This is a genomic window from Streptomyces sp. STR69, from assembly GCF_024519455.1.
In the GTDB taxonomy this organism is placed as follows: domain Bacteria; phylum Actinomycetota; class Actinomycetes; order Streptomycetales; family Streptomycetaceae; genus Streptomyces.
The window spans coordinates 208,507-323,849 of sequence record NZ_JALJRY010000006.1; the positions used below are offsets into that span (position 1 = coordinate 208,507).

General features: G+C 69.6%; 105 protein-coding genes and 2 tRNA genes (2 of these 107 only partly in view). 55 read left to right on the plus strand and 52 right to left on the minus strand.

The genetic code is table 11. The features are described 5' to 3' along the window. From OC490_RS13270 to OC490_RS13320, 11 genes are all read right to left on the minus strand, one after another. On the minus strand, positions 1-2,592 hold the 5' portion of the coding sequence (locus tag OC490_RS13270) for a serine/threonine-protein kinase (RefSeq protein WP_262058101.1). It extends 12 nt beyond the left edge of the window; 2,592 of the gene's 2,604 nt are visible here — the first part of the coding sequence; it begins with the start codon at positions 2,590-2,592; its stop codon lies beyond the left edge, outside the window. A gap of 26 nt (positions 2,593-2,618) precedes the next feature. Further along, a complete protein-coding gene (locus OC490_RS13275; protein ID WP_262058102.1) occupies positions 2,619-3,950 on the minus strand; it encodes a hypothetical protein in 1,332 nt (443 codons plus the stop codon). A 77-nt stretch (positions 3,951-4,027) separates the two neighbouring features. Continuing rightward, complete coding sequence (locus OC490_RS13280) at positions 4,028-5,086, minus strand: glutamate ABC transporter substrate-binding protein (protein WP_262058103.1); 1,059 nt, start codon at positions 5,084-5,086, stop codon at positions 4,028-4,030. A gap of 14 nt (positions 5,087-5,100) precedes the next feature. After that, the gene (locus OC490_RS13285) at positions 5,101-6,492 is read right to left on the minus strand and encodes a hypothetical protein (RefSeq protein ID WP_262058260.1); all 1,392 of its coding nucleotides are present in this window, start codon (positions 6,490-6,492) and stop codon (positions 5,101-5,103) included. Positions 6,493-6,731: 239 nt separating this feature from the next. Continuing rightward, positions 6,732-7,703, minus strand: coding sequence for an N-acetylglucosamine kinase (locus tag OC490_RS13290; protein WP_262058104.1), 972 nt, complete (start codon positions 7,701-7,703; stop codon positions 6,732-6,734). After that, a complete protein-coding gene (locus OC490_RS13295) occupies positions 7,694-8,959 on the minus strand; it encodes a 6-phospho-beta-glucosidase (protein WP_262058105.1) in 1,266 nt (421 codons plus the stop codon). Before OC490_RS13295 ends, OC490_RS13290 begins: the two co-directional genes overlap by 10 nt. A gap of 6 nt (positions 8,960-8,965) precedes the next feature. Next, a complete protein-coding gene (locus OC490_RS13300; protein WP_262058106.1) occupies positions 8,966-9,859 on the minus strand; it encodes a carbohydrate ABC transporter permease in 894 nt (297 codons plus the stop codon). 3 nt (positions 9,860-9,862) lie between these two features. Continuing rightward, positions 9,863-10,804, minus strand: a complete 942-nt coding sequence (locus OC490_RS13305; protein WP_262058107.1) for a carbohydrate ABC transporter permease — start codon at positions 10,802-10,804, stop codon at positions 9,863-9,865. A gap of 7 nt (positions 10,805-10,811) precedes the next feature. Further along, positions 10,812-12,149 carry an ABC transporter substrate-binding protein gene (locus OC490_RS13310; protein WP_262058108.1) on the minus strand — a complete coding sequence of 446 codons (1,338 nt, stop codon included), beginning with the start codon at positions 12,147-12,149 and terminating at the stop codon, positions 10,812-10,814. A gap of 142 nt (positions 12,150-12,291) precedes the next feature. Further along, entirely contained in the window at positions 12,292-13,518 is a 1,227-nt protein-coding gene (locus OC490_RS13315) for an ROK family transcriptional regulator (RefSeq protein WP_262058109.1), read from the minus strand. Positions 13,519-13,735: 217 nt separating this feature from the next. Further along, complete coding sequence (locus OC490_RS13320; protein ID WP_262058110.1) at positions 13,736-14,569, minus strand: hypothetical protein; 834 nt, start codon at positions 14,567-14,569, stop codon at positions 13,736-13,738. 350 nt (positions 14,570-14,919) lie between these two features. Here OC490_RS13320 and OC490_RS13325 point away from each other — a divergent pair, with 350 nt between their 5' ends. Both OC490_RS13325 and OC490_RS13330 read left to right on the plus strand, forming a co-directional pair. Next, on the plus strand, positions 14,920-15,402 hold the full coding sequence (locus tag OC490_RS13325; protein WP_262058111.1) for a hypothetical protein: 483 nt from the start codon (positions 14,920-14,922) through the stop codon (positions 15,400-15,402). Continuing rightward, a complete protein-coding gene (locus OC490_RS13330) occupies positions 15,399-15,752 on the plus strand; it encodes a hypothetical protein (protein ID WP_262058112.1) in 354 nt (117 codons plus the stop codon). Before OC490_RS13325 ends, OC490_RS13330 begins: the two co-directional genes overlap by 4 nt. A 17-nt stretch (positions 15,753-15,769) precedes the next feature. Here the strand turns inward: OC490_RS13330 and OC490_RS13335 are convergent, their stop codons facing one another. After that, positions 15,770-15,958 (minus strand): hypothetical protein, encoded by a 189-nt coding sequence (locus OC490_RS13335; protein WP_262058113.1) that lies wholly within the window; start codon positions 15,956-15,958, stop codon positions 15,770-15,772. Between the two features lie 94 nt (positions 15,959-16,052). Here OC490_RS13335 and OC490_RS13340 point away from each other — a divergent pair, with 94 nt between their 5' ends. Then, positions 16,053-16,376 (plus strand): DUF4288 domain-containing protein, encoded by a 324-nt coding sequence (locus OC490_RS13340; RefSeq protein WP_262058114.1) that lies wholly within the window; start codon positions 16,053-16,055, stop codon positions 16,374-16,376. 24 nt (positions 16,377-16,400) lie between these two features. On the opposite strand, the gene OC490_RS13345 is transcribed toward OC490_RS13340, so the two are convergent. Both OC490_RS13345 and OC490_RS13350 read right to left on the minus strand, forming a co-directional pair. Next, the gene (locus OC490_RS13345) at positions 16,401-17,021 is read right to left on the minus strand and encodes a Uma2 family endonuclease (protein WP_262058115.1); all 621 of its coding nucleotides are present in this window, start codon (positions 17,019-17,021) and stop codon (positions 16,401-16,403) included. Between the two features lie 195 nt (positions 17,022-17,216). Next, positions 17,217-18,314 (minus strand): mechanosensitive ion channel family protein, encoded by a 1,098-nt coding sequence (locus OC490_RS13350; RefSeq protein ID WP_262058116.1) that lies wholly within the window; start codon positions 18,312-18,314, stop codon positions 17,217-17,219. A gap of 336 nt (positions 18,315-18,650) precedes the next feature. Here OC490_RS13350 and OC490_RS13355 point away from each other — a divergent pair, with 336 nt between their 5' ends. Beyond that, positions 18,651-19,187 (plus strand): HNH endonuclease, encoded by a 537-nt coding sequence (locus OC490_RS13355; RefSeq protein WP_019065631.1) that lies wholly within the window; start codon positions 18,651-18,653, stop codon positions 19,185-19,187. Positions 19,188-19,285: 98 nt separating this feature from the next. Here OC490_RS13355 and OC490_RS13360 read toward each other — a convergent pair whose 3' ends face one another. The 3 genes from OC490_RS13360 to OC490_RS13370 are packed head-to-tail and all read right to left on the minus strand — an operon-like array spanning position 19,286 to position 21,872. Beyond that, positions 19,286-20,647, minus strand: coding sequence for an FtsX-like permease family protein (locus OC490_RS13360; RefSeq protein ID WP_262058117.1), 1,362 nt, complete (start codon positions 20,645-20,647; stop codon positions 19,286-19,288). Beyond that, positions 20,644-21,342, minus strand: coding sequence for an ABC transporter ATP-binding protein (locus OC490_RS13365; protein WP_262058118.1), 699 nt, complete (start codon positions 21,340-21,342; stop codon positions 20,644-20,646). Before OC490_RS13365 ends, OC490_RS13360 begins: the two co-directional genes overlap by 4 nt. Then, positions 21,339-21,872, minus strand: coding sequence for a PadR family transcriptional regulator (locus OC490_RS13370; RefSeq protein WP_262058119.1), 534 nt, complete (start codon positions 21,870-21,872; stop codon positions 21,339-21,341). Before OC490_RS13370 ends, OC490_RS13365 begins: the two co-directional genes overlap by 4 nt. Positions 21,873-22,062: 190 nt before the next feature. On the opposite strand from OC490_RS13370, the gene OC490_RS13375 reads away from it, so the two are divergent. The 4 genes from OC490_RS13375 (at position 22,063) to OC490_RS13390 (ending at position 25,224) form a co-directional block, all read left to right on the plus strand. Next, positions 22,063-22,317: a hypothetical protein gene (locus tag OC490_RS13375; RefSeq protein ID WP_262058120.1), complete on the plus strand. Its 255-nt coding sequence runs from the start codon at positions 22,063-22,065 to the stop codon at positions 22,315-22,317. Further along, positions 22,318-24,492, plus strand: coding sequence for a 4-alpha-glucanotransferase (gene malQ / locus OC490_RS13380; protein ID WP_262058121.1), 2,175 nt, complete (start codon positions 22,318-22,320; stop codon positions 24,490-24,492). A 66-nt stretch (positions 24,493-24,558) separates the two neighbouring features. After that, positions 24,559-24,822, plus strand: coding sequence for a hypothetical protein (locus OC490_RS13385; protein WP_262058122.1), 264 nt, complete (start codon positions 24,559-24,561; stop codon positions 24,820-24,822). Between the two features lie 54 nt (positions 24,823-24,876). Beyond that, positions 24,877-25,224 (plus strand): hypothetical protein, encoded by a 348-nt coding sequence (locus tag OC490_RS13390; protein WP_410098615.1) that lies wholly within the window; start codon positions 24,877-24,879, stop codon positions 25,222-25,224. A 19-nt stretch (positions 25,225-25,243) separates the two neighbouring features. Here OC490_RS13390 and OC490_RS13395 read toward each other — a convergent pair whose 3' ends face one another. Then, entirely contained in the window at positions 25,244-25,753 is a 510-nt protein-coding gene (locus OC490_RS13395) for a MarR family winged helix-turn-helix transcriptional regulator (protein ID WP_262058123.1), read from the minus strand. A gap of 106 nt (positions 25,754-25,859) precedes the next feature. On the opposite strand from OC490_RS13395, the gene OC490_RS13400 reads away from it, so the two are divergent. From OC490_RS13400 to OC490_RS13410, 3 genes are all read left to right on the plus strand, one after another. Continuing rightward, entirely contained in the window at positions 25,860-26,927 is a 1,068-nt protein-coding gene (locus OC490_RS13400; protein ID WP_262058124.1) for an EamA family transporter, read from the plus strand. Next, positions 26,849-28,090 carry a sigma-70 family RNA polymerase sigma factor gene (locus OC490_RS13405; RefSeq protein ID WP_262058261.1) on the plus strand — a complete coding sequence of 414 codons (1,242 nt, stop codon included), beginning with the start codon at positions 26,849-26,851 and terminating at the stop codon, positions 28,088-28,090. Before OC490_RS13400 ends, OC490_RS13405 begins: the two co-directional genes overlap by 79 nt. 93 nt (positions 28,091-28,183) lie before the next feature. Next, positions 28,184-28,942: an SDR family NAD(P)-dependent oxidoreductase gene (locus OC490_RS13410; protein WP_262058262.1), complete on the plus strand. Its 759-nt coding sequence runs from the start codon at positions 28,184-28,186 to the stop codon at positions 28,940-28,942. A gap of 57 nt (positions 28,943-28,999) precedes the next feature. Here the strand turns inward: OC490_RS13410 and pepN (OC490_RS13415) are convergent, their stop codons facing one another. Further along, complete coding sequence (pepN, locus tag OC490_RS13415; RefSeq protein ID WP_262058125.1) at positions 29,000-31,573, minus strand: aminopeptidase N; 2,574 nt, start codon at positions 31,571-31,573, stop codon at positions 29,000-29,002. A gap of 112 nt (positions 31,574-31,685) precedes the next feature. Here pepN (OC490_RS13415) and OC490_RS13420 point away from each other — a divergent pair, with 112 nt between their 5' ends. Further along, the gene (locus OC490_RS13420; protein ID WP_262058126.1) at positions 31,686-32,174 is read left to right on the plus strand and encodes a DUF1203 domain-containing protein; all 489 of its coding nucleotides are present in this window, start codon (positions 31,686-31,688) and stop codon (positions 32,172-32,174) included. Here OC490_RS13420 and OC490_RS13425 read toward each other — a convergent pair. After that, on the minus strand, positions 32,171-33,190 hold the full coding sequence (locus tag OC490_RS13425) for an aspartate-semialdehyde dehydrogenase (RefSeq protein ID WP_262058127.1): 1,020 nt from the start codon (positions 33,188-33,190) through the stop codon (positions 32,171-32,173). The two genes, OC490_RS13420 and OC490_RS13425, sit on opposite strands and share 4 nt — an antisense overlap. A 188-nt stretch (positions 33,191-33,378) precedes the next feature. Here OC490_RS13425 and OC490_RS13430 point away from each other — a divergent pair, with 188 nt between their 5' ends. Continuing rightward, complete coding sequence (locus OC490_RS13430; protein ID WP_410098621.1) at positions 33,379-33,900, plus strand: sigma-70 family RNA polymerase sigma factor; 522 nt, start codon at positions 33,379-33,381, stop codon at positions 33,898-33,900. 1 nt (position 33,901) lies between these two features. Continuing rightward, positions 33,902-34,654, plus strand: a complete 753-nt coding sequence (locus OC490_RS13435) for a hypothetical protein (protein ID WP_262058128.1) — start codon at positions 33,902-33,904, stop codon at positions 34,652-34,654. A 55-nt stretch (positions 34,655-34,709) separates the two neighbouring features. Here the strand turns inward: OC490_RS13435 and OC490_RS13440 are convergent, their stop codons facing one another. Next, entirely contained in the window at positions 34,710-38,012 is a 3,303-nt protein-coding gene (locus tag OC490_RS13440) for a S8 family serine peptidase (protein ID WP_262058129.1), read from the minus strand. Between the two features lie 129 nt (positions 38,013-38,141). Next, complete coding sequence (locus tag OC490_RS13445; RefSeq protein ID WP_262058130.1) at positions 38,142-38,693, minus strand: CGNR zinc finger domain-containing protein; 552 nt, start codon at positions 38,691-38,693, stop codon at positions 38,142-38,144. Positions 38,694-38,801: 108 nt separating this feature from the next. On the opposite strand from OC490_RS13445, the gene OC490_RS13450 reads away from it, so the two are divergent. The 6 genes from OC490_RS13450 (at position 38,802) to OC490_RS13475 (ending at position 45,131) form a co-directional block, all read left to right on the plus strand. Beyond that, positions 38,802-39,251 (plus strand): VOC family protein, encoded by a 450-nt coding sequence (locus tag OC490_RS13450; protein WP_262058131.1) that lies wholly within the window; start codon positions 38,802-38,804, stop codon positions 39,249-39,251. An 11-nt stretch (positions 39,252-39,262) separates the two neighbouring features. Beyond that, the gene (locus OC490_RS13455; RefSeq protein WP_262058264.1) at positions 39,263-40,153 is read left to right on the plus strand and encodes a pyridoxamine 5'-phosphate oxidase family protein; all 891 of its coding nucleotides are present in this window, start codon (positions 39,263-39,265) and stop codon (positions 40,151-40,153) included. 129 nt (positions 40,154-40,282) lie between these two features. Then, complete coding sequence (locus tag OC490_RS13460; RefSeq protein WP_262058132.1) at positions 40,283-40,741, plus strand: NUDIX hydrolase; 459 nt, start codon at positions 40,283-40,285, stop codon at positions 40,739-40,741. A 252-nt stretch (positions 40,742-40,993) separates the two neighbouring features. Beyond that, positions 40,994-42,769 (plus strand): TIGR03767 family metallophosphoesterase, encoded by a 1,776-nt coding sequence (locus OC490_RS13465; RefSeq protein WP_262058133.1) that lies wholly within the window; start codon positions 40,994-40,996, stop codon positions 42,767-42,769. A gap of 116 nt (positions 42,770-42,885) precedes the next feature. After that, on the plus strand, positions 42,886-44,025 hold the full coding sequence (locus OC490_RS13470) for a serine hydrolase domain-containing protein (protein ID WP_262058134.1): 1,140 nt from the start codon (positions 42,886-42,888) through the stop codon (positions 44,023-44,025). A gap of 74 nt (positions 44,026-44,099) precedes the next feature. Beyond that, positions 44,100-45,131, plus strand: a complete 1,032-nt coding sequence (locus OC490_RS13475) for an aldo/keto reductase (protein ID WP_262058135.1) — start codon at positions 44,100-44,102, stop codon at positions 45,129-45,131. 7 nt (positions 45,132-45,138) lie between these two features. Here OC490_RS13475 and OC490_RS13480 read toward each other — a convergent pair whose 3' ends face one another. Both OC490_RS13480 and OC490_RS13485 read right to left on the minus strand, forming a co-directional pair. Beyond that, complete coding sequence (locus OC490_RS13480; RefSeq protein ID WP_262058136.1) at positions 45,139-45,417, minus strand: DUF397 domain-containing protein; 279 nt, start codon at positions 45,415-45,417, stop codon at positions 45,139-45,141. Between the two features lie 4 nt (positions 45,418-45,421). Then, positions 45,422-46,303 carry a helix-turn-helix domain-containing protein gene (locus OC490_RS13485; protein WP_262058137.1) on the minus strand — a complete coding sequence of 294 codons (882 nt, stop codon included), beginning with the start codon at positions 46,301-46,303 and terminating at the stop codon, positions 45,422-45,424. Positions 46,304-46,504: 201 nt separating this feature from the next. On the opposite strand from OC490_RS13485, the gene OC490_RS13490 reads away from it, so the two are divergent. Both OC490_RS13490 and OC490_RS13495 read left to right on the plus strand, forming a co-directional pair. Beyond that, a complete protein-coding gene (locus OC490_RS13490) occupies positions 46,505-46,900 on the plus strand; it encodes an ATP-binding protein (protein WP_262058138.1) in 396 nt (131 codons plus the stop codon). A gap of 154 nt (positions 46,901-47,054) precedes the next feature. Next, positions 47,055-48,263 carry a glycosyltransferase gene (locus tag OC490_RS13495; RefSeq protein WP_262058265.1) on the plus strand — a complete coding sequence of 403 codons (1,209 nt, stop codon included), beginning with the start codon at positions 47,055-47,057 and terminating at the stop codon, positions 48,261-48,263. 106 nt (positions 48,264-48,369) lie between these two features. On the opposite strand, the gene OC490_RS13500 is transcribed toward OC490_RS13495, so the two are convergent. Next, positions 48,370-49,407 carry a hypothetical protein gene (locus OC490_RS13500; RefSeq protein ID WP_262058139.1) on the minus strand — a complete coding sequence of 346 codons (1,038 nt, stop codon included), beginning with the start codon at positions 49,405-49,407 and terminating at the stop codon, positions 48,370-48,372. Positions 49,408-49,613: 206 nt separating this feature from the next. Continuing rightward, positions 49,614-52,211 carry an aminopeptidase N gene (pepN, locus tag OC490_RS13505; RefSeq protein ID WP_262058140.1) on the minus strand — a complete coding sequence of 866 codons (2,598 nt, stop codon included), beginning with the start codon at positions 52,209-52,211 and terminating at the stop codon, positions 49,614-49,616. A gap of 136 nt (positions 52,212-52,347) precedes the next feature. On the opposite strand from pepN (OC490_RS13505), the gene OC490_RS13510 reads away from it, so the two are divergent. Beyond that, the gene (locus OC490_RS13510) at positions 52,348-52,998 is read left to right on the plus strand and encodes a DsbA family protein (RefSeq protein WP_043669822.1); all 651 of its coding nucleotides are present in this window, start codon (positions 52,348-52,350) and stop codon (positions 52,996-52,998) included. 72 nt (positions 52,999-53,070) lie between these two features. On the opposite strand, the gene OC490_RS13515 is transcribed toward OC490_RS13510, so the two are convergent. The 3 genes from OC490_RS13515 to OC490_RS13525 form a co-directional block, all read right to left on the minus strand. Further along, on the minus strand, positions 53,071-53,304 hold the full coding sequence (locus tag OC490_RS13515; RefSeq protein WP_262058141.1) for a hypothetical protein: 234 nt from the start codon (positions 53,302-53,304) through the stop codon (positions 53,071-53,073). 87 nt (positions 53,305-53,391) lie between these two features. Beyond that, positions 53,392-54,813, minus strand: a complete 1,422-nt coding sequence (locus OC490_RS13520; protein WP_262058142.1) for an FGGY-family carbohydrate kinase — start codon at positions 54,811-54,813, stop codon at positions 53,392-53,394. Positions 54,814-55,060: 247 nt separating this feature from the next. Next, on the minus strand, positions 55,061-56,104 hold the full coding sequence (locus tag OC490_RS13525) for a 2-hydroxyacid dehydrogenase (RefSeq protein WP_262058143.1): 1,044 nt from the start codon (positions 56,102-56,104) through the stop codon (positions 55,061-55,063). A 71-nt stretch (positions 56,105-56,175) separates the two neighbouring features. Between OC490_RS13525 and OC490_RS13530 the strand changes: the two genes are divergently transcribed. Next, entirely contained in the window at positions 56,176-57,615 is a 1,440-nt protein-coding gene (locus tag OC490_RS13530; protein ID WP_262058144.1) for an FGGY-family carbohydrate kinase, read from the plus strand. Further along, on the plus strand, positions 57,612-58,220 hold the full coding sequence (locus tag OC490_RS13535) for a histidine phosphatase family protein (protein ID WP_262058145.1): 609 nt from the start codon (positions 57,612-57,614) through the stop codon (positions 58,218-58,220). The genes OC490_RS13530 and OC490_RS13535 overlap by 4 nt, the downstream gene beginning before the upstream one ends. 428 nt (positions 58,221-58,648) lie before the next feature. Here the strand turns inward: OC490_RS13535 and OC490_RS13540 are convergent, their stop codons facing one another. The 7 genes from OC490_RS13540 to OC490_RS13570 form a co-directional block, all read right to left on the minus strand. Continuing rightward, positions 58,649-59,284, minus strand: coding sequence for a superoxide dismutase (locus OC490_RS13540; protein ID WP_262058146.1), 636 nt, complete (start codon positions 59,282-59,284; stop codon positions 58,649-58,651). 77 nt (positions 59,285-59,361) lie between these two features. Continuing rightward, on the minus strand, positions 59,362-60,270 hold the full coding sequence (locus tag OC490_RS13545; RefSeq protein WP_262058147.1) for a TauD/TfdA dioxygenase family protein: 909 nt from the start codon (positions 60,268-60,270) through the stop codon (positions 59,362-59,364). A 12-nt stretch (positions 60,271-60,282) separates the two neighbouring features. Further along, complete coding sequence (locus OC490_RS13550) at positions 60,283-61,617, minus strand: LLM class flavin-dependent oxidoreductase (protein ID WP_262058148.1); 1,335 nt, start codon at positions 61,615-61,617, stop codon at positions 60,283-60,285. A gap of 108 nt (positions 61,618-61,725) precedes the next feature. Continuing rightward, positions 61,726-62,442 (minus strand): ABC transporter ATP-binding protein, encoded by a 717-nt coding sequence (locus tag OC490_RS13555; RefSeq protein ID WP_262058149.1) that lies wholly within the window; start codon positions 62,440-62,442, stop codon positions 61,726-61,728. Next, entirely contained in the window at positions 62,418-63,284 is an 867-nt protein-coding gene (locus tag OC490_RS13560; RefSeq protein ID WP_262058150.1) for an ABC transporter permease, read from the minus strand. Before OC490_RS13560 ends, OC490_RS13555 begins: the two co-directional genes overlap by 25 nt. A 5-nt stretch (positions 63,285-63,289) precedes the next feature. Continuing rightward, positions 63,290-64,360, minus strand: coding sequence for an ABC transporter substrate-binding protein (locus tag OC490_RS13565; protein ID WP_262058151.1), 1,071 nt, complete (start codon positions 64,358-64,360; stop codon positions 63,290-63,292). Between the two features lie 214 nt (positions 64,361-64,574). Further along, positions 64,575-65,777 carry an ROK family transcriptional regulator gene (locus tag OC490_RS13570; RefSeq protein WP_262058152.1) on the minus strand — a complete coding sequence of 401 codons (1,203 nt, stop codon included), beginning with the start codon at positions 65,775-65,777 and terminating at the stop codon, positions 64,575-64,577. Between the two features lie 416 nt (positions 65,778-66,193). Here OC490_RS13570 and OC490_RS13575 point away from each other — a divergent pair, with 416 nt between their 5' ends. Beyond that, positions 66,194-66,775, plus strand: coding sequence for a biotin transporter BioY (locus tag OC490_RS13575; protein WP_262058153.1), 582 nt, complete (start codon positions 66,194-66,196; stop codon positions 66,773-66,775). Between the two features lie 271 nt (positions 66,776-67,046). On the opposite strand, the gene OC490_RS13580 is transcribed toward OC490_RS13575, so the two are convergent. Next, positions 67,047-67,784, minus strand: coding sequence for an LPXTG cell wall anchor domain-containing protein (locus OC490_RS13580; RefSeq protein WP_262058154.1), 738 nt, complete (start codon positions 67,782-67,784; stop codon positions 67,047-67,049). A gap of 230 nt (positions 67,785-68,014) precedes the next feature. Between OC490_RS13580 and OC490_RS13585 the strand changes: the two genes are divergently transcribed. From OC490_RS13585 to OC490_RS13595, 3 genes are all read left to right on the plus strand, one after another. Continuing rightward, entirely contained in the window at positions 68,015-69,826 is a 1,812-nt protein-coding gene (locus tag OC490_RS13585) for a serine/threonine-protein kinase (protein WP_410098622.1), read from the plus strand. A 55-nt stretch (positions 69,827-69,881) separates the two neighbouring features. Next, positions 69,882-70,367, plus strand: coding sequence for a ribose-5-phosphate isomerase (locus tag OC490_RS13590; RefSeq protein ID WP_262058156.1), 486 nt, complete (start codon positions 69,882-69,884; stop codon positions 70,365-70,367). A 67-nt stretch (positions 70,368-70,434) separates the two neighbouring features. After that, positions 70,435-71,250, plus strand: a complete 816-nt coding sequence (locus tag OC490_RS13595; protein WP_262058157.1) for an Fpg/Nei family DNA glycosylase — start codon at positions 70,435-70,437, stop codon at positions 71,248-71,250. A gap of 7 nt (positions 71,251-71,257) precedes the next feature. Here OC490_RS13595 and OC490_RS13600 read toward each other — a convergent pair whose 3' ends face one another. After that, entirely contained in the window at positions 71,258-72,568 is a 1,311-nt protein-coding gene (locus tag OC490_RS13600; RefSeq protein WP_262058158.1) for a GNAT family N-acetyltransferase, read from the minus strand. Between the two features lie 162 nt (positions 72,569-72,730). Here OC490_RS13600 and OC490_RS13605 point away from each other — a divergent pair, with 162 nt between their 5' ends. Then, positions 72,731-73,930: a PP2C family protein-serine/threonine phosphatase gene (locus OC490_RS13605; RefSeq protein WP_262058159.1), complete on the plus strand. Its 1,200-nt coding sequence runs from the start codon at positions 72,731-72,733 to the stop codon at positions 73,928-73,930. Beyond that, entirely contained in the window at positions 73,927-74,382 is a 456-nt protein-coding gene (locus OC490_RS13610) for an HD domain-containing protein (protein ID WP_262058160.1), read from the plus strand. The genes OC490_RS13605 and OC490_RS13610 overlap by 4 nt, the downstream gene beginning before the upstream one ends. Here the strand turns inward: OC490_RS13610 and OC490_RS13615 are convergent. Continuing rightward, on the minus strand, positions 74,379-75,527 hold the full coding sequence (locus OC490_RS13615) for an acyltransferase family protein (RefSeq protein ID WP_262058161.1): 1,149 nt from the start codon (positions 75,525-75,527) through the stop codon (positions 74,379-74,381). The two genes, OC490_RS13610 and OC490_RS13615, sit on opposite strands and share 4 nt — an antisense overlap. Before the next feature lie 304 nt (positions 75,528-75,831). Between OC490_RS13615 and OC490_RS13620 the strand changes: the two genes are divergently transcribed. Together OC490_RS13620 and OC490_RS13625 are read left to right on the plus strand one after the other, a co-directional pair. Next, positions 75,832-76,026, plus strand: coding sequence for a hypothetical protein (locus OC490_RS13620; protein ID WP_026178055.1), 195 nt, complete (start codon positions 75,832-75,834; stop codon positions 76,024-76,026). Further along, positions 76,026-76,226: a hypothetical protein gene (locus tag OC490_RS13625; protein WP_262058162.1), complete on the plus strand. Its 201-nt coding sequence runs from the start codon at positions 76,026-76,028 to the stop codon at positions 76,224-76,226. Before OC490_RS13620 ends, OC490_RS13625 begins: the two co-directional genes overlap by 1 nt. A gap of 43 nt (positions 76,227-76,269) precedes the next feature. Here the strand turns inward: OC490_RS13625 and OC490_RS13630 are convergent, their stop codons facing one another. Together OC490_RS13630 and OC490_RS13635 are read right to left on the minus strand one after the other, a co-directional pair. Further along, a complete protein-coding gene (locus tag OC490_RS13630; protein ID WP_262058163.1) occupies positions 76,270-76,482 on the minus strand; it encodes a hypothetical protein in 213 nt (70 codons plus the stop codon). A 264-nt stretch (positions 76,483-76,746) separates the two neighbouring features. Beyond that, positions 76,747-76,820 (minus strand) — tRNA-Gly (locus OC490_RS13635). Positions 76,821-76,996: 176 nt separating this feature from the next. Here OC490_RS13635 and OC490_RS13640 point away from each other — a divergent pair. From OC490_RS13640 to clpX, 5 genes are all read left to right on the plus strand, one after another. Next, positions 76,997-77,073: transfer RNA gene (locus tag OC490_RS13640), tRNA-Pro, on the plus strand. Between the two features lie 206 nt (positions 77,074-77,279). Then, complete coding sequence (gene tig / locus OC490_RS13645; protein WP_262058164.1) at positions 77,280-78,659, plus strand: trigger factor; 1,380 nt, start codon at positions 77,280-77,282, stop codon at positions 78,657-78,659. A gap of 249 nt (positions 78,660-78,908) precedes the next feature. After that, the gene (locus OC490_RS13650; RefSeq protein ID WP_262058266.1) at positions 78,909-79,511 is read left to right on the plus strand and encodes an ATP-dependent Clp protease proteolytic subunit; all 603 of its coding nucleotides are present in this window, start codon (positions 78,909-78,911) and stop codon (positions 79,509-79,511) included. A gap of 50 nt (positions 79,512-79,561) precedes the next feature. After that, on the plus strand, positions 79,562-80,242 hold the full coding sequence (locus OC490_RS13655) for an ATP-dependent Clp protease proteolytic subunit (RefSeq protein WP_315986674.1): 681 nt from the start codon (positions 79,562-79,564) through the stop codon (positions 80,240-80,242). Positions 80,243-80,403: 161 nt separating this feature from the next. Continuing rightward, positions 80,404-81,690: an ATP-dependent Clp protease ATP-binding subunit ClpX gene (gene clpX / locus OC490_RS13660; RefSeq protein WP_019065572.1), complete on the plus strand. Its 1,287-nt coding sequence runs from the start codon at positions 80,404-80,406 to the stop codon at positions 81,688-81,690. A gap of 74 nt (positions 81,691-81,764) precedes the next feature. On the opposite strand, the gene OC490_RS13665 is transcribed toward clpX, so the two are convergent. Next, a complete protein-coding gene (locus OC490_RS13665) occupies positions 81,765-82,739 on the minus strand; it encodes a hypothetical protein (RefSeq protein WP_262058165.1) in 975 nt (324 codons plus the stop codon). A gap of 135 nt (positions 82,740-82,874) precedes the next feature. On the opposite strand from OC490_RS13665, the gene OC490_RS13670 reads away from it, so the two are divergent. The 11 genes from OC490_RS13670 to OC490_RS13720 all read left to right on the plus strand — a co-directional run bounded on the left by OC490_RS13670 (position 82,875) and on the right by OC490_RS13720 (position 98,376). Further along, entirely contained in the window at positions 82,875-85,499 is a 2,625-nt protein-coding gene (locus OC490_RS13670; RefSeq protein WP_262058166.1) for a valine--tRNA ligase, read from the plus strand. A gap of 141 nt (positions 85,500-85,640) precedes the next feature. Further along, on the plus strand, positions 85,641-87,128 hold the full coding sequence (gene folC / locus OC490_RS13675; RefSeq protein WP_262058167.1) for a bifunctional tetrahydrofolate synthase/dihydrofolate synthase: 1,488 nt from the start codon (positions 85,641-85,643) through the stop codon (positions 87,126-87,128). 6 nt (positions 87,129-87,134) lie between these two features. Then, the gene (locus OC490_RS13680; RefSeq protein ID WP_262058168.1) at positions 87,135-87,500 is read left to right on the plus strand and encodes a DUF4233 domain-containing protein; all 366 of its coding nucleotides are present in this window, start codon (positions 87,135-87,137) and stop codon (positions 87,498-87,500) included. 125 nt (positions 87,501-87,625) lie between these two features. Beyond that, positions 87,626-88,039, plus strand: a complete 414-nt coding sequence (gene ndk, locus OC490_RS13685) for a nucleoside-diphosphate kinase (protein WP_262058169.1) — start codon at positions 87,626-87,628, stop codon at positions 88,037-88,039. Positions 88,040-88,314: 275 nt separating this feature from the next. Then, a complete protein-coding gene (locus OC490_RS13690; protein WP_019065566.1) occupies positions 88,315-89,334 on the plus strand; it encodes a rod shape-determining protein in 1,020 nt (339 codons plus the stop codon). A 177-nt stretch (positions 89,335-89,511) separates the two neighbouring features. Next, entirely contained in the window at positions 89,512-90,453 is a 942-nt protein-coding gene (gene mreC, locus OC490_RS13695) for a rod shape-determining protein MreC (RefSeq protein ID WP_262058170.1), read from the plus strand. A 12-nt stretch (positions 90,454-90,465) separates the two neighbouring features. Next, positions 90,466-91,134 carry a rod shape-determining protein MreD gene (mreD, locus tag OC490_RS13700; RefSeq protein ID WP_262058171.1) on the plus strand — a complete coding sequence of 223 codons (669 nt, stop codon included), beginning with the start codon at positions 90,466-90,468 and terminating at the stop codon, positions 91,132-91,134. Positions 91,135-91,268: 134 nt separating this feature from the next. After that, a complete protein-coding gene (mrdA, locus tag OC490_RS13705; RefSeq protein ID WP_262058172.1) occupies positions 91,269-93,533 on the plus strand; it encodes a penicillin-binding protein 2 in 2,265 nt (754 codons plus the stop codon). Beyond that, the gene (rodA, locus tag OC490_RS13710; RefSeq protein WP_262058173.1) at positions 93,530-94,726 is read left to right on the plus strand and encodes a rod shape-determining protein RodA; all 1,197 of its coding nucleotides are present in this window, start codon (positions 93,530-93,532) and stop codon (positions 94,724-94,726) included. Before mrdA ends, rodA begins: the two co-directional genes overlap by 4 nt. Positions 94,727-94,814: 88 nt before the next feature. Beyond that, positions 94,815-96,326 carry a CYTH and CHAD domain-containing protein gene (locus OC490_RS13715; RefSeq protein ID WP_262058174.1) on the plus strand — a complete coding sequence of 504 codons (1,512 nt, stop codon included), beginning with the start codon at positions 94,815-94,817 and terminating at the stop codon, positions 96,324-96,326. A 79-nt stretch (positions 96,327-96,405) separates the two neighbouring features. After that, positions 96,406-98,376, plus strand: a complete 1,971-nt coding sequence (locus OC490_RS13720; protein ID WP_262058175.1) for a TIGR03960 family B12-binding radical SAM protein — start codon at positions 96,406-96,408, stop codon at positions 98,374-98,376. A gap of 285 nt (positions 98,377-98,661) precedes the next feature. Here the strand turns inward: OC490_RS13720 and OC490_RS13725 are convergent, their stop codons facing one another. The 6 genes from OC490_RS13725 to OC490_RS13750 form a co-directional block, all read right to left on the minus strand. Beyond that, on the minus strand, positions 98,662-99,141 hold the full coding sequence (locus OC490_RS13725) for an immunity 21 family protein (RefSeq protein WP_262058176.1): 480 nt from the start codon (positions 99,139-99,141) through the stop codon (positions 98,662-98,664). A gap of 158 nt (positions 99,142-99,299) precedes the next feature. Next, positions 99,300-99,623 (minus strand): hypothetical protein, encoded by a 324-nt coding sequence (locus tag OC490_RS13730; RefSeq protein WP_262058177.1) that lies wholly within the window; start codon positions 99,621-99,623, stop codon positions 99,300-99,302. A 295-nt stretch (positions 99,624-99,918) separates the two neighbouring features. Then, positions 99,919-101,997, minus strand: coding sequence for a hypothetical protein (locus OC490_RS13735; RefSeq protein ID WP_262058178.1), 2,079 nt, complete (start codon positions 101,995-101,997; stop codon positions 99,919-99,921). A 1-nt stretch (position 101,998) separates the two neighbouring features. Beyond that, entirely contained in the window at positions 101,999-102,652 is a 654-nt protein-coding gene (locus OC490_RS13740; RefSeq protein WP_262058179.1) for a DUF2225 domain-containing protein, read from the minus strand. Beyond that, a complete protein-coding gene (locus OC490_RS13745; RefSeq protein ID WP_262058180.1) occupies positions 102,630-103,730 on the minus strand; it encodes a serine protease in 1,101 nt (366 codons plus the stop codon). Before OC490_RS13745 ends, OC490_RS13740 begins: the two co-directional genes overlap by 23 nt. Before the next feature lie 421 nt (positions 103,731-104,151). Further along, positions 104,152-104,535 carry a hypothetical protein gene (locus tag OC490_RS13750; protein ID WP_262058181.1) on the minus strand — a complete coding sequence of 128 codons (384 nt, stop codon included), beginning with the start codon at positions 104,533-104,535 and terminating at the stop codon, positions 104,152-104,154. A gap of 108 nt (positions 104,536-104,643) precedes the next feature. Here OC490_RS13750 and OC490_RS13755 point away from each other — a divergent pair, with 108 nt between their 5' ends. Next, positions 104,644-105,123: a MarR family winged helix-turn-helix transcriptional regulator gene (locus OC490_RS13755; RefSeq protein WP_262058182.1), complete on the plus strand. Its 480-nt coding sequence runs from the start codon at positions 104,644-104,646 to the stop codon at positions 105,121-105,123. 95 nt (positions 105,124-105,218) lie between these two features. Here OC490_RS13755 and OC490_RS13760 read toward each other — a convergent pair whose 3' ends face one another. After that, entirely contained in the window at positions 105,219-106,049 is an 831-nt protein-coding gene (locus OC490_RS13760; protein WP_262058183.1) for a hypothetical protein, read from the minus strand. A gap of 344 nt (positions 106,050-106,393) precedes the next feature. Between OC490_RS13760 and OC490_RS13765 the strand changes: the two genes are divergently transcribed. Next, complete coding sequence (locus OC490_RS13765; protein WP_262058268.1) at positions 106,394-107,503, plus strand: glycosyltransferase; 1,110 nt, start codon at positions 106,394-106,396, stop codon at positions 107,501-107,503. Between the two features lie 7 nt (positions 107,504-107,510). On the opposite strand, the gene OC490_RS13770 is transcribed toward OC490_RS13765, so the two are convergent. The 3 genes from OC490_RS13770 to OC490_RS13780 form a co-directional block, all read right to left on the minus strand. Beyond that, positions 107,511-107,738, minus strand: coding sequence for a hypothetical protein (locus OC490_RS13770; RefSeq protein WP_262058184.1), 228 nt, complete (start codon positions 107,736-107,738; stop codon positions 107,511-107,513). Between the two features lie 38 nt (positions 107,739-107,776). Next, entirely contained in the window at positions 107,777-108,622 is an 846-nt protein-coding gene (locus tag OC490_RS13775) for a hypothetical protein (RefSeq protein ID WP_262058185.1), read from the minus strand. 129 nt (positions 108,623-108,751) lie between these two features. Next, positions 108,752-109,303: a cysteine hydrolase family protein gene (locus OC490_RS13780; RefSeq protein ID WP_262058186.1), complete on the minus strand. Its 552-nt coding sequence runs from the start codon at positions 109,301-109,303 to the stop codon at positions 108,752-108,754. Positions 109,304-109,463: 160 nt separating this feature from the next. Here OC490_RS13780 and OC490_RS13785 point away from each other — a divergent pair, with 160 nt between their 5' ends. From OC490_RS13785 to OC490_RS13800, 4 genes are all read left to right on the plus strand, one after another. Beyond that, positions 109,464-110,081 carry a TetR/AcrR family transcriptional regulator gene (locus tag OC490_RS13785; protein ID WP_262058187.1) on the plus strand — a complete coding sequence of 206 codons (618 nt, stop codon included), beginning with the start codon at positions 109,464-109,466 and terminating at the stop codon, positions 110,079-110,081. Positions 110,082-110,427: 346 nt separating this feature from the next. Beyond that, positions 110,428-111,492, plus strand: coding sequence for a hypothetical protein (locus OC490_RS13790; protein ID WP_410098616.1), 1,065 nt, complete (start codon positions 110,428-110,430; stop codon positions 111,490-111,492). Positions 111,493-111,538: 46 nt separating this feature from the next. After that, positions 111,539-112,318: a TIGR03936 family radical SAM-associated protein gene (locus OC490_RS13795; protein ID WP_262058189.1), complete on the plus strand. Its 780-nt coding sequence runs from the start codon at positions 111,539-111,541 to the stop codon at positions 112,316-112,318. A gap of 261 nt (positions 112,319-112,579) precedes the next feature. Further along, a protein-coding gene (locus tag OC490_RS13800; protein ID WP_262058190.1) for a ribonuclease E/G crosses the window boundary here: on the plus strand, positions 112,580-115,343 show its 5' portion. It continues 1,235 nt past the right edge of the window; 2,764 of the gene's 3,999 nt are visible here — the first part of the coding sequence; its start codon is at positions 112,580-112,582; its stop codon lies beyond the right edge, outside the window.

Sequence of the window (115,343 nt, forward strand, 5' to 3'; positions counted from 1 at the left end):
CCGGGGGCGGTAACGGTTGGCACGTTCCACCAGGTCGATCCTCTCCTCGCCGCCCCGCGCCAGCCGGGCCAGCGTGCGGTACGAACGCTCCAGGCCGAAGCGGAGTCCCCGCTCGTCCAGCTCGCTGCCGAGCAGCCCCGGCCGCGTCGGCGGCACGGAACCCTGGCCTCCGGAGAGTATCCAGTCGAGGGCGCAGCCGAGGACCTCGGCCGACAACTGCTCGCGCCGCACCGCGTCCAGACCGTATCCCTCCAGCGCTTCCACCTGCCCGGCGGACGCGGTCAGATCGTCCAGGAACGGCGTGTCGCCCGCCGTCGCGGTCCGCCGCCGCAGCCGCGCCCGTACGGCGGCCACCCGCGCCGCCGTGTAGTGGATCGAGGCCTCCGACACCGACTCCAGCGTCCGTACGGAGCCCGGGCGGTCGCCGGTCGCGAGCTGGACGCGGGCCAGGCCGAAGGCCGCGCTCACATAGCTCGGGTCGGTCGACCACACCAGCCGGTAGTACTCGGCCGCGTTGTCCAGCTGCCCCAGCACCTCGGCGCACAGCCCGAGCGCCAGCTTCGGCGCGGGCTCGCCCGGGAAGGCGTCGTAGATCGCGTCGAAGGACAGCGCGGCGGCCTCGAAGTCGCGGGTCGCCAGGGCGGCCACGCCCCGGTACCAGACCACCCGCCAGTCGTCGGGCCGCTCGTCCTCCAGCTTCGCGAGGGCGTCCAGCGCGGTGTACGAGTCGCCGTTCTCCAGCCAGGCCCTGATCTGCCGCAGCCGGGTCTCCACGGACGGCGAGGGCGCAGATGCGAGAGCGCCGAGCAGTTCGGTCGCCGCGGTCGTCATCAGCCCCGCGAGGAAGCCCGCGTTGGGGTCGGTCGGGTCGACGTGCGGCACGGGCAGGGCCAGTGCCACGGCGGGGGAGTCGACCTGCTTGACGAGGGCCGGGGTCGCGCCGCCCGACCCGTTGGCGGCGGCGGTGCCGTTCGGCCGCTCGGCGACCGCGGTGCCGACGGGATACGGCGCGGCGACCGGAAGCGGGCTCGCGGGAGACGCGGCGGCGGGCAGCGCGGCGTCGGCGCGTGTGGCCGCCTTCTTCCCGGGCCGCACCACCCGCGCCCCCAGCAGCGACACGTCCCCGTCCAGCTTCGGGAACAACTCCGTGTCCGTGACCTTGAGTTCGGGGCCGAACAGGGTGGACAGGGACGGCCGGGCGCGGCCGGTCTGCAGGGAGACGACCTCCCGCAGCACGCCCGTCAGCTGCTCGGCCATCTCCTGCGCGGAGGCGAACCGGCGGGCCGGATCCGGGTCGGTGGCGCGCACCAGGAGCCGGTAGAACGACTCGTAGCGGCGGAAGACCTCGATGTTGTCCGGGTCGGGCAGGGAGTCCACGAAGACGTTCGTGTAGCCCTGGAAGTCGAAGGTGAGGACGGCGAGGGTACGGCCGACGGTGTAGATGTCGGACGCCACCGACGGACCGACCTCCGCGACCTCGGGCGCCTGATACCCCACCGTGCCGTAGATGGCCGACTCCTCGTCGTCCATTCTGCGCACCGCGCCCATGTCGATCAGCTTGAGCTGGTCCTCGGTCTGGATCGCGTTGTCGACCTTGAAGTCGCAGTACAGCAGGTTGCGGCTGTGCAGATGACCGAGCGCCTCAAGGGCCTCGATGCCGTAGGCGCAGGCCTGCTCCACCGGCAGCGGATCACGCTTCCCGGTCTCCGTACGGCGGTCGTTGGCGATCTCCTTGAGGGACTTGCCGCCGACGTACTCCATGACGATGTACCCGTCCAGCGAACCCGTCCGCTGGTCGAGGTGCTCCACGAAGTTGTAGATCCGCACGATGTTGGAGTGCTCGATCTCGGCGAGGAAGCGCCGCTCGGAGATCGCGGCGGCCATCGCGTCCTCGTCGCCGGTGTCGAGGAGACCCTTGAGCACCACCCAGCGGTCGGAGACCGCGCGGTCCACGGCGAGATAGACCCAGCCCAGGCCGCCGTGCGCCAGACAGCCCACGACCTCGTACTGGCCGTGCACGACGTCACCGCCGGCCAGCTTGGGCGTGAACGAGTACGGGTTGCCGCACTTGGTGCAGAACCCCTCCGTGCGCCCCTGGCTGTCGCCGCGCGACCGCCCCACCGGCGCACCGCAGTCCGAGCGCGAGCAGAACCGCTTGCGCTCGGGCACCTCCGGGTTCTCCAGTACCATCGCGCGCGGGTCGGGCCGCGGCACGTCCGGCACCTGCACCAGACCGACCCCGAGCCGGCCGCGCGTCGAGGACGCCGACGACGAACCGGAGCTGCGCACCGACACCGAGCGGCCGGACGACTGCCCCGACACCGAGCGCGAGAGCCGGCCCGACACCGAGCGCCGCGACTTCGACGACTGCGACGACGTACGCGAACTGCGGCTGCTGGTACGGGAACTGCTGCCCGAACCCCGCGAGCCCCTGCCGCCGCCGGTCATCCCGGTGGGCGGTGAACCCAGCGAGCCGTTGGACGCCACCACCGGCGCCAGACCGCACGTGTCGCAGTACAGCTCGCCGCCGCCCATGTCCTCGTACGACCCCTCGCAGCCGGGCCGCTGACACTTCCGCTGTGCCTCACTCATGACCGACCCCGCTTCTCCCTCGTCACTCACGCGCCCGGCCCCCTCTGGTCCTCGGGACCGCCCTGCGGCGGGGTCCGGGGAGTGCTCAACTGCTCGGCGGCGGCGTGCTGGTAGCGCAGCACCGCCTGTTCCGCGACGCGCAGGTCGCAGGGCGCGCTCCACAGCATGCGGCGCGCCGCGTCGTACCGCTCGATGAGGAACGGGTCCTCCGCGAGGCCGTGCCGGGCCACCTTCGCCTTGTACGCGTCGAGCCGGCCGCGCAGCTCGGCGCGGACCGCCAGCGGCTGGGTGACCGCCGTCAACGACTCGCGGGCGCGCAGCAGTTCGTCCTCCGCCTTCTGCTCCAGGGACTCCAGGAGCGGCGACAGCCGGTGCCACTGGGCGTGTCGGCGGTACTCGGCGGCCGTCGACAGCTGCTCCTGCAGCACGGTCGGCGGTCCGCTGACGACCGGCACCTCGGTGGCCGCGATCTTCGCGAGGACCTCACCGCGCGCGGTGCGCGCCTCGGCGAGCGTGCGGTCCGCGCGCGAGAGCACGTCCCGCAGCTTCACCAGCCGCGCCTCGGCGTCCTGACGGACGGTCAGTACGGCGTCGATCTCCCGGCGCACCTCCTCCAGCGCGCGCGCCTCCCGGTCGTAGACCGTGGTGTCGGGCCGGCCGCCGCCGGGTGCCGAACTGCCCTGTGCCCGCACCCAGAAGGCCAGCGGGTCGGAGATGACCCGCTCGCGCAGCTCGGTCAGGGTGGTGGTGATGCGCTCCAGGTCGTCGCCCGCCGGGTGCTCGCCCGGGCGGACACCCACGGAGTGGGCCAGCTGCCGGGTGCGCTGCAACTCCGCGGCCAGTAAATCGATCCGGGCGGGCAGTGCGGACCACACCGCGTCGGAGGTGACGACCATGTCCAGCGAGGTCGCGTACAGGTCGTTCATCTCGTCGACGAGCGCGCTCAGCGAGAACTGATGGCTCAGCTTGCCCGAACCGCCGGTCAGCGTCGGGGCGTTGGCGGTCGCCGTGGTCGATCCGGCGACCGTCACGGACTCGCCGCGCAGCAGCTCGGTCAGCTCGACCAGGTCCTCACGGTTGGACCAGCGGCGTCGGGAACGGATGCTCTGGGCGGCGTGGAACGCGTCCGTGTACGCGTCGAAGTACGCCCACAGCAGCGTGATCGACGCGTCGGCGGTCGCCCAGCGCTCCTTGGTCGTGCCGGTGAGCTCGGCGCCTTCGAGGAGTCTGCGGCCCGCGTGGTCCTGGAGGGCGAGGAGCGAGGTCTCGATGGCCTCGTGCTCCGCGCCGAGCCGCGCCAGCGCACGGTCCACCTCGTCCCGGTCCATTACCGGCCCGGGGGGTCCCGTGACGCCCATCGATCACCTCTCGCTGCGTTGTGTTCCGTCGGTGGTCCGTGTCCGTGTGTCCGTGCCGTTCGGTTGTTGACGATCCGTCACTTGTACTTCGGTACGGGCGGGTTGGCCGACTTCGAGTCGGCGCGCAGGGTGGGCTGCAGCCATTTCGTGTACGACGCGCGCCAGCCGGTGGGGCTGGTGCGGTAGGTCTCCAGTATTCGGTTGACCCGCTGTACCAGATCGGTGGCCTTCAGGTTCATCGCCACGCCGTAGTACTCGGTGGTGAAGGGGCTGCCCTTCAGCTCCACCGTCGGGTCCTGCGCGGCCTGGCTGGCGGCGAGCGCGCCGTCGGTCACCACCGCGTCGGCTTCCCCGAGTTGGAGCTTCACCAGACAGTCCAGCTGGTTGGGGACGGGGTCCATGATCCTGACGCTGGCGGGGATCTTGTGGCCCTTGTCCGCGTTCAGATGGTCGTTCGCCGTGGAGGTCGCCGCCGAGCAGACCCGCTTGTTCGCGAGGGTGTCGTTGTAGCCCGTGATCGACGACACCTTCGGGGCGAGGACCTGCTGGCCGGTGACGAAGTACGGGGCGGAGAAGGCGACTTGCCCGGCGCGTTTGCAGGTGATCGTCATGGTGCGGACGACCATGTCGACGCGGTTCTTCTGGATCGCCGGGATGCGCTCGTTGGTCGGGATGGCCAGGAACTGGATGCTCTTGTCGGTGTAGGAGCTGCCGAAGATGTTCTTGGCGATGGCGGTGACGAGGTCGATGTCGAAGCCCGCCAGGTCGCCCTTGGCACTGTTGGGATCGCGGTAGCCCCAGCGGTAGCTGTTCTGGTCGACGCCCACCTTCAGGACGCCGCGGGCCTTGATGGCGTCGATCGTGGTGCCCCCGGCGTCCGACGGGGGCGGGCTCTGGTCCTGGATGGTGCTGTCGTCGCACTTGGCGGCCTTGGCCTGGATGCCCTGGGCCGTGCGCTGTCCGCCGACGTCCGTGCCGGCCTCGCCGCGCGACTGGGTGAGCGGCAGCAGCAGGACGAAAGCGACCGCGAGGACGCAGACGACTGCCATCGCACCCACCCCGCCCCAGCCCCGCAGGCTGATCCGCAGGCGTCGTACAGCCCTCAGGCGGCGAAGAAAGTCACTGCGTGCTCGCATGGTCACGCCCCCTTTCACCGGTACTCCGACAGCCTGCGCCCGATGCCCAGTACGGCACCGGCCGCACCGAGCACGGCGAGCACCGCGGCGCCTACGGTGAGGCCGGTCATGGCGTCCAGGCCGTCACCCGCGGACCGCTGGAACTCCGTGGTCTCGTGCTTCAGGGCCGTCTCCAGCGAGGCGTCCACGGCCTGGAAGCACTCGGCCGTCGCACCGTCCTTGCCGATGACACCGTCGCGCGCCGCCTGGTAATCGCCGTCGTTGTTGTCCTTGCTGACCTGCTTGTGACGGGAGATCCACACCGTCATGGAGCTGTTGGCGACCGCGACGGGCTTGCGGCCCGCGGAGTCGTCGGCGAGCGAGTCGGCCAGTTTCAGGCCCTTGCCCAGCGTGGCGATCTCCTGGTCGTAGCCCCAGTCGTAGGCGTCCATGACCGTGCCGTCCGCGAGTTCGTGGGTCTCCGCGCCGCGGCTGACCAGCGTCAGGTTCTCGTCGCTGCGGGCCTTCAGGGAGGCGATGCGGGCGTCGTGCAGCACGTTGAGCGACTTGACCCCGTGGTCGTAGGAGTCGTTCAGACCCGCGCGGGCGACGGTGTGGCCGACGACCACCCACAGCAGGACGACCGCTGTGGTGGCCGAGGCGGCTACCAGGCCGTGGTTCAGCACCCGGTTGGTGCGCTGGTAGTTGCGCCGCTGGGCCCAGGCCAGTCCGCCGAGCGCGACGAGCCCGAGGGCGATCGCGAACCACGGGTACGGCGTCGCGTTCCCGTAGTCGGTGCTCAGCCGCGCGTTCTCGTTCTTGTAGAGCTTCTGGGCCGTCGGCAGCATCTGGTTCTGCATGGTGTTGTTCGCGGCGCGCAGATAGGCGCCGCCCACCGGGAAGCCCTGCCGGTTGTTGGCGCGGGCCGATTCGACCAGGCCCTTGTACTCCGGCAGGAGTTCGTTGAGATCCGTGATGAAGCCCGCGGACGACGAGCCCGGGTCGGTGTTGGCGGCGGCCGTGACCAGCTTCGAGGCGGCCGTCTTGATGTCCTTCTCGTACTGGGCGCGGGTCGCCTGCGTCTCCTGCAGACCCGCCAGATAACCGGTGGCCGCCATCGTGTTGGCGTCCGCGAGCGAGCGGTAGATGTCCGCCGCGTCCGAGCTGAGCGGCTGGCTGTGGTGGAGGACGTCGTCGGCCGCCGTGGCACGGCTGTCGGTCTGCCAGGCGGTGACCGCGCCGAACGCCACCACCAGCACGGCCAGCAGCGCGCCGATGGCCCGCAGCCGGCCCGGCTCGGTGGTGGCCGCCGCGCGCAGCCGGTCGACGCCCTCGGCCAGCGCCGTACGGCGCGCGGGTGCCGCTTCCGGCGCACGCCGGGGCGCGGGCGCCCCTGGCCGGCCCGACTGTGCCGGCAGCACCGGCATCGTGGGCACGCCGGCGCCCGGTGGCGCCGTACTGCTTTTCGGCGGTTGTGTCACTGCTGACCTCCCCCAGGGTCATCCCGTCGGCGCAAGTATCGCCGCCAGGACTGACATTCCGCACGGGCCTTCACTGGATCTTGATCGGATCGCAGCGTGGTGACCGGATTTCCGGCACCACACAACGCCCCCCACCGCCCCCTTGTCCATGAATACGCCGTGGGAATCTGTTCGGTTCCCGGGTGTCAGTGCTCGTAGTACCCCCGCGCCCGCACATGCGCCTCGGCCGGAACTCCCACATGATCCAGACCCAGCAGCACCGCGCCGAGGACCGGCCGCGCCGTGACCACCGTCGCCACCGCCTTCGGCGCCCGGGCAGCCAGCAACTCCCTTATACGGTCGTCCAGTTGGGGATGCCGGGCGGCGAGGACGCTCCCGCCGAGCAGCACCGGTGCCTCCTCGTCGAGCAGTTCGAGGCGGGTCAGCGCGACCGTCGCCATCGCCACCACCTCCTCCGCCATCCGGTCCACGATCGAGCGGGCCACCGGGTCGCCGTCCGCCGCCGTCGCGAACAGCACCGGTGTCAACTCGTGCCGACGGTGGTGCGCGACATGTTCGAGATGCAGCGCCTCGACGAGGCCGTACATGGAGTCCAGGCCGAAATACGCCGGGAGCGTACGCGCCAGGGCCGTGGGGCCGCCGCGTCCGTCCTCGGCGCGGGCCGCGTGCCACAGGGCCTCCTCCGCCAGGCCCCAACCACCGCCCCAGTCACCGGAGATACGGCCCAGCGCCGGGAAGCGGGCGGTACGGCCGTCGGGCCGCATGCCGACGCAGTTGATACCCGCCCCGCACACCACGGCGACTCCGCGCGGTTCGGGGATGCCCGCCCGCAGGATCGCGAACGTGTCGTTGCGCACCTCCACACTCGTGCCCCACGCGCGCGCGTGCAGCGCGGCGGCCAACTGCTCCTCCTCCACGGGGAAGTCGGCGTTGGCGAGACAGGCCGACACATGGCCGACCGCGCTCACCCCGGCGTCCGCGAAGGCGCGGGCGACCACCTCCCCGAGGGCGTCCACGGCCGTGTCGATGCCCACGACCGGGGGTCGGAACCCGCCGCCGCGGGCCGTGGCGAGGATCTCTCCGTCGGCCGCCACGACCGCGACGTCGGTCTTGCTGTTGCCCGCGTCGACGGCGAGGACACTTGCGGTCAGGCCCACGCGAGGTGCTCCCGGTTGTGCGCGATCAGCTGGTCGGTCAGGGCTTCGGCGTACTCGTACTGGCCGATCAGGGGATGCGAGAGCAGCGCCCGGAACACCCGGTCCCGGCCACCGCGCAGCGCGGCCTCCAGGGCGAGGTCCTCGTACGCGGTCACATGGGACATCAACCCCGCGTACAGCGGGTCGACTTCGGCCACGGGAAGCGGCGTCGGACCCATGGCGCCGACCGCGGCCTGCACCTCGATGACGGCGTCGTCCGGCAGGAACGGCAGCGTGCCCTTGTTGTACGTGTTCACCACCTGGTAGGGACTCCCGCCCCCGCCGAGCAGCGCGGCGGCCAGATCCACGGCGGCCTCGGAGTAGTAGGCGCCACCCCGCTTGGCGAGCAGCGCGGGCTTCTCGTCGAGCGCCGGATCGGCGTACATCTTCAGCAGGTTCCGTTCCATCTCGGCCACTTCGGAGGCCCGCGACGGCTTCGTACGGAGTTCCCGTACGACCTCGTCGTGCGCGTAGAAGTACCGCAGGTAGTACGACGGGACCACGCCGAGCCGGTCGAGCAGCACCCGGGGCAGGCTCAGGTCGGCGGCGATGTCGTCGCCGAACTCGCCGAGCAGCTTGGGCAGGACGTTCTCGCCCTCGGGCCCGCCGAGCCGCACACCGGTCTCCCAGGTGAGGTGGTTGAGACCCACGTGGTCGAGGTGGACATCGTCCGCGCCGACCCCGAGGAGCCCGGCGAACTTCCGCTGGAAGCCGATCGCCACATTGCACAGCCCGACCGCCTTGTGGCCGGCCTGGAGCAGGGCGCGGGTCACGATCCCCACCGGGTTGGTGAAGTCGATGATCCAGGCGTTCGGGTTCGTACGGCGGACCCGTTCCGCGATGTCGAGAACCACCGGCACCGTGCGCAGCGCCTTGGCGAGGCCGCCCGCACCGGTCGTCTCCTGACCGACGCAGCCGCACTCCAGCGGCCAGGTCTCGTCCTGCTCGCGAGCAGCCTGGCCGCCGACCCGCAGCTGGAGCAGCACCGCGTCGGCGCCCTCGACACCGGCGTCCAGGTCGTCCGTCGTCACGATCCTGCCGGGGTGCCCCTGCTTGGCGAAGATCCGGCGGGCCAACCCGCCCACCAGCTCCAGGCGTTCGGGCGCCGGGTCGACGAGGACCAGTTCCTCGACGGGCAGGGTGTCCCTCAACCGGGCGAAACCGTCGATGAGTTCGGGTGTGTAGGTCGAGCCTCCGCCGACCACGGCGAGTTTCATACGTGGTTAACCCTTCACTCCGGTGAGCGTGACACCCTCGACGAACGCCTTCTGCGCGAAGAAGAACACGAGGATCACGGGGGCCATGACCAGCACGGTCGCGGCCATGGTGAGATTCCAGTCGGTGTGGTGCGCGCCCTTGAACGACTCCAGGCCGTAACTCAGGGTCCAGGCACCGGGGTTCTCGGACGCGTAGATCTGCGGCCCGAAGTAGTCGTTCCAGGCGTAGAAGAACTGGAAGAGCGCGATGGCGGCGATACCGGGCTTGGCCATCGGCAGCACGACCCGCACGAGCGTCTTGAACTCGCCGCAGCCGTCGACCTTCGCCGCGTCCAGGTACTCGTTCGGGATGGTCATCAGGAACTGGCGGAGAAGGAAGATGGAGAAGGCATCTCCGAACGCCATCGGGATGATCAGCGGCCACAGCGTGCCCGACAGGTCCAACTGCTTGGCCCAGAACAGGTACATGGGGATGATGACGACCTGCGGCGGCAGCATCATCATCGAGATGACCAGCATCAGCGACAGATTCCGGCCCCGGAAGCGGAACTTGGCGAGCGCGTACGCCACCGGGATCGACGACACGACGGTCAGCACGGTGCCGAGACCGGCGTAGATCAGCGTGTTCTTCCACCAGGTGAGGAAGCCCGGGGTGTCGAAGACCTTGCGGTAGTTGCCCCACTCCCAGGTGTGCGGGATCAGGTCCCGGCTCAGGGCCTGGCTGTCGCTCATCAGCGAGGTCAGGAACACGAACACGAACGGGAGCGTGAAGAAGAGCGCGGCGGCGACGCCGAGCGAGTGGATCGCGATCCACTCCATGAGCGCCTTGCGGCGGGCGACGCGCTCGGCGGGGGTCACCGGCGCCCGCAACTCCACGGGCTTGTCGAGTACTTGGGCCATGGGTCAGTCACCTGCCAGGTTGAGGCCGCCCCGGCGCCGCATCAGGAACGCGGTGAACACCATCGACAGGGCGAACAGGACGAGTGCCACCACGCAGGCCGAGCCGTAGTCGAAGCGCTGGAAGCCGAGGTTGTAGACGAGCTGGGGAAGGGTGAGCGTGGACTTCTCCGGGTAGCCGGGCTCGAACTGCGTGCCCGCGCCCTGGATCACGCCGGACGCGACCTTCCCGGCGATGAGCGGCTGTGTGTAGTACTGCATGGTCTGGATCACGCCGGTGACGACGGCGAACATCACGATCGGCGAGATGTTCGGCAGCGTGACGAACCGGAACCGCTGCCAGGCCGAGGCGCCGTCCAACTCGGCCGCCTCGTACTGCTCCTGGGGTACGTCGAGCAGCGCGGCCATGAAGATGACCATGAGGTCGCCGATGCCCCAGAGGGCGAGCAGGGTGAGGGCCGGCTTGGACCAGGTGGGGTCGTTGAACCAGCCCGGGGCCGGGATGCCGACCTTCTCCAGGATCGAATTCACCGGCCCGGTACCGGGGTTGAGCAGGAACGCGAACGCCATCGTCGCCGCGACCGGCGGGGCGAGGTACGGCAGGTAGAAGAGCGTGCGGAAGACGCCCGTAGCCGTCTTGATCTTGGTGATCAACAGGCCGACGCCGAGCCCGAACACGACCCGCAGCGAGACCATCACCACGACCAGCCACAGGGTGTTGCGCATCGCGGGCCAGAAGTACGGATAGTTCTTGAAGACGTACGTCCAGTTCTTCGTCCCCACCCACGTCGGCGGCTTGAAGCCGTCGTAGTGCATGAACGAGAAATAGACCGTCGAGATCAGCGGATACGCGAAGAAGACCGCGAAGCCGATCAGCCAGGGCGACATGAAGGCGAGAGTGCGAAGCGCCGACCGGCGGCGCTTCGACGCCAGAGTAATTGTGCTCATCTTGCTGCTACTTCGCCTGCGCGATGTCCGTGTCGATCTGCTTGGCCGTGCTCTTCAGGGCCGAGTCGAGATCCTTTACCTTGCCGCTCTCGTAGTCGTATCCGAGGTTCTGGATCGTCGTCAGGTACACACCGCCGTTGATGGAGGCGGGACTTGTCGTCGAGTACTGGTTCGAGGCGATGTCCAGGAACGTCTTGAAGCGCGGGTCGTACTTCAGGTTCGGGGACTTGAGGGCGGCGAGGGTGGAGGGCACGTTGTGGATGGCGTTGGAGAAGCCGACCACCGCGTCCGTGTCCGTGGTGATGTACTTGACGAACTCCCAAGCGGCGTTCTGCTTCTTGCTGTTGGCGGCGATACCGGTGATCGTGCCGGTGATGTAGCCCTTGCCGTACTGGGCGACCTGGTCGTCCGGCACGGGCAGCGGGGCAACTCCTATGTCCAGCTTGGGATTCGCGGCCGTGGCCATCCCGAGCCGCCACTCACCGTCGAGCTGCATCGCGACCTGACCGGTGTGGAAGGGGTGCTTGTCGCCCCACTCGTCGCCGAGCGTGGAGCGGTAGCTCTCCAGCTTCTTGAATCCGCCGAGTTCGTCGACGAGCTTCTTCTGCAGGGTGAATCCGGCCTTGAACGCGGGGTCCGTGGCGAGCGCCGACTTTCCGCTCTTGTCGAAGTACGTCGGCGAGAACTGCGCGAAGATGTGCTCGGTCGTGGTCTCCCAGCCGTGGTAGTCCGGCATGAACCCGAGCTGCGAGTACGTGTCGCCCTTGCTGATCGTCAACTTCTTGGCGTCGGCCTCGAATTCGGACCAGGTCTTGGGCGGGCTGGTGATACCGGCCTTCTTGAACTCCGTCTTGTTGTAGTAGAGCCCGTACGCGTCGCCCAGCAGGGGAGCGGTGCAGCGGTTCCCGTCGAACTGGGTGTACTCGTTCATCGCCTTGGGGAACGTCGTCTCCGGGTCGATGCCGTCCTTCTTGAAGAGGGGGTTGAGATCGACCAGGGCGCCCGAGGAACAGAACTTGCCGACATTGTTCGTCGTGAAGGACGAGATCACGTCGGGCGACTTGCCGCCGCCGGTGCGCAGCGCCTGGTTGATCTTGTCGTCCGTCATGTTGCCGACGACGTTCACGTGGATGTTGGGGTGCGCCTTCTCGAACCCGGCGACCAGCGACTTCACGGCGCTCAGCTCGGAGGCCGCGCTCCAGGCGTGCCAGAAGTTGATGGTGACGTCCTTCGAGGCGTCGTCGGAGCCACCGGACGAGGACTGGCCGGTACAGGCGGTGGCGAGGAGGGCGAAGGAGGCGGAGGCGGCGAGCGCGACAGCCGCTTTCCGGGATGTTACGGACATCTTCCGGGACGTTCCGGGCATGGCAAGGTCTCCCAAGGGCGGGGCGGGGCGAGGTGGTTGGGGAAGCCGGGTGGGTCGGGTGGGCCGAAACCGGTCTGGGGGAACCGGAGTCGGTACGGAGAACCGGGTCTGTCGGGTGGTCTCAGCGCGAGGTGTCGAAGACCTCGTCGCGGGTCGTTGCCAGCGCGCTTTCCAACGCGCCGCGCAGCACGGGCTGTTCATGGACGTCGCCGACGACGAGCCGGGGCCGGGACGCCGCCAGCTCCTCCAACTCGGCCTGGACGAGGGCACGTAGCGGTTCGCCGCCGGCGGTCAACGACGCACCGCTGAGGACGACGAGTTCGGGGTCGAGCACGGAGACGAGCGAGGCGAGACCGGTCGCGAGGTGGGTCGCGTAGATCTCCAGGAGCCGCCGCTGGGGACCGGTGGTGTGGTCGGCGGCGGTGGCGACGAGGGCGGCGGCGACCTCGGCGTAGGGACCCGTCGGAATCTCGGTGATGCCGAGTTCGCGGGCGAGTTGGGGCAGGGCCTGGGAGCCCGCAAGTGCCTGGTAACCACCGCTGTTGGCCTTGGTCACCTGGCGGACCAGGGGTGCGCCGGGCACGGGCAGGAAGCCGACCTCGCCCGCGCCGCCGGTCCAGCCGCGGTGCAGCCGGCCGCCGAGGACCAGGGCGGCGCCGAGGCCGCCCTCGTTCCACAGCAGCACGAAGTCGCCGTGCCCGCGGGCCGCGCCGAGCCGCTGCTCGGCTATGGCGACGAGATTGACGTCGTTCTCGTACTCCACCGGCATCGGCAGCGCGGCGGCGAGTTCGTCGAGGAGGGCGGGGGAGTGCCAGCCCGGCAGGTGCGAGGCGTACCGCAGCCGGCCGGTGTTGGGGTCGAAGGCGCCGGGGGTCCCGATGACGAGGCGATGGATGTCGCCCCGCGCGAGCCCTGCCGCCTTGACGGCCCCGTCGAGGGTGTCGGTGACCTGCTGCACGACGGGCTGGGCGGGCCGCCGGCCGGGGGTGGCGAGCTCGAACTCGCCCACCGTACGGCCGGTGACATCGGCGACGGCGGCCCGGATGCGCTCCGGCGTGACGTCGAGCCCGGCGGCGTACGCCGCGCCCGGATTGACCACGTACAGCTGGGCGTTGGGGCCGGGCCGCCCCTCGCTCGTCCCCGTGGCGAGGACGAGCCCCGCCGCTTCCAGCCGGGCGAGCAGCTGGGAGGCGGTCGGCTTGGAGAGTCCGGTGAGCTTGCCGATCCGGGTGCGGGAGAGCGGGCCGTGCTCCAGGAGGAGGTCCAGGGCGGCGCGGTCGTTCATGGCTCGCAGGACGCGAGGGGTGCCCGGGGTACCCGTTCCCGGGGTACCGGAGGTTCCTGCCATGTCGTACGCCACCTGCCTTTCGAACTCTCGTCGAACGCTCGGAAGCCTCGAACGTCCGAACCACCCAGCGTGTCACGTGATCACTGTTAGGAAAGTTTCCTATTGGGTGGGAGGAACGTAAGCCCGGAACGAAGGGGGCGTCAATAGACACCGCCCCCGAGGCAACAGACTCGTTACCTGCGGGGGCGGTGGGAGGGGGCTGGTGTTACCCGGCGTCCTACTGAACGTCGATGTAGTCACCGGCGGCGGTGGCCGCGCCGGTGGTGGCGGTGCCGGCGAAGACGTAGCGGAAGTAACCGTCCTTGGTCGCCTTCACGGTCGTCTTCAGGGCGCCGCCCTTGACGGTGGTGACCGTCTTCACGGTGGTGTAGGTGCTCGAACCCTTCGCCCGGAACTGCAACTTGGCGGGCTGGGACACATAACCGGTGTAGACGCCGTTCTCCCAGTCGGCGCGGGTCAGCTTGCCGGTGACCGTTATGGTCTTGCCCTTCTTCACCGGCTCCGGCGCGGCGTTGGCGGTGAGCTTGGCCGCTCGCTGCACCTTGACCTTGCCCTTGCCGCCCCAGGCCGCGAAGTCGGTCGACGAGCTGATCTTGTCGTCGGAGTCGTCCGCGTCGATGTCGATGTGGCCGTAGAAACCACCGACGTTCCAGGTGGTCGCGTCGGCGGCCTCGTAGAGGCTCTCCTCCGGGTCGATCGTGATCGTGTCGGAGCAGGACTCGGTGACGGTGGTGTCCGTCGTCGCCGTCGTCGTGCAGGTCGGCGCGAGAGTGCTCTCGATGTCGTTGTCCATGTCGGCGAGCCGGCCGCGGTAGAGCATGATCCCCGCGAACGTCGTCTTGCTGTCGATGACCAGGTCCGCCGGCCGCGTCAGCGTGTACGTCACGGGCACCTTCACCGAGGCGGTGGTGCCGACGACGATCGCCTTCCCCTTGTTGACCGTCACACCCGAGAAGACCAGATCCGGCGTCGCGGCCTGCGCGAGCGGCGCGGCCAGACCGGTCAGGGCCAGGGCACCGGTCAGGGCGGCGCCGATGGCGAGCTTTCTCATTCTTGTCCCCACATTCGAAACGAACCCCTGGGCATTGCGCTCCAGAACAAGGGCCCGTCGTGGGGCGACTTTAGGCATGAGGGGGCTGCGAGGGAAATGAGATCAACCTGTGAAGGTGATCGCATCACGGCTTCGTCACGATGGACAAAGCGGCAGGTGGGAGCGGGTGGCGGAGATTTGGCTGATCTGCCGCAATTGCGCCACCAGTTGAACGCTTTTCGGCCGCTACGACTCCACTGCCGAGGCCGATTCGTGATGGAACCGATCCGTCCTGCCAGCCACCTCACAGAATCCTGACTTTTGATCAACGGCGTTTGCGGGATGCGGGGAACGGTGAGAGGGGTGCGGGCATGAGCGTGTTGGTCGAGGGCCGCCGGGAGGCGGTGGGCATGCTCGCCGTCAACGTCGCATGGGCTGTCGCGGCCCGGCCGTCGCTACGGCGACGAGCCCGCACCGCGGGTATCCCTCTCACCCCCGACGTCCTCGCCCGCCGCCAGACACGTCAACTCCGCGTGCTACGGCCCTCCGTGGGCTGGTCCGACCGGATGCGCACGGAACTGAAGGCATCCGACCGCGCCTCCGTCACCGCGGAGAAGGGCCGCGAGGAGGTCTGGTTCCAGTGGCGCCCGGGCCGCCGCAGGCACACGGTCTGGGGCTCGATCACCTTCGACGAGCCGTCGGGGACGGTGCTGCTGGACCTTCGCGAGGGGGCGGCGTACACGGGGGTTTCGGGGGTGCGGCGGGGGGCGTCTTTTGTTGCGTTGTGCCAGGTGGCCGGGGGGTTGGGGCTGGTGGGGGTCGAGGGACAGTGCGGGGCTGGGGGTCGGGCGTGACATTCGTCGAGGACGTCCTGAGCGGGCGGGCATCGCTCGATGACGTCGACGCCTATCGGGACAAGTGGGACGAGGTCGAGGGTGACGGCGAGGAATACCACGACTTCCTCGGGCTGCTCTGGCCCGAGTACGCGATGTACGTGGAGGACGACGTTCTGGGCCACGTCATCGAAGCGCGCCGACAGGCCGGCCAGGATCTGCGTACCTACCTCGCGGCGCGCAAGGACATGAGTCCGACGCCGGCGGGGCTGTGGAGTCTCGGAGAGCGGTATGCCGAGCTATGGCGGGTCTTCGAAGTCGGGCGGTGCACGGGGACGTTCCGTGCTGGGGGGTGGGGTGCGGAAGTGTGACACTCGGCGCTGAGGTGTCACGCTTCTGCGGGGAGGGTCCGTTGTGGCCGCATCTCCTTGCGCAGGCTGTCGATCTCCGCGAAGGAGATGATGCTGAACGGGCCCGCGACGCACGGGTGCGCGCGGACCCCGCCGTACGCGACCCTGCCGTTCGCGAGGCCGGGGAGAGCGTGCGCGCCGCGTACCGCGAGGTCACGGGTGGCCAACTAGATCGCCGTGCGTGATTCCATGGCCTTTGGCTGTCGGTCCGGAGAGTGCGGCCTGTATCGGCCCCGGTGATGGGGATGGGCGGGGGAGCAAGTGAGCGAGCAGTCCTGGTACGGCGTCCGGTGTGTGTTCCGGGATCGCGAACTCGGCGTCTACGAAGAGCGGGTGACCCTGTGGCGGGCCGCGTCGTTCGACGAGGCGATCGGGCGCGGGGAGTCGGAGGCGCGCGAGTACTGCGCTGACCTCGACAGCGTCGAGTTCACCGACTTCGCCGAGGTGTACCGGATGTACGACGAGCCGGGGGAAGGCGCCGAGGTCTTCTCCCTCATGCGGGAGAGCGAGTTGCCGGTCGGCGAGTATGTGGAGCGGTTCTTCGATACGGGAGCTGAGCGGAGGGGGCGGGGCGACGCCGGGTGACGGGCTTGCCCGCATCTCTCGGGCTCAGCTGTCGAGGAAGGGTGCCGTGTCCAGGGTGGGGTACGGGGCCGGGAGGACGAGGGGATTGCCCAGGCCGACCTTGGACTCCGCGTCGTAGAACGCCTCTTTGGGATCGTCGCCGGGGAGGACGGGGGCGGTGTAGCAGTGGGCCGTCTTCGTGTTGCGGTTGATCAGGACGTAGATCGGCACTCCGGCGGCGGCGTAGGTGCGGAGCTTCGGACCGGTGTCCGTCTCGTGGTTGGAGGAGGTGACCTCGCCGACCAGGGCGATCATGTCGATGGGGTACCAGCCCCTGTGGGCCTTCAGGTATGAGTCGTCGAGCTCGCTCGGCCTGCGGCGGCGGACGTAGAAGTCCGGGATGAGCAGGGCCATCGTGGTGCCGTCCTTGTGGGCTGCGCGGTAGCCGTTGCCCATGCCCACCAGGCGGTGTCCGGCGACACGGAACTGGAAGAACAGTTCCCCCGCGCCGTCGTTGTGGTTGTCGTTCGGTGCCGGTGGCACGATGGCCATCCCCTCGACGTACTCGGGTCGAATCGGCGTCGTCGACGCCTCCTCGATCGCGATCAGCAGATCGATGGGGTCCTGCTGCGTCATGACCGGCTCCATGATGGGTTCGGCGCTCATCGATGCTTCTCCCTCGTCACGCTGCTGCCAGGCTACGCCCGTGCCGGGTGCCCCGGCAGAACCACGGGCCGTCCGGTGGGCCTGTGACCTGGGATCCCGCCCCCGTTCACTCGAACGAGTGTGCTGAACCGTTCCGCCCGCGCCCCACTTCGTACGCCCAGTACGCGCCCTCGTACGCCCCCTGCACCCGTACGCCTAACGCGTTCCCGACCCCCGCGGCGAAGAAATAGGCGAAGTGGCCGCCACCTGAGGCGAGTCCGAGTTCGAGTACACCGAAGGCGCCGCGACCGCCTCCGTCGGGTCGGCCGGGGTGTCGGCCGGGTCCGCCGTCGCCCCGCCGACGATGCGGATGTTCGCCTCGTCGAAGGCCCGCTTGACGCGCCACCGCAACTCTCGCTCGACGCTCACCGACTTGCCCGGCATCGTCTTCGCGGAGAGGCGGACGACCATCGAGTCGATGAGGACGCTGTCGAGGCCGAGGACCTGGATCGGGCCCCAGAGGAGTTCGTTCCAGGGCTCTTCCTTGCTCATGCGCTCGGAGACCGCGTCGAGCGTGGCCTTCACCCGGTCCAGGTTCTCCGACGAGCGGACGGTGACGTCGACGCCGGCCGTGGCCCAGCCCTGGGAGAGGTTGCCGATGCGCTTGACCTCGCCGTTGCGGACGTACCAGATCTCGCCGTTGTCGCCGCGGAGTTTTGTCACGCGCAGACCTACCTCTATGACCTCGCCGGAGGCGACCCCCGCGTCGATCTGGTCGCCGACGCCGTACTGGTCCTCCAGGATCATGAAGACGCCGGAGAGGAAGTCCGTGACCAGGTTGCGGGCGCCGAAACCGATCGCCACGCCCGCGACACCGGCGGACGCCAGCAAAGGCGCGAGGTTGATCTCGAACGTGCCGAGGATCATCAGCGCGGCCGTGCCCAGGATCACGAACGACGCCACCGAGCGGAGGACCGAGCCGATCGCCTGGGAGCGCTGACGGCGGCGCTCCGCGTTCACCAGGAGGCCGCCCAGCGCCGTGCCGTCCACCGATTCGACCGTGCGGTTCATCCGGTCTATCAGCTTGGTGATCGCCCGCCGCACCGTCATTCTCAGCACCGCCGCGATCACCAGGATCAGCAGCACCCGCAGCCCGATCGCCAGCCAGGTGGACCAGTTCTGCTCGACCCAACTCGCTGCGTTGGTCGCGCTCTCCTGGGCGTCCTGGAGCGAGGGCACGGTCACCGTGGTCTCCGAGGGACTCGGGGACGGCGACGGCGAGGCGGCGGCCAGTAGGACGGCGGACAAGGACACGGCAGGTACCTCCAGGTGCTGCGGCCCACCCCCGGCGCTGCGGTCAAGGTCGTACACGCGGTTCTAGGTCACGAATAGGTCACCGTAGGGGCAGGCCCACCACACTATCGGGGCAACGCGTGAGGTTCGTTGCCGTGTTCGGGGGAGAGACCGTGCCTGGCCGGGAAAGAACAGGTGGGACGAACCCACGGCCGTCCCGGGGACGGATCACATGTGGTCGAAAACACTCCCAGCCCGTTACCGGGACATGGTGGCGCTTCCACCAGGCATGAGGGGAGACTGACTACAGATCGTCCCGGCGCGAGCCACGCGCCGCCGACGCACAAGGAGGCATCCGTGCCGCATGTCCTGGTCCTCAACGCGTCGTACGAGCCACTCGGCGTCGTACCGCTCCGCCGCGCGCTCGTCCTCGTCCTGGAGAACAAGGCTGTCTCCCTGGAGGAATCCGGCGCCTATATGCACAGCGCAACCGTCACAGTCCCCGCACCCAGCGTGGTCCGGCTCAAGCGATTCGTGCGGGTTCCCTATCGGGGGCCCGTTCCTCTTACCCGGCGGGCGCTGTTCGCGCGCGACGGGGGCCGGTGCATGTACTGCGGTGGCGTCGCAACCAGCGTCGACCATGTCATTCCGCGCAGCCGCGGGGGCAAGCACGCGTGGGACAACGTGGTGGCGTCCTGCCGCCGCTGCAACCACACGAAGGCCGACCGACATCTCTTCGAGATCGGCTGGCGGCTGCGCCACAAACCCGCCCCACCCACCGGCCTGGCCTGGCGCATCATCGGGACCGGGCATAGGGACCCGCGCTGGCTGCCGTACCTGCAGCCATACGGCGCGGAGGATGCGATGGCCCGGATCGACGGCATCTCCGCCTGACGATCCGGGCTTTTGTGTACCCCGCAACACTCGGTTCCGTACGACGACGGTACGGAGCGGTCCGCCCCGGGAGTCCCCTGTGCCCCCGGGGCGGACCGTCATGCGTAGCGCAGTTCGCCGGGACGCACCGAGCGGCGCAGCAGCGGCAGTGACGTGGCCGCCGCCAGCAGACAGGCCGCGTACACCGCGACCGGCACCAGCAGCGCGTCGTACGGCACGGGGACGGCCGTGTACACCGAGGCGGCGCTGCCGTACCAGATGCCGATCGTGATGCCGCCGAGGCCCGCCAGCGTGAGCGCGGGTGCCAGCGGCACCGCGGTCTCCAGCAGGGTCGCCCGCGCGAGCACCGGGTACGGCACTCCGGTCGCCACCTGGGCGGCGAGTCCCCGGCGCCGGGTGGCGACGGACTCGGCGGTGCCGACGGCGAGCGCGGTCAGGACCAGGGCGAGCGCGAAGAGGAGCGCGAGGCCCATCAGGTTGAGGCCGTTCTCGTAGAACCCGATGCTTGCCGCGTACCGGTCCGGCCGGTCGTGGAGGATCGAGAGCATTACCTGCCGTATCCCCATGAAGCCCGAGCCGACGACCGTCACCAGCAGGACCGCGGCATGCGTACGGGCCGCCGCCCACGGATCGTCGCGCAGTCGCTCCGCCGCGATCAGCAGCGCCGGGCGCTGGGCGCGGGCGGCCAGGCCCTCACCGAGCTGCCGGGCCGAGGCACCGGTCAGCCACACCGCGACGGCACCGATCAGCAGGCACACGCCGACGACCGTGATCGGGGTGAGGGCGAACTGGAAGGGCACGTCGTGGAAGGGCGTGGTCACGATGTACACCACCGTCAGCGCCAGCACCGTCGTCGCCACCCGGAACAGCCGCCCCGGACCTTCGGCCGGCCGCAGCCGCCGGAGCCGCCCCAGGGGAGAGGTCACCACCCGGCGCAGCGCCAGCACGCTCGCCGTCGCGCCCAGCACCGGTACTCCTGCGGTCACCACGGCGATGCCCGCCCAGGCCAGGGGCACGGGGTTGTGCCACAGCCGCAACAGGGCCGCCACCGAGAACGCCGTGGCCACCGCCGAGCCCGCCAGACAGGCCAGCCCCGACTCCAGCGCCGCGATCCGCCGCGTCTGGCCGGGAGTGGCCCCGGCGAGCCGCAGCGCGGCCAGCCGCCGGTCGCGGTGCACCGCGCCGACCCGGGCGCACTGGCCCAGAAACCCGAGCACCGGGAGGAACAGCAGCACCAGCGTGGCGACCACACCGATCCGGGTACCGGGGTCGTCGAGCAGTCCGCCGCCCACGGGCATGGTGTAGCGCCCCTTCAGCGGCAGCAGCGCGGCGACGGTCAGCCCGAGGCCGGTCGCCAGCGCCGCCCCGACGGCGGTGAGCAGGACGCGCCACCACTCCCGGCGGTCGGACCCCCGGGTGAGCAGCCAGGCCAGCCGCAGATCGGCGAGCAGCGCCTTCACGCCGCCACCCCCGCCCTGGCCACGGTCCCGTCCGCCAGCCGGACCTCACGGTCGGCGTACGCCGCGACCTGCGCGTCATGGGTGATCAGCAGCACCGCCGTACCCGCATCGCGGGCCGCGCCGACCAGGGCCGTCATCACCTGCTCGCTGGCCAGGGAGTCCAGCGCGCCGGTCGGCTCGTCCGCGAAGACGATCCGCGGGCCGGTCACCAGGGCCCGGGCGAGCGCGACCCGCTGGGCCTGGCCGCCGCTGAGCTCGCCCGGCCGCAGCGCCGCCTGCCCGCGCACCCCGAACCGCTCCAGCCACTCACCGGCCTGCTCCTGCGCGTCCGCGCGGGTGGCTCCGGCCAGCAGCAGGGGCAGCGCCACGTTGTCGACGGCCGTCAGTTCGGGTATCAGCTGCCCGAACTGGAAGACCACCCCGAACTCGGTGCGCCGCAGCTCGCTGAGCCGCTTCTCCGGCAGCACGTCCAGCCGCTCCCCGGCGTATGTCACCGTCCCCCCGTCGGGGCGGACGATCCCGGCCAGGCAGTGCAGCAGCGTGGACTTGCCGCTGCCGCTGGTCCCCGTGACGGCGAGGATCTCGCCGGCGGCCAGGTCGACCGAGGCGCCGTCCAGCGCCAGGGTCCTGCCGTGCGTCCTGGCGAGGTCCCGGGCCGCGAGCAGCGGCACCGCCGTACCCCCGATGTCGCTCATGCTGTGTCGACCTCCGCGGTCAGAGTGGTCAGCCGGGCCGCCGTTGTCGCCATCCAACGGAGGTCCGCGTCAAGGTGGTTGAGGGCGTAGTCCGCCGAGAGCACGGTCGCCAGGTCGGCGCCCTTGGCGGTCTTGAGCGCCGTGAGTTCGCGCATCCGCTCCATGTGGGCGGCGCGTTGGGCCCGGAGATACGCCTCCGGGTCGCCGCCGGACAGGATCGAGACGACGACCTTGGCGAAGATCTCGTTCGTCACGAAGGGTGCGGGCGGCGCGATCTCCCCCGCCCAGTGGGCGAGTTCACGTCCGCCGTCCGTCGTCGAGCGGTACGCCGTCCGCTCCGGGCCGCCGTCCGAGCCGGTGCCGTCGACCTCCGCGAGACCGTCCCGGACCAGGCGTTGCAGGGTCGTGTAGACCTGCCCGTACGCCAGCGGGCGGGCCTGCGGGAAGCGTTCGTCGTGGCGTCGCTTCAGGTCGTAGCCGTGGCTCGGTCCTTGGGCGAGCAGGCCCAGCAGGATGTGGCGGGTGCTCATGCGGATCAGTATGCACTGGATACATGTACTGAGTGAATAGTGATCAGCGGGAAAAGTACGGGGTGTGCGGTACGGCGGTGGCCACCGTGCCGCCCGTACCCCAACCTGGAGGTCTGCCGTCGCGCCCACTGGGTAGGGCTGCGGTAACCAGCCCGTCGCCCGATCCGACAATCCCGGCAAGGAGGCCACCGTGGCCGCATCGGCATCACTTCCGCTCCCGGCCCGCTCCAAACGCACCGCGGCGCCGTCCGCCGGCCTCGAACCCGGCCTCGAACCCGACCTGTTCTTCGTCGACTCCGAAGGCGCCTGGGCCGAGACCCCCCTCACCAGCGAACCCCCGCTGACCGACGCCGAACCCCTCACCAGCGAGCCCCCGCTCGCCGACACGGCCCCGCTCACCAGCGAGTCCGCCGTGTTCGCCGACCCGGACTCGACGAGGCCCTAGATGACAGCACCCCGGCCGGTCGAAGCCCTCGGCGAGGAGTTGTCGCTCCTCGCCGAACTGCACGGCGTCGCCACCGCCTACCGCCCCTCCCCGGACCACGCGGTCCCGGCCTCGCCCGGCGCCGTCGTCGCCGTACTGGCCGCCCTCGGCGTCGACGCGAGCACCCCGCAGGCCGTCCGCGCCGCGCTCGCCGCCCGCCGACAGGAGCTGGCCGAACGGCTGTTGCCGCCCACCGTCGTGGGCCGGCACGGCAGCACCCCCGCCGCGCTCGACGCACTGCCCGGGGGCACCCGGCTGCACATCGAGACCGAACAGGGCGAGACCCGGACGGACACTGATCAACTCCCGCCCGGCGTCCACCACTTGACCGCCACCGCCCCGGACGGCCGCAGCGCCGAGGCCCATCTCGTCATCGCCCCGGACCGGTTGCCGACGCCCGCCGGACGGTCGTACGGACTGATGGTGCAGGTCTACTCGCTCCTCTCCCGGCACTCCTGGGGTATGGGCGACCTCGGTGACCTGAGCGAGCTGACCGCCTGGGCCGGGCGGGCGCTCGGCGCCGGATTCGTGCAGGTCAACCCGTTGCACGCGGCCGTACCCGGCGCCCCCACCGACCCGTCGCCCTACCGCCCGTCCTCCCGCCGCTTCCCCGACCCGGTGTATCTGCGGGTCGAGGACATCCCCGAGTTCGTGTACGCCGAGGAGCGCGAGGAAGTGCGCGGACTCCTCGAACGAGCCGAGCGGCTGCGCGAATCCGTCCTGGAAAAGGGCGCGTTGATCGACCGCGACGCCGTGTGGGAGCTGAAGAGGGAGGCGCTGGAACTCGTACGCCAGGTCCCCCTCGGGCCCGGACGGCGGGCCGCCTACGTCGACTTCCTCGCCCGCGAGGGCGAGGCGCTGGAGGACCACGCCACCTGGTCCGCCCTGGCCGAGGTGCACGGCTCGGACTGGCACCGGTGGCCCGATGGTCTCCGCGACCGCCGCTCACCCGAAACCGCCCGCGCCCGCGTCGAGTTGATGGACCGCGTCGACTTCCACTCCCGCCTCGCCTGGCTCACCGACACCCAACTCACCGCCGCCCAGCGGGCCGCACGGGAGGCGGGCATGCCGCTCGGAGTCGTGCACGACCTCGCCGTGGGGGTGCATCCCGACGGCGCCGACGCCTGGGCGCAGCAGGACCACTTCGCGGCCGGCATGTCGGTCGGCGCACCCCCCGACGCCTTCAACTCCCTTGGCCAGGACTGGGGTTTGCCCCCGTGGCGCCCGGACCGCCTCGCCGAGTCCGGCTACGCCCCGTACCGCCGCCTGCTCCGAGCCCTCTTCCGCTACGCCGGCGCCCTGCGCATCGACCACGTCATGGGCCTGTTCCGCCTGTGGTGGGTCCCCCTGGGCGGACCGCCCACCGAGGGCACCTACGTCCGCTACGACGCCGAGGCCATGCTCGCGATCCTCGCGCTGGAGGCCTCGCGCGCCGGGTCGGTGGTGATCGGCGAGGACCTGGGGACCGTAGAGCCCGGTGTGCGCGAGGAGTTGCAGGAGCGCGGGGTGCTCGGCACGTCGGTGCTGTGGTTCGAACGGGACTGGGACGGCGACGGCCGTCCCCTCGCCCCCGAGCGGTGGCGGGCCGACTGTCTGGCCACCGCCACCACCCACGACCTGCCGCCCACCGCGGCCCGCCTCACCGGCGAACACGTCGAACTCCGGGACCGGCTCGGCCTGTTGACCCGACCGGTGGAAGAGGAGCGGATCGAGGCCGCCACCGATGTGGGGGAGTGGCTGGCCCTGCTGGCCCGGCTCGGTCTCTACGAACCCGCGACGGGCGGCGGGCGGCCCGCGTCCGAGGAGGAGGCCGAGATCCACGCCGTCCACCGCTTCCTGCTCCGCACCTCCGCCCGCATGATCGGCGTCTGGCTCCCCGACGCGGTCGGCGACCGCCGCCCGCAGAACCTCCCCGGCACCTGGGACCAGTACCCGAACTGGCGCCTCCCGATCGCCGACGCGGAGGGCCGCCCCGTGACCCTGGAGGAACTCGCCGCGTCCCCGAGGCTGCACGCGCTGGTGGATGTGCTGCGGGTGGGGTTGGGGGCGGCTTCGGAAGCGGATTCGGATGGGGGTGCGGGTGCCGGAACGGGTGCCGGAACGGGTTCGGGCGGGGGTGCGGAAGAGGGTCCGTGACGCCCGTACGCCCCATACGGCACCCCCGGGCGCGCGGCTCGTTCGGGCGTTCGCTACTTTTGCGGTGTGGACAAGAAGAACGCCCTGCGCGCCGGCGCCCTGGCTGCCGGTACGACGCTGATGATGCTGCTCATGACGTCCCCCGCGCTCGCGCTCACCCGCGACGACGGTGACGACCCGGGCTCCGGCCTGAGCGTCGCCCAGACGCTGGGGCTCTATGTCCTGTGCCCGCTCGCGCTGTTCGCGATCATCGCGGGCCTCGTCATGGTGCTGGACAAGTCCAAGGACCGTGCGCCGAAGGCCAAGTCCGCCACCGGCACGAAGGCCTGACCTCACCTTTTCCGAAGGGCGTCCGCATCACCCACAGCGGTGAGGCGGGCGTCCTTGGCATGTCCGCTCACAGAGATAGCGGGTGAGCGCGAGCCCCAGGAGCCGAGAGGCGACCAGTCCGGCCCCCGAGGCACCCACCGCCTGACCGGCACCCGCGTCCCGGACCTCTCCCTCGCGAACGGCACCCGCCTCTACGAGGCGCTGCGCGGCGGCCGGTTCGTACTGATCACACCGGAGGCCTACGACCCGAAGGGCGCCCACGACGGCCGGCTGGCGCCGGAACGCTGGGCGAGCGACCGTAGTACGGCACTGCTGGTCCGCCCCGACGGATATGTGGCCTGGGCGGCCGACGACGCCGACCCGGCCGCGGTCGAGGCGGCGCTGGCCGAGCACGTCGGCTGAACGAGTCTTCCAGGAGCGGCTACCGCTCGGTCGAGGACAACAACTGCCGCAGCAGGCCGGCCAGTTGGCCGGCCTGTTCCGTGTCGAGGCCGGACAGGGCCGCCGTCTGGGCGGCGAGACCGGCGCCGACCGCCTCGTCGATCAGTGCCAACCCCTTCTCCGTCAGGGTCACTTGGAGCCCCCGCCGGTCGTGCGGGTCGGGGGAGCGCCGGAGCAGGCCGGCCCGTTCCAGTCTGTCGAGGCGGCCGGTCATGCCGCCCGTGGTGAGCATCAGCGTCGCCGAGAGCTGGCGCGGCGAGAGGGTGTACGGCTCGTCGGCCCGGCGCAGGGTCGCGAGGACGTCGAACTCGCCGCGTGAGATGCCGTACGGCGCGTACGCCTTCTCCATGCTGTCGCCCATGGCCCGGGAGAGCCGGAAGATCCGCCCGAAGACCTCCATCGCGGCGGTGTCGAGGTCGGGCCGCACCGCCGCCCACTGCTCGACGATCGCGTCGACGGGGTCCTTGCGCTGCTCCGGGCGTGCACTCATGCGTCGAGTATCGGCGGGCCGACGGGTTGTCCGCAAGGAAGTGACTTGACGGAAAGTTGCTTGCGGCTAAGCTAATTAGTGGCAAGTTACTTATGAAGGGGATGGCATGAACCGCTCCACCACCATCGTCCTCACCGCCCTCGCCCCCATCTCCTGGGGCACCACCTACGCCGTCACCACGCAGTTCCTCCCGCCCGACCGCCCCCTCTTCACCGGCCTGATGCGCGCCCTCCCCGCCGGTCTCGTGCTCCTCGCGCTGGCCCGGGTGCTGCCGCGCGGGGCCTGGTGGTGGAAGGCGACGGTGCTCGGCGCGCTGAACATCGGCGCCTTCTTCCCGCTGCTGTTCCTGTCCGCGTACCGGCTGCCGGGCGGGATGGCGTCGGTCGTCGGCTCGATCGGGCCGCTGTTCGTGGTCGGCCTCTCGGCGGTCCTGCTGGGGCAGCGGCCCACGGCCCGGAGCGTGCTCACCGGCGCGGTCGCGGCCTTCGGCGTCAGTCTCGTCGTACTGAAGGCGGCCGGGGCGCTCGACCCGGTCGGTGTGCTCGCGGCCCTCGCGTCCACGGCCTCGATGTCCACCGGCACCGTGCTGACCAAGCGGTGGGGCCGCCCGGACGGCGTCGGCCCGCTCGCCCTCACCGGCTGGCAGCTCACCGCCGGCGGACTGCTGATAGCCCCCGTCGCCTTCCTGGTCGAAGGGGCGCCGCCCGCGCTCGACGGCCGGGCGATCGGTGGTTACCTGTACCTCGCGCTGGCGAACACGGCGGTCGCGTACTGGCTCTGGTTCCGCGGCATCGGCCGGCTCTCCGCCACCCAGGTCACCCTGCTCGGCCCGCTGTCCCCGCTGACCGCGGCCGTCGTCGGCTGGGCGGCGCTCGGGCAGGCGCTCACGCCGGTGCAGGTGGCGGGGATGGCGCTGGCGTTCGGGGCGACGGTGGCCGGGCAGCTCGGGGCGCGTACCCCTGCTGTTTCCGTCCGCGAGGTAGCGTCACGCGGGAACGCCGTGACGCAACGCCGGAGGCGCCCGTGGCCGATGAATCCTGCCCCAGTTGTGGCAAGCCGCTCACCGCACGGACGGGCCGTACCGGCCGGCGCTCCGTGTACTGCTCCGCCGCCTGCCGGCAGAAGGCCTACCGGGAGCGACGGGGGAGCGCCGAGGTCGGTGTCGAGGGACTGATCAAGGAGATCGGCCGGCAGGTGGAGGAGCTGGTGCCGCAGCCGCCTTCCGTCTTCTACTCCGGGGTGACGGAACTGTCGTCGTCCGTCGCGCGGCTCCGGCGGGTGGCCCGCACGGCGCGCGACACCGCTCAGGAATCCGTCACTCACGGACCCGTTACGGAAGTCCCCGCCGTCACCGAAGTCCCGCTCGACGAAGGCGACTTCGCCGCGCTCGTCGAGTCCCACCGGCGTGAGATCCAGGTCCACTGCTACCGCATGACCGGGTCGTACGACGACGCCGAGGACCTGGTGCAGGAGACGTTCCTGCGGGCCTGGCGGGCCCGGGACACCTTTCAGGGGCGGGCCGGTGCCCGTACCTGGCTGTATCGCATCGCCACCAACGCCTGCCTGGACTTCCAGCGCCGTACGGCCCGCCGCCCCAAGCGTTACGAGCCGTTGCCGGGTATGAACCACGGCGGCGGGGAGCCGCCCGCCCGCATCACGTGGCTGCAGCCCTACCCCGACGACGAGTTGCCCTCCGCCGAGGAGCAGCCGGAGGCCGCCGCCGTCTCCCGCGAGACCCTCGAACTGGTCTTCCTGGCCGCCGTCCAGCATCTTCCGCCGCGCCAGCGCGCGGTGTTGGTGCTGCGGGACGTCCTCGGGCTGACCGCCGTCGAGACCGGCGAGGCCCTCGACATGACCGTGGCCTCGGTCAACAGCGCGCTGCAACGCGCCCGCCCCACCCTGCGCGACCGGCTCCCCGGCCGGCGTGCGGACTGGACGGCCGAGGGGCCCACCGAGCACCAACGCGCCCTGGTCAAGCGGTACATGGCCGCCGCCGAACGCCTCGACCTGTCCGAGGTCGCCACGCTGCTCAGCGAGGACGTCACCCTCACCATGCCGCCGAACCCGTTCTGGTTCACCGGCCGTGACGCACTCGTGGAGTTCCTGAGCGTGAGCCTGGATGCCGACTCGCCCATGTTCCTGGGCCATTGGCGCCACCTTCCCGCCCGCGCCAACGGGCAGCTCGCGGCCGGGGGTTACGTCCGACGGCCCGGTACGACCGTCTACCGCGCACAGGTTCTCGACGTGCTCCGCTTCGACGCCGACGACCGGATCGTGGAGATCACGTCCTTCGAACCGCACCTGTTCCCGGCCTTCGGACTGCCGCTGAGATTGTGAGCGATGAGCCGTCACCGATGAGTGATGGGCTCCCTGTGCGTCTGTATGGCCGACACGAACGACACGTACATCACGACCCGCAAGGAGATCACCATGCTGCTCACCGACAAGACCGCGGTCGTCTACGGCGCCGGCGGCTCGATCGGCGGCGCGGTCGCCCGTGCCTTCGCCGCCGAGGGAGCCCGCGTCCACCTCGTGGGACGCACCCTGGAGACGCTGGAGGCCGTGGCCAGTGACATCAAGGACGCCGAGGTGGCCGTCGTCGACGCGCTCGACGAGACGGCCGTGGAGGAACACCTCGCCCGGGTCGGGGACATCGACGTGTCCTTCAACCTCGTCTCGCGCGGCGACGTTCAGGGGCTGCCGATCACCGAGATGCCCGTCGACGACTTCCTGCGGCCCGTTCTCAACGGGACCCGCGCCAACTTCATCACCGCCCGCGCCGCCGCCCGCCGCATGGCCGAGCGGGGCAGCGGTGTCGTCCTCACCCTCAACAGCGGTTCCGCGCACGGCAGTCCGATGATGGGCGGCACCGGTCCCGCCGACGCGGCGACCGACAGCCTGGTGCGCAACCTGGCGATGGAACTGGGCCCGCGCGGGGTGCGTGCCGTAGGGCTGTGGGCCGCAGGCATCCCCGAGACGCTCACCGTCGAGAAGCTCGGCAAGGTCAACCCCGACCTCAACGAGGCGGCGATCCAGGGCATCCTCGGCCACCTGTCCAGCCTGCGCATGACCCGCCGCAACCCCACCCTCGCCGAGATCACCGCGACCGCCGTGTTCCTCGCCTCGGACCACGCGGCCAGCATCACCGGCACGTTCGTGAATGTCACCGGCGGGATGTTCCCGGGCTGAGGGACGACGAAGGGCGCCCGGCGGATCGCCGGGCGCCCTTCGTCGTCGTAGAACCGCTTACGAAGCAGCCGCGTCCGCGGCCTGGGCCTTGAGCGCGCGCTCCACGCCCGAGCGGGACTCCGAGACCAGGCGGCGCAGGGCCGCGTTGGGTTCGGCCGTCGTCAGCCAGGTGTCCGTGCGGTCCAGGGTGTCCTGGGAGACCTGGATCGACGGGTAGAGACCGATCGCGATCTGCTGGGCGATCTCGTGCGAACGGGCGTCCCAGATCTCCTTGACCGCCGCGAAGTACTTCTCCGTGTACGGCGCCAGCAGTTCGCGCTGGTCGGTCTGGACGAAGCCCGAGATCACCGCTTCCTGAAGGGCGTTGGGGAGCTTGTCGGACTCGACGACCTGCGCCCAGGCCTCCGCCTTCGCCTCCTCGGTCGGGCGGGCGGCACGGGCGGTCGCCGCGTGGCGCTCACCGGCGGCCGTCTTGTCCCGCTCGTACTCGCCGGCGATCTCCGCCTCGTCGAACCGGCCCACGGACGCGAGGCGTTCGACGAACGCCCAGCGCAGCTCGGTGTCGACGGCCAGCCCCTCGATCGTCTGCGTGCCCTCCAACAGGGCGTCCAGCAGGTCGAGTTGCTCCGGCGTACGGGCCGTGGACGCGAACGCCCGGGCCCACGCCAGCTGGTGGTCGCTCGCGGCCTCCGCGGAGCGCAGGTGCGCCAGCGTGGCGTCCGTCCAGCGGGTGAGCAGCGCCTCGCGGGCGGCGGGGTCGGCGTACAGCTCGATGGCCAGCTTCACCTGCCGTTGCAGCGACTGCACGACACCGATGTCCGACTCCTTGCCGATGCCCGACAGGACGAGGGAGAGGTAGTCGCGGGTGGCGAGTTCGGCGTCGCGGGTCATGTCCCAGGCCGAGGCCCAGCACAGGGCGCGGGGGAGGGAGGACTCGAAGTCGCCCAGGTGCTCGGTGACGAAGGCCAGCGACTGCTCGTCGAGGCGGACCTTCGCGTACGACAGGTCGTCGTCGTTGAGCAGCACCACGTCCGGGCGGCGCTTGCCGACGAGCTGCGGTACGGCGGTCAACTCGCCGTCCACGTCCAGCTCGACGCGCTCGTCCCGCACCAACTTGCCGGTGTCCTCGTCGAGTTCGTACAGGCCGACCGCGATGCGGTGCGGGCGGAGGGTGGGTTCGCCCTTCGCGCCCTCCGGGAGCGCCGGAGCCTGCTGCCGGATCGCGAAGGCGGTGATGACGCCGTCGGCGTCGGTCTCGATCTCCGGACGCAGGATGTTGATGCCGGCCGTCTCCAGCCACAGCTTCGACCAGGCCTTCAGATCACGCCCGGAGGTCTCCTCCAGCGCGCCGAGGAGGTCGGAGAGCCGGGTGTTGCCGAACGCGTGGCGCTTGAAGTACGCCTGCACGCCCGCGAAGAACTCGTCCATGCCGACGTACGCGACGAGCTGCTTCAGGACGCTCGCGCCCTTGGCGTACGTGATGCCGTCGAAGTTGACGAGCACGTCGTCGAGGTCGTTGATCTCGGCCATGATCGGGTGGGTGGAGGGCAGTTGGTCCTGCCGGTAGGCCCAGGTCTTCATGGAGTTGGCGAAGGTCGTCCAGGAGTGCGGCCAGCGCGACTGGGGGGCGTACGCCTGGCAGGCGGCCTCGGCGTAGGTGGCGAACGACTCGTTCAGCCACAGGTCGTTCCACCACTCCATGGTGACCAGGTCGCCGAACCACATGTGGGCCAGCTCGTGCAGGATCGTGGCGGCCCGCACCTCGTACGCGGCGTCCGTGACCTTCGACCGGAACACGTACTGGTCGCGGATGGTCACCGCGCCCGCGTTCTCCATCGCGCCCGCGTTGAACTCCGGGACGAACAGCTGGTCGTACTTCTTGAACGGGTACTGGTAGGCGAACTTCTCCTGGAACCACTCGAAGCCCTGCCGTGTCACCTCGAAGATGGCGTCGGAGTCGAGGTACTCGGCGAGCGAGGGCCGGCAGTAGATGCCGAGCGGGACGCTCTGCCCGTCCTTCTCGTACACGCTGTGCACGGAGTGGTACGGCCCGACGATCAGCGCGGTGATGTACGTCGAGATGCGCGGCGTCGGCTCGAACACCCAGGTGTCGTCCCGGGGTTCGGGCGTCGGGGAGTTGGAGACGACGGTCCAGCCGGTCGGCGCCTTCACGGTGAACTGGAACGTGGCCTTGAGGTCCGGCTGCTCGAAGCTCGCGAACACGCGGCGCGCGTCCGGGACCTCGAACTGGGTGTAGAGGTAGGCCTGTTGGTCGACGGGGTCGACGAACCGGTGCAGTCCCTCACCGGTGTTGGTGTACGCGCAGTCCGCGACCACGCGCAGGACGTTCGGTCCTGCCAGCAGCCCGGCCAGCGCGATCCGCGAGTCCTTAAAAACCTCGTCGGGGTCGAGGGGGTCGCCGTTCAGCGTCACCTCGTGGACGGCCGGGGCGACCAGGTCGATGAAGGACTCGGTGCCACCCTCCGTCACATCGAAGCGCACCGTCGTCGCGGACCTGTAGGTCCCGCCCTCCTGCGCGCCGGAGAGGTCGAGATCGATCTCGTACGAGTCAACGGTGAGCAGCGTCGCCCGCTGCTGCGCCTCTTCGCGAGTCAGGTTTGTGCCAGGCACGCGGTCATCTCCTCGTTATGTGTGGGTTGCGCCATCCTTCCACGGGACCTGACCCGAACGCGATGTCCGTATCCCGCCGGTCAGCGGGGCGGACGAGCGCGAGCCTGGAGTCATGACGACGTACACGGCACGACCCATCGACCCCATGGTTCTGAAGGAGCTGCGCTCTGCTGACGATGCGGGGCGCCGAATGGTTCCCGTGACGGATGAGGAAGGCGGCGCTCCGCTCCGCTGCTGCCTGCGCCGCAGCGAGCCGGGGGAGCGCATCGCCCTCGTCTCGTACGCTCCGCTACGGCGCTGGGCGGCGGAAACAGGGGCCCGGCCAGGGGCGTACGACGAGCAGGGGCCGGTGTTCATCCACGTGGAGGAGTGCGGGGGGCCTGCGGCCGGCTCCGGGTATCCCTTCGCGGACGCCCACCGGGTGCTGCGCCGCTATTCGCCCGAGGGCCACATCCTCGGCGGCGAACTGGTCGACACCCTCGACGACGAAGCCTTCCGCAGGGCCTTCGACGACCCGTCCGTGGCACTGTTCCACGTCCGGGCCGTCGAGTACGGCTGCTTCTTCTACGAGGTGCGGCGGCCCCGGGCGGACACGGCCTAGGCGCCCTGGAGCTCCGCCGCCACCAGCTCCGCGATCTGTACCGCGTTCAGCGCGGCGCCCTTGCGGAGGTTGTCGTTGGAGATGAACAGGGCGAGGCCGTTCTCGACCGTCTCGTCCGCGCGGATGCGGCCGACGAAGGACGGGTCCTGGCCGGCCGCCTGGAGGGGGGTCGGGATGTCGGAGAGGGCGACGCCGGGGGCGCCGGCGAGGAGTTCCGTGGCGCGCTCGACCGTGATCGGGCGGGCGAAGCGGGCGTTGACCTGGAGGGAGTGGCCGGAGAAGACCGGGACCCGGACGCAGGTGCCGGAGACCTTGAGGCCGGGGATCTCCAGGATCTTGCGGGACTCGTTGCGGAGCTTCTGCTCCTCGTCGGTCTCGTTCAGGCCGTCGTCGACGATCGAGCCCGCGAGCGGCAGCACGTTGAAGGCGATGGGCCGCTTGTAGACCTGCGGCTCGGGGAAGTCGACCGCCGAGCCGTCGTGCGTGAGCTTGTCCGCGTCGGCGACGACCTTCAGCGCCTGGCCGTGCAGTTCGGCCACCCCGGCCACACCCGAACCGGACACCGCCTGGTACGTGGCGACGACCAGCGCCTCAAGTCCCGCCTCCGCGTGCAGCGGCTTCAGGACCGGCATCGCGGCCATCGTCGTGCAGTTCGGGTTGGCGATGATGCCCTTGGGGCGGTCGACGATCGCGTGCGGGTTCACCTCGGAGACCACGAGGGGTACGTCGGGGTCCTTGCGCCACGCGGAGGAGTTGTCGATGACGACCGCGCCCTGCGAGGCGACCTTTTCGGCCAGCGCCTTCGAGGTCGCGCCGCCCGCCGAGAACAGCACGATGTCCAGGCCCGAGTAGTCGGCGGTGGCCGCGTCCTCCACCGTCACACCGTCGAGGACCGTCCCCGCCGAACGGGCCGAGGCGAACAGCCGCAGCTCGGTGACCGGGAACGCGCGCTCCGTGAGGATCCCGCGCATGACCGTGCCCACCTGACCGGTGGCTCCGACGATTCCGACCCTCACGACGACTCCTTCACCTGTTCCTGTACGTCTGCGGCGTTTCCATCATGCGGCCGACCCGGGTCCACCTGTCCAATTCTTTGCCCCGCATGCCCGAGGAGTGGGACATGGCCCTTGCCAATGTGACCTACGCCTCCGAACGTTTCCGTGCGCTGCGGCGTCGTAGAGGAAACGCGGGAAGGGGGTGGCTTGTGCTGCGCAGAATGGCCCGCCGGGTCCGGGAGGGTGACGATCCTCTGGACGCGGCCCAGGAGCGGCGGGGGCGGGCGGTGCTCGCGCTCGGCGGGGTGCCGCAGGCGGATCTGCCGGACGGGGTCCAGCAGGTACGGCTGCGGTTGCTGGAGCGGGCGGCGAAGGGCGACGAGGCGCCGCGCGACGTCTCGGCGTGGGCGGCTGTCGTCGCCTCGAACTTCGCCATGGACTGGCACCGCGCCAAGCGCCGCCAGGAGCGGGTGGGGGAGCGGCTGGCCTCCCTGCGCCAGCTGGAGCACCCCTCCGGCGAGGACACGAGTGTCCTGTCCATGGCGGTGGCCCAGGGCCTGGACGAGCTGCCCGACCAGCAGCGCCAAGTCCTCGTCCTCCGCTTCTTCGCCGACCTGCCGGTGCGTTCCATAGCGCACGAGCTGGGCATCCCGGAGGGCACGGTCAAGAGCAGGCTGCACACGGCGGTCCGCGCGCTGCGCGACCGGCTGCACGAGGACGAGGTGGTGTGACGTGCCCACGCAGAACGAGGAATACGACGGCGTGGACGCGCTGATGGCCGCGATCACGGGCGAGCCGGTGCCGGAGGCGGCCCGCGCGGACGCCGCCTATATGGCCGAGCACCGGGCCGCGACGGCCGATGTGGCGCTGCTGCGGGAGCAGTTGGGGATCATCGGGGAGGCCCTCTCCGCACCGCCGCCGCGACCGGAACCGGAGCCCGTGCGCACACTGCGTCTTGCCCCGCGGCGTCATCCGGCCCTGCGCGCCCTCGCCTACGGCACGCTCGCGATGGCGGTGGTGGTGGGGATGATCACCGGGCTCGCCTGGCTGGTCGCGCACAGCGGGGGCGCGGACTCCACGGCGAGCAGCAACGCGGACTCGGGGTCGAAAGCGGCGGGCGGTCACAGCGAGAGCCCCAAGGCCCCGGGCCCGCTGTCCGAACCGGAGCTGTACGTGGCCTGCTCCAGTCTTCTCGTCGAGGGGACCGTGACGGGCGTGCAGCCGAGTTCCGACCCGCGCAAACGGATCACGCTCGCCGTCACCCGCTCCTACCGGCCCGCGCACGGCCCGGCCGACGTCACGGTCGTCCTGCCCGCCGGGGCCAGTCCGGCGCCACGCCAGGGACAGCATGTACTGGTCGGCGTCCGCAAGGGCACGGCCACGGCGAACCTCTGGGTCGTCGGCGAGGACGCCGTCGCCGCGGACCGCGCCACGATCGTCGACGCCCTGAGCCACGCCGGCACGGTCACCTGCCCGACCGGCTGACAGCGAGAAGGGCGGGCGCCCGCACGGACGCCCGCCCCGTCTGTCGTACGTCGTGCTACGACGTGACCTTCTCGATCTTCACGCTGCCCAGGCCCGCGACCGTGCCGTGGGCGTTGACCAGCTGGACCTGGCCGAAGAACTCACGGCCCGCCGGAGCCGGCGCCAGGGCGGTGACACTGCCGGAGACGGTCGCCGAGGCGCCCGTGGCCAGCTTCACCGGCGTCGAACCGTCGACGGAGACCGTGCCGAGCGCCGGGGAGAAGAACACGTCCCGGTAGTCGTACGCGGTCGAGCCGGACGGCACCGAGTAGCCGTCGACCTGGACGGTGTAGGTCCCGGCGGCCGGGTTGGCGATCGAGACCGCCTCCTCCGAGTCGCCGTCGGCGGACTGGCCGACGACCGTCCCGGCGGCGTTCCTCACCGTCAGGTCCAGGTCCGCCGCCGTGTCCGAGACGTTGCCGATGGCGACGTCCAGGGAGGTGGCGCCGGCGGGCACGTCGACCGTGGTGGTCTGGGTGACGCCCTCGGTGATGGTGGGCCGCGCGGTCAGCGAGGAACCGAGCGGGCCGCCCTTCAACGTGCCGTCCAGGGCCGCGTAGTTGTTGGTCACCTTCCACGAGGCGACGGCCGGTACGCCGACCTTGGCCTCGGGCACGGTCACGGTCTCCGGGTCGAAGGCCGCGCCGAGGACGGTGGCGTCCAGCTTGTACGGGTTGTCGAGCAGCGGCGAGGTGCGGCGCGCCTCGACCTCGATCTCCCAGACACCGGCCTGCGGGTCGGCGTACGACCGCACGTCGGGCTTGCAGCCGTTGCCGTTGAGGTAGTTGTTGTAGCAGTACGGGGTGCCGGTGTCCTCGACCGGAACGCCGTACGGGTGGATCGAGATGAACCGCGTCTGGCTCTTGTCCTTCAGCCCGCTGATCGCGACCTCAAGGGCCTTGGCGCCCTCGGGGACGGTCACGAAGTACGACTGCGTGCTGTTGCGCTGCACCGAACTCGACTTGGAGAAGGTGAAGTTGACGGGAGTGGAGACCACGACCGTCGTCAGGATCTGCTTGTCGACGCCCTCGGTCCTCGGGTCGTCGACCTCCAGGATCGCGCTCTTGATGCCCGAACTCTTCGGCGCCGCCTGCACCTTGACGGTGACCGGCTGGTTCAGCGGGAGCTTGACCTCGTCCGAGCCGACGATCCGGAAGGTGCCACCGGCGTTGTTCGCGAAGTGCAGCTCGTGCCGAACGGCCTTGTCCGCACCGGTGGTTCGGGTGATGACCACGTCGTACGTCTTCTTCGCGCCGGCCTTGAGGCCGCCCTCGCGGTCGTAGAGACCGGTGCCGAAGCCCGGGGTCTTCAGCGCGAAGTCGATCGCGGTGTCGACCGGGGCCTTGACGGTGTACTCGTGGGCGGTGGCGTCGTCCCTGATGGACTGCCACGCGTCCACGATGTCGATGAGGCCCGCGCCCTCCTCGTACGCCTGAACACCCTTGATGTGGTGGGCGGTCGAGGTCAGCGCCGTGCGCAGCGTGGCCGGGGTGAGGGCGATGTGCTTCTGCTTGGCCGCGCTCAGCAGCAGCGCCGAGGCGCCCGCGGCCTGCGGGGAGGCCATCGAGGTGCCCTGGAGCATCGAGTAGCCGGCCGGCAGGGTGTAGCCCGCCTCGGCGACCGGGGAGCCCGGCAGCCAGGTCTGGGTGGAGTTGATCGCGGCGCCGGGCGCGACGAGCGTCGGCGTGAAGCCGCCGTCCTCACGCGGGCCGCGCGAGGAGAACGGCAGCAGCTGGTACTTCTTCTCCACCTGGGAGCCGTAGTTGGCGGCCCAGGTCTCCTTCGAGATGGCCGCGCCGACCGAGATCACCTTGTCGGCCAGGCCGGGGTCGCCGATCGTGTTGGCGCCCGGGCCGGAGTTGCCGGCCGAGATCACGAGCTGCACGCCGTAGGTGTCGATGAGCCGCGTGTACAGCTCGGCGCGCGCGTTGTTGCCGTCGTTCAGGGCGGGCAGGCCGCCGATCGACATGTTGACGATGTCGACACCGCGGTTGGCGACGAGGTCGATCATGCCCTCGGTGAGCGCCACGTTGGTGCAGCCGCCGGTCCAGGTGCAGGCGCGCGAGGAGACGATCTTCGCGCCCGGGGCCGCGCCGTTCATCTTGCCGCCGAACAGGCCGTTGGCCGCGGTGATACCGGCGACGTGGGTGCCGTGCTCGGACTCGATGACGCCGATGTTGACGTAGTCCGCCTTCGCACCGGACGCGTTGTAGACGACGTCCTTGCGGATCTCGACGACGAACGGGATGCGCTCGACGACGTCGGTCGCCGGGTTGTCCGTCCCGAAGTAGCCGATCTGGTAGCCGTCCTTGTACGGCTTCATCGGCGTGTCGTCGGTGAAGTCGAGGTTGTCGTTCAGGTCGACGCGGACGGTGCCGGCGGCGGGGTCGTAGAGCACGCCCCAGATGTCCGTGGTGTCGCCGTCGCGGTTCAGGTCGCCGGCCATGTCGCCGCCGGTGGTGGCGGACTCGGCGAAGTAGCTGAACTTGTAGTCGCCCGCGGGCGCCTTGAAGTTCTCGGTGCCCTGGCTGGCCGTGGTGATCGAGAACGCCGGGCCGGAGACCGCCGTGGTCATCCGCCGCCAGGTGCCGTCGCCGTCGTTGACCGGGTCGGTCGAGGTGACCCAGTCCACGATCTTGCGCTCGCCGGTGGTGGTCTTCTGCAGCGCCGGGTGACCGAGGTCGACACCGGAGTCCAGGATGCCGATGGTGATGCCGCGGCCGTCCGCCTTCGGGTTCTTCTTCACGAAGTCGACGGCGCCCGTCTCGAAGGACGGGTTGTACGGGTTCTCGGCGGGGGTGGTCTTGCTCGGCCCCGGGTAAGTGGCCTTCGTCGTCGCCTTGTTGGCGCTCTTGGCACTGGTCGCGGTGTCCGCGCTCGGCGTCGGGTCGTCGAGCGCGATCTCCTGGCGCAGGTCGATGGCGTGCACCGAGGACAGCTTCGCGGCGGCGGCGATCGCCGCGTCCGCCTTGCCGGTCGGGACGGTGGCGCGGACGTAGCCGAGCTTGTCGTAGGTGCGGCCCACGGTGCCGCCGTTGACCGCGTCCAGCTGGCCGGCGACCTGCTCGGTCTGGCCCGGGGCGGTCGCGATCATCAGGGTGACGTTCTTGTCGCCGTCGGCCTTGGCCGTGGCGAGGAGGTCGGCGTCGTCCGAACCGAGCTTGGCGGCGGCGGACTTGACGGTCCCGTCCGTGGGCGCGGTGGTTGAGGGGGCGTCGGCGGAGAAGGCCAGGGGTATCGGCCCGGCCGCGGAGAGTGCGGCGACGAGACCGGCGGCCACGGATATTCGGGCCACGCGTCTCTTGGGGTTGAGGGTCATCGGCATCCCTTGTAGGTGAAGAATCCAGTGCCGGACGAGCGCACAGCTTTACCCAAGGGACAGTTGTTTGGGAAGTGTTGACCGAATCGATATGGATGTATGGGGAAAACCCCCTGTCTGGCAGGGGGTTCAGGACTCCTTGACGCGCGTGTAGTGGCGGGACGCCTTCGCGCGGTTGCCGCAGGCCGCCATCGAGCACCAGCGGCGGGTGCCGTTCCTCGACGTGTCGTAGAAGTGCAGGATGCACGCCTCGTGGGCGCAGCGGCGGATGCGGTCGGGGGCGGCGGCGAGCAACTCCAGGTAGTTGCGGGCGGCGAGCCAGCCGGGGCCCCACCGGGGGTCGTCGAACTCGGGGATCTCGCCGGGGCCCTCGGCGGTGAGCGTGGCCCGGATCCGTCCCTGGTCGAGGACGAGGTCGAGGTCCGCCGCGCCCTGTGCGAGTGAACCGTCCACCACCGTGTGGAGCGCGTCGCGCGCGATTTTGGTGTGCAGCAGGGTGATCGGATTCGCCTCGAACCGCTCGCCGAGCCCGGCCGAGCCGAGCCATACGGCGAGCCCGCGGGGGCTGGAGAGCAGATCCTGCACGGCTCCGTCCCGCATCCACCGCGTGTTGAGCAGGTCGAGGGCGAGCGGTTCGCCGACGAGCGGGCGGGGGTCGGGGGTGGTCGCGGAGGTAGGCACGGAAAAGCTCCCTTCTGATCTAACCGGTCAAGAGTACGTGACCGGTTGACCCTCTCGATTCTAACCGTTAACGTCATTGACGACGGTTAGATCAGAGGAGGGCTTTCCATGACCCTGCACACCGGCCACATCGGCCTGAACGTCACCGACCTCGACCGCTCGCTCGCCTTCTACCGGGACGTCCTCGGCTTCGCGGTACTCGCCGAGGCCAAGGAGGACGACGACCGCCGGTACGCGTTCCTCGGCGACGGCGGCGACCACCCCGTCCTCACCCTCTGGCAGCAGGCACAGGGTCCGTACGGCGGTGACCGCGCAGGCCTCCACCACCTCGCGTTCGCGGCCGACTCGATCGAGCAGGTCGAGCGCTACGAGGCGGCACTCAAGGCGTACGGCGCCGACTTCGCGTACGAGGGCGTGGTCGCCCATCGCGAGGGCGCGGCCTCCGGCGGCATCTTCTTCCACGACCCGGACGGCACCCGCCTGGAGATCTCCGTGCCGACCGGCGCCGAGCACGCCCCGGCCCCGCACGCCGAAGCCCCGACCTGCGGCTTCTTCTAGCCGTGGCCGCCATGCAGACCTACCACGCGGGATCCCGTGCCGTGCAGGACCGGGCAGGGGTGCGCGACATCGCCGATCACGTCGGCCAGATCATCGGCCAGGGCATCAAACCCGTGGCCGCCGCCTTCCTGGAACTCCAGCCCCTCTTGATCGTGGGCGCCGCCGACCCGGCCACGGACCGGGTCTGGGCGTCCCCGCTCACCGGCCCACCCGGCTTCGTCCGGGCGACGGGCCCCCACCGGATCTCGGTCACCGGCGGCCCGCGTCCGACCGACCCCCTGACCCCGGCCCTCACCGCCGCACAGGACCTGCCCGTCGGCACGATCGCCCTCGACCCCCGCACCCGCCGCCGTATGCGAGTCGACGGCCGACTCCGGTCCACCGCACGGGGGTTCACGATCGAGGCGGAGCGGGTGTTCTCCAACTGCCCCAAATACATCCAGCGGAGGCAGTCGTACGAGACGGTCGCGGACCGCGTGCCCGCAGCCGCCCGGCGCGGCGGCGAACTGACCGCCGCGCAGGCCGAGTTCATCGCGGCGGCCGACACCTTCTTCCTCGCCACCGTCCACGAGCACGGCGCCGACGCCAGCCACCGGGGCGGCAACCCCGGCTTCGTACAAGCGATTTCGCCCCGCGAGCTGACCTGGCCGGACTACCCGGGCAACGCCATGTTCCTGAGCCTGGGCAACCTCCTCGCCGACCCGCGCGCCGGACTCCTCTTCCTCGACTGGAACACAGGCACAACCCTCCAACTCACCGGCGAGGCAAGCACGGAGTTCGGGGAGGACGGGGAACGCAGGGTGCGTTTCACGCTCACTGAGGCCATCGAGACCCCGGCCGCGCTCCCACTCCGCTGGTCCGCCCCGGAATACTCCCCTGCCAACCCAACTCCGGCGCGCTAAGCGCCCCTTCAGGGGCGCGGGGCTGTATCGATTTGCGGCTCCGCCGCGTGGGCGCGACCAGCCACGACGGCGCGTCAGCCGAACGAATTCACATTGCGGCACTCCCCGCGGAGCGCCTAGCGTCTCCGGATGCGCAAGAAGCTGAGGGTCGCCGCCTATGCCGTCTGCGTCCGGGACGGACAGCTCCTGCTGGCCCGCTCGCCCGCCGAGGGCGGCGGATACGAGTGGGTCCTCCCCGGCGGCGGCATGGACCACGGCGAGCACCCCAACGACACGGTCGTACGCGAGCTGGAGGAGGAGACCGGCTACCACATCGAGGTCACCGGATTCCTGGGCATGGACTCCATCCACCACGTCATCCCGTGGAGCTACCGACGCAAGGTGGACCAGCACGGCCTCCGGCTCGTGTACGAGGGCCGGATCGTCGGCGGCGAACTCCGCAACGAGATCGGCGGCTCCACCGACATGGCCGCCTGGCACCCGCTGGACGACGTGTCCGGCCTACGCAGGGTCCCGTTGATCGACATCGCGCTGCGGCTGTGGCGCGAGCGGCCGGCCGCAGGACGGGTCGAACGCGTCCCGGAATAGCTTCAGTACCCCGGCAGATGAACGCGGAGTAGCCGCCTCCCGGCGGCTCGACTAGCGTTCACGAACGCACAGGGGGTGCCAAGATCCACGTACGGTGATCGGCGCTACACGTTGCCGTCTCGTTTACGCGCAGGTCATCCCCGATGCCAAGCATCCAGTACGAGCGGGAAGTTCGCGACCGCGATCGAAAACCGGTCGACGCGAACACCCGCGACCACTGCCGACGCAGTTCGTACTCGGGGAGATCGCGCCATGTCGCGCACACGCTCTGTCGCCAGCTCCGCGCTGGGGGTCAACCGCCGTACCGTCCTCGCCGCCACCGCGGCCGTGTCCGTCTCCGCGGGCGTGGGCTACGCCCTACGGCCCACCGACAGCCAGGCCGCCACGACCGACGCCGCCCATGCCGCCAACGCCAACGCCGAGGCGCCCGTGGCGGAGTCCCGCAAGGCACCGGCCGCACCCCTCGCCCCGTACACCAAGGGCACCACCCTCGCCACGGTCGCCGCCCCGCGCACCCACTCCGGCTACCGCCGCCTCGGCGACGGCGCCGGCTGGAAGCGCGTCGTGCGCGCCGACCTCGCCGCCGCCAAGTCCGGGCGCGCGGGCCGCCGTACGGCACTCGCGTCGTTCGTGCAGTTCACCGACCTGCACCTGATGGACAGCCAGCACCCGCTGCGCCTGGAGTACCTGCGCTCGACCGACAAGCACGCCTGGCGCCCGCACGAGGCACTGACCGTGCAGGGCGGGATCTCACTGGTCGAGCGGGTCAACGCGCTGCGCGGCGCCCCGGTCACCGGCTCCCCGCTGCACTTCGTGATGACCACCGGCGACAACACGGACAACAACGCCAAGTCCGAGCTGGAATGGTTCATGAAGATCATGAGCGGCGGCCGGTTCACCCCCAACACCGGTGACCCGCGCCACTACGAGGGCGTCCAGAACAGCGGCCTCAAGCTGTACTGGCAGCCCGACTCCACCGTGCGCGACGGCGACAAGCAGCTCGGCTTCCCGCACCTCAAGGGCTTCCTGGCCGCCGCGATCCGCGAGGTCCGCAGCCCCGGTCTCAACCTGCCCTGGTACTCGACGGTCGGCAACCACGACGCACTCCCGCTCGGCTGCTTCGGCTCCCACGCGGACCCGTACCTCACCGAACTCGCCATCGGCGGCAAGAAGTTGATGACCGTGACGGCGGCCGAGGCGAAGAAGCTGCAGAACTCGATCCGGGACGCCAAGGACCCCAAGGGCACCGGCTACCGCGACTTCCTCAAGGCGCACGCCCGCTCCGCGCGCTCGATCACGCCGGACGAGAAGCGTGCCCCGTACACCTCCGCCGAGTACCTCAAGGCCCACCTCGACCCGGCCTACCAGGGCCTCGGCCCGGTCGGCCACGGCTACTCCTCGGCGAACGTCGACGCGGGCACGCAGTACTACGCGTTCCGCATCGCCGACGACGTGATCGGCATCAGCCTCGACACCACGGACGCGGGCGGCCACTACGAAGGGTCCATCGGGGCAACGCAGTTGAGGTGGCTGGACAAGACACTGCGCGACAACAAGGACTCGTACGCGGTGATCTTCAGCCACCACACCAGCAAGACGATGGACAACACCCGCCCCGACCCGGCACACCCCACCGAGCGCCGCTACGAGGGCAACGCGGTCGTCGCCCTCCTCGGCAGCCACCCGAACGTGCTGGCCTGGGTCAACGGCCACATCCACCGCAACGTCATCACCCCGCACCCGGCGCCCGACGGCCGCAGCTTCTGGGAGATCTCCACGGCCTCGCACGTCGACTATCCCCAACTCGCCCGGGTCATCGAGCTGGTGGACAACAAGGACGGCACGCTGTCGCTCTTCACCACCCTGATCGAGTCCGCGGCCCCGCACCGCACCGACTTCTCCGACCTCACCCAGACCGGCCTCGCGGCCCTCTACCGCGAACTGTCGTACAACGCACCGGGATCCAGCACGGTGCTGGGCGGCGACGCGAAGGACCGCAACACCGAGCTGATCCTCAAGAAGAGCTGAGCCCTTCAGAACGGCTGAAACTCACTCAACTTGCGTACAGCGGAGCAACCTTCGCATCGGAAGGCTGTGTCCATCCCCCCGACCGAGCCGAACCAGGCTCAACAGAGGGGGAAGACATGGCAGTTCGTACGGCACTCATGGCCGCGACGGCGGTGGCGCTGTCGGTCGCACTGGCGGGACCCGCGCTCGCGGCGGAGCCCGCCGGGAAGGACCACACGGCGACACGGGAGGCGCTCCGGGCGGCCGTGCAGGACGGCGTACCCGGCGTCACCGCCACGGTGAAGGACGGCGACACCACCTGGTCGGCGACAGCCGGTGTGGGCAACCTCCGCACCGGCAAGCCGCGTTCGGCCGACGACCGCTACCGGATCGGCAGCATCACCAAGGCCTTCGTGTCGACGGTGCTGCTCCAACTGGAGGCGGAGGGCCGACTGTCGCTCGACGACACGGTGGAGAAGTGGCTGCCGGGCGTGGTCAAGGGCAACGGCAACGACGGCGGCAAGATCACCGTCCGCCGGCTCCTGAACCACACCAGCGGCATCTACAACTACACGGAGGACGACGACTTCGGCCGCGCGTACTTCACCAAGGACGGCTTCTTCCAGCACCGTTACGACACGAAGACCCCGGCCGACCTGGTGGCGATCGCCATGTCCCACAAGCCGGACTTCGCGCCGGGAACGTCGTGGCACTACTCCAACACGAACTACGTCCTCGCCGGCATGGTCATCCAGAAGGTCACCGGCCACTCGTACGCGACGGAGATCCGCGATCGCATCATCAACCCCCTGCACCTGAAGGCGACTTCACTCCCCGGCACGAGGGTGACGGTGCCGAGCCCGAGCAGCCGCGCCTACAGCAAGCTGGCGGAGGAGACGACGGGCCCGACGTACGACGTCACGAAGCTGAACCCGTCCCTCGCCTCCTCGGCGGGCGAGATGATCTCCGACTCGGCCGACCTGGACCGCTTCTACGGCGCCCTGCTGGGCGGAAAGCTCCTCCCGGCGAAGCAGCTCAAGGAGATGCAGACGACGGTGCCGGCGGGCGACAGCCCGACCACGCGCTACGGCCTCGGCATCTCCGACATCAAGCTGCCCTGCGGTGTCCATCTCTGGGGCCACGACGGCGGTATCCACGGCTCGTCGTCGGCGGTGGTGGCGACGCCGGACGGCCGCCATTCGCTGGCGTTCAACTTCAACGGGGACTGGTCGGGGGATGCGGGGGCGGTGGTGGTGGGGGAGTTCTGCGGTAAGTAAGGGTTCGCTTGCGTAAGTGGAACAGCGTTCCGTATGGTTTTCCGGAACGCTGTTCCACTTACTTGGGGAGAGTCATGCACTACCGCACGCTTGGCCGCACCGGCATCAAGGTCAGCCCCTACTGCCTGGGCGCGATGATGTTCGGCGCGATCGGCAACCCCGACCACGACGACTCCGTCCGGATCATCCACAGGGCGCTGGACGCGGGCATCAACTTCGTCGACACCGCCGACGCGTACTCGCGCGGCGAGTCGGAGGAGATCGTCGGCAAGGCGCTGAAGGGTGGCCGACGCGACAACGTCGTACTGGCGACCAAGGCGCACCTTCCGATGGGCGACGACCCCAACCAGCGCGGAAACTCCCGGCGTTGGCTGGTCCGGGCGCTGGAGAACTCCCTGCGCCGCCTCGGCACCGACCACGTCGACCTGTTCCAGATCCACCGCCCCGACCCGGACACGGACGTGGAGGAAACCCTCTCGGCCCTCACCGACCTGGTGCGCGCGGGCAAGGTGCGGGCGGTCGGCACGTCCTCCTTCCCCGCGTCGGACATCGTCGAGGCGCAGTGGGTGGCGGAGCGACGCGGCCTGACCCGCTTCCGCACGGAGCAACCGACGTACTCGATCCTGAACAGGGGCATCGAGCGCGAGGTCCTCCCGGTCTGCGAGCGCTACGGCATGGGCACGCTGGTCTACAGCCCCCTGGCGGGCGGCCTGCTCACCGGCCGCTACCGCAAGGACGGGCAGCCGGACACCCACCGCTCCGCCTTCGGCTTCAAGCACCTCACCGACGAACACCGCCTCGACACGGTCGAACAGCTCGTCCGGCTCGCCGAGAAGGCGGGGTTGCCGTTGACCCACCTGGCGATGGCCTTCGCGATCACCCACCCCGGCGTCACCTCGGCGATCATCGGCCCGCGCACGATGGCTCACCTGGACGACCTGCTCGCCGGTGCGGAGACCGTCCTGTCGGACGAAATCCTCGACGAGATCGACGAGTTGGTCCCGCCCGGCACGGACGTAGGCACCCTCGACATGGCGTACGCCCCGCCGGCCGTCCAGCGAACGGCATTGCGCAGGCGCGCACTTGAGGAACGTACGGCTGCCTGACTGGCGGTCAGCCTCGTTGGATGTGGGTGAGGAAGGGGGTCCAGGCGGAGGCGGCGAGGAGCAGGGCGGGCCCGGTGGGGTTCTTGGAGTCGCGGACCGCTATGCCGGTGGGGCGGATTCGGGCGGCTTCGATGCAGTTCTGGCCGCCCGAGTCGCTGTAGGAGGACTTGAACCAGGCGTGTTCGGGGGCGAGTTCGACGCAGTTGTTGCCGGTGCCGTCGCTGTATGAGGACTTGTGCCAGGCCGTTTCGGGGGCGAGGGCGGTGGCGGTGGGGACAGTGGGCATGGACCTACAGCTCTCGTTTCAGTCGGTGCAGGAAGTCGGCGGTGTCCTCGGGGGGCAGCGCTGAGGCCACCATGGAGTCGAACCGGCGTGCAAACCGGTCCACTTCACGGGGTTTGTCGGACGTGGAGAGGGCTCCCCAGGCGTTGTCGACCTGGACTCTCGCCGGGAGTTGATCGCCGAATTCGAGGATCGCGAAGTCGTGCGCGGAGCGGTATCCGGTCCGGAACGGCAACACCTGGATGGTGATGTGGTCCCAGGAATTCAACGTCACCAGTCTTTCGAGCTGCTCGTGCATCACGTCAGTGCCGCCCACCGGATACCGAAGGGCCGCCTCGCCGAGGATGACGCGGAGCCTGACCGGATCCTCTCGGGTGAGCACCTCCTGGCGCTTCATCCGCAGCTCCACGCTACTGCGGATGAACTCCGAGGTGGTTTCCTCGACCGGCTTGTGCAGTTCGAGCAGGGCTTGCGCATAACGCTGTGTCTGGAGCAGGCCGTACACCAGTGTCGGGTGGTACGCCCGCATGCCTCGCGCTTCCGGTTCGAGCCCGACGAAGCCAGGCATTCCGGCAGGCATGATGCCCCGGAACTGGGTCAGCCAGTCCTGCGTCGCCGACTCCCGGTTGAGGTTGATCAGGGACTCGACGACGGCTTCGTCGGCCACGCCGTATCGAGCCAGCAGTTTGCGGAGATCTCCCACGTTTCGGAAGTTGAGGGAGCCGGTCTCGATCCGCTGCAGGGCGGCTTCCGAGATGCGCGTTCCCTGGATGGCCTGCTTACGGGTCAGCCCGCCACCGCGGTCGCCGAGTCCGCAGTTCTCGCGCAACTGGCGCAGTTGTAATCCGAGTTCGAGCCGTTGGCCCGTGCGCCCACGTTTGGCCGCCATGTGCACCGCCCTCGTGCCTCTGTGCGTGTTACTTCGTGCTGTGTGCCGAGTCTTGCATCCCGCGTGCAGCGCGTGCAGTCGGTTGTGCAGAACTCGGCATAGTCCATTTTCGTTCCCGTTGAATATTCGAGCGGGTTTCGATTGCAGGTCAACCAGCAACCCCGTCACCGTGGTTGGGCACCCCCTCCCGAAAGGAACCCCATGCCCACCCCCGACTGGTCCATGAGCTACCCCATGACCCCGCGGAGCGTCCGCCTCGCCCGGCTCCACACCCGCCGTCGCCTCACCCTCTGGAACTGGCCCGGCGACATCGACGACGCCGTCCTCGTCACCTCCGAACTCGTCGCGAACGCGGTACGGCACGGGCGGCTCCCCGGGCATGAGGTCTGGCTGCGGGTCGCCGTAGACGAAGAAGAGAAATCCGCGCTGACGATCGACGTATCGGACCCGGTGCTGGAGTTCCCTGTGGTCAACCTGGTCCCCAGTGGGGAGTTCGGGCGCGGGCTTCTGGTCGTTCGCGGGGTGTCCGAGTCGCTTGACTGGTTTCCGCGCGGCGACGTCGGCAAGACCGTCCGCGCCCGCCTCGCCACCAATTGACCCCGGGATAACCAACCGGACTCGGATACGAGACGCCGAGTTCATTCATGCGAAATCTCCGTGCCGCCTCATAACGGCTAACCCGCTGTTCACGGGGATGGCTCGATTCATACGCAAGGCGGGTGGTCGTGTGCGCGCTAGACACGAACTGCACGTGCTGTCGGTCTACGAAGGCTTCTTCTCCGGAGGAGCCCGAATCGTCCACAGCGACGTCATCATGGGTCTGGTGGAGGGCGGCCAGCATCATTCGGTGCTGAGCATCCACGGAGAAGTACATCGAGAAGCAACCCGGCAGGCCATGGAGAACGACGCCTGCTATCAACAGCTCACCGCGGCCGGGGTCGGCGTCTCCACCCTCGGGCGTAGTTTCGGCGGTGGTGAGGGGCAGATCAGTACCGGGTTCTCCGGACCCGAGCTGGCCGACGCGGCCCGCGCCCTGGCCGACGCCGATGTCGTCCTGTCGCTCAAGGAGCAGCCGCTCTCCCTGCTCAACCAGGGAGGCCTGCCGCGCCGCCCGGTCGTCGTGTGCCTGCACCGTTCGGACCCCGAACACCAGGGCGCCGCTCTCGACGAGCTGAAGGCCGCCATCGCCGACGGCAAGGTCGTCGCCTGTGTCTGCTGCGCGGAGTCCACCCGCGACGCCTACCAGGCCGCCGGCATCCCGCCCGAGGTCCTCCACGTCATCCCCAACGGAGTGGATCTGCTCCGCTTCCGCCCCGACCCGGCCCGGCGGCTCGCCTTCCGCGCCTCCCTGGGGATTCCGGATGCCGCTCCCGTCGTAGTGTTCGCCGCGCGCTACGCCACGATGAAGAACATCCCGCTCTTCCTCAGCGCCGCCCACGAGTGGCTACGACGCGAACCCGCCGGCCACGTCGTCATGTGCGGCACCGGCATGACCGCCGACAACCAGCCCGCCCTCGCCGCCGACATCGACGCCGCCTTCGGAGCGGACAGGGAACAACTCGCCAAGAGGCTTCATCTTCTCGGTGTGCGGCGGGACATGGAGACCGTCTACGCCGGGTCGGACGTCGTCGCGCTGACGTCGTCCTTCGGCGAGGCCGCGCCCCTCTGTCTCATCGAGGGCATGATGTGCGGGGCCGTACCCGTCGCCACCGACATCGGCGACAGCGCGTCCATCGTCGCCGGGCACGGCATCATCACGCCCCCCGACCCGGACGCCGTCGCGTCGGCCTGGACCGAGGCGGTCATCGGCCGCGCGGAGTTCGCCAAGGCCCACGCCCGCAGCCGCGAACGGTTCAGCCGTACGCGCATGATCGCCTCCTACGCCGCCCTCCTCGACGGCCTGCACACCAGCCACACGACCACCAGCGCGACCCCGCCACCCCTCCCCGACCCCCTGTAGACCGAACACGCACGGACGGACCGAACACGCACGGAACACACGAGGAGGGACCACCGACCCCCCGGTGGCCCCTCCTCTCCCCTCCTGATCCCGCCCCGGTCCGTCACTACCGGGGCAGCACCACGACATATGCGGCCGGATCACGGTCCGCCGCCGCCATCAGTGCCGTACGGACCACCGCCGCCTGCTGCTCAAGACCGTCGCGCAGCTTCCTCGGGGTGATGTGGACGACCGTGATGCCGAGCCGTTCCAGGTGCTCGCGCTTGCGGGCGTACTCCGACCACAGCGCGTCCTCGTCCTGGCGCGGGGCGCGGGTGTCCAGTTCCACGGCGACCGCCTGCTCGGGCCAGTACGCGTCCAGGCCGCCCAGGTGCGGGCCGCCGGGCAGCCGCAGGTCCACGTTCCACACCGGGTCGGGAAGGCCGTACTCGCTCACCATCCGGTAGAGGCGGTCCTCCGCGATCGCGCGGCCCTCGGCCAGCAGCGAGTCCACCGCGTCCACCACGTGCGGGCGGCTCAGCAGCTTCGCATCGTTCAACTCCCGTACCACCGCGGCCGGTTCGCAGTGCCCGCCGCGTACCGCCTCGGTGAGCAGCCGGCGGACCGCGTTCGCGTCCGACAGTCCGGCCACCGCGTCCGCGACGGCACGCGGCACCGGGGCGACCGGGACGCCCTTCACCTGCCGTGCGGCGGGCAGCGCCGGGGTGCGGACGATGCGGGCACAGCCGGTGGAGCGCAGCCGGCGCATCCGGGGGACCAGGACGTCGATCCGGTCGAGGGAGGCGAGCGGCCCGGCCGAGGTGAAGCCGTACAGGGCCAGTGCGGCCAGGCCGGTGACCATCGTCTCCGCGTACGTCGGCCGGTGCGGCTCCTCCGCGCCGGGCTGGACCGGGACACCGGCCGTCCGCTCCCGCGCCGCGTACGTCAGCACCGCGTGCAGCCGCTCCTCGCCGGTGGGCGGACCGGAGTGCAGCAGGACGACGCCGGGGAGGAGCTGCTGCCAGGGGCCGCCGGGCCGGCACTGCTCGTTCACCTCGGCGGCCGGGACGCCGTGCGCCCGGAGCTGAGCCGTCGTCAGAACCCGGCGGTGCACCTCGGAGAGGTGGCTGAGGGGGCGGGGGGAGAGGGGGGTGTTGTGGTTCATGCAACGGGGTTTCCCGCGCCGGATCCGGTCCCTAACCGCTGTTACACGCCCGTCGACAAATCCGGACGATGCGGTACTAAAGGACAGGCGTTCGGATGCCGAGTAGGCACCGAAAACCCCTGGTCCGGATGGGGCGGACCAGGGGTTACGGTTGCGATTACCTGTATTCGGTAACGGTCACGCAGAGGCCAATCACAGGCCAACGATCAACCGTCGGAACCCCGCCCCTCGTTGTCCGCCGCCTGCGCCCGCAGCGCCCGCGCCAGATCGTCCCGTGACTCCAGCACCAGCCGCCGTAGCGCGGGCGCCGCACCCTCGTGGGAGGACAGCCACGCGTCCGTCGCGGCCAGCGTCGCCGGACCCTCCTCGGCGGTCGGGAACGCCGGGAACAGGCCCCGCACCACATCCATGCCGATCTGGATCGACCGTTCCGCCCACACCCGCTCGATCGCCGCGAAGTACTTCTCCGTGTACGGCGCCAGCAACTCCCGCTGCGACGGCTGCGCGAAGCCCGCGATCGTCGCCTCGACGAACGCGTTGGACAGCGCGTCCGACTCCACGACCTGCGCCCACGCCTGCGCCTTGACCGCCGCCGAGGGGCGGGCGGCGAGACAGCGGACCTGGTGCCGCTTGCCGGACGCGGTGTCGTCCCGGGCCAGCTCGGCGGCCACCACGGACTCGTCGGCAACGCCGTGCGCGGTCAGCGGCTCCAGGAACGCCCAGCGCAGCTCCTGGTCGACCACCAGGCCCTCGATCTTCTCCGTGCCGTCCAACAGGCCCCGCAGCAGCGCCAGTTCGTCCGGCGCCGACGCAACCGACGCGTAGAAACGCGCCCAGGCCAGCTGCTGCTCACTGCCGGGCTCGGCATTCCGCAGATCCCGCTCCGCGATGTGCGTCAGCAGCTTCGCGCCGGTCTCCCGCCACCACGGCGGCGAGTAGTTGACCAGCGCGGAGTTCGCCCACGCGTGCAGCACCTGCAGCACACCGATGTCGGTCTCCCGGCGCCCGAACTGCATCACCAGGTCGATGAAGTCGGGCGCGAGCAGCAGCGCGTCCCGTGTCATGTTCCACAGCGCCGACCAGCACAGGGCCCGCGCCATCGGGTCGGTGAGCGAGCCGAGCCGGTCCCGCAGGGTCGCCAACGACACCGCGTCGAAACGGGTCTTGGCGTAGGTGAGGTCCTCGTCGTTGACGAGCACCAGCTCCGGCGCGTCCGCACCGGCCAGCTCGACCACGACCGTGCGCGGACCGTCGACGTCCACCTCGGCCCGCTCGTACCGGACGAGGCGCTTGTTCTCCGTCCGGTAGAGGCCCACCACGACCCGGTGCGGGCGGAGTTCGGGGTGGGACTCGGCCGCCTCCTGCAACACCGTCAGCTCGGCGACACGGCCGCCCTCCACGTCCAACACCACTTGCGGAGTAAGGGAGTTGACCCCGGCCGTCTGCAGCCACGACCGCGACCAGGACGCCATGTCCCGGCCGCTCGTCTCCTCAAGCACCGACAGCAGGTCACCGAGGCGCGTGTTGCCGTACGCGTTCCGCTTGAAGTAGCGGCGCGCACCCTCAAGGAACGCGTCCTGGCCGACGTACGCCACCAACTGCTTCAGTACGGATGCCCCCTTGGCGTACGTGATGCCGTCGAAGTTGAGCTTCGCGTCCTGGAGGTCGCGGATGTCGGCGGTGATCGGGTGCGTGGACGGGAGTTGGTCCGCGCGATAGGCCCACGCCTTGCGGCGGTTGGCGAAACTGATCCACGCGTCGGTGAAACGGGTCGCGCCGACGCTCGCGAACACCCCCATGAAGTCCGCGAAGGACTCCTTCAGCCACAGGTCGTCCCACCACTCCATGGTGACCAGGTCGCCGAACCACATGTGCGCCATCTCGTGCAGGATCGTGTTCGCCCGCCCCGCGTACGACGCCTGCGTCACCTTCCCCCGGAAGATGTACTCCTCGCGGAAGGTGACGAGCCCCGGGTTCTCCATCGCGCCGAGGTTGTACTCGGGCACGAACGCCTGGTCGTACTTCCCGAACGGATACGGGTAGTCGAAGTGGTCGTGGAAGAAGTCCAGCCCCTGCTTCGTCACCAGGAACACGTCGTCCGAGTCGAAGTACGGCGCCAGCCCCTTGCGGCACATCGCGCCGAGCGGGATCTCCAGCGTCGTACCGTCGCCGAAGGTACGGGAGTAGGAGTCCGTGACGTAGTGGTACGGGCCCGCCAGGAACGCCGTGATGTACGTCGAGATCGGCTTCGTCTCCGCGAACTTCCATACCCCGTCGGTCAGTTCACCGGCACCGTTGCTCCACACCGTCCAGCCCTCGGGCGCCCGCACCTCGAAGCGGAACGGCGCCTTGAGGTCCGGCTGCTCGAAGTTGGCGAAGACCCGGCGCGAGTCGGCCGGCTCGTACTGGGTGTAGAGATAGATCTCGCCGTCCTCGGGGTCGACGAAGCGGTGCATGCCCTCCCCGGTACGGGAGTACGCGCACTGCGCGTCGACGATCAGCTCGTTCTCCGCCGCCAGGTCCTCCAGCTGGATCCGGGAACCGTCGAAGACCGCGCCCGGGTCGAGGTCCTTCCCGTTGAGCGACAGGGCGGTGACAGCCGGTGCGATCAGGTCCGCGAAGCTCGCCGCGCCCGGCTCGGCACAGCGGAACCGGATCGTGGTCACGGACCGGAACGTCCGCGGCCCGTCCCCGGCCTCGTCGCCCACCGCCGAACGCAGATCGAGGGACACGTCGTACCCGTCGACGGACAGCAGTGCGGCCCGCTCCCGGGCCTCGTCACGGGACAGATTCTCACCGGGCACGGAGGCACTCCCTCGGATGGTCATCGCTGCATGGTCAGGGCTGATCCTGCCATGTGCCCCTGACCGCGGGCACCCGGGAATGAGGTGGCGAGAGGCGGTGTTGCCGTGGGGAAACGGCCGTATTCCGAGGAGCGTCATGTCTGAGACCGCCAAGACCCCCGTGGACTTCTGGTTCGACCCGCTGTGCCCCTGGGCCTGGATGACCTCCCGGTGGGTGCTCGAAGTCGAGAAGGTCCGCGACATCGAGGTCCGCTGGCACATCATGAGCCTGGCGGTGCTCAACGAGCCCAAGATCGACGAGCTGCCCGAGGAGTACCGCGAGCTGCTCGCCACCAAGGCCTGGAAGCCGATCCGCGTGGTCACCGCCGTCTGGCAGAAGCACGGCGCGGACGCCCTCGGCCCCTTCTACACCGCGCTCGGCACCCGCATCCACAACAACGGCGAGGGCCCGACCGTCGAGGCCATCGCCGGCGCGCTCGCGGACGTCGGCCTGCCCGCCGACCTGATCGACTACGCCGACCAGGAGGACTTCGAGTTCGACGCCGAGCTGCGCGCCTCCCACAAGGAGGGCATCGACAAGGTCGGCCAGGACGTCGGCACCCCTGTCATCGCCGTCCCCGGCCCCGACGGCGAGCAGATCGCCTTCTTCGGCCCGGTCGTCACCCCCGCCCCCAAGGGCGAGGAGGCAGCCCGCCTCTGGGACGGCACCGTCGCGGTCGCGTCCGTTCCCGGCTTCTACGAGATCAAGCGCTCGCGTACCAAGGGCCCGGACTTCAGCAACCTGTAAGCACAGCACTTCAGCAACCGGTAAGCACAGCGGCGCTCACTGCGGCGCTCACTGCGGCGCTCACAGCGGTGCTTACTCCGGGGCGGCGGCCTTCTCCTCACGGAACTTCTCGGGGAGATCGCCGCCGCCTCGCGCGTGGTACGCCGGCTGGTACCGCACACAGCCCTTGACGGCGCAGCGCCACAGATCCCCCACGTAGTGCCGGGGCCCCTTCTCCGCACGGACGGCGGCCTTCTCGGCGTCGGCCATCTTCTGGAAGTCCTGCCACCCAAGACAGTTGGGGCACCATCGTCGAAGTACCGTCATGAACTCCTCCTCGCCACACGGGGCCAGGCCGGTAGTACACCGCGAATCGCAGCCGCCCGCCGCCGAAATCACCGGCTCCGTCGGCAATCACCGGCTCCGTCCGCGCGCCGCCGCCAGGCGGCCGAGGTGGTCCTCGAAACCGGCGGAGTAGTACGCCGCCCGCCCCGCGTCCGGCTCGACCACCTCCGTCGGCCGCGTCCAGGCCGCCGCGTCCAGCGGAACCCCGTACCGCTCCGCCGCCGCGAGCACCGCGCCCCGCGCCCCCACCTCACCCTCGACCACCCGCAACGGCCGCCCCAGCACATCAGCGAGCAGCCGCATCCAGGCCGGGCTGCGCGTACCCCCGCCGCACACCGCCAGCGAACCCGTCAGGCCCGCCGCCTCCAGACAGTGCCGGGCCGCGTAACCGATGCCCTCGCAGGTCGCCCGGATCAGATCGGCGGGCGTCGACTCCAGCGAAACACCGGTCAGTTCGGCACGGAGGCGAGGTTCGACGAAGGGCGCCCGCTCACCGGACGGCGCGAAGTACGGCAGCACCCGCACCCCGTTCGCCCCGGCCGGGGTCGCCGCCAGCAGCGCGTCCACCTCCTCGTGCCGGACGCCCGTCGTCGACAGCACCCAGTCCAGGGCCGCCGTCCCGACCATCGCGGGCATCGCGCGGAGCCAGTGCCCCGGCCGGTCCAGGGAGATGTACAGGCCGGCCGGTTCGCCGGAGAGGTCGAGATCGGTGGTCGCGACGAGACTGGCGAGGCAGGTGCCGACGATGAGGAGGCCGTCCCCGGGTTCCGTCACCCCCGCGCCGAGTGCGCAGGCGGGCAGGTCGTAGGGGCCGTTCGCGATGCGGGTGCCGGCCGGCAGTCCCTCGCCGTGGGTCTCGGCGGTTGCGACCGGGTCGCTGACCGGGGCCAGCAGGCGCCGGCGCCGGGTCAGACCGAGAAGTTCGACGACACCGTTGTCGTACGACCGTGTCCTGGGGTCGAGGAACGGCATCGACGCGTCCGAGACATCGGTGCCCGCCGGTGCCCCCGTGAGCCGCTGGAAGACCATGTCCTTGCAGAACAGGGCGTGCGCCGCCGCGTCCAGAGACTTGGGATCGTGCGCTGCCAGCCAGGCCAGCAGCGGGCCGGGGCAGCCCGGGAACATCGCGCTGCCGGTGCGTCGGAACACCGTTTCGAAGGTTCCGTCCGCCAGCCACTGGTCGAGCAGTTCGTGTGCCCGGCCGTCCATCCAGGACAGGGCGGCGTGTACCGGGCGGCCTGTCGTGTCGACCAGCCAGACGCCGTCGCCCTGGCCGGTGAGGCCTGCCAGTTCGATCGGTTCGGTCACGGTTGACGTCAATTCGTCGAGTACGGCCACTACCGCGCCGTACACCTCGTCCATGTCCTGCTCGACGTAGCCGCCGTGCATCGACAGCTCCACCGGGCGGGCGGCTACGGCGAGTTGACGGCCGGTGCTGTCGAAGGCGGCGGCCTTCACGGTGGACGTACCGACATCGATTCCTACGTACATGTGGGGACCTCCTGTGTGCTGGACCGGTGTTGTGAACGCACCGCGCGCGCACCTCTTTTGGTTCGGTCGCCTTCGGGGCGCCTTAAGCCGGTGTCGAGAGCCCCACCGTGCTCGGCGCTGCGCGCCTCCGCGCTCCCCCACTCTCGGCTTCGCTCGAGTGGGAGGGGCCCCACGGGCTCTCGACACCGGCGCGCCCCTACGGCGCCCTCTCGGCCGACGCGTGGGGACAGCGCAACTTGGTGGGCCCTCAACGGAGTTGGTGTGCGAGCGGTTGCCGACGTGTCCAGCGGGCCACCTCTGCTGCTGCTATCCGGGCCGCCTTCTCGGCGACGGAGCGGGAGGCGCCGCCCAGATGAGGGGTGAGGACCAGCCTGTCGGTGAGGCCGAACAGTCTTGAATCGGTGGGCAAGGGCTCGCGGGTGTATGTGTCGAGAGCCGCCGCCGACACCTGGCCACTCTCCAGGGCGTCGCACAGCGCCTCCTCGTCCAGGAGGGGACCCCGCGCCACGTTCACCACCACCGCACCGGGCCGCAGCAGCGCCAGCTCGCGGGCGCCGATCAGGCCGCGCGTCTCGGGGGTCAGACGCGCGTGCAGTGTGATGACCTGGGAACGGCGCAGGAGTTCGTCCAGCGCCGGGACGCGCAGTCCGTGGATCTCGCCGTGCACATAAGGGTCGTACACCATGACGCGGGCGCCGAAGGCGCAGAGAACGCGGGCCACGCGGCTGCCGACCGCCCCGTATCCGATCAGACCGACCGGCAGGTCCTCCAGCTCCAACCCGCTGTGCTCGTAGGTGTAGTAGGTGGCCCCCTGTTCCCAACTCCCCTGCCCGGCCAGGAGTTCGTGTGCCTGTGGGATGCGGCGGAGCGCGGCCAGCATCGTCCCCACGGTGAACTCGGCGGTGGCGGCGGCGTTTCGGCCGGGGGCGAAGCACACCCGTACGTCGTGGGTCTTCGCCGCGTCCAGGTTGACGTTGACCGGTCCGCCCCGGCACACCACGACCAGCTGGAGATCGGGACAGGCTGCCAGTACGCGTTCGGTGACCGGGCCCATCTGGGTGACCAGCACCTGGGCGCCGCCATCGCCGCGCAGGGCCTCGATCAGTTCGTCCTCGGCGTCGCTCGCCTCCTCGACCTCGGCGACCCGGCCGAAGGGTTCCAGGGGCCAGCCGAGCGTCAACTCGCTGACAGTGAAAGGGTGTTCGCGCAGTTCCTCGGCGATCGCGGAAGTGATCAGCGACGGCAGGACGAAATGGTCACCGGCGGCGACGACACGCAGGGTCTCGGTCATCGTGGGGCTCCCTCCCTCTTTGCCACGATGAACGGGGAATGCCGAATGCGTAACCCCTGTGGGAGGTCCGGATGATGTTCGAGGGTGACGGTGGGGCGTGGCTCGGGATCGACCTGGGTACGCAGAGCGTCCGCGCGCTGCTGGTCACCGGTGACGGGCGGGTCCTCGGTTCCGGTGCCGCCCCGCTGACCGGCCGCCGGGACGGGGTGCGGCACGAACAGGAGCCGGGGGAGTGGTGGGAGGCGGTGTGCGTCGCGTCCGGGGCCGCCTTGACGGGACAGCCGCGGCTACGGCTCGGCGGGCTCGCGGTGTGCGGCACCTCGGGGACTGTGATGCTGACGGACGGCGAGGGGCGTCCGCTGACGCCGGGGGTGATGTACGACGACGGGCGCGCGGTGGCGGAGGCGGCGCGGGTGGGTATGCAGCCGAGCTGGGCGCTGCCGAAGGCGTTGTGGCTGTTGGAGGCGTATGGGAGGGGGCGGGTCACCCATCAACCCGACGTCATCACCGCCCGGTTGACGGGTGGAAGCGGGACGGTGGTTCCGACCGACTCCAGCCATGCCCTCAAGACGGGCTACGACGCGGAGGGGGAGGCCTGGCCGTCCCGACTGGCGTACTTGGGTGACGTGTTGCCGGAGGTGGTCCGTCCCGGCACTCGGCTGGGGGAGGTCTGCCGGGCCGCCTCCGAAGCGACGGGCATTCCCGTCGGTACGCCGGTCATCGCCGGGATGACGGACGGCTGCGCGGCCCAGATCGCCTCGGGGGCCTTGTACGAAGGCTCCTGGAACTCGGTGCTCGGCACCACGCTGGTCCTCAAGGGGGCGTCCGCGAGGCCCGTCCGGGACAGCGCCGGGGTGGTCTACAACCACCGTGCGCCGGACGGGAGTTGGCTGCCGGGCGGGGCGTCGAGCGTGGGGGCGGGTGCGTTGCCGGCGGGGGGGGATCCGGTGGACATGGACAGGCGGGCGGCCCAGTACGAACCGTCGGGTGCCCTTGCCTACCCCCTCACCTCGCCCGGCGAACGGTTCCCCTTTCTCGCCCCGGACGCCACCGCCTTCACGCTCGGCACCCCGGTCTCCGAGGCGGACCGTTGGGCGGCGGTACTGCAGGGCGTGGCGTTCACCGAGCGCCTGTGCCTCGACTACCTGCACCAGTTGGGCGCTCCGATAGACGGGCCGCTCACCTTCACGGGCGGCGCGGCCCGCAGCGCGTACTGGAACCAGCTCCGCGTCGACATCCTCGGCCGCTCTGCCCGAGTGCCGGAACAGATCGAACCGGCCCTGGGGATGGCGGTGTTGGCGGTCCACGGAACCACCGGGACGCCGCTCGCGGAGGCAGCCGAGCACATGGTCCGCATCCGCACGGTCGTAGCACCCGATCCCGCCCGCACGGAGCGCTTCACGGAGCCGTACGCCCGCCTCGTGGCCGAACTGGAGTCACGGGGCTGGCTGCCCGCACCGGTCGCGGCACACGCCCGCAACCGTCTGAACCTGGAGACCGACGCCTCATGACCACCACCCTGCTCCTGGCCCGCCACGGCCAGACCGTCTGGCACGCCGAGAACCGCTACGCCGGCATCAGCGACGTCGCCCTGACGGACACGGGCGTCACCCAGGCGGAAGCCCTCGGCCGCTGGGCCGCCGCCCACCCGGTCGACGCGATCTGGACGTCCCCACTGTCCCGGGCCGTGCTCACAGCGGCCCCCGCCGCCCACGCCCTGAACCTCGTCCCGCACACCGAACCCGCCCTGCGCGAATGCGACTTCGGGGTGGTGGAGGGCCGTACGCTCGCGGAGTTCGCGGCGGAGGACCCCGGTGCGGCGGAGGCGTTCAGGGCCGACCCGGTCGCGTATCCCTTCCCCGAGTCCGAGGACCCGACGGCAGCGGCAGCGCGCGGCACAGCAGCTTTGCACCGCATCGCCGCCGCACATCCCGAGCAGCGCGTCCTGGTCGTCGCCCACAACACCTTGCTGCGTTTGGTTCTGTGCCGATTGCTGTCGATTCCGCTCAGTGAATACCGGCGCGTATTTCCCATGCTGCGAAACGCGGCGGTGTCCGAAATTCGCATGACGCAGGAAGAGAGCGCCCTGCTCTCGTTCAACGTGCCTTGTGTGTAAGAGGCATGCTCTGTTTGCTTGTTGGCTGTTCGAGGGGTAGTTGATGGTGAGCGAACAGGCTGTGCGCGTCGGCTGTCGAGCGCTGCGACATAGGTCGCGGCCACCTCCGCCATCGTGCTCTGGCGGTTCAGCACCCGGTGCACCTCGGCGTGGCCGATACCGGGTGAGCGCAAGGTGGTCACCAGCTCCAGGCGGGCCGGTCCGGCCGCGTCGTAGAGCCCGTGGTCGCCCGTGCTGCGGGTGGTTTCCGGCCGGCCCTCGTGTGCCGTCCATGGCTTTGAGTCTGCGACTTCCAGCCGCTGGAGGTGCAAGACGGGGGAGCGGGAAGAGCCCCCGCGAGTCACGTCCTCGCGGGGGCTCTTCCTCTCTGTCCGCCCGCCCGCGTGAAAGGTGAGAAGACGATCACGAGGCAGGACGTTTCAGCTGGGTCATACGGGCAGGATCGTCTGCCGGGACCTCGCCGCCTCGTAACGCCGGGCCACGTCCTGCCAGTTGACGACCGCCCACATCGCGTCGATGAAGTCGACCTTCTGGTTCCTGTACTGGAGGTAGAAGGCGTGCTCCCAGGCGTCGAAGACCAGGAGGGGGGTGGAGCCCTGGCCGACGTTGCCCTGGTGGTCGTAGATCTGCTCGACGATGAGGCGGGTGCTCAGGGGCTCGTAGGCGAGTGCGCCCCAGCCCGAACCCTGTGTCGTCGCGGCGGCCTTGGTCAGTTGGGCCTTGAAACCGGCGAACGAGCCGAAGGACTCGGTGATCGCGTCCGCCAACTCGCCTGCGCCGTCTGCCTCCAGGGGCTCGCCGCCGCCGTCGCCGGTCATGTTCTGCCAGTAGATGCTGTGCAGGATGTGGCCGGAGAGGTGGAAGGCCAGGCTCTTCTCCAGGCCGTTGACCGAGCCCCACTGCTCCTTGTCGCGTGCCTCCGCCAGCTGCTCCAGCGTGTCGTTGGCTCCCTTGACATAGGCCGCGTGGTGCTTGTCGTGGTGCAGCTCGATGATCTCGGGGCTGATCACGGGGGCGAGCGCGGCGTAGTCGTAGGGCAGGTCGGGCAGTGTGTAGACGGGCATGGCGGAGCGGTCCCCTTCGAGCCTCTTATTGCACATCGCTTGCAACTACAAACTATCAGCGAAAGTGTGCTGTGTGGCTACTCCGCCACCGATGTGTAGTGCGACGCGTCCCCCTCGATCGAGTAGCTCTCCTTGCCCTCGATGCCGGTCGGGATGTCGCCGGCGACGGTCACGCGGTTGAGGCGGCGGGGCTGGTTGTCGTAGTTGTCGATGGCGTAGTGCTGGGTGATGCGGTTGTCGAACAGGACGAGCTGGTTCGGGGACCAGCGGTGGCGCAGGATGTTCTCGGGGCGGGTGACGTACGCCTGGAGGATGTCGAGGAGCTTGCGGGACTCGCCGGGCGACAGGCCTACGATGCGTTGCGCGAAACCGCCTATGAACAGGCCGCGTTCGCCGGTCAGCGGGTGGACTCGGACCACCGGGTGGACCGTACGGAACTTGATGGACGTGAACTGGGCGCGCTGGGCCGCCTTTTCGTCGTCGATCTCCTCGTCCGGTACGGCGTAGTCGTAGTCGTTGGTGTGCTCCGCCCACAGGGTGTCGGCGAGGGCGCGGAGGGGTTCGGGCAGGTCGCGGTAGGCCGCCGCGGAGCTGGCGATCAGGGTTTCGCCGCCGTACGGCGGGACGGTGATGCTGCGCAGGGTGCTGGCCTGGGGCGGGTTGAGGACGAAGGTGACATCCGTGTGCCAGTGGTTGGCCCGGCCGCGCTCGCTGTCGACGGGCAGCACGTTCGGGGCGCCGTCGACGGCCGGCACGGTGGGGTGTGCGGTGGTGAGGTCGCCGAAGTGGCGGGCGAAGGCCTCCTGGCCCTCGTCGTCGAGGTGTACGTCGTCGAAGACCAGCGCCTTGTGGACGTTGAGGGCCTCGCGGATCGCCGTGACCTGCTCGGCGTCCAGCGGCTTGTTGATGTCGACACCCAAGACGCGGGCGCCGATGTGTGCGGTGACCTTCTGGATCTCGATCTCGATCTGGGTCTCGATGGACATGGTGAAGTCCCTTCAGGCAAAGGCGGGTTGGGTGTACTGGTTGGCGGGGCGGGGGAGGCCGTAGCGCTCCCGGAGGGTGGTGCGCGGGCCGTACTCGGTGCGGAGCAGGCCTCGGGAGCGGAGGAGGGGGACGACGTGGTCGACGAAGGCGTCGAGGCCGGAGGGCAGGACTGCCGGCATGATGTTGAAACCGTCGGCGGCGCCCTGCGTGAACCAGGTCTCGATAGCGTCGGCGACCTGTTCGGGTGTGCCTGCGAAGGTGAGATGGCCGCGTCCGCCGCCGAGCCTGCCGATCAGCTGCCGTACGGTCAGCCGGTCGCGGCGGGCGAGTTCGACGACGAGGGTGTAGCGGCTCTTCGCGCCCTCGATGGCGTCCTCGGGGGGCAGGTCGGTGGGGAGCTGGGCGTCCAAATCCAGGGTGCCGGGCGGTAGTTGGAGAAGGTGCTCCAGGCGGTCCACTCCGTGCGTGTACACGATGTGGTCCTCCAGGAGGCGTTCGTTGGCCCGGGCCTCTGCCTCCGTCGAGCCGAGCACCGGGACGATGCCGGGCAGCACCTTGATGTGCTCGGGGTCCCGACCGGCCGCCGCCGTACGGGACTTGAGGTCCGTGTAGAACGCCTGCGCGTCGGCGAGGGTCTGCTGCGCGGTGAACACCGCCTCCGCGTAGCGGGCCGCGAACGTCTTGCCGTCCTCGCTCGAACCCGCCTGCACGAGGAGGGGGTAACCCTGGGGCGAGCGGGGGACGTTGAGGGCGCCCTCGACGCTGAAGTACGTCCCCTGGTGGCGGGGCGGGTGGATCTTCGTGTCGTCGCCCCACACGCCGGCCGCCTTGTCGGCGACGATCGCGTCGTCCTCCCAGCTGTCCCAGAGCTTCAGGGCCACATCGAGGAACTCGGCGGCGCGTGCGTACCGTTCGGCGTGCGCGGGCTCGTGGTCGAGTCCGAAGTTGCGGGCTGCCTCCGCACCGGCCGTGGTGACGATGTTCCAGCCGGCCCGGCCGCCGCTGATGATGTCGAGCGAGGCGAACTTGCGGGCCAGGTTGTAGGGGGAGTTGTAGGACGTCGAGGCGGTGGCGATCAGGCCTATGTGTTCGGTCGCTGTGGCGAGTGCGGTGAGCAGGGTGAGGGGTTCCAGGGCACCTGCCGGGCGTTGGGCCAGGTTGCTCCACAACTGCGGTCCGTCGGCCAGGAAGAGGGAGTCGAAGGTGCCGCGCTCCGCGATCCGGGCGAGGTGTGTGTAGTGGTCCAGTTCGACGTGGGCGTAGGGGTTGCTCTCCGGGAGGCGCCAAGAGGCCTCGTGGTGACCGGTGTTCATGAGGAAGGCGTTGAGGTGGAGGCGGCGCGGCATGCCAGGTCCTTTGTGTGAGTGTTCCGGTGCCTTTCAATGCGGGCGGCGACAATCAGCCCGTTGGGGGTCTGGGGGCGCAGCCCCCCGGGCGGCTCGCGCAGCCGACGCTCACCGCGAATCCGACGTCACACCGAGCGCCGCCAGCAGCCGCTCCTGGTACTCCGCACGCGGCACCTCGGGGTCGATGGCCAGGTCCAGCCCGATCCGCCCCTCCTCCAGCACCAGCACCCGGTCCGCGAGGACGATCGCCTCGTCCACGTCGTGGGTGACCAGCAGCACCGAGGGACGGTGCCGTTCCCACAGCTCGCGCAGCAGAACGTGCATCCGGATCCGGGTCAACGCGTCCAACGCCCCGAACGGCTCGTCGGCCAGCAGCAGTTCGGGCTCACGTACGAGGGACCGGGCCAGTGCCGCCCGCTGCGCCTCGCCGCCGGACAGCTCGTTGGGCCAGGCCCGTTCACGGCCGGCGAGGCCCACCTCGGCGAGGGCCTCGCGGCCCTTCGCGGCGGCTTCCTTGCCCTCCGTTCCCAGCAGCACGTTGTCGAGCACCCGGCGCCAGGGCAGCAGCCGGGAGTCCTGGAAGACCACCGACACCCGTTCGGGGGCCGTGAGTCGGCCGCTGCCGACGACCTCGTGGTCCAGGCCCGCGATGGCCCGCAGCAGTGTGCTCTTGCCGGAGCCGCTGTGCCCGAGCAGGGCGGTGAACTGTCCGGCGGGCAGGTCGAGGTCGATGTCGTCGAGGACCGTACGACCGTCGAACGACCTTGTGAGGCCCCTGAGTTGGACGGTGGGCGCGGTGGTCAGCTGCTGAGTGTGCGGCGCCATGACAGCACCCTCCGTTCGACGAGACGGACCGCGCTGTCGGAGGCCAGGCCGAACACGCCGTAGATCAGCAGACCGACCAGGATGACGTCCGACTGGCCGTAGTTCTGGGCCTGGAACATCATGTAACCGAGGCCGCTGGTGGCGTTGATCTGCTCCAGGACCACCAGGCTCAGCCAGGAGCCGGTCACTCCGAGGCGCAGGCCGACGAAGAAGCCGGGCAGGGCGCCGGGGATGACGATCTGGCGGATGAACTGGAGCCTCGACAGGCCCTGGACCTCGGCGAGTTCGACATAGCGGTGGTCGATGCCGGACAGCGCGGCGTGCAGGTTGAGGTAGATCGGGATGTAGACGACGATCGCGATGATGGCGATCTTGAAGGTCTCGCCTATGCCCAGCCAGAGGATGAACAGCGGGATCAGGCCGAGGGTCGGGATGGCTCGGTTGAGCTGCACGGTCCCGTCGATCAGGGCCTCGCCGATCCGGCTGAGTCCGGCGGCGAGGGCGAGGACGACACCGGCGGTGAGGCCGAGGGCGAAGCCGTAGGCGGCGCGTTCCAGGGAGGTCAGCACGTCGGTGGGCAGTGTGCCGGCCGTCCACAGCCGGCCGGCGGTCCTCAGCACCGTCCAGGGCGCCGGGATCGCGGCCGGGTCCAGCTGTCCGGCGGCGGAGGCGGCGGCCCACAGGGCGAAGAAGAGCGCGGGGCCGATGATCCGGGAGGCGGGCAGGCGTTTGCCGGGGGCGAGGCCGCGGCGCCGCGCGCGCCGCCGTACTGCCGCCTTCTCCTCGACGGCCGTCACCCGCACGGTGGTTGTGTCGGCGGTCTGGGACGTGGAGGTCGTCATGGCCGTCACTTCCGGTACTCCGCCGGTACGGCCTTCGCCGCGATGTCCTCGAAGCGCCGGTCGAAGAGCGAGTCCACCTTGAACTCCTTCACGAAGCCGCCCTCCGCCAGCAGATCGGCGGTCTCCTGCTCCCACTTGACGGCCTCGTCCCAACTCGGCGGGAACAACGGCTTGTTGGCGAGTGCGGTGACGGACTGGGCCTGCGCGAGGGTCAGGTTCTGGGTCTTGACGTAGAACTCCTCGTTCCAGGTGTCCGGGTGCTCGTACTGCCAGACCTGGCCCTGCGCCCACTGCGGGATGTAAGCGGCGATCGCGGCGGCCTTCGCGGAGTCGGCCAGCACGGCGGACGGCGCCCACAGCAGACTGAGCAGGTCCACGACGTCGGTGGTGATCCCGCGGGCGCCCTTCGCCTCGTACTGCTTGAGGTACGCCGGTGCCTGGCTGTTGGCGAGCGGGGCGATGTCGACCTGGCCCGACTGCAGGGCCGTGAAGAACTGGTTGCTGGTCAGCGGGACGAGTTTCACCTCGTCGTACTTCAGGCCCGCTTCCTTCAACGCCCGCAGCAGTACGACGCCTTGGGCCTGGCCCTGCGAGAACGCGAGCTTCTTGCCCTTGAAGTCGGCGACCGTGTGGATGTCGCTGCCGGGCTTGGTGGCGAAGAGGTAGTTGGGCTTGCGGGTGATGTTGATCGCGACGATCTTCGCGTCGAAGCCCTGGTAGTGCGCCTGGATCGGTGGGATACCCGCGTTGTTGGCCAGGTCCAGGGACTTGGCGCGGAACGCGTTGATGACATCGGGACCGGCCCCGATGTTCACCCAACTCGACACGGTGAACGGCAACTTGGGCAACTTCGCCAGTTTGAACTGGAGTTGCTGGGTGTTGAGGTACGAGGAGATCTTCAGGCTCGTGCCGGTCGGCACCTTCTCGGCGAGCGGGGCGGACAGACCGGCCCCCGACTTCGAGGCCGCGGCACTGGTCGTGGCGCAGCCGCTGAGGCCGGCGATGCCCGCGGCGGCACCGAGCACGGAGGTGAGGAAGAGCCGCCGGTCGAGGCCGGGCGCACGGGAATTGGGCATGGGAGTACTCCCTGATCAAAAGTCGCGGAAACGCGGGAATGCGCGCGGGATTCACGGCAGAGGAAAGCCGGAGAAGGAAATGCGGGCAGGATGAGACCGGCGCCAGGGGCGCGTCAACGGGTCAGCAACAAGAAGTGCGACAACTCATCTGCAGGCTCATGAACAGGATGTTCTCGGTCATGAGCGCCTCCTGTCAACATTCCGAGTTTCTGAATTAAATAGTCGCCTGTGAAACACTCAAAGGATCCCGGAACAGCACGTCCAGCATCACCGAACCGCCCGCCACGGCCAGCACGGAATCCGGGAAACTCGTCGGCACGACGGCCGGCGCCCGCGCGTCACCGACCTCCTCGCGCAGCGCGCGCAGGCAGTCCTCGCGGTGGATGACGCCGAGTTCGGTGACGACCACCGTCTCCGGGTTGAGGATGTCGAGCAGCAGCCCGGCCGCCCGCCCCACCATCCGCGCCCGCTGCGTCAACAGCCGTACGGCGACGGGGTCTCCGCGCTCGGCCGCGGCCACGACGTGGGTCGGGTTCACCCCGTCGACGATCCCCGCCTCCCGGGCCCGTCGGCACAACGTCCGTTCGCTCAGCTCCACTTGGAGGCAGCCGACCCGGCCGCAGTCGCACGGCTCGGTGCCGCCGCGCAGGGGCAGATGCGCGATGGCACCAGCCTGCGAGCGGGGACCGTGATGCACCTCGTCGTTGGTGGCGAAGGCCGCGTCGACCACATTGCCGACGAAGAGATGCAGCACGCTGCGGCTGCCGCGGGCCTGCCCGAAGAGGCGCTCCCCGTTGACCAACGCGCGGGCATGGCCGTCCACATGGACCGGGAGCCCGGTGCGGCAGCCGAGGATCTCGCGCACCGGCACCTCCCGCCAGCCGAGCAGTGGGTGCTCGACGATGGTTCCGGAGTCCCGGTCGACCCAGCCGCCGGCGGCCACGCCGACGCCGAGCGGGGTGGACCCGGCCGCCGCCTCCGTCAGCAACGCGTCCAGCCCTTCGGCGGCCCGCGCCAGCACTCGTGAGGGGTCGGTGGTGTGGTGTCCGATGCGTCGCTCGGCCACCACCCGCCCGCGCAGATCGAGCAGCGCGACCGTCGTATAGGGCACGGCCACATGGACTCCGCCCACGATGAACCGTGATTCGTCCAGGTCGACGGGCACATGGGGCCGGCCCACACCTCCCGACCGTTCGGGTGTGGCCGACTCACGGATCAGGCCGAGTTCGGCGAAGTGGGCGCAGTAGTCGGTCACCGACGCCGGGGACAGCCCGGTCAGCCGGGCGATGGTGGAGCGGGCCACCGGCCCGTGCTCCAGCACGGACCGCAGGATGACACTCGCGTTGGTGCGCCGCCGGTCGCTGTCGGCGGCGCGGGGTACGGGGGAGCGTAGAAGAGGTGCCGCGTTACGGGGCATGGGGATCTTCCTCGGGAACGGGTCCGACAGTGCGCCGTCGTCTTGTGTGTCTCTGATGTGGGACACGTCGAGGCGCACCGGATCCGCTCCGCCCGCCTCAGGGGCGGTAACAGGTCGCCGCGGCCTGGCGTCGCAGGTCGACGTAGCGACGCGACGCGAAGTTCCGGGCCTGGGCAACCATGCGGTCGAAGCTAGCAAAACGGTGCACCGCTGCCCAGACGGTGACCGGTGTGCGAGACGGCACGGGGTACGCGTGACGGGCATCACCCCCGAGCGCGTGTAACGGGCATCCTTTGTGCGGAGCCCACCAAGTCCGCGCCGAAGCCTTTGTCGAGCGCTGACGGTGATCGGCCGAAGGACCCTGGGATAGCGTCACGGAGTCCCCGCCGTACCCCCGTCAACCTGCGGAGTTCCCCTTGAGTACCGCCGTCGCCACCGCCCGCCCCGGACAGGTCCTGGCCGACCTGCTGCCCGCCTCCCGCGTCCGGGACATCGCCCTCGTGCTCGGCGGCGCCGCGCTCACCGGCCTCGCCGCCCAGCTCTCCGTGCCCGTACCGGGCTCCCCGGTCCCGGTCACCGGCCAGACCTTCGCCGCGCTCCTCGTCGGCACCTCCCTGGGCGCCGGCCGCGGCTTCCTCTCGCTCGCGCTGTACGCGCTGCTCGGCCTGGCCGGCGTGCCGTGGTTCGCCGGCGGCACCCACGGGAGCGGCGCCTCCTTCGGCTACATCATCGGCATGCTGCTCGCCTCCGCCGCCGTGGGCGCCCTGGCCCGCCGCGGCGCCGACCGCTCGGTCCTGCGCATGGCGGGCACGATGATCCTGGGCGAGGCGATCATCTACGCCGTCGGCGTCCCGTACCTCGCGGTCAGCCTCGACCTGTCGACGAGCGCCGCGATCGCCGCCGGCCTCACCCCCTTCCTCCTCGGCGACGCCCTGAAGGCGGCCCTGGCGATGGGCGCGACGCCGACCGCGTGGAAGTTCGTCAACAAGCAGAGCTAGGGCCGTAGTTCCTGCGGAAGAGGCTCGCCGGGTCGTATCGCGACTTCAATCCGGCGAGCCTTCGTGTGTCCCCGTGTCGGACGGCTCTCGGTCCGACCGCCGGCCCCGAAGGCGGAGTTGACCGCCCGGCCCGGTGTCACGGGCACGGGCAGCGCGAAGGCCGGGTTGGAGCCGGGCCCGCGCGTTGCGCGAACCCGGTCTGGAAACCGGCGAGTTCGCAGGGAGGGCCGGGTGCTCCCGCGACCAGGCCCTCCCTTGTCCGGGCCCTGGCTCAGGTCTGGAGAGGCTGCCTCGGCCGTCGCTGCGACCAGTACAGGCCCGCCGCCCCCGCCGCGATCAGTGCCGCACCTGCCGCGCCCAGCGGCAGCACGTCACGACCGACGCCGGTCTTGGGCAGGGTGTCGCCGCCCGGCGCCACCGGCTTGTTGTCGGTGCCGAGCAGCAACGGGGTGGCCGGGGCGTTCGGCGACGGGTTCGTCGTACCGAACGGGACCGGGCCCTGCTGCCAGAACGTCTTCTTGCCGTCGGCGGACATCACCGGCAGACAGATCTTCCCGGCCTTGCTCAGGTCGTACGTCGCGTCGACGGCGTACGACTTCGACTTCCCCGCGGCGAGAGCGCCGACGGAGCACGTGAATCCGCTGTTGGAACCGGGCGGCAGATCCTTTTCGGCGATCGCCGAACAGCCCTGCACACTATTGACCTTGAGGCCGTCGAAACCGACGACCAGGAGATGGAGATCGCCGCTCTCCTTGGTCCCCTCGTTCTTCACCGTGGCGGTGATGGCCGTCTTCTTCGAACTGTTGTCGACAGAAATCTTCTCCGGCAGGAGCGTGGTCAGTTTCACACCCGCCGGTGCCGCGTCCATCGCCTTTCCGCCTTTGCTGCTTCCCGGTCCCTGGTCATCCGCCGAGGCGGTGAAGGGAAGGATCATCACCGCCGAGAAAGATGCCGTGAGCAGCGATCCTGTGATGGCCGTCGCGATGGTCGTCGCGCGACGAGAACTCATGTTCGTCCCCCTTGTGTTCCCCTGTGTCCCCCAGGGACTGCGCCTGAATTCGCAGTACTTGAAGAGGTACCACAAGATTTCTCCGCACTATGCTGGTACGGCATGAAGTGTGACCATTGTGGGGGTGCAGCGGATTGCCGGGGAATACGGGGAACTTGAGGAACGGCGGAACTCCGGGGCTATTGGTGACCGGACGTTATCGACTGGTCGAGAGCATCGGGCAGGGGGGAATGGGGCGGGTGTGGCGGGCCGCCGACGAAATGCTCGACCGGCAGGTCGCGGTCAAGGAGATGCGCATCGACGGCCTCGGCGCGGAGGACACCCGCACCCGCCGCGAGCGCACCCTGCGCGAGGCCAGGGCCACCGCCCGGATCGACCATCCCAACGTCGTACGGGTCTACGACGTCGTGGACGAGGGCGAACGCCTGTGGATCGTCATGGAGTTGGTGGCCGGCCGCTCGCTGGAGCGGATCATGGCGGAGGACGGTCCGATCGGCCCGCGCGAGGCCGCCCGTATCGGGCTGGGGCTGGTGGCGGCGCTGCGACAGGTGCACGCGGGGGGCGTCCTGCACCGGGACATCAAACCCGGCAACGTACTCGTCGAGAGCCGTGCGCAACGCGTGGTGCTCACCGACTTCGGTATCGCCGCGATCCAGGACGCCAAGGCGCTCACCATGGTCGGCATGCTCGTCGGCTCGCCCGACTACATGGCACCCGAGCGGATCTCGGGCCGCCCGCAGGGACCGCCCTCGGACGTCTGGTCACTGGGCGCGACGCTGTGCGCGGCCCTCGGCGGCCGTTCCCCGTTCTCCCGCGACACCACCCTCGCGACCCTGCACGCGGTGCTCTACGAGGAGCCCGAACTTCCGCCTGCGGCAGGCCCGTTGCGTGAGGTGCTGGCCGCGCTGCTGGAGAAGGAGCCGTCGGTCCGGCCGGGGTTGGAGGAAGTGGGGGAGGCACTGGGGCCGGTCGCGTTTCCTACGGAGGCCGAGGAACTCGGTGCAGTGGAAACGGAGTTGGTGGAGCCGCCCGACGCCTACGAGGAGTCACCCACCCCGGCCTTCCTGGAACCGTCGTTGGTCCGGGCGGCACGCGATCCCCGAGTACACGATCCGGATCCCGAACCCCATCCCCATCCCCACCCCGATCCCGATCCCGTTCCGCCCGTCGAGGACGCGATACCGACGCAGCGTCCGGCGGTGGCAGGCGTCTCCCTTGTGCGCCCCGAGCGCCCCGAGCGCCCCGAGCGCCCCGAGCGCCCGGTACCGCCGCGCCCCGCCCGCGGCCCCCGCCCGGACCTGGGCCCCCACCCCGCCCGTCTGCCCGGCCCGGCGCTACCGTTCACGACCCGCTCCCGCTCCCACCGCCGTACCGGACTCATCCCCGCCGCGGCCGTAGCCGTAGCGGGCGCGGTAGTCGCGGCGATCCTCGTGAACGGGAACGGCTCGTCCGACGACAGGTCTGCCACGGGTTCGGCATCGAAGGCATCTAAGGCATCGATCAGCGCCTCGCCGTCGACCCAACCTTCGGCCTCCGCCTCACTGTCCCCCTCCGCCTCTCCCACATCTCCGTCCCCCACCACCTCTCCCACCGTCGAAGGCACCTCCCGCCCCCCGAGCCTGCCCCCGGGTACGCACCAGGAGGCGGGCGGGTTCGCGTGGGCGACGCCCACCGGCTGGCGGCGGGATCTGAAGACGGGGGCCGAGGTCCACTACACGTCCCCGGACGGCAGCCAGGAGCTCGTGGGCAAGTCCTCCCTCGCCCGAGGTGACCTCATGCAGACGTGGGAGGCCTCGGAGCGGAACGCCCGCCAGGGGCAGGACTACCGGAAGATCCGCCTCGTCGGCACGACGTTCCGCGGGTACCCGGCGGTGGTCTGGGAGTACACGTTCACCCTCAAGGGCATCCCCTGGCACGCCCGGCTGCTCGGCTTCGACGCGGACGGGAAGTCGTACCAGATCAACACCTGGTACCGGCCGGACGCGGAGACCCAGGCCCTGAAGACCTACGACAAGGTCAAGAACAGCTTTGTCGTGCTGTGAACGCGGCTGGTGCCCCCGGGCTGCTGCGCCGAAACAGCCGTGTCACACTCGTCCCATGCGCGTGTATCTCGGCTCCGACCATGCGGGCTTCGAACTCAAGAACCACCTCGTCGAGTGGCTGAAGGAGGCGGGTCATGAGCCCGTCGACTGCGGGCCGCACATCTTCGACGCACAGGACGACTACCCGCCCTTCTGCCTCCGCGCCGCCGAGCGCACGGCCGCCGACCCCGAGGCCCTCGGCATCGTGATCGGCGGCTCCGGCAACGGCGAGCAGATCGCGGCGAACAAGGTCAAGGGCGTGCGGGCGGCCCTCGCCTGGAGCGAGGAGACCGCGTCGCTCGGCCGGCAGCACAACAACGCGAACGTCGTCGCGGTCGGTGCGCGGATGCACTCGCGGGACGAGGCGACGAAGTTCGTCGAGACGTTCGTGTCCACGCCGTTCTCCGAGGACCCGCGGCACCAGCGCCGCATCGACATGCTGACGGACTACGAGACGACGGGCGAGCTGCCGGAGATCCCGGCGCACCACCCGAAGCAGTAGAAGGCTTTTCAAGGCCCACCCGTCGAGTGACCGAGACGGGTGGGCGGGTGGGAAAGGAATTGCGGTAGTGCCAGAGGGGCACACGATTCACCGGCTTGCGCTGGACTACGCGAGCCGCTTCTCCGGCCGGCCGGCACAAGTCACCAGTCCCCAGGGCAAGTTCAGTGACGCCGCCGCGCTGCTGAACGGCACGGAACTCACCCGCACCGAAGCCCACGGCAAGCACCTGTTCCTCGGTTTCCGGGACGCCGACTGGATCCACATCCACCTCGGCCTCTTCGGCAAGGTCACCTTCGGCGACGCTCCGGCGCCCCCGCCCACGGACACCGTCCGCCTGCGCCTCGCCAACGGCACGTCGTACGTCGATCTCCGCGGCCCCACCACCTGCGCCCTGATCACGGACACCGAGAAGCAGGCGATACACGACCGCCTCGGCCCCGACCCCCTGCGCCCGCCGGCGGACACCGACCCGAGCGCGGCGTACCGACGCGTCGCCCGCAGCCGTACGACGATCGCGGCCCTGCTCATGGACCAGAAGGTCATCGCCGGCGTCGGCAACGTCTACCGCGCCGAGGTCCTCTTCCGGCTCGGCATCGACCCGTACCGCGCGGGCAAGGACATCACCCCCGCCGAGTGGGACGCGATCTGGGCCGACCTCGTCGATCTGATGCGCGAGGGCGTCCGCAACAACCGCATCGACACCGTCCGCCCCGAACACACCCCCGAGGCGATGGGCCGCCCGCCGCGCGTCGACGACCACGGCGGAGAGGTCTACGTCTACCGCCGGGCCAACCGCCCCTGCCACATCTGCGGCGGCGAGATCCGCACCGCCGACCTCGCCGCCCGCAACCTGTTCTGGTGCCCCAACTGCCAGAAGCGGTAAGGCGGTTCTAGAACCCGTGCGGCAGCCAGGGCGCGACCGTCGAGCCGAAGGCCAGTGACGCCTCCGCCAGCGCCCCCGCCCGCAGCTCCCGCACCCGCCCGGCACCCGCGAGTGACGCGAGGGACACCCCGCCGAGATACGCGGACCCCAACTCCCGTACGGACAGGGCGAGATCGGCCGGCTCCTCGGTGCGCTTGCAGGACGCGCCCTTCGCGTCACCGGTGAGCCGCCAACGCCCCTCGTTCCAGGGGCAGAAGGCGTCCTCGACCTCGAACACCACGTCCACGGGCGTCTGGTAGGTGCGCGCCTCCAGCGAGGCGCCGAGGTCCACCAGCCGTACGTGCAGCGAGTCCACCTGCCGGATCGAACACCGGCGGATGTCGGAGACCAGATGCTGCCAGGGGTCGTCGACGGGACGGCTGCGCAGCGCCACCTTCCGGGTCAGGTCGATGTCGAGGAGGAACCGCCACAGCGCCGCGTACGACGCCGGGTCCAGCGCCTCCAGATCCCGCAGCAGCACCGTCCCCTTGGGGCCCTGGGCGTCCCACTCCGGCTTGACGAAGTACCGCGTGTAGCCGACGACTTCACCGCCCGCCCGTCTCCCACCACCACCCTCAACCGAAGTCGCTTCGCTCCCCCCGAATCGCTCCGCGACCACGCACTGGAGCGGGGACCCGCCCTGCCGCTCGCTCTCCGGGTCCAGCAGCGGCAGTTGCTCCCACCCGGGCCGCCGCGCCAGCATCCCCGGCCGCCCGGCCACCTGCCGCGCGTACACCGCCTCGCACTGCTCGCGTACGGCGCCGGGTTCGGCGTAGCGCAGTCGTACGTCGTCCGTGCCCGGCGGCACCGAGAGCCGGACCCGGTCGGTGTCGATCTCGGCGGTCGTCCGCATCGTCGCGATGCCGTATCCGAACCGGCCGTAGATCACCGGCTCGGAGGCCGTCAGCACGGCGAACGGCTCGCCCCAGGACCGTACGTCGTCCAACTGCCGCCGCATCATGGACGTCAGGAGGCCGCGGCGCCGGTGGGTGGCGGCCACGCTGACCATCGTGATGCCCGCGACCGGCACGGAGGCGCCGCCGGGCACGGTGATCCGGAAGCTGAACGCGCCCGCGGTCCCCACGCACGCGTCGCCGTCCCAGATGCCGAGGGAGCGGTCGACCTCGGTGAGCCCGTCCCACAGCTCGCGCTCCTCGGGCGCCTCCGGCGTCCCGCCGAACGCGGTGATCAGGGTGTCGTACCAGGTGTTCCACTCGTCCCGCCGCAGCACCCGCAGCTCGGTCCGTTCGGCCCGCGTGTCTCTCGCATCTGTCCCCATGGACCATGCCTATCAGCGCATTGCGGGACGAGCCAGGGAATTTCCGCTCGGCGCCCGCACAGGAGCCTCTGGTGAAGTTCACTGTGAAGTTGAACCTCGCAGGGGGGACAAGTGGGACCTCCCGTGCCAAGCGGCTGGTCGGATGGATAGGGTCCCGAACTAATGGCAGCAGGACGAGAGCGGCGCGCGGAGGCCGACACGTTCATGGCCCGGTTGAGGAAGCTGGTTCACCGGGTCCGCACCGGCCTGCGCAGAAGTGCCGTCGACTACTTCCGCGGGGACGGCTCGGACTGGGTCGCGCTGGCCGGACTGCTGATCACGATCCCGGTGATCGCGGCCATGACCCTCGCCAACGCGGTGTGGTTCTCACCGGCCGCGCTGGTCCTGCCGATCGTCGCGGGCGGCCTGCTGCTGCGGCCCGCGAGCCTGCTCGGGCTGTACGCGGCGGCGGCCACCGGTCTGATCGTGGAGTCGGTGAAGCTCGGCCCGTACACCGAGGGACCGGCGCGGGTGACCCCGGGCGTGGTGCTCGTGGTGGCCGCGTGCGGCTTCTTCGGGCTGCTGATCGCCCAGTTCCGCAGCCGGGTGGGAGTTCCCTGGCGGCGCGGCGGCACCATGCTGTTCGACCTGCGCGAGCGGATTCGCGTACAGAGCAAGCTGCCCCAACTCCCGCAGGGCTGGCACCGGGAGATGGCGCTGCGGCCGGCCGGCGGGCAGTCGTTCTCCGGTGACTTCGTCGTCGCGGCCCGGACCAACGGCGGCCGGACGATGGAGGTCGTCCTCACCGACGTCTCCGGCAAGGGCATGGACGCCGGTTCGCGCGCCCTGCTTCTCTCCGGCGCCTTCGGCGGCCTGCTCGGCTCCCTGCCCCCGCACGCCTTCCTGCCCGCCGCCAACGGCTATCTCCTCCGCCAGGACTGGGACGAGGGCTTCGCCACCTCGATCCACCTCGTCCTGGACCTCGACTCCGGCGACTACGAACTCTTCTCCGCCGGCCACCCGCCGGGCCTCCAGCTCAGCGCGGGCAGCGGACGCTGGGAGGAGAAGGCGGCGGAAGGGCCACTGCTGGGGGTGTACGACGGCGCCCAGTTCGACCCGGTGAAGGGCTCGCTGCGGCCCGGAGACGTGCTGATGCTGTTCACGGACGGCCTGGTGGAGACCTCCGACCGGGACATCGTCGAGGGCATCGACCGCCTCACCGGCGAGGCCGACCGCTATGTCGCCGGCGGCTTCCACGGCGCCGCCTGGCACCTCATCGAGGCGGTCGCCAAGGACGTCAACGACGACCGCGCCCTGCTGCTGGTCTGCCGGGAGGGTCCTACGGCGTCGGCCTCGGCGTCGGCGCAGGGGCTGTCCCGGTGAGCCCCCTCCTCACGGTCACCGAGGTCGAGGCCGTCGCCCGCGCCGCGCACGAGGGCCAGACCGACAAGGCGGGCCGGCCCTACGCCGAGCACCTCAGGGCCGTGGCCGAGGGTGTGCGGGCGCGGGGCGGGGACGCGGAACAGATCGCGGCGGCCTGGCTGCACGACTCCGTGGAGGACGACGCGCTCACCGAGCGGTGGCTGCGCGAGGCCGAGCTGAGCCGTCGTACGAAGGACATCGTGCTCGCGGTCACCAAGCGGGCGGGGGAGACCCCGGAGGCGTACGCCGGGCGCGTGCTCGCGACCCCCGGCGCGCTCCTCGTCAAGGAAGCGGACCTGGCCCACAACGCGGACCCGGCCCGTCTCGCCGTCCTCGACGAGGCGACCCGCGCACGACTGACCGAGAAGTACGCGCGGATGCGCGCACTTCTCGGACTCGGCGTTTCCGACTAGGCGTTGACCTTCTCGCGCACGACCGGTTGCCCGAACTGCTCGCGGTCCCGGGCCAGTTCGGCCGCGTCGCGCCGGAACGCCCAGTCCATGCCCGGCTCGACCGCGAAGCGGAACACCCGTCGTACGGGCGCGGTGCACAGCAGGGTGACGGCGGTGGCCGCGAGGGCGCTCACGAGGAGCACGCCGTACGGCCGGTGCAGCCAGGCGTGGTGGAACAGCCCTGCGTAACCGGCGCCCTTGACCAGGAAGCCGTGCAGCAGATAGCCGTACAGGGTGCCCGCGCCGAGCGTCGTGAACCAGGTCCTCCGGCTCGGCACCCAGGAGTAGAAGCCGGCCGTCAGCAGCAGCGAGCAGCCGAACATCAGGAGCATCATCACCGGCCCCGCCCACCAGGGCGCGCCGAACTCCTGCGCGGAGTCGTGGTGGTAGAACCAGCCGGCGTTCATCCGCGGCACCGCCCACCAGCCGAACAGAGCGGCACCCGCGAACACCGGCACCGACAGCACGCGCACCGCACGCCGGCGTACCCACCGGAAGTGCTCGGGCCTGAGGACCAGACCGAGCACGAAGTACGGCAGGAACTGCGCCAGCCGCTGCAGATCGAAGTCGTCGGTCATGTCCGGCGTGCAGGACGCGAGCATGGCGATGCCGAGCGCGAACGGCAGCGGGTGGCGGACCAGTTTCCAGATCGGGGTGGTCAGCCGCCAGATGAACAACGCGCAGAGGAACCAGGTGAGATACAGCGGGTCGAGGAGGGTGATCTTCTGGTGCGGGTCGTCGTTCGCGTACCGGCTGAAGAGCGAGTAGGCGATCTCGAAGACGACGTACGGCACCGCGACGCCGGTGATGAGCCGCTTCAGGCGGTCGGGGCGGAGGTCGAAACTCCGGGAGAAGTAGCCGGAGATGATGATGAAGGCCGGCATGTGGAAGCTGTACACGACCATGTACAGGCCCTGAAGCACCCTGTTGTCGCCCTTGAGGGGCTCCCAGGAGTGCCCGATGGCGACCAGCAGGATCGCCAGGTACTTCGCGTTGTCGAAGAACGGGTCGCGGTGTCTGGCCTGTTCGCGCCGTTCGGTCTGTTCGGTGTGTTCGTTCTTTTTGCTCTGTTCGTTCTGGCCGGAGGGCGTGGGAGCGTGGAACATCTGAGGCACCCTAGCGTTGCCTGTGGGAATCAGTGAAACCATCGGACGCGCGTCCGAACAGTTTCTTAAATGTCACGATTCATACCGAACAAAAGGCGCAAAAGGCCATGCCGGGAACGCCCGTTCGTGTGCTGCTGCCAATAATTCGAACTACCGGCGAACGTTTCTCTTCCGAACCTTTGCGACCACCTATGCGTCACCCGCCGCATAGGTGGGCCGGGTTGGTGGCACGATGGTTCTGGCGGGGTGCGCGGGGTCGCGTCCCCGGGCCGGGAGAGCGGACCGACCGAGGGTGTGATCAGTTGTGGCCATTTCACTGTCTGTGGTGCTGCTGTTGGCGATCATCCTGGTGGTGTTGATCCGAGGGGGATCGATCAAGGCGGGCCCAGCCATAGTCGCCATCCTCTTCGGCTTCTTCCTCGCCTCGACCGGCATGGCACCGTCCATCAACCGGTTCCTCAACTCGATAGCGGAGACGATCAACTCGATCAGCTTCTGATGCGTCACCGCTTCACGAGACAGTCGGCGGGCGCCATGTTCGCGGCAGTCGCCGCCTTCCTGCTCACCCGCGACGCCACGTTCGGCTACTTCCGGCACGCGCTGCCCGACTGGGCGTACCGGGCCACGACACTCACCGGCCTCGCCTCGGCGGCCGTCGCCTACGGCATCGCCACGCTCTGGCTCCGCCGCCTGCCCTGACCGGACCGGAACGCCGGCCCGCGCGTTCCCGACGCCGCTGACCTCACGCGTCCCGGCCGGACTTGCGCCGAGCCCGCTTCGCTTCCTTCTCCGCATGCTTCCGCGCCGCCCGCTGCTCCCGCTCCGCCGCACGGGCCGCCTCTGCCGCCTTCTTCTCCTCGGCGCTGTCCCGCAACAGCTCGGCGACGGTGAAGCGGCAGCCGAGGCCGTTCAGGTCGCCGTCGTCGACCAGCAGGAAGCCCTCACCGGTCCGCAACAGCCGGGACCTTCGGGGGTTCGACAGAAACCGCGGCTCGTGGGAGCGGGCGAGCACCTAAAGGCGGGCCAGGGCCTCCTCGCGCGTGCCGTCGAAGTGCTCCAGGACCGTCGCCGTACAGCTGTGGTTGTAGACCCCGCGCATCTCTTCGACGATCAGACCCCACCGCTGCGACATCGCGCCCCGTACCGGCCGTCCCGAAGTCCCCGGAAACGATTCAGGGCCAGGCGGAGGAGCGATCCTCTGACCTGGCCCTGAGTCTTTTGGAGCGGGCGACGGGAATCGAACCCGCGTAGCTAGTTTGGAAGACTAGTGCTCTACCATTGAGCTACGCCCGCACATGACGCGCCGCAGGTCAGACGACCGCGGCACAGAAGGCATCGTAGCGGGTCGGGTGCCCTCGGCGCACACCGCCTTTTCCGTGCCCCGCCCTGTGACTCGCCGCGCACCCCGGCGCTCGTGAAATGCGGCGGCTCCACTGCCTGCGGCCATGTACCCTACGTGTCGCACCAGACGGGGTGTGGCGCAGCTTGGTAGCGCGTCCGCTTTGGGAGCGGAAGGCCGTGGGTTCAAATCCCGCCACCCCGACCACGTGCCGGACCTTCGGGGCCGGCAGCAGTACCGGTACCACACGAGGACCTCGCGAGATCGCCTTTTGGGGCGTCCAGCCGCTGCGGCTACTATGCAAGCTGCGCGCCCGTGTGTCTCTCACACTTTGAAGTCCTCCGGGCGACCAGAAACCGCCGGACCTGTCTGGGTCCGCAACCCAAGAAGTCAGCCCCCAAGGAGACCGAACCGTGAAGAGCGCCGTGGAGACCCTGAACCCGACCCGGGTTCGGCTCAGCATCGAGGTGCCCTTCGAGGAGCTCAAGGACAGCCTCGACGCGGCGTACAAGAAGATCAACCAGCAGGTCACGGTGAAGGGCTTCCGGAAGGGCAAGATCCCGGCGCGCGTCATCGACCAGCGGTTCGGCCGCGGTGCGGTGCTGGAGGAGGCGGTCAACGACGCGCTCCCGAAGTTCTACACCGAGGCGGTCAACGAGGCGGAGCTCAACCCGCTCGGCCAGCCCGAGGTCGACATCACGGAGCTGAAGGACGGCGAGACGCTGAACTTCACCGCCGAGGTCGACATCCGCCCGGCCATCGAGATCCCGGACTACTCGGGCATCGAGGTCGAGGTCGACGCCGTAGAGGTCAGCGAAGAGGACATCGACAAGTCCGTCGAGCAGCTCCGCGAGCGCTTCGCCTCGACCTCCCCGGTCGAGCGCGCCGCCGTCGACGGTGATGTCGTCACCCTCGACCTGGAGGCCAAGGTCGACGGAGAGGTCCTGGAGGACGGTGTCGCCGAGGGCGTCTCCTACACCATCGGTTCCGGCGAGCTCCTCGAAGGCATCGACGAGGCCGTGACCGGCCTGGAGGCCGGTGGCGAGGCCACCTTCGCCTCCGAGCTCAAGGGCGGCTCCGCGGCCGGCCAGGAGGCCCAGGTCACCGTCAAGGTCAGCCAGGTCGCCGCCCGCGAACTGCCCGCGCTGGACGACGAGTTCGCCCAGCTCGCCTCCGAGTTCGACACTCTGGAGGAGCTGCGCGCCGACAGCCGCAAGCGCCTTGAGAACATGAAGCAGTACGACCAGGCCACGCAGGCCCAGGAGCGCGTCCTGGACAAGCTGCTGGAGCTCGTCGAGGTGCCCGTCCCCGAGAAGCTCCTCGAGGACGAGATCAACACCCGCAAGCACAACCTGGAGCACCACCAGCTCGGTCAGATGGGCCTCGACCTGGAGAAGTACCTGGAGATCCAGGGCAAGACGGCCGAGGAGTTCGACGCCGAGACCAAGGAAGCCGCGGTCAAGGGCATCAAGACGCAGTTCGTCCTCGACGAGCTCGTCAACAAGGAGAAGCTGAACGTCAACCAGGAGGAGCTCACCGAGCACCTCATGCGGCGCGCGGCCTCCTCCGGCATGTCCCCCGACCAGTTCGCCCAGGCGGTCGTCGAGGGCGGTCAGGTTCCGCTCCTGGTCGGCGAGGTGGCCCGCGGCAAGGCCCTGGCCGTCGTGGTCGAGGCCGCCACCGTGAAGGACACGAACGGCGAGATCGTCGACCTGGACGACGAGGACGAGGACGAGACGGCCACCGAGACGGTCGAGGCCGTCGAGGCCGCCGAGGAGCCCTCCGAGGCGTAAGCAAGGCACACACAGGCACACAGGGGCCCCGGGGACATCGCACCCCGGGGCCCCTGCCCTTACCCGGGGTCTCACCAGCGCGGTACATGCGCTGACAGCGAACAGTTCCCTTTGCGGGATTCTCCGAAGGGACCCGCGCGTTAGGGTCCATGAATACGAGGGCAGGGGAGTCCCCGTTGCCCCCGGCAGTACACGTGAGACGGCCCGGCGCCGTCGTAAAGACGAGCAGGTGGATACGTGACGAATCTGATGCCTACAGCCGCCGGCGAGCCCTCTTTCGGTGGCCTCGGCGACCAGGTCTACAACCGACTGCTCGGTGAGCGGATCATCTTCCTCGGCCAGGCGGTCGACGACGACATCGCGAACAAGATCACCGCACAGCTCCTCCTCCTTGCCTCCGACCCGGAGAAGGACATCTTTCTGTACATCAACAGCCCTGGTGGTTCGATCACGGCGGGCATGGCGATCTACGACACCATGCAGTACATCAAGAACGACGTGGTGACCATCGCCATGGGCATGGCGGCCTCGATGGGCCAGTTCCTGCTCAGCGCGGGCACCCCCGGCAAGCGCTTCGCGCTGCCGAACGCCGAGATCCTGATCCACCAGCCCTCGGCCGGCCTCGCCGGTTCCGCGTCGGACATCAAGATCCACGCCGAGCGGCTGCTGCACACCAAGAGGCGGATGGCCGAGCTGACCTCCTTCCACACCGGCCAGACGGTCGAGCAGGTCACCCGTGACTCGGACCGCGACCGCTGGTTCGACCCGATCGAGGCCAAGGAGTACGGCCTCATCGACGACATCATGCCCACGGCCGCCGGTATGCCGGGCGGCGGCGGCACCGGGGCCTGAGGCCCCAGGACAGCCCCCAGCCGACCGCCACAGCCCCCAGGAGAGAGACAGTGAACAACTTCCCCGGCAACGGCCTGTACGACCACGCACGCGCCGAATACACGGCCCCGGCCGCCGAGTCCCGTTACGTGATCCCGCGCTTCGTGGAGCGCACCTCGCAGGGCGTCCGTGAGTACGACCCGTACGCGAAGCTCTTCGAAGAGCGCGTGATCTTCCTCGGTGTCCAGATCGACGACGCGTCCGCCAACGACGTCATGGCGCAGCTGCTGTGCCTGGAGTCGATGGACCCCGACCGTGACATCTCGATCTACATCAACAGCCCCGGCGGCTCCTTCACCGCGCTGACCGCGATCTACGACACGATGCAGTTCGTGAAGCCGGACGTCCAGACGGTCTGCATGGGCCAGGCCGCGTCCGCCGCCGCCGTCCTGCTGGCCGCCGGTACGCCGGGCAAGCGCATGGCGCTGCCGAACGCGCGCGTGCTGATCCACCAGCCCTACAGCGAGACGGGCCGGGGCCAGGTCTCCGACCTGGAGATCGCGGCCAACGAGATCCTCCGCATGCGTGCCCAGCTGGAGGACATGCTGGCCAAGCACTCGACCACGCCGCTCGAAAAGATCCGCGAGGACATCGAGCGCGACAAGATCCTCACGGCCGAGGACGCCCTGGCGTACGGCCTGATCGACCAGATCATCTCCACCCGGAAGATGAACAACGCCGACGTCCGCTGACGCGGACCCTGTATCGTCCACCACCCCTCGGCACGGTCCACGTGGAAGTGAACCGTGCCAAGGGGGGCCCGAACGGGGGGCCCGGCAAGGTACCGTCGGACATAAGGCAGCACCAGGAGCCGCTGGACCTAGGCGTCTCCCAGGCGAAGGGGAAGCACACCGTGGCACGCATCGGTGACGGCGGCGATCTGCTCAAGTGCTCGTTCTGCGGCAAGAGCCAGAAGCAGGTCAAGAAGCTCATCGCAGGGCCCGGTGTGTACATCTGCGACGAGTGCATCGACCTCTGCAACGAGATCATCGAGGAAGAACTCGCGGAGACGAGCGAGGTGCGCTGGGAGGAACTCCCCAAGCCCCGCGAGATCTACGAGTTCCTTGAGGGTTACGTAGTCGGCCAGGAGTCGGCGAAGAAAGCACTCTCGGTCGCGGTGTACAACCACTACAAGCGCGTCCAGGCCGGTGAGAACGGCGGCGGCCAGAGCCGCGAGGACGCCATCGAGTTGGCGAAGTCCAACATCCTGCTGCTCGGCCCCACGGGCTCGGGCAAGACGCTGCTCGCACAGACCCTGGCGCGCATGCTGAACGTCCCGTTCGCGATCGCCGACGCGACCGCGCTCACGGAGGCGGGCTACGTCGGCGAGGACGTCGAGAACATCCTGCTGAAGCTCATCCAGGCCGCCGACTACGACGTCAAGAAGGCCGAGACCGGGATCATCTACATCGATGAGATCGACAAGGTGGCTCGCAAGAGCGAGAACCCCTCGATCACCCGTGACGTGTCCGGCGAGGGCGTCCAGCAGGCCCTGTTGAAGATCCTGGAGGGCACCACCGCCTCGGTCCCGCCGCAGGGTGGCCGCAAACACCCCCACCAGGAGTTCATCCAGATCGACACGACGAACGTCCTGTTCATCGTGGGCGGCGCCTTCGCGGGCCTGGAGAAGCTCATCGAGTCCAGGGCCGGCGCCAAGGGCATCGGCTTCGGGGCGACGATCCGCTCGAAGCGGGAGCTGCAGTCCAAGGACCAGTTCGAGGACGTCATGCCCGAGGACCTGGTCAAGTTCGGCATGATCCCCGAGTTCATCGGCCGCCTGCCCGTCATCACCTCGGTCCACAACCTGGACCGCGAGGCCCTGCTCCAGATCCTCATCGAGCCGCGCAACGCACTGGTGAAGCAGTACCAGCGCCTCTTCGAACTCGACGGTGTGGAGCTGGACTTCGAGCGCGAGGCCCTCGAAGCCATCGCCGACCAGGCCATCCTCCGCCAGACCGGCGCGCGCGGCCTGCGCGCCATCATGGAGGAAGTCCTCCAGGGCGTCATGTACGAGGTGCCGTCCCGCAAGGACGTGGCCCGCGTGGTCATCACGGCGGACGTCGTCCTCTCGAACGTCAACCCGACCCTCATCCCGCGCGACGCGCGCGGCCGGGGCCCGGGCGAGCAGAAGACGGCGTAGCGACAACTCGTTCCACCACGAAGGGGCCCCGGTCAGTCCAACTGACCGGGGCCCCTTCGTGGTTGGGCTGTGTGTCAGGCCTTGACCCGGACGTCGTTGCGGAGCTTCGCGGCCATGGACGCCGTGCTCTCGATGGTGCCGCCGTTCCCGGCGGCGAGCTCGGCGATACCGAACGCGCTGACGACGGCGACGGTGCTGTGGTCGCCCCAGATGCACATCGGCAGCTTGATCGTCTTCGCGGCACCGGCGGCGGTGCTCGACGCGTCGCTGTTGGTGATCTCGGCGACCTGGCACTTCATGATGCCGTTGGAGAAGCCCGCCGGAGTGACCTTCTCCGGGCTGCCGACCAGCTTGCCGTCGCTGCTCTCGCTGCCCTGGTCCTTCTCCGACTCCGTCTTGACCTTCGCGAACATGGCGTCCACGACGGCCTCCGGGTCGTCGATCGTGCCGTACACCCCGTCGAAGGACAGCGTCTTCTGCGCCAGACCCGTGCCGTTCTCGTAACCGGCGCTGACCTCCACGGGGTTCTTCACGCCCCACTTCTGGAAGTCGGCCTTGTCGTCGTCGGTCATCGAGTTCGCGGAGTCGGCGTCGTTGTCCGACTTCTTGTACGTCCCGTTGATGACCGTCGCCGGCGTCGTCAGCTTGTGCGCGCCGTCGTCGGCCACACCACCGCTGCCGCCGCTCCCGCCCCCGATCACGAAGTACACGCCGACCGCGACGGCGGCCACGACCGCGACCGCGCCGATGATGAGCCCCGTCCGCTTCTTCCCGCCACCGGGCGCCGGGGGCTGCGGAACGCCGTACGGCGGCTGCCCGTAAGGCGGTTGCTGCCCGTACGGCGGCTGCGGCTGGCCATAGGGGGCCTGCGGGGGCTGCTGCGGGTAGCCGTAACCGGGCTGGGCGGGCGGTTGCTGGGGGTAGCCGTAGCCGGGCTGAGGGGCGCCCTGCGGCGCCTGCTGCGGAGGCGGACCGTAGGGACCCGGCTGACCGTACGGTCCGGGCTGCTGCGGCTGCCCGTCGTACGGGCCCGGCTGGTTGTAGCTCATTCTGGGTTCCCCTCCAGATACTTATGTGTTCCCGACATCCTGGCTCAGTCACAGGAACCACACGGCATCGGGGGCCGCACCGTTACAGAACAAACGCGTTTCGGGACACCCCCGCGACACCCCTAAACTGGCCCCGTGACCGAGAACGCTCAGCAGCAGCCATCAGCGCCCGACTCCGAACTGCCGACCCAGTACGCGCCGGCCGACGTAGAGGGGCCGCTGTACGAGCGCTGGGTGGAGCGGGGTTACTTCGAGGCGGACGCGAAGAGCGAGAAGCCGCCGTACACGATCGTCATCCCGCCGCCGAACGTCACGGGCTCGCTCCACCTCGGGCATGCCTTCCAGCACACGCTGATGGACGCGCTGACCCGTCGTAAGCGCATGCAGGGTTTCGAGGCGTTGTGGCTGCCGGGCATGGACCACGCGGGCATCGCCACCCAGAACGTCGTCGAGCGCGAGCTCGGCAAGGAGGGCAAGTCCCGGCACGACCTGGGCCGGGAGGCGTTCGTCGAGCGCGTCTGGCAGTGGAAGGACGAGTACGGCGGCAAGATCCTCGGCCAGATGCGCCGCCTCGGCGACGGCGTCGACTGGACCCGCGAGCGCTTCACCATGGACGAGGGCCTGTCCCAGGCCGTCCAGACCATCTTCAAGCGGCTCTACGACGACGAGTTGATCTACCGCGCCGAGCGCATCATCAACTGGTGCCCGCGCTGTCTCACCGCGATCTCGGACATCGAGGTCGAGTACCAGGACGACGACGGCGAGCTCGTCTCCATGAAGTACGGCGAGGGAGACGACACCATCGTCGTCGCCACGACCCGCGCCGAGACGATGCTCGGCGACACCGCCGTCGCCGTCCACCCCGACGACGAGCGCTACAAGCACCTCGTCGGCCGGCACATCAAGCTGCCGCTCACCGACCGCACCATCCCGGTCGTCGCCGACACCCATGTCGACCCCGAGTTCGGCACCGGCGCGGTCAAGGTGACCCCGGCCCACGACCCGAACGACTTCGCCATCGGCCAGCGCCACGACCTCGAAGCGCTGACCGTCATGGACGAGCGCGGTGTCATCACCGTCCACGGCCCCTTCGAGGGCCTGGACCGTTTCGAGGCCCGTTCCGCGATCGTCGCCGCGCTGCGCGCCGACGGCCGGATCGTCGCCGAGAAGCGGCCCTACGTCCACTCCGTCGGCCACTGCTCCCGCTGCAAGACGACCATCGAGCCGCGGCTGTCCATGCAGTGGTGGGTCAAGGTCGCCCCGCTCGCCAAGGCGGCCGGCGACGCGGTCCGCGACGGCCGCGTCAAGATCCACCCCCAGGAGATGGAGAAGCGCTACTTCGACTGGGTCGACAACCTCCACGACTGGTGCATCTCACGGCAGTTGTGGTGGGGCCACCGCATTCCGGTCTGGTACGGCCCGGAGGGTGAGGTCGTCTGCGTCGGACCCGACGACGAGCCGCCCACCGGCGACGGCTGGACCCAGGACTCCGACGTCCTGGACACCTGGTTCTCCTCCGGCCTGTGGCCCTTCTCGACCCTCGGCTGGCCCGAACAGACCCCGGATCTCAAGAAGTTCTATCCGACCGACGTCCTGCTCACCGGCCACGACATCATCTTCTTCTGGGTCGCCCGGATGATGATGTTCGGCCTGTACGCGATGGACGGTGAAGTCCCCTTCAAGACCATCGCGTTGACGGGTCTGGTCCGCGACCAGTTCGGCAAGAAGATGTCCAAGTCCTCGGGCACCGCGGTGGATCCGCTGGACTGGATGAACGCGTACGGCTCCGACGCCGTCCGCTTCACCCTGGCCCGCGGCGCCAACCCCGGTACGGACGTGCCGATCGGCGAGGACTGGGTCCAGGCCTCCCGGAACTTCGCCAACAAGATCTGGAACGCCACGCGCTTCGCGCTGATGAACGGCGCGACGATCGAGGGCGAACTCCCGCCCGCCGAGCAGCTGTCGGCCACGGACCGCTGGATCCTCTCCCGTCTCAACAAGACGGTCTCCCAAGTCGACGCGCTCTACGACGACTTCCAGTTCGCCAAGCTCTCCGACGCGCTCTACCACTTCGCGTGGGACGAGGTCTTCGACTGGTACGTCGAGTTGTCGAAGACCACGTTCATGGCGGGCGGCGAGCCCGCGAAGGTCTCCGGCCGCGTCCTGGGCGAAGTCCTCGACGTCACCCTGAAGTTGCTGCACCCGATCGTCCCCTTCGTCACGGAGACCCTCTGGACGACCCTCACGGGCGGCGAGTCGATCGTCATCGCGGACTGGCCCAAGGACTCGGGCTTCCGCGACGAGGCCGCCGAGCGCGAGATCGAGACGCTCCAGCAGGTCATCACCGAGGTCCGCCGTTTCCGCGCCGACCAGGGCCTCCAGCCCGGCCAGCGCGTCCCGGCCCGCCTCACCCTGACCGGCACGGCCCTCGCACCCCACGAGGCCGCCATCCGCCAACTCCTCCGCCTCCAGCCGGAGGGCGACACCTTCGCGGCGACGGCCACCCTCCCGGTCGGCGGCGCCACGGTCGCCCTCGACCTCTCCGGCACGATCGACGTGGCGGCGGAGCGCAAGCGCCTCGCGAAGGACTTGGCGGCGGCCGAGAAGGAGAAGGCCCAGGCGACGGCCAAGCTCGGCAACGAGGCGTTCCTGGCCAAGGCCCCGGACAACGTGGTCGACAAGATCCGAGGCCGCCTCACGAAGGCCGACGAGGACATCGAGCGCATCAAGACCCAGCTGGACGGCTTGCCGGAGGCGTAAGGGCCTGTAGTCGGGTAAGGGGCTCCGGTGCGTATTCAGCGCCGGGGCCCTTTGCCCCATCCAGGGGCGCGGGGAACTGCGCGACCAGCCCCCACCGGCCCGCAGACGAAAGAACACGGCGACCTCCGTAGACTGACCCACGTGACTGACAGCGACCCGTTCGACGAGATCATCGAGGCCGAGACCGACCGCGACCCGGATCTCGCGGTCATCGAGGCCGGCAGCCGAACCCTCCGTACCCAGGGCACCGGCGCTCCGCAGGCCGACGTACCCGGTCGCCCTGAAGACCCCAAACTGGACGCCGCCCTCCGCGAGGTAGAGGCAGAGCTGGCCACCCGCTGGGGCGAGACGAAGCTGGAGCCGTCGGTCAGCCGTATCGCCGCGCTGATGGACGTCCTGGGGGACCCCCAGCGCTCGTACCCCTCGATCCACATCACGGGGACCAACGGCAAGACGTCCACGGCCCGCATGATCGAGGCCCTCCTCGGCGCCTTCGAGCTCCGCACCGGCCGCTACACCTCCCCGCACGTCCAGTCGATCACCGAGCGCATCAGCCTCGACGGCGCCCCGATCTCCGCCGAGCGGTTCATCGAGACGTACAACGACATCAAGCCGTACGTCGAAATGGTGGACGCACAGCAGGAGTTCAGGCTGTCGTTCTTCGAGGTGCTGACGGGGATGGCGTACGCCGCCTTCGCGGACGCGCCCGTCGACTTGGCCGTCGTCGAGGTCGGGATGGGCGGCACCTGGGACGCCACCAACGTCATCGACGCGGACGTGGCCGTGGTCACCCCGATCGATCTCGACCACACCGACCGGCTCGGCGGGACGACCGGTGAGATCGCCACCGAGAAGGCCGGCATCGTCAAGCAGGACGCGACCGTGATCCTGGCGCAGCAGCCGGTGGACGCGGCGCAGGTGCTGCTGAAGAAGGCCGTCGAGGTCGACGCGACCGTGGCCCGGGAAGGGCTCGAATTCGGGGTCGTGTCGCGGCACGTCGCCGTCGGCGGGCAGCTGATCAACCTGCGCGGGCTCGGTGGCGAGTACGAGGAGATCTATCTCCCCCTGCACGGGCCGTACCAGGCGCACAACGCTGCCGTCGCCCTCGCCGCCGTAGAAGCGTTCTTCGGTGTCGGGGCCCAGCGGCCCGATCCGCTCTCGATCGACACGGTGCGGAAGGCCTTCGCGTCCGTCACCTCCCCCGGGCGGCTGGAGGTCGTGAGACGGTCCCCGACCGTCGTGCTCGACGCGGCGCACAACCCGGCGGGCGCCCGTGCGACCGCCGAAGCCGTGGCGGAGGCGTTCGACTTCAGCAGGCTGATCGGAGTGGTCGGGGCCAGCGGCGACAAGAACGTCCGTGGGCTGCTCGAAGCCTTCGAGCCGATGTTCGCCGAGGTCGTCGTCACGCAGAACTCCAGTCACCGCGCGATGGACGCGGACGAGCTCGCCGCGATCGCCGTCGAGGTGTTCGGCGACGAGCGTGTGCAGGTCGAGCCGCGGTTGCCGGACGCGCTGGAGGCGGCGATCACGCTGGCCGAGGAGGACGGCGAGTTCGCGGGCGGCGGTGTGCTCGTCACCGGTTCCGTCATCACCGTAGGTGAGGCCCGACTGCTCCTCGGGAGGGGCTGAGTTTCCGTGCGTACGCTCTGTTCTTCGACTCTGCTCGGCGAGTTCTTCGTGATCGGGTTCGCCGGTCTGGTCGCCATGAAGGACCCGGATCTGACCACGTCCACGGTGTGGACGGTGTGCGGGATCGCGATGTTCCTGTCGGTCGCGCTGTGCGGCGCGGTGACCCGGCCGGCCGGCATCGCGCTCGGCTGGGCGCTGCAGATCGCGCTGATCGCGGCGGGCTTCGTGGTGCCGTCGATGTTCTTCCTCGGGGTGATCTTCGCGGCCCTGTGGTGGGCGTCGGTGCACTACGGCCGGAAGATCGACGAGGCGAAGGCGCGGTTCGCGGCGCAGGCCGCGCAGGCCGACTCCGCCACTCCTGGCGCGGCGTGACTCCACTACACCTGACGCTGCGTAATGGGCGCATGGACACGCCCTGTAGCCTCGGCCTTGTCGTGAGACGACCGTGACACGACCGTGAGCCGACCCGCACCATCATGATCAGAAGGAGTCCCGTCGTGACCCAGCGCACCCTCGTCCTGCTCAAGCCCGACGCCGTTCGTCGTGGCCTGACCGGCGAGATCATCAGCCGCATCGAACGCAAGGACGGCTGGCAGATCACCGCGCTGGAGCTGCGCACCCTGGACCAGGACACCCTGGAGCAGCACTACGGCGAGCACAAGGGCAAGCCCTTCTACGCGCCGCTGGTGGAGTTCATGGCCTCCGGCCCGGTCGTCGCCCTGATCGTCGAGGGCGAGCGGGTCATCGAGGGAGTGCGCGCGCTGGCCGGTCCGACCGACCCGATCGCCGCCGCGCCGGGCTCGATCCGCGGGGACTTCGGTGTCATCGTGCGGGAGAACCTGATCCACGCCTCGGACTCGGAGGAGTCCGCCGAACGCGAGGTGAAGATCTTCTTCCCGGGGCGTTCCTGAATCTCCATCAGTAACCCACATGCCTGACCAGGGACGGCCGCGATTTTCCGGCCGTCTCTTGGCATATGCGTGCCGATCGGGGGAACGAGTGCCCCCGTTGGGCCGTCTCCACAAGCGAGGCAGTGCCTCACATGCTGACAATGGCGAAGACCCTCGCGCAGTGTTCGTGATGGCGCGTCTACGATGGAAGCCTTCACGTCACTGCACCCACTTCGCCGACCTGAAAAGCCCTCAAAGCTCCCAGGAAGGCCAGACGAATCCTGATGGGGAACTCAATGTCGTTCATCGGCCGTGACATGGCTGTCGACCTCGGGACCGCCAACACGCTGGTGTACGTCAGGGGTCGCGGGATCGTACTCAACGAGCCGTCCGTCGTCGCGATCAACACCAACACCGGTGGCATTCTCGCGGTCGGCTCCGAAGCCAAGAAGATGATCGGGCGGACACCCGGCAACATCGTTGCCGTACGTCCGCTGAAGGACGGTGTCATCGCCGACTTCGAGATCACCGAGCGCATGCTCCGCTACTTCATCCTGAAGATCCACAAGCGGCGCTATCTGGCTCGCCCCCGTGTCGTCGTCTGTGTGCCCTCGGGCATCACGGGCGTCGAGCGCCGTGCCGTCATCGAGGCGTCGTCCCAGGCCGGGGCGCGTCAGGTGCACATCATCGAGGAGCCCATGGCCGCGGCCATCGGTTCCGGTCTGCCGGTCCACGAGGCCACGGGCAACATGGTGGTGGACATCGGCGGCGGCACCACGGAGGTCGCGGTCATCTCGCTCGGTGGCATCGTCACCGCCCAGTCCATCCGCGTCGCGGGCGACGAGTTGGACAACGCGATCATCCAGCACATCAAGAAGGAGTACTCGCTCCTTCTGGGTGAGCGGACGGCTGAGCAGATCAAGATCACGATCGGTTCCGCGTACGACCTCGACGACGACCAGCACACCGAAATCCGCGGCCGGGACCTCGTTTCCGGTCTGCCCAAGACCGTCGTCATCTCCGCCGGCGAAGTCCGCAAGGCGATCGAAGAGCCCGTCAACGCGATCGTCGACGCGGTGAAGACGACCCTCGACAAGTGCCCGCCGGAGCTCTCCGGGGACATCATGGACCGCGGAATCGTTCTGACCGGCGGTGGAGCCCTGCTGAAGGGTCTCGACGAGCGGCTGCGCCGGGAGACCGGAATGCCGATCCACATCGCCGAGGACCCGCTGGACAGCGTGGCGCTCGGCTCCGGCAAGTGCGTCGAGGAGTTCGAGGCGCTCCAGCAGGTTCTGGACGCCCAGCCGCGCAGATGACGTAACGCTTCGATTCCGCCGTACGGGATGATCCCTTCTCGTGCGGCGGATCGTTGATACGGAGGCATAGGCTCCGTCCTGGGCCTTCGTTCACATCTGACGGGCCCCCGTACACACCTGCACATCTGCATACCTGAACCTCTGCACATTTCTATGAGGAAGGCACGGCCGCCGCACGTGAGGGACACACGAGAGAGCCGGCTGCTCCTGGTGCTGCTGATCGCCGTAGCGTTCGCGTTGATCACGGTGGACATCCGGGGAGGGCAGGACTCGCCGGTCGAGGGTGCCCGCCGGGCCGCGGCCACCGTGTTTGGCCCGATCGAGAACGGCGTGTCGTCCGCCGTGAACCCGGTCGGCGACGCGATCTCCGCGGTCCGCGACTCCGGTGAGCGGCACGACCGGCTCGCGCTCCTGGAGAAGGAGAACGCGGCCCTCAAGGCGAAGCTCGGCAGCGACGACCGCAACCGCAGCCGCCTCAACCAGCTCGACAAGATGATGAAGGTGGCCGGCGAGGGCCAGTACGGCATCAAGGGCGCCCAGGTCATCGCCATAGGAGCGGCCCAGAGCTTCTCCTGGACGATCACCATCGACGTCGGCGCCAACGACGGCATCAAGCGCGACATGACCGTCCTCAACGGCGACGGGCTGGTGGGCCGGGTCACGACCGTCGGTCCCGACGCCTCGACCGTCCTCCTCGCCAACGACCCCGACTTCACCGTCGGCACCCGCATGGAGGGCAACGACGAACTCGGCTTCGCCTCCGGCGAGGGCGACGGCCCGCTGCGCGTCGAACTCCTCAACGGCAAGGCGGAGGTGCAGAAGGGCGACCGGCTCGTCACCTTCGGCTCGCAGGCCGACAAGCCGTTCGTGCCCGGTGTCCCGGTCGGTGTCGTCTCCCGCGTCGACCCCTCAGGCGGCGGCCTGACCCGCACGCTCTACGTCACGCCGTACGTCAACTTCACCAAGCTCGACATCGTCGGCGTGGTCGTGGAGGCCCCGAAGAAGGACCCGCGCGACACGGTCCTGCCGGCGAAGCCCAAGCCGACCCCGATCCCGACGGTGACCGTCACGGTCACCCCGTCCGCGAACGCGCCGGTCGACGGCCAGCAACAGCAGTAGGAGCCCTTCCTCATGCGTGTCAACCGGATCCTGCTCTCCGTGCCGCTGGTCGTCGTCGCCATGGTGATCCAGGTCAGCGTCCTCGCCCGCCTCCACCTCCCGGGCGCCGTCCCCGACCTGCTCCTCCTCACGGTCCTCGGCCTCGCCATGGTCTACGGCCATGTCGCGGGTGCCCTCATCGGCTTCGGCGCCGGCCTCCTCGCCGACCTGGCCCCGCCCGCCGACCACGCGGCCGGCCGCTACGCGCTCGTGCTCTGCGTGATCGGCTACCTCGCGGGCCTCGCGAAGCCGGAGAACGGCCGCCTCAAGTCGGCGACCGGCCCGATGGCCGTCGTGGTCGCCGCCGCCCTCGGCTCCACCCTGCTCTACGCCGGTGTCGGCGCCCTCGTCGGCGACACCGCCGCCCGCCATGTCGGCCTGCCCAGCCTGCTGTTCACGGCCGCCCTGTACGACCTGCTGCTCGCCCCGTTCATCGTCCCCGGCGTCATGGCGCTGGCCCGCCGCGCCGACAACGACCCGCTCGCCGAGACGAACGCCGCCAAGTCGGCCGACATCTCCTCGGGTTGGCTCTCCTCGGGCACCGGTCTCAAGATCGGCGGCCAGCGCGGTGGCCTGCGGATGAAGACGGCTCGCGCGCGGGTGGCCCGGGCCGGGCGCATCAAGGGGGTCAAGCGGCTTTGAGGGCCCGGGAGTTGGCGTACGGGCTCACAGGTCCGTCGTATATGACTCATACACGTACTGAGAGGGGGAGGCAGCACCAATGACCAACGCCCACCCGTCTCCCACCACCACCCTCAAAGGGATGGGCTTCGCCCATGACTAACATTCCCGAGACCGGACGGACTCCACGGGTTCAGATCAGGCTCGTCGTCATCCAGATCCTCGTCCTCTCCCTCCTCGGCACCCTCGGCGGGCGCCTGTGGTACCTGCAGATCCGCGAGGGCGCCGCGTACCAGAAGGAAGCGTCCGGCAACCACGTCCAGCAGGTCGTCGATCCCGCGGTGCGCGGTTCGATACTGGACGCGCGCGGTGTGCCCCTCGCGGACAACGAGACCCGGCTCGTGGTCTCCGCCTCCCGCACCGACCTGCTGAAGCAGGCCGACGACGGCAAGGCCGTCCTCACCAAGCTGGCGGGCGTGCTGGGCCTGAAGCCCGAGGACGTCATCCAGAAGGTCCGGCTGTGCGACGCGAAGACCCCGCAGCCCTGCTGGAACGGCTCGCCGTACCAGCCGATCCCGATCACCGACGAGGCCACCGCCAAGCAGGCCCTGCAGATCCGTGAGCGCTCCGAGGACTTCCCCGGCATCACCGCCGAGCCCGAGGCCGTACGCCGTTACGCGGCCCCCGGCGACGCCAACGCGGCCCAGGTCCTCGGCTATCTCTCGCCGGTCACCGACGACGAGATCACCCAGGCCAAGGACTCCGACTCGCCGTATCTGCGCTCCGACCAGGTCGGCCGCTCGGGCCTTGAGCGGCAGTACGACAAGGAGCTGCGCGGCAAGGCCGGCGTCACCCGTTACGAGGTCGACAACCTCGGGCGCGTGATCGGCAAGGCCAAGTCCGATGCTCCCGAGCCCGGTTCGAACCTCGTCACCAGTATCGACGCCCGGGTGCAGCGGGTCGCCGAGTACCAGCTGGACAAGGCGATGAAGGGTGCCCGCCAGCAGTTCGACAAGATCACCGGCGAGAACTACAAGGCCGACTCCGGCGCCGTGGTCGTGATGGAGGCCAAGACCGGCCGCATCGTCGCCATGGCGTCCGCGCCGACGTACGACCCGAACGTCTGGGTCGGCGGCATCTCCGCCAAGGACTACAAGCAGCTCACCGGCAAGAACTCCGACTACCCGCTGCTCAACCGGGCCATACAGGGTCAGTCGGCGCCCGGTTCGACGTTCAAGGTGGTCTCCACGGCCGCCGCGGTCGAGGCCGGCTACGCGTGGGACGGCGGCTACCCCTGCACGAGTTCGTACTCGGTGGGCGGCCAGGTCTTCAAGAACTTCGAGGGCGAGAACTTCGGCCCCATCTCGCTGGGCCGCGCGCTGGAGGTCTCCTGCGACACCGTCTTCTACGGTCTCGCCGACGCCCAGTGGAAGAAGGACGGCGGCATCAACCCGAAGAAGGGCGAGCCGAAGGACTACTTCTACAAGGCGGCCCACCAGTTCGGCCTCGGCAAGACCACCGGCGTCGACCTCCCGAACGAGGTCACGGGCCGTATCCCGGACCGCAAGTGGAAGCAGGAGACCTACGAGGCCAACAAGGCCTACTGGTGCAAGACCGGCAAGAAGGGCGGCACGTACGTCCAGCAGATCGCGTACGAGAACTGCCTCGAAGGCAACAAGATGCGTGAGGGCGACTCGATCAACTACTCCATCGGCCAGGGCGACACCCTCGTCACCCCGATCCAGGAGGCCATGATCTACGGCGCCCTCGCCAACGGCGGCACCGAGTACGTCCCCACCATCGGCAAGGCGATCGTCAGCGCCGACGGCAAGACGGTCCAGGAGATCAAGCCGAAGGTGAAGGCCAAGCTGCCGATCAGCGCGGCCACCCACAAGGGCATCGACAAGGCGCTCGCGGGCGTGGTCACCAGCGGTACCGCCGCCTGGAAGTTCCAGGGCTGGCCGCAGGACAAGATCGAGCTGCACGCCAAGACGGGTACCGCCGAGGTCTACGGCAAGCAGACGACCTCGTGGTTCGCGACGTACACCAAGGACTACACGGTCGTCATGACGATCGCCCAGGCCGGTACCGGTTCGGGCGCCTCCGGTGAGGCCGTGCGCAACATCTACAACGCGATGTACGGCGTCCAGGCCGACGGCTCCATCGACAAGAAGAAGGCGCTGCTGCCCAGCCCGCAGACCAGCCTCCCGAAGGTCCGCGCCGACGGCACGATCGCCGCCCCGAAGATCACCGCAGACCCGGCCAAGGAGCTGGAGAAGCAGCAGGAGAAGGCGACCGAGGGAGGGGTCACGGCCGCGGACGACACCCAGCCGCCCGCCACCTCGCCCTCACCGACCACCACCAACAGCAACACCCGCAGGCGCCCGCGCAGAAGGGGAAGCCGGAGGATGCTCACATGACCGGCAACAGCTTCTCCGTTTCCGGATACGGCCCCGATCGGGCCGGCTGGACCCGGGTCTTCGCCCGTGACTCGCTGGCCCGCCGCCTGGACTGGCCGATACTGCTGTCCGCGATCGGCCTGTCCCTGATCGGCTCGGTGCTGGTCTTCTCGGCGACCCGCAACCGCACCGAGATCAACCAGGGCGACCAGTACTACTTCCTGATCCGGCACCTCATGAACACCGGCATCGGCATCGCCCTGATGATCGCCGTCGTCTGGGTCGGCCACCGCACCCTGCGCGTCATCGTCCCCTTCCTGTACGGCGCCTCGGTGTTCGGCATCCTGCTGGTGCTCACCCCGCTCGGCTCCACGGTCAACGGCGCGCACTCCTGGATCGTGCTCGGCGGCGGCTTCTCGCTCCAGCCCTCGGAATTCGTGAAGATCACGATCATCCTGGGCATGGCGATGATCCTCGCCGCCCGGGTCGACGCGGGCGACAAGCCCTACCCCGACCACCGCACGGTCCTCCAGGCCCTGGGCCTGGCCTCCGTCCCGATGATGATCGTGATGCTGATGCCCGACCTCGGGTCGGTCATGGTCATGGTCATCATCGTGCTCGGTGTGCTGCTGGCCTCCGGCGCCTCCAACCGCTGGATCTTCGGCCTGCTCGGCGCCGGCGCGATCGGCGCGGTCGCCGTGTGGCAGCTGCACATCCTGGACGAGTACCAGATCGCCCGCTTCGCCGCCTTCGCCAATCCGAGCCTCGACCCGGCAGGCGTCGGCTACAACACCAACCAGGCCCGCATCGCGATCGGCTCCGGCGGCCTCACCGGCGCGGGCCTGTTCCACGGCTCGCAGACAACAGGCCAGTTCGTCCCCGAACAACAGACAGACTTCGTCTTCACGGTCGCGGGCGAGGAGTTGGGCTTCGTCGGCGCAGGCCTGATCCTCGTCCTCCTGGGCGTGGTGCTGTGGCGCGCCTGCCGCATCGCCCGCGACTCGACCGAGCTCTACGGCACGATCGTCGCCGCCGGGATCGTCGCCTGGTTCGCCTTCCAGGCCTTCGAGAACGTCGGCATGACCCTCGGCATCATGCCCGTCACCGGCCTGCCACTGCCCTTCGTGTCCTACGGCGGCACCTCGATGTTCGCGGTGTGGATCGCGGTGGGTCTGCTCCAGTCGATCCGGGTACAGCGACCCATGTCCGCCTAGCCGTTACCTGCGCTTTCGCCCACATTTCCCTGAGGTTCATTCCGGATGCCCCCTGCCATCCCGGCTCGCGGGCAACTAGATTCAGGTCATGGCGGACACAAAGCGCGAAATCGAGCGTAAGTACGAGTCCGAAGAGAGCGGCCTGCCCGACCTGACCGGTGTCGCCGGCGTCAAGGCGGTCATCGACAAGGGCGTCGTGAGTCTGGACGCCGTCTACTACGACACGGCCGACGAGCGCCTCGCCGCGGCCTCGACGACCCTGCGCCGCCGCACCGGCGGTTCCGACGCGGGCTGGCACCTGAAGGTGCCGGTCGCGCCCGGAGTCCGCGACGAGATCCGTGAGCCGCTCTCCGACACCGTGCCGCGCAGCCTCGCCGGCCTGGTCCGCTCCCGGGTCCGCGAGGCCGAGCTGCTGCCCGTGGTCAGGCTGCGCTCCGACCGGGACGTACGCCACCTCGTGGACGCGGACGGCGTGCTGCTCGCCGAGGTCAGCGTGGACGCCGTACGCGCCGAACGCCTCGCCGACGGCGGGGGCACCGCGCAGTGGACCGAGATCGAGGTCGAGCTCGCGGACGACGGTGACCCGGCCTTCCTCGACAAGGTGGAGAAACGGTTGCGCAAGGCGGGCGTACGACCGTCGTCGTCCGCGTCGAAGCTGGCGCGGGCGCTGGCGGAGACCGCTCCGAAGAAGGCGAAGAAGCGCAAGGCGCCCCCGGCCCCCGAAGAACCCCGGACCGCCGGCGACCACGTCCTCGCCTACGTCCGCGAGCAGCGCGACGCGATCCTCGAACTCGACCCCGCCGTACGGCAGGACGCCTACGACTCCGTGCACCGCATGCGGGTCGCCACCCGCCGACTGCGCAGCACGTTCCGCTCGTACGGCAAGGTGCTCGACCGCACGGTCACCGACCCGGTCGGCGAGGAACTGAAGTGGCTGGCAAGCGAGTTGGGCGTGGACCGGGACCGGGAAGTAATGACCGAGCGCCTGACCGCGGTCCTCGCCGAACTGCCCCGCACCCTCGTCTCCGGCCCGATCCGCACCCGGATGCGTACCTGGGCGGGCGCCCGGCGCGGCGGCTCGCGACGTCGGCTGATCGGCGTCCTGGACTCCAAGCGGTATCTCGCGCTGCTCGACACCGTGGACGCGCTGGTGGCCGAGCCGCCGCTGCTGCCGAACGCCGCCGGCACACCGGAGAAGGTGATCGGCAAGGCCGTACGCAAGGACTTCGAGAAGGTCTCGGCCCTCGTCGAGGAGGCGATCGGGGCCCCGCCCGGCGCGGACCGTGACCTCGCGCTGCACGAGGCCCGCAAGAAGGCCAAGCGCACCCGGTACGCGGCCGAGGCGGCGAGCCCCGCGCTCGGCACTCCGGCCCGTGCGCTGGCCAAGTCCATGAAGTCCCTGACCAGCCTGCTCGGCGAGCACCAGGACAGCGTCATGGTCCGCGAGACCCTGCGCGAGCTGTCCGCGGTGGCGCACGCGGCGGGGGAGAACTCGTTCACGTACGGGGTGCTGTACGGGCGGGAGGAGCAGCGGGCGGCGGCGGTGGAGGCCGCGCTGCCGGGGATGTGGGAGGAGATCGGGTCCGAGGTGCCCGTCTGAGCCGTACGGGGGACGTCCGGGTTCGCGTTAGTCTGGATGGTCACCCGTCCGTTCAGTACCGCTCACGAAGGTTCGCGAGATGCCTGCCGAAGTCGCTGCGGCCGCAGAGTCCGTGTTTCCGCAGCTCGAAGCCCTGCTCCCGCAGGTGCAGAAGCCGATCCAGTACGTCGGAGGCGAGCTCAACTCCACGGTCAAGCCGTGGGAGTCGTGCGATGTCCGCTGGGCGCTGATGTACCCGGACGCGTACGAGGTCGGCCTGCCCAACCAGGGCGTCATGATCCTCTACGAGGTCCTGAACGAGCAGGAGGGCGTCCTCGCCGAGCGCACGTACAGCGTGTGGCCCGACCTGGAGGCGCTGATGCGGGAGCACCGCGTCCCGCAGTTCACGGTCGACAGCCACCGTCCGGTGGGCGCCTTCGACGTGTTCGGCCTCTCCTTCTCCACCGAACTCGGCTACACGAACATGCTGACGGCCCTGGACCTGGCGGGCATCCCGCTGGAGTCGAAGGACCGGACGCTGGACGATCCGATCGTGCTGGCGGGCGGCCACGCGGCCTTCAACCCCGAGCCGATCGCCGATTTCGTCGACGCGGTGATCATCGGCGACGGCGAGCAGGCCGTCCTCGACATGACGAAGATCGTCCGAGGCTGGAAGGCGGAGGGCCGCCCCGGCGGTCGCGAGGAGGTCCTCTTCCGTCTGGCGAAGACGGGCTCGGTGTACATCCCGGCGTTCTACGACGTCGAGTACCTGCCGGACGCCCGTATCGCGCGCGTGGTCCCCAACAAGTCGGGCGTCCCCTGGCGTGTGTCGAAGCACACCGTCATGGACCTCGACGAATGGCCGTACCCGAAGCAGCCCCTGGTCCCGCTCGCCGAGACGGTCCACGAGCGCATGTCGGTGGAGATCTTCCGCGGCTGCACGCGCGGCTGCCGCTTCTGCCAGGCGGGCATGATCACGCGCCCGGTGCGCGAGCGGTCGATCACGGGCATCGGTGAGATGGTCGAGAAGGGCCTCAAGGCGACGGGCTTCGAGGAGGTGGGCCTGCTGTCACTGTCGTCGGCTGACCACTCGGAGATCGGCGAGATCGCGAAGGGCCTGGCGGACCGCTACACGGAGGACAAGGTCGGCCTGTCGCTCCCGTCCACCCGCGTGGACGCGTTCAACGTGGACCTGGCGAACGAGCTGACGAGGAACGGCCGTCGCTCGGGCCTCACCTTCGCCCCCGAGGGCGGCTCGGAACGCCTCCGCAAGGTCATCAACAAGATGGTCTCGGAGGAAGACCTCATCCGGACGGTCTCGACGGCGTACGGCAACGGCTGGCGCCAGGTCAAGCTGTACTTCATGTGCGGCCTGCCGACCGAGACCGACGAGGACGTCCTCCAGATCGCCGACATGGCGATGAAGGTGATCGCCGAGGGCCGCAAGGTCTCCGGCCAGAACGACATCCGCTGCACGGTCTCGATCGGCGGCTTCGTCCCCAAGCCCCACACCCCGTTCCAGTGGGCCCCGCAGCTCTCGGCGGAGGAGACGGACGCCCGCCTGACGAAACTCCGGGACAAGATCCGCGGCGACAAGAAGTACGGCCGCTCGATCGGCTTCCGCTACCACGACGGCAAGCCCGGCATCGTCGAGGGCCTGCTGTCCCGCGGCGACCGCCGCATCGGCGCGGTCATCCGCGCGGTCTACGAGGACGGCGGCCGCTTCGACGGCTGGCGCGAGCACTTCTCCTACGACCGCTGGATGCGCTGCGCGGAGAAGACGCTGCCGGCGTTCGGCGTGAACGTCGACTGGTACACCACCCGCGAGAAGACCTACGAGGAGGTCCTCCCCTGGGACCACCTGGACTCGGGCCTCGACAAGGACTGGCTCTGGGAGGACTGGCAGGACGCCCTCGACGAGACAGAGGTCGAGGACTGCCGGTGGACGCCTTGCTTCGATTGCGGGGTGTGTCCGCAGATGGACACGTCCATCCAGATCGGCCCGACTGGTAAGAAGCTGCTGCCGCTGACGGTGAAGAAGGACGCTCCGGCCAGCGGACACACGCACTGACGTGAGTGAGGCGTTGCGGCGCATCGCGGAGGCCCTGGAGGACGCGGCAGCGAGGAAGAGGCTGCTGCTGTCCTGAGGGCGCTGGGGGCACAGAGCAGACGGCAGGGGATCGCGCGGGATACCCCGAGAACGCCGCTGCCGTCGCCTGGAGCCTCTTCGACCGTCCACTGAGGTTGGATGGGTCTGAGGGCTGGAAGCCCGTGGAGCCTGTCGGCTGGTGGGTCTGAGGACTGACTATGGACACGGTGAGCTGTCCGCCGTTGACGCGGAGACGTCGGCGCCTCGTTACGGAGCGAGCTGGACCACTCCGACCCAGGGAAACTCGTTGGTCACGTGGACCGCCCGGACGTTCCAGCGGCCTGCCGATACAGCCACGGGGGCTTGTTCTGGCAGCTCGGGGCGGTCGGGGTACGGCCGATCGAGATCTGTACCGGCCTCGGCGGAGTCCATGAGCATCGCCGGGCCGTCTGTTTCCCATACTCCCGCTGCCTCCCACGCGGTGGTGGGGTCGTCCAGCAGCCTCTCGGCGGCCACGAGGAGCTCTGCGTCGGAGTCTGCGGCGAGCCAGCGCACGAAGGCCTTTCGCTCGGGCAGATAGCAGGTCTTGGCCGGCTCGTCGCCCAGTACAAGGGCTTGCGCGCCGGCTAGACCCACGTCGATCACAGCGGCGAGGTCTTTCACCGCGCACGCGCGGTCGTAGTCGTCCGGGTCGTCGGTGTCGCCGATGATCATTCCGTCTTCCGTGAAGCCGCTCCACTCCTGCAACGCCGATACCGGTATGACGATGAGCGGGCCCCCATGGACGCAACCCAGTTGAGCTCCGGCCGTGGGTGGCGTGTGGATGCCGCGTCGTTCGAGCTGTTCATGGAGCCAGGTTGCCGTATGCCTCTGACAACGCCTCCGTCAAAGTGGATCAGTAGCTGTCACCAAACCTCGCGGCCCGGGTGAGCAAGACCGTCGATGCAGTCGAGGCGATCATGCACGGTGGAATCCGGGCTTGGGGTGGTGATCAGCAAGAGCACGTGGATCGACGGGTGCTCTGGGACGTAGAGGTCGTCCTGCGCGTCGTCTCCGGGGATGGCGTTGGGTTGGATCTCGATGCGTCCGCAGATGCTGTCGGCGACGTGGTAGACGCCCCGGTAGTCGCTCTCGCGTGCGGTGAAGGTGACATCAAGGTGGTTGACGACCAGCCGGGCCAGCTGGCCCGTGGTGTGAGTGCTGGTGCCGTAGGTGTCGTGGTTGGTCATCGGTGCCTGAACTTATGCGACAGGAGTCGCCGGCCCCGTTGCGAAGAGTGCTGTGTCCTCGGATGGACATGTCCATCCAGATCGGTTCGACGGGGAAGGAGCTGCTGCCTCGACGGTCAAGAACGCTGGGTCGACGCTCGAGTCGATTGGCCACGCGCGCTGAGTGCGAGCGAGGCATTCGATCGGGTGGCTCAGTTCTTTGCTGTGCGAGCCCGTCGGATGTGATGGGCCTGTGTAAAGGGACCAGGCCGACCTCTTCACGCCGACTGCGCGGAAGTATGCCGGTGAACTCGCGCTAGGGGGCCTCTGAGGTAGATCGGTCGGGGTCTGTTGGGCTGGCCATAGCGAGGGGGAGAAGGTCTGCCGGTATCTCGGCAGAGGTCTGGCGGACGGCGGTGAGCAGGACGCCGAGATGGTGGGCGATCTCGGGGACGGTTGTTGCCAGGCCGGTATCGCGCAACAGTCTGATTGCCTGCCAGTTCGGAGCGGAAGGATGTCGAGCGAGTTCGTCCAAGAGCTCCCATGCCGCGGCCTTGGCGATCTGACGAGTCGGGTCGTTCAGCAGCCGGCGGACCGCCGGATCGTTTGGCGGGTCCTTGAACAGGTGGGCCAGGTTGCGGGCGACCCGGAACCGGACCCAGTCGTCCCAAGTATCCAGTAGCCGCCCGAGAATGCGTTCCCGCCATGGCTCGGCAACAGGTGCGATCAGTATCAGACGCAGCAAGTAGCGTTCGTTCCACGTCGCCTCTATGTAGTTGAGCAGCGGGATCCGTGCGGACGCGGGTACGTTGCCGAAATCGGAGATCAACAGGTTGCGTGAGGCCTGGCGAATCGTCACGTCGGGAGCGTCCAGGAATTCGCGGAAGACGCGCTGCCCCCATGGGGCGGTCCACATGAGGTCGGCGTGGCGGAGGAATCCCCGCAGGGCTGCACTACGCACCCCGACGTCATTGTTGTCCGCCATCCGCCGGGCCAGTCGGCGCACCACCTCGGTGAGCTGCGGATCGGCGCGTATACAGCGGTCGAGCCCCTCCTCGATGCTTGGATGCCGTAGCGCGTGGTAACCGCCCGCCGGGGTGCCATGCCACAGGACGTAGTCGTGCAACGAGTCGAGGGCCATGTCGAAGGATATGACGCCCGCATGACCGAATTCGCAGTCTCGGACCGCGGCGTCGAAGAGTCGGCGGACCGTGTGCCCGCTGACGTATTCCGAGGACAAGGTCGCGACGAGATACAGGAATGCCTGTTCCACTAGAGGTAGAAGCCGGACCTGGCGGCCGAACTCAGAGGAGACGTCCCGGTATCCGGGCAACCGGGCCAGTGCTTCTTCGACTTCAGGAATGTCGCGGGTGTTGCGGATGAACAGTTCGACGTTGTGCGGTACGGGTAGGGCCTTGGTGATGCGTGTGACGACGTACGGTGGTACGGGACTCCATCGTGGGCGGTAGCACGCGATGTATCGCTCCGCGATCTCGTTCAGCTGAGCGGTGGTGTAGGCGGCCTCGACGGTCAGACGCTGGCTCAGAGTGATTGTGTATGTGGCGAACGAGTCGATGATCACTTTGTCGAAGACGGTGGAGCGAGATGTGACGACTACCCTGCACCTTCTGGCGGCCACAAGATCCAGGAACCGCCGTAGGTTCGTGATGAACTCCGGCATGTCCACAGGCACCGTCGCCCCGAAAGGATCCTCCAGATAGATGGCCTGGTCGTTCGGGAACAGTTTGGCAAGCCGGTCCTCGAACCTGCCCTGCGATGTGCTCAGCGTCAGGCTGAGCTGCTGGGAGTTCACCCAGCTGGGAGAGAAGCCGGACCGAGAGTAAAGCTTCCACAGCAGTTCGACGGCAGTGAACGTTTTTCCGACATGAGGATCGCCGACGATGAACACGACGTGATGCCGCTCCAGGGTGGCGGCGATATCGTCGTACTGCTGAGGAGGCACGAACACAGACGTGAGTTGTGTGTACGGGCTCGCCTGCGCGTGGCGGTCCAAGCCGAGTTCGTCGAGGAAGTCGTCCAGTGTCCGGTCCTCCGACCCCTCGGATCCGGCGGCCGTGATCTCCTGTGCCAGCGCAAGTAGTTCGCCGTCGAGAGGGGAGCCGACCAACTCGACCGCAGCGCGCAAGATCGACGCCAGCGGGGGTTCTGTGCCAGATGCGTGGTGGTGGCGGACGCAACGGCTCACGACCACGGCACAGAACTCGATCGTCGAGCCGTCCACGGGAATGCTGTCCAGAAGGTCCGCGTCGAAGGCGGCGTCCTGGAGCAGCGCCTGGCGTAGACCAGATCTGTCGATTCCCGGGACGCGACGAAGCAGGCGCTGTGCCTGCTGGCGTATTCGGCCCGGTACGGCTCGGTGGTGCGGGTTGGTCATCTCAGTGCAGGCGTTCCTTAGGGTCGGTCTTCTGCTGTAGCGCGAGGTCGGCGAGTTGGCGCTGCTCCGGGGCATTCCCGGCTTCCGCGATAACACGGTCGTACCAGCGTGCGGCCGCCTCTGGCTCACCGACTCTCCGGTACTGCTCACCGATCAAGTACTTGATGGTCTGGGCATGTTCGCCGACGGCGCAGTTCTCCTCGATCGCCCTTTCGAAGTACTCGATCACCTGTCGACGCAAGTAGTCCTGACCGTCAGTGTTCTCCACCTCTGGTTCGTCACCCCAGGCCCAAGCGGCGCGTAGATACAGGCTTCCGATCCTCTCGGAGTTCTGGCCGCGCCACTTTGCGATCCATGCGGCGTACTCGAACCGACGGGAGGCTGAGGAACGCTCGTCGCGCACCAAGGGTGTGATGCGCTCGGAGATGAGCTGGGACACCTTCTTGTCCACGCGGCCGTCGAAGGCGTCACTGCTGCCGGTGAATCCGCAGTTGTCGCAGGTATGGATGAATCCCCTGTCCGGCTGGGATCCGCGCGCTAGCTGCTGGAACTCGGTGGTGACGCCCCCCAGGTTGTTGGTGCTGCCGGTGATGTAGGACTCGAATGTCGTACCGCAGTTGGGACAGTTGAAGTCACGCGGGAAGATAGTCGTCATCTGAGCCCCCTCGGATGAAGAGCGGAACGTTGATCTGACCACGCAGTTCGCTGGGAAGATGGGCCAGCACGCTGGACAGCAGGATGCCCTCGTTGCGGTAGAAGAATCGGCCGGTTGTCGGCTCGGGAATCCTGCCCCCACTGTGGTGGATCGCCACTACCTGCCAATGGTCGTCCAGCACTGGGGAGCCAGAGGAGCCGGGGAGTGTGGATGTCAGATATTGCATGACATCCCCTCCTTGATAAGTGATTCGGTTGTGCTGTATGGCGATCTGCTTGGGTAGTCCGGCTGGATGCTGCACGATGTTGACCCGGCTTCCCGTCTGTGGGGGTGTCTTCGACGCGCTCAGCCACCCCCACTTTCGTCCGGGCTCCCCCTCGATCGCGATGAGGGAGTAGTCCAGTTCGTCGGCCGGGCTCGTGCGCAGCAGTCCGGACTTGGCTGCCCGGTACTCGCTGACCGGTCGGGCGCGGCCTGCGGCGTCGTCCTCGAATCCGAAGCGGAAAACCGATCCGCGTACCTGCTCGTCATCGCCGATGACGTGATGGTTCGTCAGCAATATTCCGGGGGCTATGAGGAAGCCCGTGCCGGACCAGCTGCGGCGCCCCACCTTGGTCTCGACGTATGCGACGGCGGCTGCTGCACGCAGACCTTCGGCCAAGAAAGAGACGGGTCGCAGTGTGTTCTCGCCAATGATCTTCTCCTGGAACCGGGTGATGTCCCAGTCGATCAGATCCCTGTTCGGCTCGGGTTGAGCCGCGACCGGAACCATGAGGCTGTAGCGATCGAGAATGCCGGTGAGGAGCGCACGCTGTGTGACTCCCACGAGCAGCGTCATCTCGTTGACGATCCGCCCGAGCGCCTCGTGTTCCGGGGAGACTCGCCCGTACGCGAGGGCATGGGTCACCAGCCTGCTTGCCGCCACGTACGGCGATCCGCTCAGGTCGATGTGAGCGGCCAGTTGTGTCAGCCCCGCGTTCCGCACGAACTCGCCCCGATCGACCTCGCGGGCGAACTCCGGTAGTTCCTTCAGTACGGCGATGAGTGCCGACCTGTGCTCCGGCGACAACTCGACCATCTGGTAGTCCCCCTTCGGGCCGTTTGCACGACCCACCGACCAGTGTCCAAGTGGCTCAGTGTTCACGGTATCCGTGCCCGGCTGTCGCGCGCTGCCTCTTACGTCAAGGCCGTACCGGATACTTTCGTGGGCTGGCCCCAACTCGGATGCGGTGCCCATGCAGAGGCGCGATTGCAGCACGGGAAAGCGCAACTGGAGATCTGAACTAGCCTGCCGTCGACCGGAGGCGGGCATTCACACTGGCTCCGTGGCCGTACGTCCGACATCGATACGGCACAGTCCGGGCTGCAGGCTCAGCCCTACCGCTCGTGCACTCGCTCCTGATCCCACCAGAACCAGAACCAGGGCGGGACGAGAGTGCCCAACCTGACGTGCGTTTTGGTCCTGTTGGAGTGCGTGTCGGGGGTTGCGCGGGGCGGGGTCAGGCGACCCGTCCGCCGACTCCGGAACGTCCTTCGGGGGTGGCCGAGAGACCGACCGTCACCTGCTTGCGGACCTGTTCGCCGAGTACGCCGACGACTGCTTCGGTGATCGCGGAGATGAGCCGTGCCGGTGCGTCCGGAACGTCGGGGCGCCGATAGGCGGCCTCGCGCAGGCTCAGTGTGACGTTCGGGGCGGCCTGGTCGGTTGGCTTTCCGCCGAGACCGCGCCGGCCTCGGGGGATACCGATGAGGTCTACGGCGACCAGGTGCGTGAACCGTTCGCCGTAGACGGAGCCGACCGCGTCCGTGAGCCCGCGGATCAACCCCTCCTCGGCCTGCCCGTCGAGTGCCGCCTCGCTGATGTGCACGGTGAAGTGGGGCATGGTGGAATCTCCGTTCGGGCCCGGGCCTGGATGGAGGGCGGATCGGCGGCCGATGTCTTTGTTAGCAAAGCATCTTTGCCGTCAAAGATAAATGCCGAGGGGTGCGTGATGGCCGGATCCGAGCGACACGAGGCCGGGGCGGGTGACGTCGACGCCGTCGTGCGTGAACTGTTGTTGCTCATGCCGCGGATGGCGAGCCGGGTGAAGCGCGTTCCGCTGCCCGAGGGTCTGCAGTCGGAGTCGTTGGCGCCCCGCCATCTCTCCCTGCTGTCCTGCCTGTTGTTCGACGGGCCCATGACCGTCAGCGAACTGGCCGCGCGGCTCGGGGTGGCGCCCACCACGGTCAGCCTGATGGTCGGCGATCTGAGCGAGAAGGCCATCCTCGACCGGCGCGAGGACACGTCCGACCGGCGGCGCCGGATCGTGGCCATCGCGGCCGAACGGCACGACGCGATCGCCGCGTGGCTGGCGCCCGGCGCGGCGGCTTGGCGTCGAGTGCTCGGTCCGCTGAGTCCGGCGGAGCGGCGGCTCTTTGTGGACACCCTGCTCGCCTATGAGGTGGCGGTGGGGGAGGAGCGGGGGCGCTGAGGGGCGTGGACGCGTGGCACGGGGGTGCCCGGAGGTCTGTCGGCTGACCTCCGGGCGTCCCTTTCCGCGTGCTGTTCTCGTGCGGTGCGGGGTTGTCACACCCCGCCGTTGATGACCCCGGGCGACGGCTGCAGCGTCACCTTGGTCCAGGGGTTGGGGGTGTTCCCGGTGTTGCAGTTCAGCGTGGCGGGGTTGGTGCTGTTGACCTCGACACAGGTGGTCTCCCAGACCTGGCCCGTGGTCGTCATGACGTCGAACTTGATGGGCTCCCCCGCGTTGGCGCTGTGCCCGTTGATGGCGACCCCGCAGGGGGTGCCGGCCGCGCCGCCCGCCGGGTAGTTGGCGTGGGTACTGAGGTCGGTCCAGAGGAAGTTGCGGGGGTTGGTGCCCCGGAGGTCGTGGATACCCGCGTAGGTCTTTCCACCGGTCAGCGCGGCTCGCAGCTCGAAGTTGTTCGAGTCCTGCTGGGCGTCGATGTCGGAGCAGGGGCCGGCGGCACCCGTCGGTCCGACGGGTCCTTGGTCGCCCTTCGGCCCGGCAGGTCCTGCGGGTCCTGCGGGTCCAGCCGGTCCTGCGGGTCCGGTCGGCCCCCCGGCGGGGCCCGGGTCGCCCTTCGGTCCGGCAGGTCCGGCCGGGCCCGGGTCGCCCTTCGGGCCGGTGGGGCCGGTGGGTCCGGTCGGGCCCTTGCAGTGACCCTTGCCGCCGGCCTCGGTCGCCTCGGACTTGTGATGGTGGTGCGGCTTGCAGTCGCCGCCGCCGTTTCCGGCGGCCGCCCTGACCTGGTCGGGCATGCTCCGTGCGGCCGCGGTGGCCGGACCGGCCGCCCCGGCCGCCAGGGCCAGCGCGAGCGAGGCCACCATGCCGGCTTTCCTGAACCTGTTCCGGGCCAGCGGCCCGAGCGGCGATGTTCGGAACTCAGGACTCATCCACATGCTCCTTGCTCGACTTGCTCGACTTGCTCGACCGGTTCGGGTGATCTCCCGAATCCGAGTGCGAGCTTGACCTGAGCCGGGCGGGGAATCGGTGCGCCGGTTCGGAACGCGCCCATTTATCGTCGTATCGGACTAATCGATGGGTTCTGATGGGCATCTTTTACCTGCGATCACCCGTCCGGGCTCAGCCGCCGCTGTTCGGGGGCTCTCGGGCGCGGTCCTCCGCGTGGATGGGCGGTCGGGCAGCGGGTGCGTGTCACTGTGGCGCGCGTGTTTCCGACGGGACGTCAGCGTCCGGGACGGGTGAGGCCGTGAAGCAGCAGACCCTCTGCCTGTGCATGATCGTCAAGAACGAGTCGCTCGTGATCGAGCGCTGTCTGGAGGCCGTCCGCCCTCTCATCGACTACTGGGTGATCTCCGACACCGGCTCCACGGACGGCACGCAGGACCTGATCCGCAAGGTGCTGGACGGTGTTCCCGGCGAACTCCACGAGGAGCCCTGGGTCGACTTCGGGCACAACCGCACCCGGAACATCCAGCTCGCCCGCGGCAGGGCCGACTATCTCCTCACTCTCGACGCCGACCACGTCCTGCGGCAGGACGCCCCGCTGCCGCGGCTGACCGCGGGCTCGTACATGCTGCGCTACGACGGCCCCGGCACCCAGCACCGGTTCAAGCATCTGATGCGGGGCGACTGGCTGTGGCGCTACGAGGGGGTCACCCACGAGTACCCGTGCACCGACGAGCCCGACACCCAGGAGAACCTGAGCGCCCTCGTCGTCGAGGACCAGGCCGACGGCGGGTGCCGCAGTGACAAGTTCGAGCGGGACGCGCGCCTGCTGCGGCGCGAGCTGGACCGCGACCCCGACAATCCGCGCACCGTCTTCTATCTGGCCAACACCGAGCGGGACCTCGGGCACGTGGAGGAAGCGATCGCTCTCTACGAGCGTCGCGCCGGGATGGGCGGCTGGGGCGAGGAGGTCTACTGCTCGCTCCTGGAGGCCGGACTCCTCAGGGCGGAGCGGACCGACGACTGGCCGGGGGCGATGGACGCGTTCTCCCGTGCGTGGGACGGACGCCCTCAACGGCTTGAAGCCTGCTACGAGTTGGCGTCCCGCCTGCGTCTCGCGGGCCGCTACCGCACCGCGTACGCCCTGCTCGGTGACGTCGTCGGCAGACCGGAACCGGACGATCTGCTCTTCACCCAGCCCTGGGTGTACCGATGGGGGCTCCTCTTCGAGTTCTCGATCACCGCCTACTGGGTGGGCGAGTTCGCGGCCTCCGTCGAGGCGTGCGACAGGCTGCTGGCCCTGTCGGACCTGCCCGCCTCCGTCCGCCAACAGACCCTGGCCAACCGGGAGTTCTCCGCTCCGCACCTCGCCATGGTTCCCGTACGCAGGCCGAAGGTCTCCCGGGCGGGCAAGGCGGCCAGGGGGAGGAGGAAGTAGGCGCCCGCTACTTGTCGGCCCGGTAGAGCTTGATGTCCCTGTTCACGAACAGGTGGACGTAGCCGCACCGCCAGCAGATCAGACCGGTGGCGTTCTCGTCGGCCCAGCCCAGTTTCATGAACTCCATGCCGGTGCTGTTGAGCAGGACGCCCCGCTCGCGGAACAGATCCCCTTGGCAGATCTGGCAGTTGAGCCAGATGCCGTCGTCCAGCGCCACGCGTACCGGTTTCGCCATTGTGTGAACTCCCCCGTTCTTGGCATGTGTTGACGAGATTACGGGGTGGGTGTGAGCGGAGTCGCGGAAGCCGACTGCGGCGGATGGCTCGGGTGCAGGGACGCGGAGAGCGGGGTCAGCGTCGCGCACAACGCCGTGGGGAACGCGGGCTCCACGCGTTGCACCGCCTTGCAGCCCCCGGTCGGGCTAGCCGTGATCACCTTCCAGCCGGCTGGCTTCGCGCGGAAGAACCAGCGGTCGCCCAGCCGGGACGTGCACCCGGACGGGGTCGCGGTCGTGTCGCCGCAGACCGGGCCCGTACGCCAGGAGAAGTCGATGACCAGCCACTTGCCGTCGCAGTGTTCCGCGTCGCGGTAGCTGTGCTCGGGGGCGTCGGCCGCGATCATCGCCTGCTCGTAGGAGGAAACGGTGCAGCCGGTGGCCGGCGGGTGGCAGCCGAGTTCCCCGCACAGGCGCAGTGCGGGCAACTTGGCGCCGTCGGCGGTGAATTGGGTGGAGCTGTCGACGATCAGCTCCCGATTTCCCAGGGGTTCGGGCAGCCGGAGCCGCGTCGAGGCCGTACGTTCCCCGGTGCACCCGGAGCGCTTGTCCCCGTCCGGTGAGGAGAAGGTGATCTGGACCCACATGTACTTCTGCGAGGAGTCGCTGAGCGCGGCCTTGAACGCCCGCACACACGGGTGCTTGCCGTCGGGTACCTGGGCGGCGAGGGTCAATGTGCGCCCGTCGGTGGCGAGTTGGGCCGCGGTGACCCTGGAGGGCTGTGCCAGGGTCCAGGGCAGCGACGCGGTCGACGTCGCGCTGTTCGCGTCGTTCGTGTCACCGGCCACCCGCGTCCCGCATCCGCCGAGCAGCAGTAGGGCTACGGCGCAGAGTGCGGCGGCCATGGCCGCACCCCGAGTACCGCCTGGTCGTATTCGCACGAGCGCTCAATCCCCCCGGATCGCACGGACGTCGGCCCCGGCCCGTCGGGTGCGGGCGGGAGCCGCGTCACACAGGGGGACCAATATAGGGAGTCAGCGCACGGCGCCCCACTCCGCCACCGTCGTGACGTCCGCCTGCATCGGGAACACCTTCTCCGTGAGGACCCGGTGCACCTCGGGGTCGTTGTCGAGGCAGCCGTCGGACAGGACGGTGAGCGTGAAGTCCAGATCGGACGCCTGGCGGAGCGTCGACAGGACGACGCCGCTGGTGGCGATGCCCGTCAGGACCAGGTGGTCGATGTCGTTCGCCCGCAGCACCATGTCGAGGTCGCTGCCGGCGAACGCGCTGACGCGGCGCTTCGTGACGAGGATGTCGCCGGGTTCGGGGGCCACGTCCGGGTGGATCTCGTTGGCCTGGGCGGCAGCGGCCGGCATCTGGACGCCCGCGAGCCTGCCGAACATCTTGTTGCGGGGGCTGACCTCCGGGGCGCCGGGGCGGAATCCGACGGTCGCGTAGATCACGGGGACGCCGTCCGTGCGGGCCGTGTCGATCGCCTTGCGCAGGCGCGGCAGATAGGCCGGGTCGGGGTAGCGGTCGACGATGACGCGCTGGACGTCCATGACGAGGAGGGCTTGCTTGGACACCGTTGTCCTTTCGGACGGGAGGGCCGGGCGTGAGGGCCGGACGGGAGGGGGTGCACGTGAGGGGCACGGGCTAAGTCATCACGTGATTACTTGCTTAACGTAACCATGCCCTGTAGTCATGTCAACGAGTGATTACTTGACCTGTCCGAGGAGGCTGCCGGTGGAGACGAGTGAGGCCGACGGGCCCCGGCGCCGGGACGCGGCGGCGACCCGGCAGGCGCTCCTGGAGGCCGCGAGCAGCCGGTTCACCCGGCTCGGGTACGACCGCACGACACTGCGGGACGTGGCCGCCGACGTCGGGGTCAACCTGGCGCTCATCAAGCGGTACTTCGACTCGAAGGAAGGGCTGTTCAAGGCGGCCCTGGCGTCAACTCCCCGGTTCCTGGGCCGGGATGAGCACTTCCCGCAGGACCGGGAAGGTCTCGCCGAGGCGCTCAGTCACCAACTCTCCGCCGGTGCCTGGCCGGAGTTCGGCGAACACCCCGTGCTGATGCTGCTGCGCGGTTCCGGCGACGAGCGCGTGGACGCGCTGCGCCGCAAGGCCCTGGACGAGTTCGGCCGCCAGATCCTCGCGGCGTCCGGCGGGGAACCGGCGGGGGAGGACGACGACGAACGGCTGCTGCGGGCGCAGCTCCTGGTCGCGCTCGGCGTCGGCGTCGCCGTCGTACGGTCCGCCGTAGGCCTGCGGCCTCTGCGTGACGCGACCGCGGGTCAACTGGCCGCGCCCCTGCGGGAGATCGTCGACGCGCTGCTGACGCCCCCTGCCGACGACCGCTGAACTCCCGCACAATGCACGGGTGGACGACGTCACGATCCGCGCCGCCGAACCCGCCGAACCCGCCGAACCCGCCGAACTGGACGCCGTCGCGGGGCTGCGGAGATCGCCGGTTCGCATCGGTGCATGGTCGTAGTGCGGGACGGCATGGTCATCGGGATGGCCTGGCCGGCGGCTCGTGGAGGCGGTGCTGGGCCGTGGCCGGGAACTCGGCCTCGAACGCGTCACCGTCCACTCCTCGCCGTGGGCGACCTCTGCGTACGCCGGCCGGGGTCGAGGGGGAATGAGGAGGGTGCCGTACCGCATCCGTATGTGGTGTTGAGGCGTCCTGACTGATATGGACGTCCCTGTGAAGTTCGAGAAACCGGCCGCGCAGCCCGCGCCGCAGTCGCCCGAGGGGTGTCTCGCCGTCGCGATCCGTGTTCCCGTACGGATCGTCGTGCTCGTGCTGGTCGTGCCGGTGCGGGTGGTGTGGGACGCGCTGGTGGTCGGCGGGCGGTTCCTGTGGCGGACCGTGCTGCGACCGCTGGGGCGGGCGGTGTTCGTGTGGCCGTTGGTGGCGCTGTGGCGGTACGTCGTCGTACCCGGCGCCAAGGCGGTCGGATGGCTCGTGAACACGCTCGTCCTGGTGCCTCTGGTCTGGCTGTACCGGTATGTGCTGACCCCGGTCGGACACGCCCTCGGTTGGAGCGCTCGGCAGATCGGGAGCGGTCTGGCGTGGGTGTACGCGCGCGTGCTCACTCCCGTCGGGCACGCGTGCGCGTGGGTCGTCAACGGAATGGCTGCCGGCTTGGCCTGGCTCGGGCGGTATCTGCTCGTCGTACCCGCCGGGTGGCTGTACGCCTGGGTGCTCGCCCCGGTCGGACGCGCGATCGCCTGGTGCGGGCGTGGGCTGCTGTGGCTGGCGAGGGCTGTCGGTACCGGTGTCGGTGTCGTCCTGTACTGGACGGCCCGGATCCTGCTGGTGCTGCCCGCGATCGCGCTCTGGCGCTGGGTCCTGACACCGGTCGGGCGCGTCCTCGCCGTCGTAGGACGGGAAGTGTGGGACGCCCTCGGGCACGCCTGGCGGATCGCCGGGCACATCTCGCTCGCCGTGGGGCGCGCACTGGGGACCCTCTTCCGGTGGATCTTCGTGGCGCCGGTGAGCTGGGTGTACCGGACCGTCCTCACCCCGGTCGGACACGTCGTACGGGACCTGGTGCTGCGGCCCGCCGCCGAGGCCGCGCGCGGGGTGGGCCGGGTCACCCGGCAGGTGCTCACCGCCGCCCGCGAGTCCGCCCGGCAGGCGCGGGCCGACTTCCGGCGGATGGTTTTCGGCGAGCCCGGGCAGCCGCAGCCGGTGGAGCGACGGGAACCGATGGGCGACGAGACACGTACTCTTGGTAGAAGTACGACCGTTCTCACGAAGGACTAGGACACTGGGCAAGCGACAGCCCGAAGGCCCGCCGCCCGCACCCGCGGTGCAGCGCATCCGACTGCGCTACACCAAGCGCGGCCGCCTCCGGTTCACCAGCCACCGTGACTTCCAGCGCGCCTTCGAGCGTGCGCTGCGCCGCGCCGAGGTGCCGATGGCGTACTCGGCGGGGTTCACACCGCACCCGAAGGTGTCGTACGCCAATGCCGCACCCACCGGCACGGGCAGTGAGGCGGAATACCTGGAGATCGCGCTCACCGCCGAGCGCGACCCCGACAAACTGCGCGAGCTGCTCGACGAGTCGATGCCCATCGGGCTCGACATCGTCGACGCGGTCGAGGCCCGGACCTCCGGGCTCGCCGACCGGCTCACGGCTTCCGTGTGGGAGCTGCGGCTCGACGGGGTGGCTCCCGAGGACGCCGAACGCGCGGTGGCCGCGTTCAACGCGGCCGAGAGCGTCGAGGTCCAGCGCATGGCCAAGAACGGCATGCGCACCTTCGACGCCCGTTCTGCCGTAGCGAGCCTCGAAGCCTCTTCTGAGACGATCGGTCCACAGGCTGATAGGCCTACCGACCAGGCCTGTGCGATACTGCGGCTGGTTGTTCGGCACGTGACGCCTGCCGTTCGACCCGACGACGTCCTGTCCGGTCTTCGCGCCGTGGCCGACCTGGCGCCGCCGGTCGCCGCAGCGGTGACCAGGCTGGCGCAGGGGCTGTTCGATGAAGAGACCGGCACGGTGACCGACCCGCTCGCGCCCGACCGCGAGGCAGCAGTGACCGGGAATCCCACGGTCGCCGAAGCTGCCGCCGCGAAGGCGCCGGCGTAGGGAAGTTCCGCGTAGGACGGACGTCGTAGCGCCGCCCTCGGACTCGGGAGCCACCTGGGTCGGGCAGCGCACCGACCACAAGACTTTCGCCAGGCCGTCCGCAACTGGGCGTACGGAACCGGCGAGACAGGACACAGAGAGCTCCCGTGCGGCGCCCGCGCCCCGGACGGCGGCACCGCGCAACGCGCGAGCCGCGGACGTCACCGGCATTCATGCCGGACCAGGCGCGGCGCCCGGGAGCCTGACGGGAGAAACGCCCGCATGCTCGAACCGACCGAACCCATCGAGGGTTCCGAACCGAACACCCCCAGCGACACGCTGCCGCCGCGCCGCAGGCGCCGCGCCGCGTCTCGCCCGGCGGGACCGCCGACCGCCCCCGAGGGCGCGGTCGAAAGCAGCGCTCCGGCCATACCGGCCGAGGTGAGCGACGAGAAGAACGAAACCGACGAGAGCGTCGTCGAGGTGACCCCCGAGGCGCCCGTCGTCGTCGAAGAGGCCGCGACTGCCGGTCGTACGCGTCGTCGTGCGACCCGCCGGGTGTCCGCGCCCGAGGCGAGTGCGGTGCCCGAGGCGGCCGAGATCGTGGTGCCGGCTGTTGCCGCTGCCGCACCTGAAGAGACCACCGTGGCGGAAGAGGTCGCGCCTGTCGTGTCCGGCGAGGACGCGGCTCCGCGCCGCACCCGCCGTCGTGCCACGCGCACGGTGACCGCGCCCGAGGCTGTTGCCCCCGAGGCCGCGGTGGAGCAGGCGGAGGAGCCTGTCGCTCCGGCCGTCGTAGAGGAAGCCGTGGCGGAAGCCCCGGTGGAAGAGGCGGCGCCCGCCCCTCGTGCGCGCCGTCGTGCGACCCGGCGCGCCTCCGCGCCCGCCGGTGCGCCCCAGGCGGCCGAGGCCGACGCGAACACCGAAGCGACCGCAGCGCCTGCTGCCGCCGTCGCAACCGAAGTGACTGAAGTGACCGAAGGTGCCGCGCCCGCTGCGTCCGACGAGGATGCCGCGCCGCGTAGGAGCCGTCGTCGCGCCACGCGCCGTGTGTCCGCGCCTGCCGGGACGCCCGTGGGCGAGGAGGCCCCTGTGAACGACGAGACCGCCGCGGACGCCGCGGAGACGAAGACCACTGCCGATGCTCCCGCCGAGGACTCCGGGCCGCGTCGTCGGCGCCGGGCCGTGCGGACCGCGGCCGGCGGGTTCTCCGCGCCCGCGCCCAAGAACGGCAATGCCGCCGAGGAGGACGAGGGGCCGCGTCGGCCCACGCGCCCCGCTGTGGCCGTGTTCCGGGCGCCCGTCTTCACCGAGCCGATGTTCCAGACGCCGGAGCGGGCCGCCGCCGCTGCCGCCGAGGCCGCGGACGACGATGACGAGGAAGAGATCGTCGTTGTCGAGCCCGTCGCCGTGGGGGTCGTCGAGGAGGAGACCGGGGGGCGCCGCAGGCGTCGTCGCCGCGGTGCCGCCTTCGAGGCCGAGCCCGTCGCTCCGGCCGTCGTGGAGGCCGTCGTGGTCGAGGAGGAGCCGGAAGAGGCCGAGGAGGCCGAGGACTCCGCCGACGGTGACGAGACCGAGGAGACCGGTTCGCGCCGCCGCCGTCGCCGTGGCGGCCGGCGTCGTCGCCGTGGCGAGTCCGCCACCGGTGAGGACGAGGCCGAGGACGGCGAGGAGTACGCCGCCGAGCAGGCCGCCGAAGACGCCGAGGACACCGCCGAGCAGGTCGAGGAGGACGCCGAGGAGGCGGACGAGGACCAGGGCGGTTCCGGATCGAGCAGCAGCCGTCGCCGGCGCCGTCGGCGTCGTCGTGCCGGTGACTCGGGCGGCGAGAGCGAGTCGGTCTCGTCGTCGGACGACCCCGAGCGCACCGTCGTCAAGGTCCGTGAGCCGCGCGCCAAGAAGGACGACCACCCGAGCGACGAGGTGCAGTCCATCAAGGGCTCGACGCGTCTCGAAGCCAAGAAGCAGCGCCGCCGTGAAGGCCGCGAGCAGGGTCGCCGGCGCGTCCCGATCATCACCGAGGCCGAGTTCCTGGCCCGGCGCGAGGCCGTCGAGCGTGTGATGGTCGTCCGGCAGAGCGGTGAGCGCACGCAGATCGGCGTCCTGGAGGACGGCGTGCTCGTCGAGCACTACGTCAACAAGGAGCAGTCGACCTCGTACGTCGGCAACGTCTACCTGGGCAAGGTCCAGAACGTGCTGCCCTCCATGGAGGCCGCGTTCATCGACATCGGCAAGGGGCGCAACGCCGTCCTGTACGCCGGTGAGGTCAACTTCGAGGCGCTCGGCATGGCCAACGGGCCGCGCCGCATCGAGTCCGCCCTGAAGTCGGGCCAGTCGGTCCTCGTGCAGGTCACCAAGGACCCGATCGGGCACAAGGGCGCGCGGCTGACCAGCCAGGTCTCCCTGCCGGGGCGTTACCTCGTGTACGTCCCCGAGGGCTCGATGACCGGCATCAGCCGCAAGCTGCCCGACACCGAGCGGGCCCGGCTGAAGACCATCCTCAAGAAGATCGTCCCGGAGGACGCGGGCGTCATCGTGCGCACCGCCGCCGAGGGCGCGAGCGAGGACGAGCTCAGCCGTGACGTCGAGCGGCTGCAGGCGCAGTGGGAGGACATCCAGAAGAAGGCGAAGGGCGGCGGCGGTTCGAACGCTCCGACGCTGCTGTACGGCGAGCCGGACATGACCGTCCGCGTCGTGCGCGACATCTTCAACGAGGACTTCACCAAGGTCATCGTCAGCGGTGACGAGGCGTGGGACACCATCCACGGCTACGTCTCGCACGTCGCCCCCGACCTCGCCGACCGGCTGTCCAAGTGGACGTCCGAGGTCGACGTCTTCGCGACGTACCGCATCGACGAGCAGCTGATGAAGGCGCTGGACCGCAAGGTCTGGCTGCCGAGCGGCGGTTCGCTGGTCATCGACAAGACCGAAGCGATGATCGTGATCGACGTCAACACCGGCAAGTTCACCGGTCAGGGCGGCAACCTCGAAGAGACCGTGACCAGGAACAACCTGGAGGCGGCCGAGGAGATCGTGCGCCAGCTGC

Coding starts and splice junctions, on each gene's coding strand:
- OC490_RS13285 (WP_262058260.1), bottom strand. CDS start 6,492: ATGCCGGTGCTGCCGGCACAGTCGGGCCGGCCAGGGGCGCCCGCGCCC.
- OC490_RS13295 (WP_262058105.1), bottom strand. CDS start 8,959: ATGAAACTCGCCGTGGTCGGCGGAGGCTCGACCTACACACCCGAACTC.
- OC490_RS13740 (WP_262058179.1), bottom strand. CDS start 102,652: ATGACGACTATCTTCCCGCGTGACTTCAACTGTCCCAACTGCGGTACG.
- OC490_RS13540 (WP_262058146.1), bottom strand. CDS start 59,284: ATGCCCGTCTACACACTGCCCGACCTGCCCTACGACTACGCCGCGCTC.
- rodA (WP_262058173.1), top strand. CDS start 93,530: ATGACCGGCAACAGCTTCTCCGTTTCCGGATACGGCCCCGATCGGGCC.
- OC490_RS13450 (WP_262058131.1), top strand. CDS start 38,802: ATGACCCTGCACACCGGCCACATCGGCCTGAACGTCACCGACCTCGAC.
- OC490_RS13305 (WP_262058107.1), bottom strand. CDS start 10,804: ATGAGCACAATTACTCTGGCGTCGAAGCGCCGCCGGTCGGCGCTTCGC.
- OC490_RS13455 (WP_262058264.1), top strand. CDS start 39,263: ATGCAGACCTACCACGCGGGATCCCGTGCCGTGCAGGACCGGGCAGGG.
- OC490_RS13530 (WP_262058144.1), top strand. CDS start 56,176: ATGATGTTCGAGGGTGACGGTGGGGCGTGGCTCGGGATCGACCTGGGT.
- OC490_RS13480 (WP_262058136.1), bottom strand. CDS start 45,417: ATGCCCACTGTCCCCACCGCCACCGCCCTCGCCCCCGAAACGGCCTGG.
- OC490_RS13520 (WP_262058142.1), bottom strand. CDS start 54,813: ATGTACGTAGGAATCGATGTCGGTACGTCCACCGTGAAGGCCGCCGCC.
- OC490_RS13300 (WP_262058106.1), bottom strand. CDS start 9,859: ATGGCCCAAGTACTCGACAAGCCCGTGGAGTTGCGGGCGCCGGTGACC.
- OC490_RS13730 (WP_262058177.1), bottom strand. CDS start 99,623: ATGACCAACCACGACACCTACGGCACCAGCACTCACACCACGGGCCAG.
- OC490_RS13535 (WP_262058145.1), top strand. CDS start 57,612: ATGACCACCACCCTGCTCCTGGCCCGCCACGGCCAGACCGTCTGGCAC.
- OC490_RS13320 (WP_262058110.1), bottom strand. CDS start 14,569: ATGAGAAAGCTCGCCATCGGCGCCGCCCTGACCGGTGCCCTGGCCCTG.
- OC490_RS13605 (WP_262058159.1), top strand. CDS start 72,731: ATGGCAGCAGGACGAGAGCGGCGCGCGGAGGCCGACACGTTCATGGCC.
- OC490_RS13410 (WP_262058262.1), top strand. CDS start 28,184: ATGCTGCTCACCGACAAGACCGCGGTCGTCTACGGCGCCGGCGGCTCG.
- OC490_RS13615 (WP_262058161.1), bottom strand. CDS start 75,527: ATGTTCCACGCTCCCACGCCCTCCGGCCAGAACGAACAGAGCAAAAAG.
- OC490_RS13280 (WP_262058103.1), bottom strand. CDS start 5,086: ATGCGAGCACGCAGTGACTTTCTTCGCCGCCTGAGGGCTGTACGACGC.
- OC490_RS13665 (WP_262058165.1), bottom strand. CDS start 82,739: ATGAGCTACAACCAGCCGGGCCCGTACGACGGGCAGCCGCAGCAGCCC.
- OC490_RS13585 (WP_410098622.1), top strand. CDS start 68,015: ATGGGGCGGGTGTGGCGGGCCGCCGACGAAATGCTCGACCGGCAGGTC.
- OC490_RS13525 (WP_262058143.1), bottom strand. CDS start 56,104: ATGACCGAGACCCTGCGTGTCGTCGCCGCCGGTGACCATTTCGTCCTG.
- OC490_RS13580 (WP_262058154.1), bottom strand. CDS start 67,784: ATGAGTTCTCGTCGCGCGACGACCATCGCGACGGCCATCACAGGATCG.
- OC490_RS13720 (WP_262058175.1), top strand. CDS start 96,406: ATGCCTGCCGAAGTCGCTGCGGCCGCAGAGTCCGTGTTTCCGCAGCTC.
- OC490_RS13400 (WP_262058124.1), top strand. CDS start 25,860: ATGAACCGCTCCACCACCATCGTCCTCACCGCCCTCGCCCCCATCTCC.
- OC490_RS13565 (WP_262058151.1), bottom strand. CDS start 64,360: ATGCCCAATTCCCGTGCGCCCGGCCTCGACCGGCGGCTCTTCCTCACC.
- OC490_RS13470 (WP_262058134.1), top strand. CDS start 42,886: ATGGCAGTTCGTACGGCACTCATGGCCGCGACGGCGGTGGCGCTGTCG.
- OC490_RS13485 (WP_262058137.1), bottom strand. CDS start 46,303: ATGGCGGCCAAACGTGGGCGCACGGGCCAACGGCTCGAACTCGGATTA.
- OC490_RS13345 (WP_262058115.1), bottom strand. CDS start 17,021: ATGAGCGCCGAACCCATCATGGAGCCGGTCATGACGCAGCAGGACCCC.
- OC490_RS13775 (WP_262058185.1), bottom strand. CDS start 108,622: ATGGCCGCCGCACTCTGCGCCGTAGCCCTACTGCTGCTCGGCGGATGC.
- OC490_RS13545 (WP_262058147.1), bottom strand. CDS start 60,270: ATGTCCATCGAGACCCAGATCGAGATCGAGATCCAGAAGGTCACCGCA.
- OC490_RS13650 (WP_262058266.1), top strand. CDS start 78,909: ATGCCTACAGCCGCCGGCGAGCCCTCTTTCGGTGGCCTCGGCGACCAG.
- OC490_RS13570 (WP_262058152.1), bottom strand. CDS start 65,777: ATGCCCCGTAACGCGGCACCTCTTCTACGCTCCCCCGTACCCCGCGCC.
- OC490_RS13440 (WP_262058129.1), bottom strand. CDS start 38,012: ATGACCCTCAACCCCAAGAGACGCGTGGCCCGAATATCCGTGGCCGCC.
- OC490_RS13510 (WP_043669822.1), top strand. CDS start 52,348: ATGTCTGAGACCGCCAAGACCCCCGTGGACTTCTGGTTCGACCCGCTG.
- OC490_RS13715 (WP_262058174.1), top strand. CDS start 94,815: ATGGCGGACACAAAGCGCGAAATCGAGCGTAAGTACGAGTCCGAAGAG.
- OC490_RS13750 (WP_262058181.1), bottom strand. CDS start 104,535: ATGCCCCACTTCACCGTGCACATCAGCGAGGCGGCACTCGACGGGCAG.
- OC490_RS13760 (WP_262058183.1), bottom strand. CDS start 106,049: ATGAGTCCTGAGTTCCGAACATCGCCGCTCGGGCCGCTGGCCCGGAAC.
- OC490_RS13365 (WP_262058118.1), bottom strand. CDS start 21,342: ATGAGCGACATCGGGGGTACGGCGGTGCCGCTGCTCGCGGCCCGGGAC.
- OC490_RS13275 (WP_262058102.1), bottom strand. CDS start 3,950: ATGGGCGTCACGGGACCCCCCGGGCCGGTAATGGACCGGGACGAGGTG.
- mrdA (WP_262058172.1), top strand. CDS start 91,269: ATGACTAACATTCCCGAGACCGGACGGACTCCACGGGTTCAGATCAGG.
- OC490_RS13315 (WP_262058109.1), bottom strand. CDS start 13,518: ATGGCAGGAACCTCCGGTACCCCGGGAACGGGTACCCCGGGCACCCCT.
- OC490_RS13310 (WP_262058108.1), bottom strand. CDS start 12,149: ATGTCCGTAACATCCCGGAAAGCGGCTGTCGCGCTCGCCGCCTCCGCC.
- OC490_RS13600 (WP_262058158.1), bottom strand. CDS start 72,568: ATGGGGACAGATGCGAGAGACACGCGGGCCGAACGGACCGAGCTGCGG.
- OC490_RS13690 (WP_019065566.1), top strand. CDS start 88,315: ATGTCGTTCATCGGCCGTGACATGGCTGTCGACCTCGGGACCGCCAAC.
- OC490_RS13745 (WP_262058180.1), bottom strand. CDS start 103,730: ATGGTCGAGTTGTCGCCGGAGCACAGGTCGGCACTCATCGCCGTACTG.
- OC490_RS13735 (WP_262058178.1), bottom strand. CDS start 101,997: ATGACCAACCCGCACCACCGAGCCGTACCGGGCCGAATACGCCAGCAG.
- OC490_RS13475 (WP_262058135.1), top strand. CDS start 44,100: ATGCACTACCGCACGCTTGGCCGCACCGGCATCAAGGTCAGCCCCTAC.
- OC490_RS13550 (WP_262058148.1), bottom strand. CDS start 61,617: ATGCCGCGCCGCCTCCACCTCAACGCCTTCCTCATGAACACCGGTCAC.
- OC490_RS13420 (WP_262058126.1), top strand. CDS start 31,686: ATGACGACGTACACGGCACGACCCATCGACCCCATGGTTCTGAAGGAG.
- OC490_RS13755 (WP_262058182.1), top strand. CDS start 104,644: ATGGCCGGATCCGAGCGACACGAGGCCGGGGCGGGTGACGTCGACGCC.
- OC490_RS13460 (WP_262058132.1), top strand. CDS start 40,283: ATGCGCAAGAAGCTGAGGGTCGCCGCCTATGCCGTCTGCGTCCGGGAC.
- malQ (WP_262058121.1), top strand. CDS start 22,318: ATGACAGCACCCCGGCCGGTCGAAGCCCTCGGCGAGGAGTTGTCGCTC.
- OC490_RS13590 (WP_262058156.1), top strand. CDS start 69,882: ATGCGCGTGTATCTCGGCTCCGACCATGCGGGCTTCGAACTCAAGAAC.
- OC490_RS13370 (WP_262058119.1), bottom strand. CDS start 21,872: ATGAGCACCCGCCACATCCTGCTGGGCCTGCTCGCCCAAGGACCGAGC.
- OC490_RS13625 (WP_262058162.1), top strand. CDS start 76,026: ATGCGTCACCGCTTCACGAGACAGTCGGCGGGCGCCATGTTCGCGGCA.
- mreD (WP_262058171.1), top strand. CDS start 90,466: ATGCGTGTCAACCGGATCCTGCTCTCCGTGCCGCTGGTCGTCGTCGCC.
- OC490_RS13765 (WP_262058268.1), top strand. CDS start 106,394: ATGATCGTCAAGAACGAGTCGCTCGTGATCGAGCGCTGTCTGGAGGCC.
- OC490_RS13770 (WP_262058184.1), bottom strand. CDS start 107,738: ATGGCGAAACCGGTACGCGTGGCGCTGGACGACGGCATCTGGCTCAAC.
- OC490_RS13500 (WP_262058139.1), bottom strand. CDS start 49,407: ATGAACCACAACACCCCCCTCTCCCCCCGCCCCCTCAGCCACCTCTCC.
- OC490_RS13555 (WP_262058149.1), bottom strand. CDS start 62,442: ATGGCGCCGCACACTCAGCAGCTGACCACCGCGCCCACCGTCCAACTC.
- OC490_RS13490 (WP_262058138.1), top strand. CDS start 46,505: ATGCCCACCCCCGACTGGTCCATGAGCTACCCCATGACCCCGCGGAGC.
- OC490_RS13560 (WP_262058150.1), bottom strand. CDS start 63,284: ATGACGACCTCCACGTCCCAGACCGCCGACACAACCACCGTGCGGGTG.
- OC490_RS13395 (WP_262058123.1), bottom strand. CDS start 25,753: ATGAGTGCACGCCCGGAGCAGCGCAAGGACCCCGTCGACGCGATCGTC.
- OC490_RS13465 (WP_262058133.1), top strand. CDS start 40,994: ATGTCGCGCACACGCTCTGTCGCCAGCTCCGCGCTGGGGGTCAACCGC.
- OC490_RS13515 (WP_262058141.1), bottom strand. CDS start 53,304: ATGACGGTACTTCGACGATGGTGCCCCAACTGTCTTGGGTGGCAGGAC.
- OC490_RS13325 (WP_262058111.1), top strand. CDS start 14,920: ATGAGCGTGTTGGTCGAGGGCCGCCGGGAGGCGGTGGGCATGCTCGCC.